Raw genomic sequence first — 115343 nt, 5'->3', positions numbered from 1 at the left:
CCAGCAGGCATCCGATCATGACCAGGGAGAACATCTTTACCTCCGTATGGTCAGAAATCAGGAAGAAAAAGAAGTATGTAGGGATGGATACATTAATCAGGAGCCCATCCAGACCGTCGGTGAAATTGATGGCATTGGCGGTTCCCACAATAAAGAGCATCATCACGCCCAAATAAAGCAGAAGCGGAAAGCCGATGGACAAGGTCTGGGTCAGGTTCAGCTCCGGGCTGGCGTTAAAGAATCTCATTAGCAGAAACAAGAGCGCCGCGGTAAACGTGAATTGGAACACAAGCTTGGTTTTTCCGGAAATCCCGTTGGGGTCCTGGAATGCGGCTTTTTTGAAGTCATCCGCAAACCCGATCAGGCTGAACAGCAGGAAGGTGCCTCCCAGGAATATGACCAGCGGCTTGGGGTAGGAGATGATAGAAACCGCCACTCCAACCAGAAGAATCATACCCGCCATCAGGGGAGTCCCGCGTTTGGCCTGGTGATCGGGAGGAAGCTCGGCACGGATCGGCTGGGTCAAGCGCAGCGTCCGCAGCCCCCAGATCAGGACCGGTGTAAACAGCGTCACCAGCAAAAACGAGAAGGTAGACAGGCTTAAGAGGGAAGCAGCCATGGATATGCTCTCCTTTGGGATTTCTGTATCCTTTTGATCAAGATGTATATGCACAGGATAGGACAAATATACCGGTATTTCCAATTGAATGCAACATTCCGAGCCGGCAGCTTATGCATAGAACACCGAAGCAGGGGCATTCTCATTAGGTGAAAGCAAACAACGCCAAAATCTATATGGGAGGCCTGAAAATGGCACAGCAAACCGTTATGAGTGTGACAGAGGTCCTGAATAAGCAAATTGCCAATTGGAGCGTTTTGTATGTGAAGCTTCATCATTACCACTGGTTCGTCAAGGGAAACCAATTCTTTACCCTCCATACGAAGTTTGAGGAGCTGTACGGCGAGGCGGCTCAATATATCGATGATCTGGCGGAAAGAGTATTGGCTATCGGCGGCAAGCCGCTCTCCACCATGAAAGACTATCTGGCCCAATCCACTGTCAAGGAAGCGGCCGGCAACGAAAGCGCTGAGGCAATGGTCAAAGTGCTGACGGCCGATTTTGGCGCGGTGATCGGGGAACTCCAGGAAGGCATCAAAGCAGCCGAGGCCGCGGAGGACGAAAGCACGGTGGATATGTTTATCGGTATGCATACCGCACTGGAAAAGCATGTGTGGATGCTCAAATCCTTCATAGGCTAAAAACGGATATTATAAGGAACAACCCCTTCGTTATGAAAGTGGGCTTGGGGGAAGGGAAGAGACGCTTGGGAAATGGTCCCGGCGTCTCTTTTTTTGCATTTGATGGAAAGCATATAATAAGCATGTAATTCGACATAAGTAGAGTTAGTTCCCTGTAATTCATCAAGATTCGACACAAATTCGACACAGGTAACTTCCATCTCCAGGAGGGTATTCATTTGATTAAAAGGCGCCTGACCATCTTCGTTGTCCTGTTGGCTTTGTTGGGAACACCGTTTCAGCCAGTCTCCAAAGCCGCCGGAGCCGCAACCACGGGCCTCCAGGGCAGCTGGGATGGCATGACGGACAAGGCCACACTAGAAGGAGCTTACATCGACCCGTTCCAGCAGGAAATTCCCTTCGGCATTCGTTCCTATTTCACCGTCCCTTGGAGAAGCTATATGGATACCTGGGACAGCAGGCGTTATCTGGACACCGTAGGCGTCGTGTTCAATAACATCAAACAGGAGGAGGCTGCTGCGACGGCTGCGGTTATGGCAGAAGCAGGGATTACCTCCGCCCGCCTGGAGATCGGCTGGTCCAACCTGGATTACAATGACGAAACCAAAATCAAATCCGTTTACCGTGAGGCCTTCCGGGCCCAGCTTACCGCTTTGAAGAACAACAATATCCGTCCTCTTATCCTCTTGAATATGAATTCGGGTATGCCCAGCCCCAACGTGGAGGTCAAAACCACCGTCACCAAAAAGGCCGTGAAGGGTGACCGGGTCATCTATGTAGATAAAACGGCGGACATCAAACCGCTCTACACTGGACTAAAGGGAATGGGACCGGCTATGTTCCCGATTATTACAGAGGTTGATGCTGCTACAGGCAAATGCACCTTATCCGCTCCGCTTCCCAATGATCTGCCCCAAGGGGCAGCCACTCTGGTGAAATTGAAGTACCAGCCTTTTTCCGGGCCGGTGTTTAAGGACGGCACCCCCAATCCTGCCTCCCAGGAAACTCTTAGCGGCTGGATGCGGTACATCAGGACTGTGTCCGAAATTGTCAGAGAGGATCTGGGTACCGTCGGAAAGGCTGATGCGGGCTTTGACTTCGAGGTGTACAACGAATATACCTTCGGCCACCATTACATGTACATGGACAATTATTACGAGCCCAAACGGGGCTTTGCCCAAGAGATGACCTACGCCAAGGATGGCAAATCCGTAACCGGCATTGAGGTGCTCCTGCCCATTACTGCCGATTTTGTCTCCGATCCGGCCAATGGCCTGCCCGGTGTGCGGGTGATCAGCGGCTTCTCCAATCAGCGTCCCTACGATAACGGCACCAGCATCTGGTCCAATCAGGCGGGATACAGCCGCCATTATTATACCGGCTATGATCCGGTGAAGTCCTATATCGGACAAGGCTCTGCATCTTCCTATACCTCGCCTACCAAGATTTATTACAATGCGCTTGGACGGCTGGACGGCATACGCAAGCCCACCAATATCAATGAATCCGTTCCGGGCAGCTACTTTATCCCGAACCAAGTGATGACTATGCCTGAGGAATGGGCATACCTGTATACCACCGAATCCCTGATCCGTGATCTGACCCCGTTCCCCGGCCCGTGGCAGGACCATTTCCGCTATGCCAGCCCGGGCAACGGGAAAACCGCCGAGCTGTGGATGACCGAAACCAACTATTACCGGCTGCCCTTCGCCCAAAAGCTTATCGAGCAGTCCAAGGTGGCGGCCGCGGACCAGCAGCTGTCCAGCCTGATGATGGAAACCGGGGCGAAGACATTGTCGCGTTTATTCACCTTCTACGCCCACAAGGGTATGGAGACCATCACGGTCTATAATATCCGCAACCAGGACAATTGCTTTGGCATCCTGCCGGAGGCTTTCTTCGATGAGCTGAAGAAGAACAACTATCAGTTGAACGATGCCGTCCGCGCCAAGATCGGACCGCAAATTACGGTGCTGAAGAACATCGCCGGCCTGATGAAAACCGGCCAGCCCATCGATACGGCCCGTCCTCTTGCGGTGACCCGGCTGACTGAATACAAGCCGCAGCTGGTTTTTGCGGGCAAGGGCACCGCCGAACATCCCAGCCGGTATAACAGGGATGATTTCGCCATCCTGCCGTATCAGCTGGCCAACAACAAATTTGCCGTTGCCTATTACGTCATGACCCGGGACATCACCCGTTCCTATGATGACACCAAATCTCCCCTGGATCCGGCGCGTTATCAGATGCCGGAGCAGGAGTACGAAATCAGTCTGGCCAATGTAGTGGGTCAAGGGGCCAAGGTTTCGTCGTATGACCCTATGACCAACCAGAGCATCCCGGTGCAGCTTGTCCGGGCAGATGCCAATTCTATGGTGGTTAAGGTGAAGTCGTCGGATTATCCCCGCTTCCTCATCATCGAAGAAGCGAAGCAAGGACCCTTGATCGGAGCTCCCATGCTTTCCAAAACCGCCGACGGGGCACAGCTCGGATTCTTCAGCAATGTGAGCGGCGTCGTGGAGGTAACCTATGGACAATATCCCGCAAGGACTACAGGCACAGTTACGGAAACGGTCTATGGCGATGTGAAGTTCGGCAAGGAAACCGGGCAGCGGGTTCTGGATTCCTTGAGCAATCTCCAACCCTCCGGCATCGGCTCATGGAAGTGGAGCGGGACCATTGTGCCAAAATATACGGAACGGTATTCCTTTACCGCCCACAGCGACAACTTGAATGAAACGAAGCTGAAGATCAACGGCCAGGACATTTACCTGGGCGGGCCTGTGGGAGCATCCATCAATCTGAAGGCGGGAGAAGCATACCAAATCGAGCTTTCCTTCCTGAACCGCTACAATTCCCAGCATTATGTGAATCTGTATTGGTCCAGTCTGAGTCAGGAACGAACCATCGTGTCCATGGAGCCTATCCCCGGAAGTGTGATTACCATGCCGGTAAATGCAGGGGAGTATGTCCATCTTCCTATCCCAGGGATGAAGACAGGCGACGGGGTCAAAATCCGGCTGACAGGCGAAACGGGCATTACCGCCAGGTATCCGTTCTGGGACTATGACCGCAGCGCTGTGCTGTACGATTAAGCTTTGTCAAATGAAAGCGGCTCTTTTGCCGCTTTTTTTGTTGTTTATCTATGAAAAAAGTTGGTAATTTGTAATATCTATTGAGAGGAGAAATGCTTTAAAATAGATGGGAATACATATAACAAGGAGGATAATCGAAAATGAGTGTGGAATTGACTTCGGTACTGAACAAACAGATCGCCAACTGGGGAGTTCTGTTCGTAAAGCTGCACAACTTTCACTGGTATGTGAAGGGCACCCAGTTTTTCACCCTGCATTTGAAATTTGAAGAGCTGTATAATGAAGCTGCGCTTCATATTGATGATCTGGCAGAGCGTGTACTGGCCATTAAAGGCAAGCCGCTTGCGACTTTGAGCGATTATCTGGCTACTGCCTCCATTAAGGAAGCCAAGGGTACAGAATCCGCTACGGAGCAAGTTGCCGCTACCATCGCCGATTTCGAAATCGTTATCGCCGAGCTGAAGGAAGGCATGAAGGTTGCCGAAGAAGCCGATGACGAAACTACCGGCGATCTGCTCCTGGCGATCCATACTTCCTTGGAGAAGCATGTTTGGATGCTGTCCTCCTTCTTGGGATAAGATAAATCACGGATGTATATAGCACGGATCAGGGTAATTTCCCTGGTCCGTGTTATTTTTTTGCATGAAAAATAAGGATTGACACCTATAGTGATAATGAATATCATTATCATAACAAGATGTACTATCTATCTGGAGGTCGAAACTTATGAGCGGTATAGTGGTGGTTTATGCCAGCATGACTGGCAACACGGAGGATATGGCCCTTCAAATTGTGAAGGGGATTAAGGAAGAGGGCTTCGAACCCGTTGTAGAGCGGGTGGACGATGTGAAAGCCTCCGACCTGGCCGGCTACGACGGCATCGTGCTGGGCGCGTATACCTGGGGCGACGGGGAACTGCCGGATGAATTCCTGGATTATTTCGACGATCTGGATGATGTGGATCTTACCGGAAAAAAAGCGGCCGTATTCGGCTCCTGCGATTCCGCCTATTCGGAGTACGGAGTAGCGGTGGACCTTCTGACCGGCAAGCTGAAGGACCGCGGCGCAGAGATCGTTCAGGATGGGCTGAAGGTAGAGCTGACTCCGGGCAAGGCCGATAAGGAAACATGTGTGGCCTTCGGCAAAAGCTTCGCACAGGCGCTTCGCGGATAATAGACAGACATAAGGAGTGTTCGTATGTTCGTAGAAATGAAAACCATTACCGTCAAGGAAGGGTTTGCCCAAGCTGTGGCGGAGCGGTTCAGCAAACCGGGCGCAGTGGAGCAGATGCCGGGTTTTGTGGATCTGAGCGTGATGGTGCAGAAAGCGCGTCACGGCGAGGAGCAGGTGCTGGTCATGATCCGTTGGGAGTCGGAGGAAGCCTGGAAAGCATGGGAGAAAAGCGACGTCCACATTCAGGGGCACCGCCAAAGCGCCAAGCAAGGACGGCCTGATTATATCATTTCCTCGAGCCATGATTCCTATCAGGTCAGCGTGCTGAAAGCCGCCGCACCGGCAGCATTGAACTAAGTGACGTGAAACCTCCGGGCTGCCGGAGGTTTTTTTTGCCGTTTGTCGAAAATGTTCCTCAACCTTGACGTTTTTTGCATTTTCCCTCAATATTAGAGGGAAGAAGGAAGCGAGTGCAATCGGGGGATAGCTATGTCCGAATCCATAACAACTGAAGAAATGCTGCGGAAGATGAGTACAGGCGGCCTCCGCGTAACGGAGCAGCGCAAAAGCCTGGCCCAGCTGTTCGCAGAGGCGCAAGGGTATCTGACGCCGAAGGATGTATATGAATCCATGCGCCAGAAATATCCCGGGGTGAGCTTTGACACCGTTTACCGGAATCTGCGGATTTTAAGCGAAATGGGAGTCCTGGAGCAGTTTTATTTTCTGGAGGGAGGCCTGAAGTTTAAGGCCAATTGCCAGCACCATCATCATCACCACTTGATCTGTACCCAATGCGAAAAAACCTTTTCCATGGATTTCTGCCCAATGGGCCACCTGGGAGAGGGACCCGAGGGCTTTCAGATCAGCGGGCACCGGTTCGAAATTTACGGCACCTGCAAGGAATGCCGCGAGAATCCGGCCCCGGAGGAAGGGGAGCAGGGTCAGCATGATTGAAGAGTTAATCCGGAAGAATAGAACGTACCGCCGGTTTTATGAGGAAACGCCTATCGAGAGGGCTCAGCTGGAGGCATGGATTGATTTGGCGCGGCACACCTCGTCCGGAGGCAATCTGCAATCGCTGAAGTATGTTCTTTCTGCCGATAAGGAAAAGAATGCGCTGATTTTTCCGCATCTTCGCTGGGCGGGATATCTCCGGGATTGGCCGGGTCCGGTGGAGGGGGAGCGTCCGTCGGCTTACGTGGTGATGCTGCTGGATAAAACCATTAGCTCCAACCCTTCGTGGGATCATGGCCTTGCCTGTCAAAGTATTCTTTTGGGCGCAGTGGAGAAGGGCTTCGGCGGCTGCATGTTCGGGGCCATCGACCGCAAGGGCCTGGCACAAGCGCTGGAGATCCCAGAGCAGTATGAGATTTTATTGGTGATGGCACTGGGCAAACCAAAGGAAGTTGTAGTGCTGGAGGAGCTGGCCGATCCGAAGAATGTGAAGTATTGGCGGGATGAAGAGGGTGTACATCATGTGCCCAAACGAAAGCTGGAGGACTTGATTCTGCCTTATTAAGTATTCGTTCTTGCAATATGCGAACAATTGTGTTATTATTACTGAATAACCTTTGTTCATTGTTTGAATGTGTAGATTCTCACTGGCGCGGTCTTCGGAGCCGCAAGGATGGAAGAGAGGCAGGGCTTTCGTTGTTTTGATGATTCAAAGACGAAGCCGGCCGGTTGTTTCAACAAACGGGTAGCTTATGATCTGTTCGACCCCATAGATGCAGCTGTAAGAGGCTGGAAGTACAAGTTTGATGATGTTGTTGGAACCATTGGTAGGCTTCACGGAACAGGTTAGGTTAAGACGAAGGCGCTTCTTCCCCGCGGAGGAGGCGCCTTTTCTTCTCCAGTCATAGATTGCTATTTTTATATGAGGGGACTATAATATCCTTATAATAATTCTAAATTCGTTTGCGCCTGAATAAGAACAAACGGGTGGTGAAGGAGGTTCGGGAATGACCTGTGTAACCGAGGAATTAAGCAGAATCAATAAACGGCTGTCCGCTCAAGGCTACAAGCTGACTCCCCAGCGGGACGCCACACTGCGGGTGCTGCTGGAGAATGAAAAGGAGCATCTGAGCGCGGAGGAGGTTTTTATGCTGGTCCGCCAGCAATCCCCCAAAATCGGCATCGCCACTGTATACCGGGTGCTGGAGCTGTTCAGTGAGCTGCATATTGTGGAGAAGATGAACTTCGGCGACGGTGTGGCGCGGTATGACCTGCGCAGCGAAGAGCATGAGCATATGCACCATCATCTGATCTGCCGGGAATGCGGCGAGGTCCGCGAAATTATGGAGGATTGGCTGTCCCTTCTGGAGAAGCGGCTGGAGACGGAATACGGTTTTACCGTAACGGATCACCGCCTGGACTTTTACGGATCCTTCCGGGATTGCACCAATAATAACTGCAAGCATAACTGCAAGGCGGTTTCCTGAGACGTTGTAACGTCCCGGTACATTAAACGCGGCGCGGATTTTGCATCGTCCCTTCAAACCGTCAAGGCTTCCTCCGGGGAGGCTTTGGCGGTTTTTTTGCGTTTTGGCCGCTCAGCAGTCCCGCAGGTCCGTGTTCTACTTACCTTTTGTTAACTACTGTCCGCTCAAAAGTGAATATGCTACAATTGGAAAAGAGAGAAGCGGGCCCTGATGCCCGTGAAGAGGATGACAGATCATAGAGGTGAAGACATGCAATACAGACAATTTGGCAATTTGGACTTTCAGGTATCCTCCTTCGGGTTAGGATGTATGCGGCTTCCTCTGGAGGAACAGCCTGAGGGCGGCAAGGATGCGTCCCGGATTCATGAGGAAGAAGCCATCGAACTTATCCGTTATGCGATTGATCAGGGTGTAACCTATGTGGATACGGCATATCCATATCATGGCGGCAACAGCGAGCTGGTCGTGGGCAAGGCTTTGAAGGACGGCTACCGCGAAAAGGTGAAGCTGGCCACCAAACTTCCCGTATGGCTGTGCAAAACCTATGAGGATTTCGGCAGGCTGTTGGATGAGCAATTGGCTAAGCTGCAGGTGGATTACATTGACTTTTATCTGCTTCATGCCCTGAACAAGAATTCGTGGAAAACAATTATGTCCCTGGGCGTGCTGGATTTCCTGGACGAGGCGGTAGCACAAGGGAAAATCCGTTATCCGTCGTTTTCCTTCCATGACGAGCTTCCGCTGTTTAAGAAAATTATTGATGCGTATAATTGGCAAATGTGCCAGATCCAGCTGAACATTCTCGATGTGAACTATCAGGCGGGACTGGAAGGACTGCAATATGCAGCCGAACGGAATATTCCCGTCGTGATTATGGAGCCTCTGAAGGGCGGCAGCCTGGCCCGGAATGTTCCCGATGATATCCTCGGCATCTGGGATGAGGCAGACGCCAAACACAGTCCGGTGGATTGGGCATTCCGTTGGGTAGGGAACTTCCCGCAGGTAACCACCATCTTAAGCGGCGTCAATAATCTGGAGCAGCTGAAGGATAATCTGCAGATTTTCGATACCATCACCCCGGACGGCATGACCGGCAAGGACCTTGGTCTGGTCCAGCGGGTGAAGGAGGCGTATGAGAGTAAGATCAAGGTAGGCTGCACCAAATGCGGCTATTGTGTTCCGTGTCCCGCGGGAGTGGCCATCCCCGATGTATTCGCCCATTACAACCATTCCTCTATTTTCAATGCGCTGCCGGACAGCCAACGAAACTATGCCAACCTGGTGAAAAACAGCAAGGATGCATCCTTGTGTGTGGAATGCGGCAATTGCGAGGAAGCCTGTCCCCAAAACATTCCGATTATCGAAAAGCTGGCGGAAGCCGATTTGGTGCTGGCAGGACGGTAAAAATACCTTAACGGAAGACAGCCTTTTCTTATGAAGGCTGTCTTTTTACATAATTTGGATGATGAGAAAATTCAACGAAAAAAGTGAGGTTCCGCAAACACTGTGATATACTGGAAGCATCCTCAGCATTATCATTCTACAAAATGATTCATCATTCTTAGGGAGGAGGAAGAAAAATGACAAAAGCTACCGGAATTGTCCGTAAGGTTGATGAATTGGGACGGGTGGTCCTGCCTATAGAGCTGAGACGTACCATGGGCATAGCCGAGAAGGATGCGATCGAAATTTATGTGGATGATGAGCGGATCATCCTGAAGAAATATGAGCCTGCCTGTATTTTTACCGGATCTGCAGAAGACTTGATTTACTTCAAGGGGAAGATGATCAGCAGGGCCGCTGCTGAGGAAGTGCTGGAGCAGTGGAAGGAAAAGACAGGAGCCAAAGCGTAAGGACTGCATTAAATGAAAACACCCGGCCCATTAGGGAACCGGGTGTTTTTTTGAGTGGGGAGAGCGTTACCGTGCGCCGCCACGTCTGCCCATAAACAAGGTGACTACAAACAGGATCAGGAACAGGAAGAAGAGGATTCGGGCGATGTCCGCTGCCACATGGACAATGCCTACAAAGCCGAAAATACCTGCTACTACGGCAACTACCAGAAAGATCAGGGACCATCTCAACATACTTCATCATCCTTTCGCTGTTTTTTTATCCTCGAATTAGAGACTCTGCACCGTCGATATAGATTTCGGTGCCGGTAACATGGGAGGCTTCGTCTGACGCCAGGAACAGCACCAGATTCGCCACCTCCCGGGGGGAGCCAGGACCGTTGCGTAGAGGCTGGTCGCCGGCGGGGAACTCCACGGGAATCCGAATTTCCTCCACCTCCGGAAGCGTTTCTGTGCTTTCGTCGATATTGGTGGAGATGGCGCCGGGGCAAATTACATTCACCCGGATCCGGTATTGGGCCAGCTCCAGTGCAGCCATTTTGGCGAAAGCCACCTGGCCTGCCTTGGTGGTGCTGTAGGTGCTGAAGCCGAAATTGGAGAAAATCCGGTTGCCGTTGACCGAGCTTGTGATGATAATGCTGCCGCCTTGCTCCTTCAGATAGGGAATGGCATGTTTAACGGTCAGGAAGGTACCCTTCAGATTTACATCCACCGTTTTGCTCCATTCCTCCAGAGGCATGGACTCAATAGGGGAGAGGGTTCCGTTAATGCCCGCATTGGCAAACAGCACATGCAGCTTTCCGCCGAAGCGGGCGGTGCCTTCTTTGAAGGCTTTTTCGATGGCGGCTTCATCAGTTATATCCAAGGGCAGGGATAGCGCTTCCCCGCCCCGGTCACGAATGACCTTCTCCACCTCGGCCAGCCGTTCACCATCCCGGTCTGCCAGCAGCAGACGGGCGCCGTGCCTTGCCATAAGAAGAGCGGCAGAACGTCCGATGCCGGAGGCGGCTCCGGTAACCAGAGCCACCCGGCCTTTCAGACGGGCATTGCCGTCCGCTTTAATTTCCAAAGGATGCCCGGTCATAACCATTCACTCCTTCGCGATAACCACGAGTATAGGCGTTCCAGCTGCCTTGGAGCTCTTCCTGGGAAACATTGCCAATGACGCTGATTTGCTTGCGCGAGCCGCCGATAACAGCACCGTCCTCAATAATCGCTCCTTCGCCGATAATGGCATGGGAGATCAGGACATTCTTGCCGATTACCGCATTGGGCATTACAATGCTGTCGGTGACCAGACTGTTCTTGCCAATCCATACACCGTTGGAAATAATCGAACGTCTGGCCCGGCCCTCCAGGTAGCAATGCTGGTGGAGAAGGGAGGCGGAGCCCCGGTCATCCTCCATACGCAGCATTTCGTTCTGGAGAGTCAAGCTGCCGGCCACCCGCATAGGCCAGGTGGGGGGATTCAGCGTCAATTGGGCAGGGGAGCCCAACAGATCCATGTGTGTCCGCCAGAGGGTATCCACCGTGCCCACATCCTTCCAGTATCCCTCAAACGGGAAGGCATATACACCGGCATCTTCCTTGAGCAGCTTCGGGATAATGTCCTTGCCGAAGTCATGGGAGGACTGCGGATCGGCTGCATCCCGGATCAGCTGCTCCCGCAGATCGGACCAGCGGAAGACGTAAATCCCCATGGAAGCCAGATTGGATTCCGGACGGCGGGGTTTTTCCTGGAAAGCGGTGATCCGGTGATCGGCGTCCACGGTCATAATGCCGAAGCGGCTTGCTTCCTCCAACGGAACCCGGATGACCGAGATGGTGGCGGATGCTTTCCGCATGGTGTGGAAGTGCAAAATTTCACGATAGTCCATGTGGTAGATGTGATCGGCGGACAGGATCAGAACATTCTCCGGATTCAGCTTGTCAAGATAAGCGATGTTCTTATAGATTGCATCTGCTGTGCCGGTGTAGCCTTCCTCCTGCTTCAAGCCGGCAGGGAGCAGGGTGATGTTGGTATTGTTGCTGCCCAGGTGCTGGTGCAGGGTTTCTGCACGGTATTGGGTAAGCACCCCGATTTTGTCGATGCCTGCATTCAGGCAGTTGCTTAACGGAAAATCGATCAGGCGGTATTGTCCGCCGAAGGAGACGGCCGGTTTAGCGTGGGTTAAGGTCAGCGGACGAAGTCTTTTTCCTTCTCCACCCGCAAGCAGCATAGCAATGCAATTATTTGTGTTCATGATTGTTTCCTCCTTGTCGGGTTTGTTGTTGGCAGCCGCAAGCCGGCTGGGTCAGGATTCGTTCAATGGATCGGAGCATATTTTTTATTTCATCGTTTTCTTTTTCAGCTTTATACGTAATGGCAAAGTTTAGGAGCGCCTCCTGCTTGTCCCGGGCTGCCTGCCGGTTCTGGCTCATCAGGATAAAGGGAGCCTGAAGCGCTGATATACAAGACAGGATCAGGTTTAGCAGAATAAAGGGAGGCGAGTCGAACTGTAAAAACAATATGACGGAATTCCATATCATCCAAACAGCAAGGAATATGATAAAAAGCACTATAAAGGCCCAACTGCCTCCGAAGGAGGCAACCTTGTCAGCCAAACGGTCGGAGCGGGAGGTGCGCTTCTCCTGCTCCTCAGTCAGGCGGCATTTGATTTTGGTGTTGTATTCTTCCACAATTTTGCTGATGCGTGCAATTTGGTCATGGCTTAAGGGGGAGCTCTGGGTTTCTTTATCCAGTTCATCCAGCAATAAGCTGGTGGCGTTACCGGAGAACTCCTCCATATACATCAACTCCCTTCAGGCTGCCAGGATCTATGTATGACCCGAAAGCTGAAACTGTCCAATTGGATGGTCATCTGACCGTCGGCTACGGGGACATCTTCCCCGGTCCAGGCATCCTTCCAGTCATTGGTCTCCAGAGCAAGGGATACTTCCGCCGGTTCCTCGGAATGATTGATCCAGATGAGAGCATGGGAGCCGTCAGTTATCCGTTCATAGATAATGGCGGGATTTCCGCTCTCCGCTTGAAGCATCCGGTAACGTCCGGTGCTTAAAGCAGGGATGCTGCACCTTAAATGGATGAGGGTTTTGAAGAAATCCAGCAGCTCCTCATCCCGCATATCCGGATGCCATTCCATACACTTCCGGCAATCCGGATCATCGCCGCCGGTCATACCGTATTCATCGCCGTAAAAAATACAGGGAGTGCCAGGGTAGGTAAGCATGAACAGAAAAGCATGCTTCAGCTTGCGCTTGTCCTCAATTCGGGTGGCTACCCGGCCTGTATCGTGGCTGCCCAGAAGATTGAATAATACCTCATGGGCCTGTTCAGGATACCGTACAGATAAGCGGGCGACGGTTTCGGCAAAGCTTGCCCCGTCCAAGGATTCGCCCTCAAAGTAGTCCAGAATCCGTTTGCCAAGGGGATAGTTCATGGCGGAATCGAATTGGTCACCCTGCAGCCAGGGGTTGGCATCGGTCCAGCATTCACCGACAATATAAGCCTCCGGATTAATGGATTTGACCAGCCGGCGGAAGTGCCGCCAGAATTCATGGTCAATTTCATTGGCCACATCCAGCCTCCAGCCGTCAATTCCCGATTCCTCCATCCAATAGCGGGTGACAGTGAGCAGATATTCCTGCACCTCAGGATGGGCCGTATTCAGCTTGGGCATATGTCCGAAGTTGCCGAAGGTATCATAGTTGGGCTGCCCGTCCTCTCCGCGAATCGGATAAGAATGAATATGGAACCAATCCTTGTAGGGGGACTTTTCTCCCCGGTTCAGCACATCCACGAATTGCTCCATGGCTTCGCTGCAATGATTGAATACCGCATCCAGGACAACCTTGATTCCGCGTTTGTGGCATTCGTCCACCAGCGCCTTCAGTTCCTTCTTGTCACCCAGATTGGGATCAATCTGCTTGTAATCGGAGATATCATATTTATGACAGGAAGGGGAGGAGAAGATTGGGGTCAAATACAAGGCATTAATCCCCAGCTCCTCCAGATAATCCAGCTTCTCGCGAATTCCCTTTAAATTACCGCCGAAGGCTCCGTCCAGCTGGGGCTCGTCTCCCCAATGAAGAAATTTGCCTTCCTCCTGGGACTCGTCATAGTCGGAGGGGAGACTGAATCGGTCGGGCATAATTTGGTAGAACACTGCTTTTTTGGTCCAATCGGGCACTTGAAAAACCTCGGATTCATGCAGGTACGGATACTCGAAATACATGCCCGCATCGGACGGCGGGGTATCGGTAAATCCAACCTCGGAATACCAGCATTGCTCTTCGCCCTGCTGCAACCGGAATGCGTAAGACATCCGTCTTTTGGGCGGGATGACGGGGCAGAACCAATAATCGAACAGCGTGTCCGCTGCAATTTTCTCCATGGCGAATTCCTGTTGACCGGCTCCCCAGTCATATTTGTCTCCTACATGTACGAAAACCTGCTCCGCATCATTACGTTTGACACGCAGCCGGAGATGAACGGTTTCGTGATTGTAGGCATATGCCCAGCTTCCGCCTGCGGCATGATAAACTGCTTCAGCCTGCATCCGCACACCTCCTCTCAAAAATGGCCATCATGGTTGCTTCCTGTCCATGCATGACCTTGTGATACCTTATTAAACCTGGCCGGAGAAGAAGAAACAGGGAAAAAGCAAAATTTTAGCCACTGGTCCAAAAAAGCTGGTCTATTTCTAGACATGCTGCAAAAGGGTGAGCTATTATTAAGAGATAGATACCGGTTTCCCCGTTTCCTATAATTGTTTATCTGAAGCATCCGATATTTAATGAGGTGAATTATATGCGTATTGCCATTGTGGACGATAACCTGATCAACCAAATGATCATCGAAAAAATATTGGACGGCGCCGGCTTTCTCAATCATGTTTCCTTTAATAATGCAGGGGAGCTGTTCTCTTATCTGGGCATGGAGCAGCAGCAGGCGGACCGTGTGGAGGCTACACCCGACTTAATTCTAATGGATATGATGATGCCCGGTGTGGATGGGATCGAAGCCTGCCGGCGGATTCAGGGTGTGGAGAAGCTGAAGGATATTCCGATCATCATCGTGACCGCACTGGGGGATTCCAATAAGCTGGCGGAGGCATTGGACGCAGGTGCGACAGACTATGTGGTGAAGCCGGTGAACAAGATTGAGCTGCTGGCCCGGATCCGGGTGGCCCTGCGGCTGCGGGCAGAGCTGAACTGGCATAAAGCCAAGGAGAGGGATATGTCCCTGGAGCTGGCGCTGGCCAAGCAGGTGCAGGAGAGTGTCCTGAGCAAACCCTTCGAGAAGGAGAATCTGCGAATTGAAGCCGTATACCAGCCGTCCATGGTTTTGGCCGGAGACTTCTACTTCTGGCAGCAGCTGGAGGATGGCAAATACGGGATCATTCTGCTGGATATGATGGGACACGGCATCTCATCCTCACTCATGTGTATGTATATCGCTTCTGCACTGCAGGATGCCATGCAGAAGAATCCCGATCCCATGGAGGTGGTCAGCCTGCTGAACACCTACATGCTGCGTTTGCAGAACAAGGACAAGTGGGTGCGTTATTATTTCACCTCCATCTATTTAATAATGGATCCCCGCGCCCGAACTGTGGAATATGTGAACGCCGGGCACCCGGAGGGGCTTATGCTGGCTGACGGTGAAGAGCTGCACAGATTGCACTCCGGCGGATGTGCGGTGGGATTCGATGATCCCATCCAGCTGGAAAAGCGGACCATTCATTATAAAGAGCATATGAAGCTGCTGTTGTTTACGGACGGCTTTCTCGAAGCCTGCGGGTCAGACTGGGACTCCTCCACAGACAGCATTGCCGAATTGTTCCTCGCCCGACCGCTGCTGAGTGCGGCAGGTTTGGCCGATGAGCTGATCGACGGGGCCAAATTAAATGAAAAGCGTGATGATTACTGTCTTTTATCTATAGAGGCTGGCAAGCTGGCCTAAACATTCTATTTGTTCCGAAAGAAGGGAGTATGGGCATGACCATACGCAATAAACTGCTTGCCGGCATGAGCATTTTGCTGATTGTAATGTTTTCCATCGCCGGCTTGGGAATGAACCGCTTGACCACGATGAATAAGGATATCGGGGCCACCTATGATGAGATGTATGCCAACGTAAAGGATAGCCAGCAGTTTCAGGTCATCACCAACGATATCGGCCGCAATCTGGTCAGCCTGCTGGTCAACAACCCCATCATGACCCAGAGGGAGATTCTCGAGCGCCTGGCTGAGAATGACCGGGATATGCGCAAGCTGTTTGAGGATTCGAGGGCCAAATATCAGGATGCCCAGCAATCCCAGGTGACGGAGGATGCGATTGAGGCAATCACCCGTTACTTGAACTATAAGGATACGATAGTGAATTATGTCATGAACAACCGGCTGGATGATGCGGTGCTGCTACGCAGCTCCGAAGGCCTGAAGCTTCAGCAGGAAATCCAGGAAAAGAACGATGCGTTGGGAAGCTTTAACCAGAATAGAATGGACCAGGTTCTGAAGGACGGCACGCAGGATAACCGCAAAACCCTCCAATATACGATCAGTCTGATGCTTCTTGGACTGGTGCTGGTCCTAATGATTACATATTGGATTATTCAGAGCATCTCCAAGGGCTTTAACCGGCTGTCCGCCCTGGTTCCCAAAACGGCTACGGATTCACTGGTACCAGTAGAATTTACAGAGGACGGCGGAAAGGATGAAATCAGTGAGGTTATCCGCCTTTTCAACCGGCTGTTCCGGGATTTGTCCCAGCAGCGGGCGCGGGAGCATGAATTTAACAAGAAGAATGAAGAAGAAGCCTGGCTGAAAACGCAGTTGAACAGCATCATGATGATCCTTCAAGGTCGTACCGATCTGAAGGAAGTAGGGGAGCGTTTTGTGCGCCAAGTTGCCCCTTTAGTGGAGGCTGTCTACGGCGGATTCTACATCTCTGATTCAGAACACCCCAAACCCAGCTTGTATTCGCTGGTGGGAAGCTACGCCGTACAGCCGGGGGCGATCCGCAATGTATTTCATCTGGGACAAGGCCTTGTGGGCCAATGCGCCGCGGACAACCGTTGGATCAGGCTGCAGGAGCGCTCCGACAACCCGGTTCGCATTGAGCTTTCGCCGGGGGAGCTGACGCTAAGCGAGGTGCTCATCATCCCTGTCGCTTATGAGGGCAATGTGATGGCCGTGCTGGAAATCGGCTCTGTCCATCCCTTTTCTCCGCTGCATGTGGCATTGCTTGAGCAGGTTACGCAAAATGTGGGAACCGTGCTGAACAGTATTATGGGACGCATCCGTGTGGAAGAGCTGCTCCGCACTTCGCAAATATTAACGGAGGAATTACAGACTCAATCCGAGGAGCTGCTAACCCAGTCCGATGAGCTCCGGGTGACCAACGAAAAGCTGGAGGAGCAGGCAGAAGCATTGCGGAAATCGGAGGAGCTGCTCCAGCAGCAGCAGGAGGAGCTGGCGGCAACCAATGAGGAGCTGACGCTGAAAACAACACTGCTGGAGGAACAGGTCCGTTTGTCCAGAGAGAAAAACATTGAAGTGGAACGGGCCAATAAGGTTCTGGAGCATCAAGCGGTGGAGTTGGAGCTGGCTTCCCGGTACAAGTCCGAGTTCCTGGCCAATATGTCCCATGAGCTGCGAACGCCTTTGAACAGTATGATGATCCTGTCCCTGATGCTTCAGGAAAACAGAGAGGGCAATCTGACGGAGAAGCAGCGGGAATATGCTGCTGCCATTCACGGAGCCGGAGGGGACTTACTGCGGCTGATTAATGATGTTCTTGATTTGTCCAAGGTGGAAGCGGGCCATATGGAGATCCATGTGGAGCCCCTGGAGATTAAAGAAATTGTGCAGTATGTGGAAAGAAGCTTTATGCCGGTTTCCGTCCGCAAGGGGGTGGAGCTGGTGATCCACACGGGTGAGGATCTGCCGGAGGTGATTAATACCGACTCCCAGCGCCTGATGCAGATCATCGGCAACTTGATGTCCAATGCCTTCAAGTTTACCTCCGATGGCAAGGTCACCTTCCGGCTGGAGCTGAGTGACGGTATGTGGCTGTTTATGATTGAGGATACAGGCATCGGCATTCCCGAAAACCAGCAGGAGGAAATCTTTCAGGCTTTCCGCCAGGCGGACGGAACCATCAGCCGCAATTTCGGCGGCACCGGGCTCGGTTTATCCATCAGCCAGAAGCTGGCCAGAGCGCTTGGCGGCAATATAACCGTAACCAGCGGCATAGGCCAAGGAAGCACATTTATTCTGTGGGTGCCGCTGATTGCGCCCAATGCTACGGGGAGCAGAAACATCTTCCACCCCTTGGACCGCATCCAGGCCCAGGATCAGAGCGTCGCGGACAACCGGTATTTGCTGGACAGGGCTGCTCCGCTGGAGGCTGCTGTTTCGATTTCCGGAGAAGAGGATAATGACTCCGTAACAGACTCTTATCTGCATAAGATTCTGATTGTGGATGATGACATCCGCAATGTCTTTGCCTTGTCCGTAGCATTGGAGGATGCCGGCCTGCAGGTTGTCTTTGCAGAAAACGGCGTGGATGCTCTGGAAATGCTGGCCGCGGACTCTCACGGCATTGATTTGGTGCTGATGGATATCATGATGCCGCGGATGGACGGATACGAAGCGATCCGGGAAATCCGGAAAATACCCGAATTAACCGATCTGCCGATTATTGCCGTCACGGCTAAGGCCATGAAGGAGGATCAGCAGAGGTGTATGGATGCCGGCGCATCGGATTATTTGACGAAGCCTATCGATATCAACCGGCTGCTGTCGCTGTTGAAGGTTTGGCTGCATAAGGAGGAATGAAGGTGGAACCCGCGTCCCCTGTTCAAATATTGCTGGTGGATGACCACCCCGAAAATTTGCTTGCCCTGGAGGCGGTGCTTTCCGATGAAAGCTACCAGCTGGTGAAGGCCTCCTCCGGGCACGAAGCACTGCGCAAGGTGCTTCAAGGCGACTTTGCCGTTATTGTGCTGGATGTGCATATGCCCGATATGGACGGGCTGGAGACAGCAAAGTATATCAAGATGAGAGAGCGTTCCCGGGATACACCCATCATCTTTATTACCGCTGCGGACCAGGACCCTGCGGTTTATTTTTCCGCGTACGCATTGGGTGCCATTGATTATATACGCAAGCCCTTTGTGCCGGAAATGCTGAAGTCCAAAATCGATGGTTTTGTGCGTTTGCATCGGACAAATATGAAGCTCCAGCTGCAGAAGGAGCTGCTACATCAGCAGACCATGGACCTGGAGAAGGCCAATATCGAGGTTCATGCCGCTTCCTTGGTGAAAACCCGCTTTTTGGCGACCATGAGCCATGAAATCCGTACCCCGCTGAACGGTGTCATCGGTGTGGCAGACCTTCTGCTCGGGACACAGCTGGATGATGAGCAGCGTATGTATGTGGAAACCATCAAAAGCAGCGGAGATTCGCTGCTCCGGATGCTTAGCGATATTCTGGATTTCGCCAAAATGGAAACGGGCAAGCTGAATCTCTCCGATTCCCCCTTCGATCTCCATGCTACGGTGATGGAGACGGTGGATCTGTTCCAGGCGAAGGCACGGCTTAAAGGTGTTGAGCTGGTTATGGAGCTTTCCCCGGAGGTGGACAAACTGGTCAGCGGGGATGAGGCCAGGCTGCGTCAGATTTTCATGAATCTAATTGGCAATGCAGTAAAATTTACCAATAAGGGTTCCGTGTCCATCTTTATGCGGCCGTATACTCCTATTAAGCCTTCTGCCGATACCTCCGCGCCTGTCCAATGGGTGGAGTTTGAGATTACCGACACGGGAGAAGGCATTCCCCCGGGCCGGGAGGAGGAGCTGTTCCGCCCGTTCACCCAGCTGTCCCCGTATATGACCCGCAATCATGACGGTACAGGCCTCGGACTGTCCATCTGTAAGCTTTTGGTGGAGCTGATGGGCGGGAATATACGCTTTGAGCATGCCGCCTCCGGCCAAGGAGCCACCTTCATTTTTACGGTTTGCCTGATGGTTCCCCAAACGGGGACCTCTGTTTCGGACTCCATGTACACGGGTAATAGTCAAGTAAGAAGCGGTGGTTAAGGAAATAAGCCGATACCTACGCTTCCCGCTCCCCGAAATGCAAGGGGCGCCCGCACACTTAGGAGGGATTGTTATGAACTCCCGGGCTATGATGCAAAAGGTGATAACCGGCGTGTTAATCGCCCTGGTGCCGAAAATCGTATCTAAGCTTATGGAACCGCGTAAATCCAAAATCCGCTCCGGCGGGTAATAAGGAGGCGTTACCCATGACAATCAAACTGGTCCGAAACGAAGAGGAAGCCAATGATTTTATCCGTCAATTAACACAGGAAGGCTACCATACGGATAGTATTTATGCCTTGGCATACAATACCGACCGTACCGACGCCATTGCGGAAAATACTGAAATCAACAAGGTGGGAATGACGGAGCAGGGCATTATTCAGACAGTTGCCAACATTTTCCGTTCCCGCGGGGATGAGCTCATTGCCAAGATGAAATCCCTGGGTGTATCAGAGACAGATGCAGCCCATTATGAACGGATGCTGGCCGCAGGAGACATCCTGGTGCTGACGTGGCCGGCAGAGATTGAGGCAGGTCCGCAGGATAGCGGGATTGAGAGCGAACGTCCCCCTGAAAAGGATAATGTTCTTACCCCGCCTGTGGTAAATCCGCTGCTGTTTGCCGGAAGCCCGGAGGATCGTCTCAGATAATCGAAGACAAATAACAGCAACGGCTGAACGCCAGAGAGGGTGAGCGTCCATGACGGCAGGCTTAAAATTTATATTGTCTGCCGGCGGGTTAGCTGCCTTGGCAGGAGGGTGGATCGCGATTTATGCGGACATCCTTCCGCCTCTGCCGGAGCTTCAGACAGAGCAGGCTGCAGTTTATGCCGCGCCACCGCAGGCCTTCCCTGCGTTAACGGTGGTGAATGAACCACCTCTTGAGGCTCCCCAGAAGAAGGAGCCGCTCCGCTTGGCCTCCGTGGAAGGAATCCGGCTTGGAGACAGTATGATGGAGCTGATCCGCAAAAAGGGCCAGCCTCTCGCCATTCACTCCGATACCCGGCTAAGCGATTTGGAGGTTTACGATTACGGTGCTGTTGATGTGGCATTCCGCGGAGGCGATCTCCTTTATGTGGAGGTGTCGGCAGAAGCGGCAACAGTCAGCATTGACGGAATCCCGCATTCATTTGAGACGGAAGTGCTGCGGGAAACGTTAGGCGAACCGGATTTTGAGGCGGAGGATGGGTGGGGCTACAAACGCGGATTCGGGGCAGTCAAGTTTTATACCGATCCGGCTACCGGCCAGATCCAATCCGTTCACTACTTCGACGCCGTGGGTATATAGCTGAATGCATCAGCTGTATACCTGCGGTTTTTTTGCGTCCTGTGAAAGGCCATAAAAAGAGCCGCCCTGTGAAGGACGGCCCGTAAGGCCTTCGCCTTTATTTGAGATAAGACTTCAGCATCCAGATATGCTTCTCCACCTTGCCCTTCAGGCCGGTCAGCATGTCCGCTGTAGGATCATCCTTGTTCTCATCCGCCAGCTCAATGCCCTTGGAGAGCTCCTCCGCAATATACTCCAGGTCCTTCCATGCAGATTCGACCATTTGGGTGGGGTTCTCCTTGCCGGTGGCTTCCTTGATAGTAGCCAGCGACAGACATTCCTTCAGGGTGGAGGCAGGGGCACCGTCCAGCGCCAGCATCCGCTCCGCCAGCTCGTCCAGGTTCAGAGCGGCTTCATTGTAGAGCTGCTCGAATTTCTCGTGGAGCGTGAAGAAGCTTTCACCTGTCAGATACCAATGATAATGATGCCACTTCATATAAAGGACGGTCCATTCGGCTACTTGTTTATTGAGGCTCTCCAACACTGGTTTAGCATCGGCGCGGGGGCCGGTTTTCATCATCACTTTTGCCATTGCAAATTCCTCCTTTTGATTGGCTTCATAAACCCTATGAACTCTATAAACCTATTCGGTTGGGATTGAAACAAACAAGATTTTTTGGGAAAATGAAAATATACGCGTTTCATCCTTCCGGCTTCGGGTTAAAAACTCACAGGAGGGATGCACATGATAATCCAGATAAGCGCAGCAGTTCTTACCGTAGCAGTAGTGGTGCTGATTGTAGCACTTGTCCGGACGCTGAAAGAAGCGCGGGCAGCTCTCAACAAAATCGGGATGCTTACGGATGAAACCCGCATTCAGCTCAATGCCTTGTCCGGTGAAGTGAAAGAAACCATTCAAGGTGTAAACGATGTAACCTACGATGTAAAAACCAAGATGGCGGAGCTGCACAGCGCATTCCAGACCATCGGCGAAATTGGCAGAATGGCTGCCGGCGCCACATTGACAATACGGCAAACCGCCGCTTCAGTCAGCAGAACACTTCGCCATAAGCTCGACGAAAAGAAGGAAACGGCAGAGGCCACCAAATCTAATTTGGCCGCATGGCTATTGACTGCCGGGAAATTCGTCCAGAACTTAAACGGCTCCAAGCGTTCCGAGGATTCCAAACGGCTAACGGCTAGAACATGACGCAGGAGGGAATGAGTGTGAGCATGATCAAATCTTTTCGGTTGGTAAAACATATGTCCGAGAATTCCGTCACCTTTGTTTTTATTGGGGAGTTCGACTTGTCCCGTGCATGCGAATTGCAGGGGGAGTTGGACCCCTATCTTTATGAACCTGACCGCAAGCTGGTTTTTGACTTCAAGGATCTCCGCTACATTGACAGCACGGGCATCGGCATCATCCTGGTGGTGATTAAAGCCCGGGCTGAAATCAAGGCGGGCTTCGAAATCCGCAACATCCCGTCCCACATTAACCGATTGTTCGATATTGCCGGCATCAGCAAATTTCTCAGCGATAACGCAGTATAGAACTTATGAAAAGGAATGGTACTTCTATGAACGTACAAAAGGATAAAATAGTTATGTCCCTGCCGGCAAAATCACAATACATAGAGGTTGTGCGCCTGGCTCTGTACGGGATTGCCGTGCGGATGGGTTTCAACTTCGAGGATATTGAGGATTTGAAGGTCGCTGTAGGAGAGGCTTGCAACAATGCGGTTCTTCACGCCTATGCAGATGGGGAAGAAGGCAATATGAAGATTGTCTTCGAGGCCGCTCCCCGATATCTTCGGATTATTGTGCAGGATGAAGGACGGAGCTTCAATTCCTCCGAAGCCTGCAACCGGGTGCCTGTGACCATTACGGATAAATCTCTGTCGGAAATGCATGCAGGCGGTTTGGGCCTGTATCTGATGCAAGCGTTGGTGGATGACGTGGAAATCCGCACAGAGGCTGGAACAGAAGTGATTCTGACCAAACTTCTGAATGGAAGCGGTGTGGTCATATGATCAGAAAACTGCCGGATGAAGAGGCTCCGATTGATGCGGAGGCACTTCTGTCCAGCTACCGGGAATCCGGGAGCAAAGATACGGCGGAAGTGCTTCTGAAGCATTATGAAGGTATGATCCGTATGGCGGCAGGGCGTCTGTCCCGAAACCGCAAGGATATGTTCGAGGATTTGTTCCAGGTGGGGCAGATGTCCATGTTCCGCTTGTTCAACTCCTACGACCCGTCTTTTTCCATCCCTTTTGAAGCGTATGCGATGAAAAGCATTGTTGGGCATATGAAGAATTATCTCCGGGACAAATCCTGGTATGTCCAGGTTCCACGCCGGATTAAGGAGAAGGGACATGCCCTCCAGCAGGCGTTGGACGAGCTGTCCCTGAAGCTGGAGCGTTCGCCCCAGGTGAATGAAATTGCCGCATACCTGGAGCTTTCTGAGGAAGAAACCATCCAAATCCTGGTAGGATGGGATTGTTACCAATCCTTATCCCTGGACACGCCTCTGTTCGCTGATGAAGCAGGCGCAACCCTGGCTGATATGATCCGGGAGGAGAGAGACGATTACCACTCCTTAGAGGAGCGTCTCGATCTGGAGCAGGCGATGGAGCAGCTGAAGCCGGAGGAGCGTAAGGTGCTGCAGATGGCTTATACCGAGGGCAGGTCCCAACGGCATATAGCCGAGGAGCTGGGGGTTTCCCAGATGAGCATCTCCCGTATCCAAAGAAGGGCTATGGACAAGCTCCGGCTGCTGCTGGCAGATCCCGAGCGGGAGTTGGAGAGCGGTTAGAGGCTAAATCATCTTCCCTTCCGCATAAGCATGAATACAACAACCTCTTCTTGCCGAAAGGCAGGAGGAGGTTGTTCGTTTATACAGGCGCTGTACGTCCGGAACACAATATAAAGACCGGGAGCAGGGCTCCCGGTCTGATTACAATCTCACGATTTATTACCGTTGGGCAGGATCGGATACATATCCATCCTTTTTCAATTCTGAATTGGTTTTCATGGCGTCCATTTCCTTGCCCAGTTTTTTCATTTCCTCTTCATTCTGGGCCAAAGAGCTGTTATCGGATTCATTCAGCTTCTCCTTGGCCTCCTCGGCGTTGGCCTTGACGCTTTCCTTGGCATTCTCGGCTTCATTCTTGATGGTGCCGATAATGGTGTTGGCGGAATCCTTCAGATCAGTCACCGTGCTTTTGAGGGAATCCACGGCGGACCCTGCCATATCCTTGGTTTCCTGAAGCTTGTTCAGGCTGGTTTCCTTGGCGGTTTCCGCCAGTCCGACGGCTTTCTCCTGGGCCATGCTCATCCACTCCGCAGAGCGTTCCTTGATTTTGGTCATATCCTCATTTAGCTTAGCTCGTGTATCTTTACCCGCACGCGGGGCGAATAACAGACCGGCGGCGGCGCCGATAAGCCCACCTGCCAGCAGGCCCTTCAATAATCCAGTGCTTTTGGTTTGAGTCGCTTCCATGTTCATCTCTCCTTTCGCTTGGTTACCTTTTTATACCCGGAGGCTTAGATCCTGAAACCTCCGGCTGTCTGCTTGTGCTTGACAATCATTTCCTTTGGTTATGCTATAATAAGGATTATACCCCTCACAACATTTCCATTTTAAAAGGAGAGTGTTACGCGATGAGAGACATGCTTCACCGTGCCGTATCCCTGGGTTTAGGGCTGGCTGTAGCCAGCAAGGAGCAAATCGAAAAAACAGTAGAAGAACTGGTCAAAAAAGGGGAGGTCAGCCGGGCGGAGTCCGGTGAATTCCTGGAGGAGCTTCTGAACAAAGGCAGCGAGGCCAAGGCCCGGATGGATCAAACCATCAATGACAAGGTACAAGGCATTCTGAAGGACAGAGGGATTGCTTCCCAGGATGAAGTGAAAGCACTAGAGCGGAGAATTGCTGTCTTGGAGCTGGCCATTGCCCGGTTGGAGAAGCAGGACGGGGAGAAAGCAGAATAAGAGGCGGAGTACGCCAAACTTTTGACAGGGAGGCGGGACCTTCATGAATGTCAGCAAGGGCTTCCGTCACTTGCACCGGTACAGGGAAATTGCCGTAGCCCTGGCACGCAACGGCTTTGGCTATGTGGTCAGCGAGATGGGCTTTCCTGAAGCCATTCCCTTCATAGGGAACAAAGAGCGAAAGGATATCCATAAGAAAACCATCGGGGAACGGATCAGGCTGATGCTGGAGGAGCTGGGGCCCACCTTTGTTAAGCTGGGTCAGATCGCCAGCACCCGACCTGATCTGGTTCCGGCCAGCATTATCTCCGAGCTGGTGCAGCTGCAGGATCAGGTGCCGCCATTTTCGTATGCCGATGCCGTGCGGATTGTGGAGGAGGAGCTGGGAGCCGGCCTGGGAGATTTGTTTATGGTGTTCCCGGAGACGCCCATTGCGGCTGCCTCCATCGGCCAGGTTTATCATGCGGTGCTGAAGGACGGCACGCCTGCCGCGGTGAAGGTGCAGCGGCCGAATATCCAGCGTATTGTGGATACTGATCTGGATATTCTGGCGGAGTTTGCCCGCGTGGCCGAAAGCCGGCTGGAATGGGCAAGAAACTACCGTGTCCGCGATATGGTGGAGGAGATTTCCAAAGCCATCCGCGCGGAGCTGGATTATGCCGCGGAGGCCCGGCAGGCGGAGAAGTTCCAGCTGCAAAGCCGGCAGCTTAAGGATGTGCTGGTCCCCGATATATACTGGGATTACACGACCCGGCGGGTCATGACCATGCAGTATATGGAGGGAATATCCCTATCGGACCGGACAAGGCTGGACCGGGAGCAGATCGACAAGAAGGCGCTGGCCCGCCAGCTGACGGACCTTATTATCCACCAGATCCTGATTGAGGGCTTATTCCACGGTGATCCCCATCCCGGGAATATTCTGGTGCTGCCCGACGGCAAGCTGGCGCTGCTGGATTTCGGCTCGGTGGGCAAGCTGTCCCAGGATATGCGCAAGCAGTTCGCCTTTTTCGTCATCAGCCTGCGCAACCAGAGCACCAGCGGTATTATCCGGGCCATCTCCAGCATGGGGATTATCCCCGATGAAGTGGACATGATCCTCCTCCGCGCTGATGTGGACGATATGCGGGAGAAGTATTACGCCACTCCGTTAAGCCGGATCAGGCTGGGGGAAGCGGTGAATGATCTGTTTACTCTGGCGTTCCGCCATCGGATCCGCATTCCTTCGGAAATGACCATGCTGGGCAAGTCGCTGCTTACCCTGGAAGGGGTGGTTGTATCCTTAGACCCCGATCTCAGTGTGCTTGAGGTGGCGGAGCCTTACGGCCGGAAGCTGTTTATGGAGCGGTACGATCCCCGGAAGCTGTACAAAAAGGCCATCGAGGACCTGCCGGAATTTTTGGAGGCCGCGTCGGAATTTCCTTCCAGCATGAGAAGCATGCTGGCTACTATCCGCAAGGGCAAGCTGCGCTTTGAAGCCGGGATTCCCGAGCTGGGTGTGTTCTTACGGAGCATGGATAAGCTTACGGACAAGCTGGCCTTCAGCCTGGTGCTCCTGTCCTTCAGCTTGCTTGTGGTGGGGCTGATTATCGGTGCTTCCCTTGCACCTCAGGATTCTGTGCTGTGGAATCTGCCCATCCTGGAAATCAGCTTTGTTATCGCAGCCCTTCTGCTGTTGTGGCTGGTGATCTCCCTGTGGCGATCCCGTAAATTATGACGCGTCGCGGCAGCAAAAAAAGGCCGTCTGCATAAGGCGGCCTTCATTTGGAGATTGCTTATTAATTCTTGAAGCTGTGGATAGGAGCGGGAATCCGGCCGCCCCGGTTGATGAAGGCAGCGCAGGAGAAGCTGTTTACCGGCATAACGGGGGCATACCCCAGCAGGCCGCCGAATTCCACCATTTCGCCTACTTCCTTGCCGATCACGGGGATTAGCCGGACAGCTGTGGTTTTGTTGTTCACCATGCCGATTGCCGATTCATCGGCAATGATGCCGGAGATGGTTTCCTTGCTGGTGCTGCCGGGAATGGCGATCATATCGAGGCCAACGGAGCAGACGCAGGTCATGGCTTCCAGCTTCTCCAGGGTTAGCGCGCCCTTCTGCACCGCCTGGATCATGCCATGGTCCTCGCTGACCGGTATAAATGCGCCGCTTAACCCGCCTACATAAGAAGAGGCCATTACGCCGCCTTTTTTCACGTTGTCGTTCAGAATGGCCAAGGCTGCCGTTGTACCGGGTGCGCCGGCCTCCTCCAAGCCCATCACCTGGAAGATCTCGGCGATGGAGTCGCCGATTTCCGGAGTGGGGGCCAGGGACAGGTCGATAATCCCGAAGGGAACGCCAAGACGCTTGGAGGCTTCCTGGGCCACCAGCTGGCCGACCCGGGTCACCTTGAAGGCGGTCCGTTTAATAGTCTCGCACAGAGTTTCGAAATCCTGGCCTTTGACTTCCTCCAACGCACGTTTCACTACGCCGGGGCCGCTGACGCCCACATTGATGACGGATTCCCGTTCTCCAATGCCATGGAAGGCTCCGGCCATAAAGGGATTATCGTCCACGGAATTACAGAATACCACAAGCTTGGCGCAGCCGATGGAATCGCGGTCCTTGGTCAATTCAGCAGTCCGCAGGATAATATCGCCCATCAGCTTGACGGCGTCCATGTTGATGCCGCTGCGGGAGGAGCCTACATTTACAGAGGAGCAGACCCGGTCGGTGACGCGGAGGGCCTCGGGAATGCTGTCAATGAGAATCCGGTCGCCTTTGGTAAAGCCCTTCTGCACAAGAGCGGAGAAGCCTCCGATGAAATTCACGCCCACTTCCTTGGCGGCACGGTCCAGGGTTTCCGCAACCGGCACGAAGGTGTCCGTATGCAGACCGCCGGCAGCGATGGCAATGGGGGTAACGGATATCCGTTTGTTGACGATGGGCACGCCGAATTGGCGCTCCAGGTCTTCGCCGGTTTTGACCAGATGCTCGGCGGTGCGGGTGATTTTATCATATACATTCTGGTTAAAAATCTTCAAGTCCGCATGCGCGCAGTCCAGCAGGCTGATGCCCATGGTGATGGTGCGCACATCCAGGTTCATTTCGCGGATCATCTTGTTGGTTTCCTGCACTTCCACCAGGGAGATCATAGGAGTCCTCCTAAATTAGAATGTTAGATGCGGTGCATGATATTGAAAATGTCCTCGTGCTGCAGCTTGATCTCCACACCCAGGGTGCGGCCCACATCCTGAAGATCCTCAACCAGCATTTCGAAGGATTTGGTGGGTTCGGAAATGTCCACAATCATCATCATGTTGAAGTAGCCTTGGATAATCGTCTGGGAGATGTCCAGAATATTGACGTTGTGCTCAGCCAGGTACGTGCAGACCTTGGCAATAATGCCAACCTTGTCTTTTCCCAGTACGGTAATAATGCCTTTCATGCGTACAGCCTCCTCAATATTCGCTCTTATCCGTTCGATGGCAAAGAGCCGATTTCAATTATTATGTCAAATCCCGGCGCCGGGAGCAACAAAATGTTTTTTGTCAATCTGAATGAAAATCTGTATTCCGGTAAAAGAGAGGAGTGGGGATAATGGCGGTCCAATTTCAATTATGCCAGCTGGACAAGGATTTTGATGCCTATGTGAAGTTCCTGAGCCGCAATTATGATGAGCTGAATTTGCCTTATTCCTATGCCATGATGCTTAATTTTTTTGCCAGCCCGCTGACCATGGGGAAAGCCATGCTGGCTTATCTGGAGGAGCCCTATACGGTGGTAGGGACCGCCGGATTTGTGTATGGGACCTCAGCCAAGGACTATAAGGACCGGGAAATCTGCCAGATCGAGGTGGTCTATCTGCTTCGGGAATACCGGACGCCCATGATGTTTATGCGGGGGTTGCGGGCGCTTCTGAAGGAAATCCGCGCAGGCAACCCGGAGGTGACCACCATCCAGTTTTGGGTATCCGAGCGGCACAAAAGCTTCAAGCGGCTTATCACCCGCTTCTCCTCGCTGCCGGGAGCCGTGATGGAGGAGAGAGACGGGCTTATGCTTTATATGGTTCCGTTTGCCGAGCTGGAATTATTCAGCAGGCGGTTTATCCCCTTGAGCAGCCCTACATGATATAAGCCCGCTGCCGGTAGCAGCGGGCTTTCATTATGAAGCGGTTAATGCTTATGCTCCCCGCCGGAGGCGGACACAATCTCCAGCAGATCGTCCACCTGCTCCTGAATAGTCCGGGACAATGCATCCTCCGATCCTGTCAGCCAAGCATGGTTAAACGGTCCTGCGGCGGGAGTGGTTTTGTATACGGGCTTGATGCTGTGCAGAAGATCGGCTGTTTCCGTTGGCAATCGGCCGGATTGGGACCACAGCATAGGGGCATGTTTGCCCAAGTGGGAGAAGGGGGCGGCGGCTACTGCCAGGTCATAGGCTTCATCCGGCACCACTGACACGTTCCTCCCCGCTGAGTTCAAATCCCATCCGAAGCCTCCGGCATCATCCCGGAAGGAAGCGAAGGCAACGGAAAAGGCGGCGCTGTTTTTGCTGTCCGCACCGATCCGGACCACCTGTCCGAAAGCCCGGAGCTCCTTCTCCACAGTGGAGGAAATGACTGCTTCCGGTCCCAGAAGATAGATCCGCGCGGTTCCGTTCCTCAGCTTCAGAGCCTCCACAGTTTCAGCAGGCAGCTTGTCCTTGCCCGTGTACAGTAACGGAGCAGCCATATGGGCTATCCAGTTTACAGCGGGAACGGTATAGGAGGGGCTGTCCAGCGAACCGATCAGAACATTCTCAGGCCTTTGACCGGATTCTTTGGAGTAATAGATGTCCACCGCCTTGGCAAAGCCTGCCGGGCTTTCAGCTTCCAGGGTTACGATTTTGGAGGGGACCTCCTTTTTGACTTGGTCTACCAGGGCGGCATCCCATTTACCTGCCAGTACAACAGTAAAACTTTTGGAGTCACGGGCAATACCGGCCAGCCGTTTCAGCTCTGCTGCGGTTTTCTCGGATAAACTGCCTGGCTCCGTAAATAGAACAGGTCCATTCATGGGAAAATGGATCAGGCTGGCGCTTGCTGCGGCAACGGGCCAATCTCCTGCCTGTACCAGCACGGCCCCGTTGGGCCGGTTATCCTGGCCATAACCGGTCCATAAGGTTTGGGAAACCAGCACAGAGGCGGCTGCCGGGTCACTGGTATTGATGCGGGTTGTATTCTTAGTAGCAGTATACGGCATGGAGACAGGAGAAACAGGGGGGATTGCAGCATCAGGCTCGACGATTCTGGATGTACAACCGGCAGCAGCCAGAGAAAGCACCAAAACTCCGGCCAGCCACATAGGGGATCTGGACATAAAATCTCCTTTCGCAAACTGTGTAATGATTTTCTTATTGGACGCTTTATATTGTAATAATAAATTGTGTGGAAAATATGTAGGTCCCCGTGCTATAGCCGCTTCAGGACATGAAGCTCCCCATCCGGTGTCAATTCAGCATAAGCAACCACCTTGGCGTCTTTTACACCCTGCTTTTCTAACTCCCTATGGAGCCAGTCCTCTTGAAGACCTGCCGCTTCCATCTCCTCATTGCAAATCTTCCCGTTTTCGATCAGTCCCCGCGGCAGTACCGCCTGCTCCTCAGACAGCTTCAAGTCCTTCCGTGTTACGGTTTCATAAGCAGATTTGCGCATCACGCTTAAAGTCCCGTTGGTTTCATAGATCGCATAAGCCACCTCGCTTACAGCGAAGATATCCTTGCTGCGGAGCATGGTTCGCAGCTGGTCAAAGTCCAGATTGTTGCGGTACAGCTCCTTCACGTCGATTTTCCCGTCGCAAATTAACAGGTCGGGTTTTCCTTCCAACGGTTTTCTGATTGCTTTGACATATTGGGTCAGTTTATCGAAGGCAATGGACAGGATGGTCCATCCGGCAAGAGCTACAATTAGCTGCAGAATACTCTTGCTTTCATCATAGATGGTGTCGCCCACCAAATCTCCCAATATGACGGCGGATACAAAATCGAAGGGAGTAAGGGCGGACATTTCCTTTTTGCCGAGAATGCGGGTCATAGCCCAAAGACCAAGAAAGCCCGCGGCCAGCTTGGTGAGGATCTGAAGATATTCCATATCCATCCCTCCATGTGAAAAAATGAAGGACGGCAAAAAGCCGCCTATGCACTCCATTAACCGATTCTGCGTTCCTTTGTAACATGGAGGGGTTATGGTATAATCACTGTGCCAAAAAATTGAAAAAATGAATGGTGGAGGGACTTATGAGCCGCTTTTATTATCTTGCATCCCCCGTGCCTCTCCCCTGTGGGGAAAGAGGCCTTGCTTTTACGATGAAGCCATACAGAGAAGTGGTTGCTTCGCCTGAGCATCAGCTTAAACAGGAGGAATTAAGGCAATCGGGGAGGATCCCCATTGGGGACATTGTGGACCTGTCCCATTTGAATGACAAGCTTGTTATGGTATTCGAAACGGAGGAGGATGCAGCCGGGATTATGGTTCAGGAGCTGGATACTTACCGAGAAGCAGTCCGCTATCATTTTAAGCAGCCCTATGTTTATCAGATTACGGCGGATGGGGGAGGTTTTGAGATTCCTGCGAATGTGCCGGAGGAATTGGCAGTGAATTTCTTGCCCGCAAGGAAGTGCTGCCGGTTATTGGGGGAGCTGCTTCAAGAGCATACTGTTTCCGGAGAATACTTCGAATTTTATACCTGCTGGGCAGGGGAAGAGGACTGGCCGCGGGCAAACAAGCTTGACCGGGATGTGTATCTGGCTTCTTTCGTATGGGAGGAGGGACTGCAGCCGCAGGAGAAGCAATATATCCGTATTTTTTGAAATCCGGAGGAATTTTTAGACAATGGTAGAATAGGGGAGAATGATAGAGTTAATTTCTCCTAACGCTAAATAGTTGGAATTTTTAGAATTTTTAATATTCTGTAAATTCGGTTATAATCAAAGTACACCGAAGGCACCCAGTTGGAGGACAGGCCTAAGGTGATCCGCTCACCTTCTTGGAGGAGCAATCGAATCTGGAGAGGAGAGAGCCCCGATGATCTAGGTAAGCGATGCATACCGGATTTCAGCTGGAACCGGCAAGACGGAAGTGACACCGTTTTGGGGAACAGACTGAGGTATGCGGGAAACCAACTTCCCATGGATAATGCAATCCTATTCTCAATGCAAGGAAGTTCTTGCGAGGAAAGAGGGCGATTCCGATGGAAAGGGTAAGCGAAGCGTACGGATACGGTGAGACACGCCTGGAGTAACGGCTCGTGACAACGTTGCTCGTGATCGCCGGGTACGCGGGAACGCAAGACCAAATGAAAACAATTACCATGTCAAGGCCGTGGATTGTTGCTGGAGGAAAGATTCAAATTGAATAGTTTGTTAAGTAAAAAATCCCCGTAGCCTAGTTGTTCAAGGCAGCGGGGATTTTTCCTGTATGAAATTAAAGCTTATTTTTTGACTTCTTTGTAGGAGGCGTTGTATTCTTCAATGATTTTGTTGCCGCCGTCATTCTTCCACTTGTCAACGAGTTTTTGGAAGCCGGCTGCATCGATATCGCCAACCATATACTTGTAGGTAGCATCCTTAATAATGTCTTGGAGGATAGCTCCCTTTTCGGTGTAGGTTTTGGAATCCAAGGAGTTGGTCGGATTCTGAACGGCGAATTTCACAGCATCATTGGAGAGTTGAACAGCCTTTTCTTGTGTCTTCAGGTTGTAGTAGGTGGGCAGGATGTTGGTAGTGTCGGCAAGAGCTACAGTCAGATAAGCCTTTTGCTCTTTTTCCAGCAGCTTGGCGTCGGTTACCGGTTGAACCTTGCCTTCTACCATCTTGTAATGCTCATTTTCTACGCCGTACTTCAGCAGGTTGGCTACCTCAGGGCTGAAGAACTTGTCATAGAACGCCAGGATTTTCTTCAGCTCAGCTTCGGTTTTAACAGCGGATTTCGGGAAGACAACCAATGTGCCGTATCCCGGAATACCCCAAGTGGAGGCTGTTTTTTGAGTGGAGCTGGTGATTTGGTTAACAACGTCATAAACGGCTGTTTTGTTGTTGGCTTCCGTTTTTTGCTGCAGGGTTTGAACGTCCTGCATGGAGCCTACGTACATGCCGGATGCGCCAGTGTACATCAGGTTTTGTTGGTCTGTCTTACTGGTAACCGGGAAGTCCTGGTTGATCAGGCCTTCGGTGCGGAGCTTTTTGATGAAGTTCATGGTATCCATGTAGCCTTGGGTCATGAACTCCGGAACCAGCTTGCCGTCTACTACACCCCAGCCGTTCGGTGTGCCGAAGTAGGCGGAGAGGGTTTTGAAGGAGCCGTAGATCAGGTCATTGCGGTCTGCCAGCGGAATGGTTTTGCCGCCGCCCAGATTGGCTTCCTTAAACTTCTTCAGCATGTTATAGATATCGTCGGTGGTTTTCGGCTCAGCCAGGCCCAGCTTGTCGGCCCAGTCCTTGCGGTAGATAATGCCTTGGCGGGCAATGGGGCGCTCTTGGTACAAGGAGTAAATTTTGCCCATAACCTTGGTGTTTTCCAATACTTCAGAATTCAGGTTCTTCAGGTTCGGATAATCCTTCAAGTAAGGCCCGATTTCCCAGAATTGGCCGTCCTTCAGCGTTTGTCTCAGCAATACGAAGGAAGACTGGTTCTTGAGATAAACAGCTTGCGGAAGAGAGCCGGTAGCCAAGGCTGCCTGGAACTTCTCATCGTAGGAGCCGTCCGGAACCCATTGGAAGGTGATATCGCTGTTTGTCTTTTGCTCAAGCAGTTTCTCCAGCTTATCGGAGGGAACCTCAGGTGTGGACAGGTTCGCCATAATGGTCAGCTTCAGTGGAGTGTTATCCACGGTAGGAGCCGGAGAGCTGGTGCTTCCGGTGCTGCTGTCGGAGCCTTTGCCGCACCCTGCTGCCACAATGGACAGGGCCATCAGAGTAATTGCAATTGTCTTTTTATTCTTCACACAAAATCCTCCCCAAAATTATACTGTAAACGTTTGCAATTATATATATTTGACATTCTATATATAATTCCTCTTTTTTGATTTCTTAAAAATTTCTTAAGATGGGACTTTCGAAGGAGGACCGAAAAGCAAGCTTTTTGACCAAAAGTAATAATAAAATGGCGGTTGACATACGGAAAAAACCAAGGGACAATATTCCTTACCAGCCAAAATAAAGAAGCGACATTATACATATAGGTGGTGAACCAGGAGGAGCTATGAACAAAAAGCTTCAAAAAGCAGCGTTGTTGGGTGCAGCATGTGTAATTGCAGTTTTGCTATATATACAGTTTAAACCAAATCCGTTTCCTTATACGCTGGAGTCGGAACATTTTACATTTTATTATACGAAAACGGATCAAGACAGCATCCATCAGCTCCGGGATAAACTGGAGGAGAACTATGACCGGATTGTGGAGGATTTGAAGCCACTGGAGATGCGTAGAATCAAAGTGAAGATTTATCCCGATCTTGCAGCCTATCGAAAGGGAACTGACCGTCCTGATTCGCCTGATTGGGTAGTCGGTACGGCGGGTAAGGATGAGTTGCATATGGTATCACCCAATCATCCTGGTCCTGGAAAAACTTACGATACCATGCTGGGAGTGGCTGTTCATGAATTTGTTCACTGCGTTACGTTTAATCTTACTTCATATACAAGCTCAGGTTCATTAAGCTGGCTTTATGAGAGCATTGCCGTTTATGAAGCAGGTCAGTTCCGAAATCCGCAAGAGCTTCAAAGCCTTGTAAAAGGGAAATATCCTACTCTAAAGCAGCTAAACCTCTCACAAGAAGAACCGAATGTGTATGATGTCGGTTATATTATCATAGAATACATCCGTGACACATGGGGAATGAGTGCTGTCCGCGACCTGATTACCAGCTCGGGGAATATGCCTGCTGTATTGGGGAAAAACGAGGCTGATTTTGAGAAGGGCTGGTATGAATTTGTGGAGGGGAAATATCTAAAGACGAACTAGTCTTAACAGGGAATAAGCCGGCCTGGGTTAGCCAGGGCCGGCTTTGTTGCAGTTATAGACTGTGTATTTATTACACATCCGGCTGCAGATACTCCCGGAAATTCTCCTGCAGGAACATGGAATTGATGTCCTCCCGGAGATGGCGGTCAATCAACTCGGGAAGATGCTTACCGTCCCCCTGAATAAGTCCCTCCAAAATCCGCCGGTGTTCCTGGAGAATATCCTGGAGCTTTTCCTGCTTCAGCAGATGAAGCCTGCGGTAACGGGCATAATGGACGTTGGACTGCTGCAGCAGGTTCCATAGATACAACCGTCCCCCTAATTGGAAGAGGGTCCGGTGGAAAGCGTCATCGCTTTCCAAAAATTGCTCAGAGGAGCTTTCGGCAGCGGAGAGGGTCTTTTCCTGGGCATCCAGAATCTCCTTCAGCTCCAGTATACCCGGCAGCGGCAGCCTGCCGGAGAGGCTCTGCAGAATTTCCTTTTCCAGCACACTGCGCAGGAAAATCATCTGCTCCACGGATTCCAGATGAATATAGGAAACCACGTTCCCTTTTTTGGGATAAATATTAATGTATTGCTCCAAAGCAAGCTGCTTGAGTACATCGCGGAGTGGTGTCCGCGAGATCTGAAACTGCTCTGACAGCACGGTTTCGCTGAGAATGGTGCCGGGCTTCAGCGCCAGAGTCATGATATCCTGTTTTAAGGTCTGCAGTATCTCTTCCTTGCGCATATGAACCCCCTGTTCGGCCGGATAAGTAGATGTGAAAACTAGTATACAATAGATTCCGGGATTCTGAAAGACAGGAAAACCAGTGGACACTACTTTATTCGAATAAACGTCAAAATACCTATAAATATCATGGTTGACACAGGTGAGGATTGTCGCGTATGATCAAATCGAACTTGTATACAAGATGCTATTATCCGTAGGAGGAACCCGCAGATGAACATGACGTGGAGATGGTATGGCGAGGGGAATGATTCGATTACATTGGATCATGTCCGGCAAATTCCCGGTGTAATGGGGATTGTTTGGTCCCTGCACGATAAGGTGGCCGGCGAGGTTTGGGAGATGGACCGGATTCAGGCGGAAGCGGATAAAATTGTCGCTAAGGGCTTCAGCCCAGCGGTAGTAGAAAGCGTCAATGTCCATGATGATATCAAGATCGGCTTACCCAGCCGCGACCATTATATTGATATTTATATTGACACCATCCGCAAGCTGGCCAAGGTTGGCGTGAAGGTGATCTGTTATAATTTCATGCCTGTTTTCGACTGGACTCGGACGGACCTGTACAAGGAGCTGCCCGATGGTTCCAATGCACTGTTTTATGAAAAGGCTGCCATTACCGAGGATCCCAAGGAAATGGCGGAACGAATCCTTGCCGGCGCTGGCCACTTCACCATGCCGGGCTGGGAGCCGGAGCGGATGGCCAGACTGGATGAGCTGTTCGCGGCTTATGCTGGAGTAACGGAAGACAAGCTATTTGAGAACCTGGTGTACTTCCTTAACCGCCTGATGCCGGTTTGCGAAGAAACAGATATCCGTATGGCGATCCATCCGGATGATCCTGCCTGGCCTATCTTCGGCCTGCCGCGGATCATCCGCAGCCGGGAAACCATCCGCCGCCTTCTCGATACCGTGGATAATCCTTACAACGGTCTGACCTTCTGTACCGGGTCCCTGGGCTCCAATCCGCAGAACGATCTGCCGGCTATGATCCGCGAATTCCATGACCGCATTTATTTTGCCCATATCCGGAATGTGAAGGTGTTCGAAAACGGCGACTTTATCGAGGTATCCCACAGAGGCTGCGACGGCAGTGTGAATGTGCCGGAGGTAGTCAAAGCCTATCACGAAAGCGGCTTTAAGGGTTATGTGCGTCCGGACCACGGCAGACATCTGTGGGGCGAGGAGAAAACTTGCCGTCCCGGCTATGGACTCTATGACCGGGCTATGGGTATTATGTATTTGCTGGGAGTTTGGGACAGTCTGGAAAATGCCAAAGGAGTGAAGTAAATTGCTGACGCTTAATCTGGCGAGTCTTGCCAATAGTCAGGAATGGGAAGCAGCAGGTGTGGAGCTGCCCCGGTTTAACCCGGTGGAGGTGGCAGCCAACACTGCATCCAAGCCGGAATGGGTCCATTTCGGAGCGGGGAACATCTTCAGAGGTTTTGTGGCCAATGCCCATCAGAAGCTTCTGGATGAAGGAAAGGCTGATACGGGAATTATCGCCGCCGAGGTGTTCGATCTGGAGATGATCGATAAGGTGTACACACCCTGCGACAATTTGACTCTGCTGGTGCTGATGAATGCCAAAGGAGATTTCCTGAAAAAGGTTGTGGCCAGCATCGTGGATGCCATTGCGGCGGACCGCAGCCGGGAAGGGGAGTGGAGCCGTCTGGTTTCCATCTTCGAAAACCCGACTCTCCAAATGGCCAGCTTCACTATCACAGAAAAAGGCTATGCTATTACCGGTCCGGACGGCGCTTATCTGGGGATTGTCGCACAGGATCTGGAGAAGGGGCCGGATGAAGCGGTTCATATCATGAGTGTGGTGACCGCGCTGGCTTATAAGCGCTACCTCAAGGGCGGTTACCCCATGACCTTCGTCAGTATGGACAACTGCTCCCATAACGGGGATAAGCTGAAGAAAAGTATGGTGACGGTGGCTGAGGAATGGGCCAAACGCGGACTGGTGGACGAGGGTTTTGCCGCTTATCTGCAGGATAAAAGCCGGATCGCTTTCCCGCTGTCCATGATTGACAAAATTACGCCCCGCCCTTCGGAAAAGGTCCAGGAAGCGCTGCTGGCTCAAGGCATCGGCGGCATGGATACCGTTGTAACGTCCAAAAATACGTATACGGCGCCTTTTGTCAACGCCGAGATCAGTGAATATCTGGTTATTGAGGATACCTTCACCAACGGACGTCCTCCGCTGGAGGATGCCGGTGTTCTGTTTACCGACAGGGACACAGTGAACAAGGTGGAAACCATGAAGGTCACCACCTGCCTTAATCCCCTGCATACCGCGCTGGCCGTATCCGGCTGTCTTATGGGCTACACCCTGATTGCAGACGAGATGAAGGATCCGGTGCTGCAAAAGCTGGTGGAAACGATCGGGTATAAGGAAGGGCTTCCCGTGGTGGTGAACCCGGGAATTCTGAATCCGCAAACCTTCTTGGATGAAGTCATTCATGAACGGTTCGCCAATCCGTTTATTCCCGATACGCCGCAGCGGATCGCCACAGACACCTCCCAGAAGGTGGGCATCCGTTTCGGAGAGACCATCAAGTCCTATATGCGCCGTGGGGATCTGGACCCATCAACGCTGACTGCCATTCCCGTGGCTATCGCAGCGTGGTGCCGTTACCTGCTGGGTGTGGATGATGCGGGCAAACCCTTCACCTTAAGCCCCGACCCTCTGCTTGCCGACCTGCAAGCCAAGCTCGAGGGAACCGCGCTGGGGGATCAAACATCCAATGTACGGGCTATTCTCGAGAATGTGCAAATCTTCGGCGTGTCTCTGGAGGAAGCGGGATTGGCTGCCAAAATCGAAGGGATGTTCCATGAAATGCTGGCCGGTCCCGGTGCCGTCCGCAGCACCATCGCCAAATATGTAGAAGTATAAATGCAGCTCTCCCCCAACATGTTATTCTTCCGTGATGCGCTGGAAAGCGTACTGTGGACGTCTTTTGGGGGAGTTTTTCTATTCTGCAGCAGTTCAGGAGGGAACAGAATGGCCCAACCAACCGTACAAACGATTATTGATGCATTAATTGCACCTGTAGGCCCGTTGGAGCAAACCGTGGACACCTTGAAGAGCGGTGACCCATCCATGCCGGTAACCGGCATTGTCACCACCTTTATGCCCACACAGCGCGTGCTCGAGGAAGCCCGGGATAGGAAGGCCAATCTGGTGATTGCCCATGAGGGTTTGTTTTTTGCCCATCATGATGAGGCGGGGGAGGCCAGAGGCGGAGAGGTATACCGGGTCAAAAAGCAATTTTTGGAGGAGTCCGGCATCGCCGTTTTCCGGTTTCACGACTATCCCCACCGCTACAAGCCTGACGCCATTACCGAAGGACTGATCCGGGAGCTGGAATGGGGGGCATATGTCTGCAAGCATGAGCCTGCAGCATCGCTGTTGGAGCTTCCGCGAGCCACCCTTAGGGAGATTGTCAGGTACGTGAAGAAGAAGCTTGACATTCCTCATGTGCGGTATATGGGTGATCCGGACATGCTGCTGACCCGTGTTGGGGTTTTGGTCGGTTACCGCGGCGGCGCCGCTACGGCGGTCACTTTATTCGAGCAGGAGCAGGTTGAACTTATGATCTATGGCGAAGGCCCGGAGTGGGAGACGCCGGAGTATGTCCGTGATGCGCTCCAACAGGGACGGCGCAGAGCCCTTATTGTGCTGGGTCATGCGGAAAGCGAAGAACCTGGAATGAAGGCGCTTGCACAGAATTTGGCGGAGCAGTATCCGGGTTTGCCGGTGCATCATATCCGGCAGCAGAGCCTGTTTCATTTTGATTAACACGGAGGTGGGCTGGGCATGAACCGAATCAGGCTTTTCAATGATAGCTGGGAATTTGCCAAGAGCAGTCTGGATACGGCGGATTGGAGCGGACTATCCTTTTCGCCTGTGGATTTGCCTCATGATTGGCTCATCTATGATACGCTCCAGTTGTATGAGAACAGTATTGGCTGGTACCGTCGGACCCTTGAATGCTCATGTGAGGAACTGGCGGAAAACGGGCTGTGGCTTGCTTTTGAAGGTGTGTATATGGACTCTTCGGTATATGTGAACGGGAGTTTGGTAGGGGAGTGGAAATACGGATATTCCTCCTTCGAGTTTGATATTACGGCGGTACTTACCGAAGGCAGCAATGAGATTGTGGTGAAGGTGGTGCACCAAAGCCCCAACAGCAGATGGTATTCCGGTGCGGGCATCTACCGCAATGTATGGCTGAAAACCCGGTCCGCCAGCTTTATTGCCACAGACGGCGTTTATATTCACACCCGGAAGACGGATGCCGGATGGGTGCTGGAGGTGGAGACGGAATTTGCCGGAGAAGAAGGGCTGGAGCTTGTCCATACCCTTCACCATGAAAAGGAAATGGTTGCATCAAGCACGTCTGCTGCAGTTTCACTAATTGAAGGACTTTCGGTGAACCGGCAGACGCTGCAGGTGGAGCAGCCTCTGCTTTGGAGCCCGGACCAGCCTCATCTTTACAAACTGGTTACGGTTTTGCGCAGGGCGGCTTCCGGAGAGGCGATTGAACAGATTATTAATCCGGTGGGATTCCGCTGGATCCAAATGGACCCCGACCAAGGGTTCAGCCTGAATGGTATCCGGATGAAGCTGAACGGGACCTGTGAGCATCATGATTATGGGGCGTTGGGGGCCGTCTTCAATCAGGCAGCCGCACGGCGGCGGTTCCGGATTTTGAAGGAGATGGGGGTTAACGCCGTACGCACCGCTCATAATATGCCTGCCCCGGAGCTGATGGAGCTGGCGGATGAAATGGGGCTGCTGGTGGTTTCAGAATCCTTCGATATGTGGGAGCGGAGCAAAACCCCTTATGATTACGGACGGTTCTTCCCGGAATGGTCGGCGGCCGACGTAAGAAGCTGGGTGCGCCGGGACCGCAATCACCCCAGCCTGCTTATGTGGTGTATCGGCAATGAAATCTACGATACCCATGCGGATGAACGCGGTCAAGTTATTACCCGGCAGCTGATGGAGCAGGTGCGGCTTCATGATCCCAAGGGAAACGCACTAATCACCATCGGCTCCAATTATATGCCCTGGGAAAATGCCCAAAAGTGCGCGGACATTGTGAAGCTGGCAGGATATAATTACGCGGAAAAATATTACGGAAAGCATCATGAGGAGCATCCCGACTGGATTATTTACGGCAGTGAAACCTCCTCGGTGGTCCAAAGCAGAGGCATCTACCGCTTTCCTGTGGAGCGTTCTGTTCTTGCGGATGATGATGAGCAATGCTCCGCTTTAGGCAACAGCCCAACCAGCTGGGGCGCCAAGTCGCCGGAGGCCTGTATTATTGCCGACCGGGATACACCCTTTTCCCTGGGGCAATTTATTTGGAGCGGCTTCGACTATATTGGGGAGCCTACACCCTATCATACGAAGAACTCCTATTTTGGGCAGATTGATACGGCCACTTTTCCAAAGGATTCCTATTATCTGTATCAGGCGGAGTGGACGGACTACAAAACAAAGCCGATGGTGCATTTGTATCCGTATTGGGACTTCAACCCCGGCCAGCTTATCGATGTATGCGCCGTGTCCAATGCTCCCCGGATCGAGCTCCGGTTTAACGGGGAGACAATCGGCTTCCATGATATCGATCATAAGCACGGCACAAAGCTTGTTGGCAGATGGAAACTGCCTTACCGGGAAGGAGTCCTGACCGCTCTGGCTTATGATGAAGCGGGACAGGTGATTGCCACCGCCTGCCGGTCCTCCTTCGGAGATGTAAGCAGGATCAGGCTGACACCGGATAAGCTGCAGATGAAAGCGGACGGCACCGATCTTATTTTTGTGGAAATCACCATGGAGGATGAAGTTGGCCGCCCTGTGGATAACGCTAATAACCGGGTCCAAGTGGAGGTTTCCGGTGCCGGAAGACTGCTGGGGCTGGACAATGGTGACAGTACGGATTATGACGCGTACAAGGGGGTAAGCCGGAGGCTGTTTAGCGGCAAGCTGATGGCGGTGATCGGAGCAGCTTTGACCCCTGGTGTCATAAAGGTTATTGTTTCGTCCACCGGTATGGATAGCCAGACTCTCGAGCTGGAGGCGGAGGTGCCGGGTTTACCCGTGGCAGGTCTGTCTGCCATTATGGGCAATAAGGATGTGGCCGTTGTGACCGGGCAGGCGGATGAAATCCCGCTTCGCAAGATTGAGCTGGTGAGTGCCGATGGCCAGGAGCTTGATGCTTCACGAAAGCTGGTCACCGTGCAGGCCAAGCTGTATCCCCCGGATACCTCCTATACGGAGGTGGAGTGGAGTGTGGTGGACGATGCAGGCATCAAATCCAATATTGCTCAGGTGGAAAGCAACGGCCATACTGCTGTATTGACCGCGTTGGGCGATGGCAGCTTCCGGGTGCGCTGCATCAGCCGCAACGGTACGGACCGAATCAAGCTGATCTCGCAATTGGAATTCCGGGTCAGCGGAATCGGAACCGCCTATCTGGATCCGTACGGTTTTGTGTCTGCCGGGTTGTATGATTACAGCAAAGGGGAAATCAGCAACGGCAACGAGCGGGGAGTGGCCACCAGCCGGGAGTTGGAAACCCAGGTGGGCTTCCATAACCTCGACTTTGGGCCGTATGGTTCGGATACCATCACCCTTCCCATCTTTGCCTTGTCCAGTGAGGAATACCCTCTGCAGATCTGGGAGGGGATGCCCGGGGAGGATGGGAGTTTGCTGGTGGCGGATGTGGTTTACCAGAAGCCCTCCAAGTGGAATACATACCAGGAGGAAACCTACAAGCTCTCCAAACGGCTATCCGGAATCACCTCCCTCGCGTTTGTGGTGCGCCAAAAGATTCACCTCAAGGGTTTTTCCTTCACCCGTCAAAGCCGGGCCTTCGGACTGAACCCTGCCGCGGAATGCGACCGGATTTATGGGGATAGCTTCATTCGTACCCCGGATGCGGTGGAAGAGATCGGGAATAACGTTTCGCTGGAGTATGGCGGAATGGACTTCGGCAGCACGGGGGTGTCCCGGCTGGTGGTGTTCGGCAGTTCCCCCATCGACAAAAATACCATCCGGATCCGGTTTGAGCACGAGGAAGGCGAAAGCCAGCAGCTGGTTGAATTTACCCGGTCTGAGGGGTGCGAGGAAAGGAGCTTTGCGCTGGAGCCGGTAACCGGGGTTCAGAAGGTTACCTTTATATTCCTGCCGGGGTCCAGGTTTAATTTTGGGTGGTTCCGGTTTGAGTAAAAAGGAAGCGGCCGGGCAATTTTCCTCCATCTACGTTATAATGGCCTCTATATGAACTTTAGGATGAGGATGGAATGGAGGAAATAACCATGAAAATGGTATGTCTCGGCGACAGCTTTACCCGCGGCTTCAAAATCAAGGCTAACGAGGCTTGGGCGTCTCTGCTTGGGGAAAGACCCGGCTGGGAGGTTCTGAATCTGGGAATCAACGGCGATTCCTCCGCAGGCATGCTGTCCCGCTTCCGCCAGGATGTGATCGACGCTGCGCCAGCCCGGGTTTTGATTACCGGAGGAATCAATGATCTGATCCTCCGGGTTCCCGCGGACACAGTCTGTTCGAATATGGCTACTATGGTCCACCATGCCCGGCACCACCGGATTGTGCCTGTGCTTGGTTTGGAGCCTCCCGTGATCCCGGATATGGCGGAATCGTATTGGCCGGGAGTAACCGATTTCTGGCGGGTGAATCTGGAGCTTGGGGAGCTCCGGCTGAAGCTTCAGGCCTTTGCCAAGGCCTTTAAGGTGGAAACCGTGGATTTTAATGGTCAGATGGATGCCTATGCGGGGGAGCTCAGGGAGCTGTACAGCGACGGCCTTCATCTGAAGGCGGAAGGCAATCGTTTGATGGCGGAGGCCGTACCGGATATGTAAGGAGCTGCGAGGAAACCCGGTGAATGCCGGGTTTCTTTTTTTGGGGGAAGGGAGGAGGGGGAGGACAAAATCGGTGCATGAAAAGGATAAAATCGGATATGTACAAAATTCCCGCTTGTCCCTATAGTAATGTTATTGATAATGATTATCAATAACATTAAGTCCGGCTGCTCCAGAGAGGCAGTGCAGGCAAGGGAGGATTTACGTTCATGTTGAAAGGTTGGAAGTTTATATTACCCCTTCTGCTGGTGTGGGGGTTAGCTGCATGCGGAAGCAGTGCCCAGACAGAGGAAACCTCCGGAGGATCGCCTGCTGCTTCGCCGGCCACCGCCGGTGCTTCACCGTCGGCACCAGCCTCCGGTACGGGCAGTGAACGCAGCATCAAACATGCCATGGGCACCACGGTGCTGAAGAAAAAACCGGAGCGGGTAGTGGTTTTATTTAACGGCATGACAGATAACGCAGTGGCTTTGGGCGTGAAGCCCGTAGGGTCCGTGGAATCCTGGGAGGAAAAGCCGTGGTATCTGTTTTTGAGGGACAAGATGGAAGGTGTCAAGAACCTGGGGGAAGAGACACAGCCGAATATCGAAGCGATTGTGGCCCTGAAGCCGGATCTGATTATCGGCGCCAAATCCCGTCACGAGAAAATATATCCCCAACTGAGCGGCATTGCTCCCACAGTCATGACGGAGAATGTGTTCGACTGGAAGAATAACCTGAAGCTGGGCGCCGAGGCCATGTATATGGACCAGGAGTCAGGCAAGCTGTTGGAGCAGTGGGATAAGCGTGTAGCCGAGTTTAAGCAAAAGGTAGGCAGCAGCCTGGGCTCTACGGAAATCTCCATTATCCGCTTTGAAAGTGACGGCAGCGCCCGTATGTACATAACCGGCTTCGCCGGGACGATTCTTCAGGAGTTGGGGCTGGCCCGGCCCAAAGCGCAGCAGGTAGAGGGGAAAACGGTCATCAATCTCACCTCCAAGGAACAAATGCCTCAGTTGGACGGAGATTATATCTTCGATATCACCCGGTTCAAGGAAGGGGATGATGGGAACAAACAGGCACATACCTCATGGACCACCCATCCTTTGTGGGGGACTATGAAGGGGGTCAAGGGCGGACATTATTATCCCGTGGATGTTGTGAAATGGAACCTAAGCGCCGGCGTGCTGGCGGCCAACAGCCTGCTGGATGATCTTTACAAGTATCTTGGTGTCCGTTAGGGATTTTGTATAGAACACGGAAGGGAACAGATTATGCCGGATGCAGCGATAAACAAAGCCCGGGACTGGCCGGGAGAAACATCGGTTCACAATAAAAGAGAAATCCAACGCTGGGCCATACTGGCGGGATTAGTGGTTATGCTGGCCGCCGCTATGGCCGGAAGCCTGCTTCTGGGAGTGGTCCGTTACCGCCTGGATACGGGGTGGTCGGCTGTGTTTTCTTACAATGAGGCTTTTATGGAGCAAATGATCATCCGCACCACTCGCCTTCCCCGGGCCCTGATTGCCGCCGTGGTAGGAAGCAGCTTGGCCGTGGCGGGGGCCATCATGCAAACCCTGACGCGGAACCCTCTGGCTTCGCCGGGGATTCTGGGGATTAATGCGGGGGCGAGCTTCTTTGTAGTGCTGGCCGCCGTTATGTTCTCCGTCAGCTCCATGCCGGTGCTGATGGCCATGGGCTTTGCCGGTGCTGCGCTGGCCGCAATAGTAGTGTTTGCTCTGGGCTCCTTGGGCAGGGGCGGTTTGTCGCCCATGCGGCTTTTGCTGGCGGGAGCGGCCATCTCCGCTTTGTTCTCCTCCTTCACCCAAGGGATTCTGGTGCTGAACAAACAAGGGCTGGGCAGTGTACTGTTCTGGCTTACGGGAACCATTGCCGGACGTGAGCCGGATATGCTCATCCAATGCTGGCCTTATCTGGCCGTGGCTTTGGCAGCCTCATGGGCTCTGTCTCCGCAGCTGAACGTGCTGATGATGGGGGAGGAAACGGCTCAAGGATTGGGGCAGCGCACCCTGCTGCTGAAGGCGGCCTTGGGGGTGGTTGTGCTGGTGCTGGCAGGAGCCAGTGTGTCCATTGCAGGTCCGATCGGTTTTATCGGTGTGGTGGTGCCCCATCTGGCGCGGTACTTGGTGGGAGTGGACCACCGCTGGGTTATCCCCTGCTGTGCCTTGCTGGGTGCTTTGCTGTTGGTTTCCGCCGATTTGGCGGCCCGGTTCATCATGGTACCGGAAGAGGTGCCTGTGGGGGTAATGACTGCGCTTATCGGCGCGCCTTTCTTCATCCATGCGGCCAGAAAGGGGATGATGCGCTCATGATACGGCTTCTTTCCCGAGCTCCTGCGCCGTTTCCACCCTCCGGAGCCGCACAAAACCGGCGTACACTGGCGGTTACGGCCGGACTCTTTGTGCTAGTATTTGTGGCTGCTGTAATCAGTGTTGGAGCGGGAGATATGTTCATCCGGCCCGACAGGGTGCTGGCAGCTCTCTTCGGCTCCGGCTCCGAGGCTCATATTATGGTAGTGCAAAAGCTCCGGCTGCCCCGGATTCTGACCGGGCTTTTGGCAGGTGCTGCTTTGGCCGGTTCAGGCGCCATCCTGCAAGGGGTGCTGCGCAATCCCATGGCTTCCCCGGATATTATCGGGGTAACGGGAGGCGCGTCCGTATCGGCTATAATGTTCCTGACCTATGGAATTGGCTTGAGCGGCATCGGATGGCTTCCTGTTTTTGCCTTCGCAGGCGGGGTCTTGGTTTCTGTGCTGCTGTATGTACTGGCCTGGAAAAACGGCGCCTCACCCGTACGGCTGATCCTCATCGGCATCGGCATGTCCTCCTTAACCTCGGCGGGCACCACGATGATGATCATCTTTAATCCGCGGAATGATGCGGCCATGGCCTACGTATGGATGACCGGCTCGGTTTACGCTGCCAATTGGACCAATGTGGCCACCATCCTGCCGTGGGTAGCAGTACTGCTGCCCTTGGCATTTCTCTATGCCAGACACGTTACTATCAGCCTGCTGGGGGATGAAACAGCTATTAGTGCAGGTAGCCCTGTGGAGAGTAAAAGACGGGTACTGTTACTGATCAGCGTCGGTCTTGCCGCATCCGCCGTTTCGGTGGCAGGCAATGTGGGATTTGTAGGGCTGCTGGCTCCCCATATGGCAAGGCGTTTGGTGGGCTCCAATTTTGCCAGACTCCTGCCTGTCTCTGTACTGCTGGGTGCCCTGACGGTGCTGGTGGCGGATTTGGCGGGGAGAACCTTCTTTTTGCCGCTGGATGTGCCTGTTGGCGTATTTACCTCCATGGTGGGGGCGCCTTTCTTCATATATTTGCTGTACAGAAACCGGAATAAGTGATTTACATAGAGGAGGAGATCGAATGGAGCAAGCGGCGAAGAAAACGGCAACTCCTGTTGCGGATATCATACAGGAGCGGAGAAGTATCCGGGTTTTCAAGGAGGAGCCTGTATCCCAGGAATTGATAGAGCAGCTGCTTGGTGTGGCGGTATGGGCGCCCAATCATCTGAACCGCCAGCCCTGGCGCTTTATCCTCTTTCAAGGCGAGTCCCGCAAAACCTTCGCCCAGGCGATGGTGGAAACCTATTCCGCCGAGGAACGGACCAAATACGGGGAGCCCAAACGGCAATATCTGGAGCAGGTTCCAGCCCATTTGATTGTGGTTTTGAAGGAGGATCCTCGTCAAAAGGTTTGGGATGAGGATTATGCGGCGGTCTGCTGTCTGATCCAGAACTTCCAGCTGGCGGCTTGGGAAGCAGGGGTGGGTGTAGTCTGGAAAACCAATCACTACGGTTACGAACCCAAATTTCGTGAGGCTGTGGGTGTACACCCCGGAGAAAAAATCGCCGGTGTTCTCCATATCGGGTATCCCCGGGTGGTGCCGGAGCCGGTTGCACGCAATTCCGTCTCCAGTCTTTTGACGGTACATTCCTAAAACACTCCTCATTTTCCTTTTCTCCTGCTTCGAGAACGGTTATACTGTTAAGTGATAATCATTCTCAATAAATTGCGGGAGGATGGAACATGACGGCCTGTATGCAAACCTTCGGCTCGCCCTTCACTGTCCTGAGCAGTATTTTCAAGCGGAGCTTGAAGCCGTCAGACGGATTGGTAAGACGGATACCTTGCCCGATGCTGGTGATGATCACCTCAGGGGAAGGGCTGTTACGTTTGGATGGACGGGTGCTGCGGTTGAAGACCGGTCAGTTGTTTCACCTTGCTCCTTCCATGCGGGCAGAGCTGTATCCCAAGGAAGGGAAGATGGAATACACCGTGCTTCTGTTCAGGACATGGTTGTTGGGACGAAAAGGCAGGCACTGGACAAGCAGTTGGGAACCTGAGGCTGCTGCCGGTTTGCCGCAGGGGCTCATCCGCCTGGCGAATTTTGCTCCCGTACTGGAACGGCTGGCCTTGCTGGATGCTGCGGTACGTACCGGCAAGCCGCAGGTACAGCAGCTTTTTTCATCTTTTCTTCAGATGATATCGCAGGAGATGCTGGCAGAGGCGGCCAAAACCGCAGGCGAAGACATTCTGGATGGAAGCATTGCGTATATGCACCGTCATTACCGGGATAAAATTCGGCTGCAGACTCTGGCGGAGCTGGCCGGCTTAACGCCTACCTCATATTCGCGGAGCTTCAAAAAGGCCATGGGCGTTACGCCGGTGGATTATCTGAACGGCATCCGTATCCATCAGTCCAAGCTACTGCTTAATCAGGCGGATGCGACTGTAAGCGGAGCTGCTCAATCCGCGGGTTTTGGCAATGAGTTTTATTTCAGCCGGGTGTTCAAACGGGAAACAGGCATTTCACCGGCGATGTATATCAAACGCAAGCAGCTCAGGATTGCGGTGGCCTGCTGTATGCGTTACGAGGATTGCCTTCGCTCCATAGGGGTGGAGCCGGTTTCCGCCATGAATGGGCTTTTGCATATCCGCTTACCCGGACAGGGGGAAACCTTAGCCCAGTTTCAGCAGCGCCAATTGGAGGCGATCCGCAATGCCAGGCCGGATGTAATTTTGGCGGATATCCGCCACCAACGGTTCACCTCGGATCTCCAGCAGATCGCTCCTACCGTAATGCTGGAATTTTCCACGGATTGGCGCAAGGTGCATTACCAACTGGCCGGACTCGTGGGCCGGGAAGAGGAGGCTAAATCCAGCATACGGCTGATTGAACAGCGTATTGCAATGGCGAGGAGGCTGCTTGCGGCGGAAAACGCCGGCCGGAGCTTCAGCTATCTCCGCCTGTACGGGGAGAAGATCAGAGTGCAGGGGATGAGCGGGCATCCCTTGAATGCACTTTTATATCAGGAGCTGGGTCTTGCGCCGGGCAGCGGTGTGCCGTTACATGAGGCCTATCGGGAATACGGGTGGGGGGAACTGACGCACTCCAGAGCGGAGGATATGTTCCTTTACGATGATCCGGACCGTTCACCGGACGAAGCTGATTTGTTCGCCAAGCTGACGGAGGGGGCGGGAGAGGAACGCCGCCTTTTTACCTCCTCCAACTGGATCGGAAAAAGCTGGTCTCCCTTAGGCCAGCGGCAAATTATTGACGAGCTTCTGGGTTTGGAGTTAAGCAGTGGCTTAGGAAGCTGATTGAACCCGATACCCGGTTTTCTCGTCAAAACGGATGGAAGGCTTGCCGAATAGGCAGGCTTTTTGGTTTGTCTTTATTTTCGTCCTGCTTTTGACGATAAAGATAAGGAGAAGTTTAACAAAAGTGAGGTGGACGTGATTTGAACAGCAAGCGGAAAAAGGTGGCTTTGCTCGCATTTCTGCTAACGGGCGCTTTTGCGGCAGGGGCTGCGGCATCCAACGGAATCGAGCGGGTGGACGCGTTTCTCCGTCCGGATTTTAAGCTGATAGTCGACGGCAAAACCGCGAAGCTGGACAACCCGATTCTGGTTTATAACGATACCAGCTATTTGCCGATCAGAGAAATCAGCGGCTTGTTAGGGGCTGATGTGAATTGGAATAACTCCTCCTATACCGCATATGTCAATTCAAGATATGAAGGACAACCGGCTGTGCCGGAAGACAACGCAGATTATCAAGAGATTGAAATGAAAAACCCTACTCCCATGTACATGAAGTATCTGGGCAGGGAATACGGACTGATGACCTTCTATGGTGATATGAACATGTATTACCGGGTAATCGATCTGAACCGGATGGGTGTGGATACGGGCGGCATCCTGAAGTACCGGGAAAAGAATACACATGAGTTATACATAACCCAGCAGGATGCGGAGAAGCTGTGGAAGGAACGGCCGGAAAATAGACCCAGGAACGGGACTATAACGTCAGGCGTTAATGACACCAAAACCAAAGAGTTTCTACAGACAATGGTTACAGAAATCCAACCGTTTCAGTTTGAAAGCTATCCTTATACCGTCTTTTCACCCTTCGCCAGTGTTTTTTTTATTGACACTATAGATGATCATCCCGGAAATTATGCTATGTACTTCTGGAACCAAGAGGGTAAGGTTGGGGTGATAATGGTAAAAATAGAAAAGGATGCAAATAATAACTGGGTTCGAAGGTCCTTTAGCATTATTGATCTGGAATACCGGCATAAATATTTTTCGGAAAACAATAAATAGATTATCAAGGGAGTCTCGGAGATTATCCGATGGCTCTTTATTTACCGCAAAGAATTTCAGGTATGGAATGCCACGAAGCTTAATATAAAGGAATTACAAGGAAAGGACCATCTTCATGACCCAATTTGAACAGATTAGCCAGCACATTTGGATCATGCATGCGGAGCATGAGACAGACCGGCCTTTGCTTGCCGCCATTGTTGGGGAAAGGCGGACTTTGCTGATGGATGCCGGGGCTTCACCGTCCCACGCCGCCCAATTAAGGGAGGAACTGATGAACCGGAGCTTACGCCTCCCGGATATTATGATGTTGACCCATTGGCATTGGGATCACAGTTTTGGCTTGTCCGCGTGGAACGTGCCCTCCATCGGGGTGAGGGAAACCGCTGAACGCTTACGCCTGCTGAAGGGGTTGGACTGGTCGGATAAGACCCTGAACGATCTGGTCAGGCAGCAAATTATCAATGATAGCAGTGCGGGGCACATCCGCCTGGAATATGGGGCTGACCGCAACATTGAGATTCGGGAGCCGGATATCCTTTTTGAAAAGAAGCTGGAGCTGGACCTGGGTGGAGTGAGCTGTGAGATCCATCATGTAGGCGGAGATCATGCGGGGGATTCCTGCTATCTTTTTGTCCAGGAGGATAAAACCTTATTTCTGGGGGATGCCCTGGGGCCTTCTGTTTACGGAGGCCCGCGGAAGTATACCAGCGGCGAGTTTTTGAGGCTGACTAATGAGGCTTTCCATTTTGACGCCCATATATATGTAGAATCGCATTCCGCCCCCGTGGGTAAAGCAGAGTTCCGCCAGGATATCGACCGCTATGTGGAGCTGGCCCGCTTGGTAGAGGCATGCGGAAAAAATCAGACAAACATTGAGGAAGGCATGAAGAAGTTTCTGCAGGTACAGGAGCTGCCCCAGGAGTTTGTCCACGCATTGGAATGGTTTTTGACGGATTAGCGTTTCCGGTGAGACTTTTTGCCCTCTTTTTTTGGTTTTTCAAAAAGAACAACAAAGGCAGCTTCGTGCCTCGGGAGCTGCTTTCTTTGGATTTTCACGTTTTTTTCAAAATTCGGGTGGAGTTGTGGCCCAGAACCCTTTATAATATGACAAGTACATGAAACCGTAAAAAAGGAAAAGGTGCTTACATCCCATGAGTATATTGAATGTAGAAGGTTTAAGTCACGGTTTTGGGGACCGCGCAATTTTCAAGGATGTGTCCTTCCGTCTTTTGAAAGGTGAGCATATTGGCCTGATCGGCGCCAACGGTGAAGGCAAATCCACCTTTATGAACATTGTGACAGGCAAGCTTCAGCCGGACGACGGCAAGGTCGAATGGGCCAAACGGACCCGGGTAGGTTATCTGGACCAGCATGCTGTCCTGACTAAAGGCCAGAGCATCCGGGACGTACTGCGCGGCGCTTTCCAATATCTGTTCGACATGGAACAGGAAATGAATGATATGTACGGCCGTATGGGCGAGGTGTCCCCCGAGGAGCTGGAGCAGCTGCTGGAGGATGTGGGCACCATCCAGGATATCCTGACCACTCAGGATTTCTATATGATCGATGCCAAAATCGATGAAACTGCCCGCGGCCTGGGATTGACGGACATTGGCCTGGACAAGGACGTCAACGATCTCTCCGGCGGCCAGCGCACCAAGGTGCTTCTGACCAAGCTGCTCCTGGAGAAGCCGGACATCCTGATGCTGGACGAGCCCACCAACTATCTGGACGAACAGCATATCGAGTGGCTAAAGCGGTATTTGCAGGGGTATGAAAATGCGTTTATCCTGATCTCCCATGACATTCCCTTCCTAAACAGCGTCATCAATCTGATTTACCATATGGAAAATCAGGCGCTAACCCGGTATGTGGGGGATTACGAATACTTCCAGCAGGTCTACGAGGCCAAGAAGCAGCAGCTGGAATCCGCGTATAAGCGCCAGCAGCAGGAAATTGCTGACCTGAAGGACTTTGTGGCCCGGAACAAAGCCAGTGTGGCGACCCGGAATATGGCCATGTCGCGGCAGAAGAAGCTGGACAAGATGGAGGTTATCGAGCTGGCCAAGGAAAAACCGAAGCCCCAGTTCCACTTCAAGGATGCCCGTACCTCAGCCAAGCTGGTGTTTGAAGCGAAGGATCTGGTCATCGGCTACGATTCCCCCTTGTCCCGTCCCCTGAACCTCCGTATGGAGCGGGGGCAGAAAATCGCCCTCTACGGCGCCAACGGCATCGGAAAAACCACGCTGCTGCGCAGTATTTTGGGACAAATCCAGGCTATTTCCGGCTCCGTCGAGCTGGGTGACCTGCTGCAGATCGGATATTTCGAGCAGGAGATGAAGGATGCCAACTACAACACCTGCATTGAAGAGGTTTGGCAGGAGTTCCCGTCATACTCCCAATTCGAGGTCCGGGCGGCCCTGGCTAAATGCGGGTTAACCACCAAACATATCGAGAGCAAGATAGCGGTGCTGAGCGGCGGCGAAAAGGCCAAGGTCCGGCTCTGCAAGCTGATTAACCGGGAAACGAATCTGTTAGTGCTGGACGAACCGACGAACCACTTGGACGTGGACGCCAAGGATGAGCTGAAGCGGGCATTGAAGGCCTACAAAGGCAGCATCCTGCTGATTTCCCATGAACCGGATTTCTACCGAGACGTGGCCACCGACTCATGGAACTGCGAGTCCTGGACGACGAAGGTATTCTAAACCGGCTTTTGCATAACAACATTACCCTGAGGCGTCAATGGCCCTAGCCGTTGAATTGCCATCAGGGTTTTTTTACGAAAAGATATTGTATAACTTATTATAAGGTTTATAATAAGTCAGAGAATAACGAAATTCACACATGTGAGGCAGGCGTTAATCAAATGGGTGTAAACGCATTGAATTTGAAGCAAAGCAACATTCACACCGTCCTGTGGGCGCTTCGTTCCTGTAAAACCTCCACAACTAAGGCTTTGGCCCAGATGACAGGCCTTAGCTTTGCCACAGTAGGCAATATATTGAATGCTCTGGTGGAAACCGGGGAGGTTCTGCTGGGGGAGCAGGTGGCTTCCGCCGGTGGCAGACCGTCCCAGACCTATACCTTTCATGCGGAATTTGCCCATATTCTTGCTGTTTCAGCACGGGTTCAGCATGGGGAGCACACCATCCAGGCTTGTGTGGGCAATTTGTACGGTGAGGTGGTATGGGAAATACGGCAGAGCTTCGACACCATCCGACTGGCAAGTTTGGAAGAAATGGTGGAGGCGTCTATGCAGCAGTATCCCACCATCCGTTTGTTGTCAGTTGCCCTGCCCGGTGTGGAGCATAGCGGCAGAATTCTTCTTAATGACTATGAAGAGCTGGTGGGAGTCCCGTTTCAAGAGCATTTTCAAGAGAAATATGGGCTGCCTGTCATTCTGGAAAATGACGTAAACGCAGCAGTAATGGGGCATTGCAGAGCAGCAGAGCCATCCTCGGTTACAGTCGGTATCTACTTCCCGCAAACCTTCCCGCCCGGAGCAGGCATTATGATTAACGGCTCCATTCTGAAAGGGGCCCGGGGATTCGCGGGAGAGGTTGCTCTTCTTGATTTGGGGATCGACTGGCTGGCGGTGGATTACGGGAATCCGGAGGAGGTGGGCAGCGCCATAACGCGGCTGATTGGCATGCTCTGCGGGATTTTGAATCCGGATCAGGTGGTGCTGTATGGGGAATTTTTCTCCCCTGCCGTGGTGGAGAGCATCCACCGAAGCATTCCGGTTTTGGCTGTGCGGTACATCTTTCCCTCTCTGAACTACACCGCTGATCTTAACGCAGATATTATTGGCGGACTTATGGAGTTGGCTATTTCGGCCTACTGCAAGAACAACTTCAACGTAAAGCAGGCGATGATATGATTTTTCTGGCTTTAATCTATTTGGCGTTTATCAGCTTGGGGCTTCCGGATTCACTGTTAGGTTCTTCCTGGCCTTTAATGAATGAAGAATTTGGCGTTCCGGTAGGCTATGCAGGCTCCGTTTCCATGCTGATTTCCGGCAGCACCATTGTATCCAGTCTGTTCTCCCACCGTCTGATCAGCCGGTTCGGCACTGGTAGAGTGACCGTAATCAGCGTTGCTATGACGGCGGTGTCGCTGCTGGGCTTTTCGGTGTCGCCATCCTTTTATTGGCTGCTGGCCCTGGCGATCCCTCTTGGTCTGGGTGCAGGTGCGGTGGATTCGGGTTTGAATGAATTTGTGGCGGAGCACTACGAAGCCAGGCATATGAACTGGCTGCATTGCTTTTGGGGAGTGGGCGCTATGCTGGGGCCTATTCTGATGGCGGCTTTGGCGCAGGGGGGACATGGCTGGCGAAGCGGATACTCCAGCATATCCGGTATTCAGTTTGCGCTGGTAGTACTGCTCCTGTTTTCCCTTCCCATGTGGAAAAGATACGAAAGCCCATCCCGCCTACATGCAGAAGGAGGAATAAGGGACAGAGGCCAAAAGCAAGGTTTGCTTGCGCCGCTGCAGGCCAAAGGAACCGTCTTCGCGCTGCTCACCTTTTTTCTGTATACCTCCATTGAAGCATCCATGATGCTCTGGGGAGCCAGCTATTTGGTCAACGTAAAGGATATCCTGCCGGAGAACGCGGCGGGTTGGGTTTCTCTCTTCTTCCTGGGGATTACCGCGGGACGGATGCTGAGCGGTTTTGTGTCGATGAAGGTAAACAATGAGAGCTTAATCCGGACCGGATCCCTGCTTATTATTGTGGGAATTGTGCTGATGCTGCTTCCTTTGCCAACGGTCGTAACCATTGGCGCGTTCATTATCGTGGGGTTGGGACTGGCGCCGATCTTCCCATCCATGCTGCATCAAACTCCTGTATACTTCGGCAAAAAACAAGCTCAAGCCGCCATGGGATTACAAATGGCCTTCGCCTACACCGGCACCACCCTGATGCCGCCATTGTTCGGGCAGCTTTTCGCCCGAGGATCCTTCTCGTGGATGCCCTACGTTCTGCTGATCTGCAGCATAGCACTGCTGGGCAGCACCCAACTCCTGGCGGCGTTAGCGAAGGGGAGAGGTGCGGGGGAGAGTTTATAAAGCTGATGCCTGCATAAAGAAAACCGTCCTTGATGAAGAGGAGATGTCTCTCCGGTTCTTCGAAAGGGCGGTTTTTTGGTATTGGTTGGAAATCGTGGTTTAGTGATAGTTTCGCTATAATACCCTTATTCTACTTGAACAAGAATATAATTAAGAGCAGCCCTTTTACACAGCAACTGGAACGTCAGCTTGTCGGTACCTTTATACGAATACTGCATAAATGTTAATATGCGATTAGTGGATAAGGTATACTTGGGATTAAGCAATGACGACATCACGGAATTAATTTTAATACTGACTTTTGGAGGATGAAAATGAAGAGTATCTTATCTGACTTGTATGAAGGCAAATTGCATCCTGATGAAACGATCATGCCCACTGATCCAGAATACCGCCAAAATAATAGAGCAATCTCCAATACTTTAGAGGTATGTAAAATAAAATTCTCCGAGAGTGATTTTAAATTGCTGGAAGAGGTACTGGACCTGTATGGAACTTCTCATGCCATGCTCAACTCGGCATCCTTCGTAGAGGGCTTCAAAGTTGGGGCTTTAGTTATGATTGAGGTTCTTACAAAGAAAGGGGAGATTCCGCATCAAGTATAATAAAAATGAAAAGCGAGCCTGCCTTAATGAGTAAAGGAGGGCTCGCTTTTTTTAGTACAACCTATATTTCACTCGTGTAGCGACAGCACCGAAGCATCCTCAATATCGTAGAGCATGCCGCCAGGATTGCTGTTCACCAACTGGATAATCTGGTTGTACGCATGGCCGCTTGTGGGAGCGATGGCATCGAATGTAATCTTGTCTGCTTTGAGCATATCCACGGTTTCTTGAACAGTAAACTGGGACAGCAGGTAGGTATCATGGACAGCGGCATCGGTCACGAAAATGATCCGCTTGGCATTCGAGCTGCCGAGCTCTTCGAGTATGTAAGCCCCCATATGAATGGCTTCCAAGCCGGATTCATCGTCATCCCCTCCGCCATAAGCCACCAATGTGTCCAAATACCCCTTTAGCTTATCTTTATCCTGGGTAAAATCAAAGGATTCCACATCGTTATAATAATCGTCGTAGTAGTTAAAGTCTCGGTAGGCCATAACTGCAAAGTTCGAACCGGCGGGAACGGAATCGACGAAGCTTTTGACGGATTCTTTGATGTAGTCGATGACTTCACCCATGCTGCCTGTCACGTCGATGACAAACACAATATCGGAGGGAGCAGAGATGCCCTTCGAGATATTGCTTAGAATAGGAGAGCTGCTGGAAGGCCCGGATTCGGTTGGTTCTGGCGGTGCCGCAGCGGGCTGCTCACTTTCAGCCGATGTGGGAACAGAGGGCTTGTTTTGAAAAACCACAACCGAGCTTGCTTCCCCATTCCACTCTACTTCGCCGCCGAAGGCTTCACTGACGAAACGAACCGGGACCATCGTATAGCCGTTAACCAATTGTGGTTCTGCGCTTAGGGTTACAGGAACACCATTGATGTAGGCCGTTTTGGAGCCTATGGTCAGGACAACAGTCCGGCCTTCTTTTGTTGCCGTTACAGTTTGAGTGGAGCTGTCCCACTCAACGGTGGCGCCTAAGGATTCGAAGATGGCCCGCAGCGGAACCAGCACATTGCCGTTGGAGTTAACAGGCGGCTGCTCATAGCTTTGTTTTTCGCCCCCGATGTAGACCTGGATGTTGTTTGGCTCATGATTTACGGTCATAAATTGGGGAATGGATGCGGACAGTCCTCCTGACTGATTAACCGTCTTTAGATAAGAATAATAGCCGCCTGTGGGAAGCCCCAGGTTTGCCAGGGAATAAATGGACGTGCTTCCGGGCTCAAGCTTAATCTGTCTGACCACCTGGCCGCTGGCATTCTTCACCATCAAATACGAGGTGAAGCCGGAACCGCCAGCAGCTGCAGGCAGTGTCACAGTGAAGATGTTTCCCGACATGGCCGTAATACTGCCCGGATAGCTTTCACCTGTCGGAACATGGGCCAGCGGCTCCTTGGGTTTGCCGGAAGTCTCTTTACCAGTGCTTGGTGAAGGTGTAGCCGCGGGAGTAGCCGCTCCCGGAGAAGGGCTGGCAGACGGAGAGCTCTTGGGCGTAACACTTGGTTTTGGACTGGCAGTTGGAGAGCTCTTGGGTGTTGCACTTGGTACCGGACTGGCCGACGGTGAACTTTTAGGTGTTGCGGTTGGCACCGGACTTGTGACCGGAGGATTTTCCGCTTCTGCCCCAGTAGGAGAAAGTGGACCCGTTATAGAAGCTGCTGGGATATAAAAATAGATGGTGGAGCCGGAATACGGTACCTGCTGTTTTTCGGATAACGTTATTGTGTTGGTTTTGGCATTAAAGGTAAAGTTGGAGGAGGTTACCTTCGTTCCGTTTATGTATAAACTGACGTTTTTGGTAGAGCTCAGCGTGTAATATAGCGGTACCGAAAAAGTCCGTGTGGAACCATCTCCCTTGGGCAGGGCAATACCGACGTTAGGTGTGCCCGAGATTCCTTCTCCCCACTCAAAACCGGGGATAATACCATATTGGATATGAAGCTCGGAACCGCTGTAAGGGGCTTTATTCAGGGTGATGGTATAACTGTCATAATCCACTGTGTAGTCCTTGGGATCTGCTTTGATGTTATTGATATACAAGCTCAGCGTAGTATTGACAGCGGTCAGTTTGTTCTTCGTGGTAAACTGGAAAACGCGGTTTTGCCCATCCCCGTCTTCTAGGATATTAATTAAATTATCATACTCCCGGTATTCCAGGGAATCCGCGGCTTGGACTGCTTTGGCTTGAAGGCCCAAGCTTCCAAGAAGGAAAATAACCATGAATGGCAACAACAGCATTTTTCTGACGTTCATCTGCTTCACTCCATTTATGTATCATAAGATGAGTAAGCGGCTATTCACCGGATAGCACGCTCACAAGGCAAGCGGCCCATAATATGACAAAACCTGCCGTTATTCCACTTTATCATAGATGAACGTACAAGATATAGGAGTTTTTTGTTGCTAGACTTTCATTTAGATAGCGGGGGGGTGATGTTGTGGAAGGTTCTAACGTATACCTCAAGATCCGAGATGAACTGGACAAAATTTTGTATAATAAGGAAGAAGTCGAAAGCTGAAATAGAAGAGTCTTTCACGATTGCTCTTCTTTTGGATCATACATACGACGTTGAATCGTTAACGAGGTGACAAAAATGACGAAGATGAGCCCGATTCATGCAGTGGCGGAAGAGATTGTGGATGTGGTGGGAAATTGGCTGCAGCAGAATGAGGAAAAGCAAGGAAAGGCGATGAAGAAGACGGTTAACCGGACCTCGCTTCAGATCGGTATTCACAACCTGCTGCATATGCGCTATACCCAAGACACACTGGAATTGTTCACCTGGATTAGCGACTTTGGATCGGCTGAGCATGAAGGCCGGATTCGCCCACTGGACCCTCCCCTAAACCAGGAGCAGATGAAGAACATACTGATTCCTTTGCTTGAACAGGGGATCAGACAGAAGCTGCAAGCCTACGAAAACAGTGTGCTCCTCGATTACCGGGTTCAGGTAAGCATTGAAGTGCAGCCCTCGGAGACTCTCGTGATTTTGCATGAAGTGAATGAGCAGAAGCGGGAGATGCTGCTGCAGCGGATTCATACCTATATTGCAAACAAGCTGAAGAATGCGCCTTATCCCACAGACCCCCTGGAGAGTTTCTTCTTGTCCAATCACCTGGTTGATCCGCTGCTGTTTCCGAACTTGGACACGGCGTTTGTGATGCGCATCTACGAACGGGTTATGGAAATCAACAAAGCAATTCCCCAAAAGCTAAAGGAGCACCAGGGGAATTTTATCCGCGCCTTCCAGCATTGGACGGAGGAGGAGTTCCTGCCTGCTTACTTCCACCGGAACAAACCCCAGTGGGGACGGGTGGAATATACCCGAAAAGCGGGGCTTGACTTAGCCTCCATTGATCTCAAGCAGTTGGAGCTGGCATTGCAAACCGCCATTCTGATCATCAAGTACGAACCGAACTACAGCCGCCAGAACGGTCTGGATATTCTGGAGCGTTTGCAGGAATTGGGGTATACGAAGGCGGCGCAGGTGATGAAGGAGGGCAGCGGTACCCTTCCTGAAGAGGTAATTCAATATAAGGATCCGCAGATTGAATGTCAGGCCCATGATGTGTTCTCCACCATTACCATTCGCATCAAGGAGGAGCACGCAGACAGTTATGGAAAAGGGCTGGACTTTATCTGCGCCCTGCTCTCGCGGGGGTTCTTCCGCAGCTATCAGATCAAGCTGAAATCGTCGGATAAGCAGTTCCTGGATGTCCCCGGGCTGGCAAAGTCGCAAACCCACCGTTTTTTTGCCAATGCCCTGCAATACGAAGAATTGCTTCCCAAGCTTGCGGCTTACGCACGCTTGGCTATGGTGGAGTTTGAGTGGTATGAGGATACGGACGGGGAGAAAAACTGCATGCCCGGCACCTATGCCGTGTTTGGTCTCGCTCTGAAAAATCCGGCGTTCTTTCCGCTTGTGGAAGACTATATGCAGGTGGTAGACGATGAGCATCAGTCTGTACAGATTGCGTTTACCTCCGCTTTGATAACCCGCTACGGCGTTGACGAAACTACACTGCCCACAATTGTGGCCTGTTTGCTGCGCTGCCAGGATGGCAAGTTTACCAAGTTTGGCCCTGTCTTCGAAGAACCGGCCAATCTGGAGGCTTTAGCCGCAATTATGAAGATTCAGGTTCCCTATGAAGCCCGGCATGTCGCTGAACTGATCTGGGGGAGCATGGAGAAGTTGGAGAAAAAGGCGCAAGCCGCCAAGGGGGATCTTGCCCACAGCTTCGCATCGGTTCTGAGCGCCGCAAACCGCAAGAAATAAAGCCCATATGTAGGAGGGATAACCGATCAGCAGAAGTGGTGCGGTCAATCTTAAAAGCCGAGCCGGCTTGCTGCAACTGATCGGCTATCCCCCTAAGACGTTTTTGCTTTATCCCCGGAACTCAATCTGTTCGCCATCCGGTCCTTGGAACACGACCCGTTTCCAGCCTGCCTCCTGCGGGACACGGGGGCTTGGGATGTGCGGCTCCTTCACCACAGGTACCCCGGCCGCTACCAGCCTGGCATAATCCTCGTCGAAATTGTCGCTGATCAGGCAGAAATGGTAGCCTTTGTTTTCTTTATCGGATGTCCAATGCTCCAGCTCCAGCACGGTATCCCCCAATTGCAGGTAAACCACTTTTTCAATGTCCGGCATTCCGGGCACATCATGCTCGAAGTATTTATTGAAGCCGAAATGCTCCTCATAAAAGGCGATGGATCTAGCCCGGTCCTTCACCGAAAAAGCGACATGATCAATGCGTGTAAACATTATCTTTTCCTCCTTCTAATTGACTTTCACTTTAACTTGAAGCACTACCCAGTTGTGGGGGCTGGTATTATAGAAGCCATGCATCTCGCCGTGGGGCGAATACAGCACATCCTTTTCCTTCAGTAGGAGCTCTACGTTATTAATCCTCACGGTCCCTTCACCGGAAACCACATAAAAAACCTCGTCTATATCCGCATGTTTATGATCCGGCGTGGATTGCCCCGGCGGATAAAGCAGCAGTCCTGTATCCAGCAGCCCCTCCTTAAAAATGGCTTTGCGGGAGCTTTTCGTAGCAGCAGCTTCCAGTAAGCCTTCAATATTGCATGTTACCAAGCGGTACACCTCCCGTCTGTTGGACTCTACGATAAGGCCAATGCTATCTTTTCGCAAGAAGGCACTATTTCGTGCTATACTGACCAAAAAGTAAGTAATGGACTTCATGATAGTGAGGAGCCGACAACATGCCATGTGATAAAAATTGCCCTATCGAGCATACCGTGAATTTGATCGGACATAAGTGGAAGGTGCTGATTCTGAGGAATTTGTTTAACCAGGGTACCCAAAGGTTCAATGAATTGAGCAAAGGGATTGATGGAATAAGCCAAAAAATGCTGACCCAACAGCTCCGCCAGCTGGAGAAGGATGGGATTATCCAGCGGACTGTTTATCCGGAGGTGCCGCCAAGGGTGGAATATGATCTTACCGTGCTGGGGCAATCGTTAAAGCCTATCCTGGAGGCAATGAATGTGTGGGGGATGGAGCATTTGAAGCAGAGTGGTATTGGCGAGTAGAGGTTTGGAAGTACGGGTTCATGGAGGCTCCCTTTTTTGGGTAAAATATCCTTGAGCAAAAGAATGTTCGAAAAAGGAGGTGATGCCCATGACCACTCAACGCGAACCGAATCGTTTAGCCAAGGAAAAGTCGCCGTATTTGCTGCAGCATGCTCATAATCCGGTAGATTGGTTTCCTTGGTCGGAGGAGGCCTTCGAAAAGGTGGAGCGGGAGAATAAGCCCATATTTCTTTCTGTCGGCTATAGTACCTGTCATTGGTGCCACGTAATGGAGCGGGAGTCCTTTGAGGATGAAGAGGTTGCTGCGCTGCTGAATGCGCATTTTGTTGCGGTGAAGGTGGATAGGGAGGAGCGGCCCGATGTGGATCATGTGTACATGTCGGTGTGCCAGGCGATGACCGGGCAGGGCGGGTGGCCGTTGACGGTGCTGCTGGCGCCGGACCGGACGCCTTTTTTGGCGGGAACGTATTATCCCAAACGCCGGAAATTCGGACGGGTAGGCCTGATGGAGCTGCTTGCCCAGGTGGCGGAAAAGTGGGCTGCGGACCCGGAAGGCATGGCGGCCATCGGCAGGCAGGTGGCGGATGAAACCCGCAAGCAGCTGGGTGAGCATTCCAGTGGCGAAGTCCGGGCGGGCCTGCTTCATCAAGCGTATGAGCTGTACAACAAGAACTTCGAAGCGCGTTACGGAGGATTTGGACGGGCGCCCAAGTTTCCCTCCTCCCACAATTTGTCTTTTCTGCTGAGATATCATTTCCGTACGGGGGAAGCCTATGCGCTGGAAATGGTAGAGCATACGCTGCAGGCCATGCACCGCGGCGGTATGTACGATCATGTGGGCTTTGGTTTCGCGCGGTATTCCACGGACGAGAAGTGGCTGGTGCCGCATTTTGAGAAGATGCTGTACGACAATGCCCTGTTGGCCATGACCTTCACGGAAGCCTACCAGATTACGGGCAAGACGCTGTATGCACGGGTTGTGGAGGAAATCTTCACCTATGTGCTGCGGGATATGACCTCCCCGGAGGGTGGTTTCTATTCCGCGGAGGATGCGGATTCGGAAGGGGAGGAGGGTCTGTTCTATGTGTGGTCCCCCCGGGAAATGACGAAGGTGCTGGGAGATGAGGACGCGGAACTGTATTGCAGTATCTATGATGTCACTGCCGTGGGCAATTTCGCAGGGCACAGCATCCCTAATCTGATCGGCGCGGTCAGCCTGGAGCATGCGGCTGAGGAGCGGGGGATGGACCCTCTTCAGCTGAAGAAGCGAATGGAGGAATGCCGCCGGAAGCTGTTCGCGCACCGGGAAAAGCGGATTCACCCCCATAAGGACGACAAGATTCTGACAGCCTGGAACGGGTTGATGATCATGGCTTTATCTAAGGGAGCTAAGGCACTCAGCCGCAAGGAATATGCGGTGGCGGCGGAGCGAGCGGCAGCGTTCCTGATGGCCAAACTTCGCAGGGAGGATGGACGACTGCTGGCCCGTTACCGGGATGGGGAAGCGGCTTATCTGGGGTATTTGGACGATTATGCCTTTTTGGTGTGCGGCCTGATCGAGCTGTATGAAGCGACCTTTAAGCTGGAGCATCTGAAGAATGCTCTGGCATTGAATGAGGAGATGCTGCGGGTGTTTTGGGATGAGGAGGAAGGCGGCCTGTTTTTCAATGGCTCTGACGGGGAAAAACTGATTACCCGGCCCAAGGAGCTGTACGACGGTGCGATGCCATCTGGCAACTCCGTAGCAGCCCATAATCTGGTGCGAATGGCTAGGCTGACTGGATCGGATGAGCTGGCCCAACGGACGGAAGCTCAACTGAAAGCCTTCGCCGGCACGGTAATGGGGTACCCGCCCGGATTTGCCATGTATCTGTTGGCTGCCGATCTGCATCTGTATCCCGGCCGGGAGGCGGTTATTGCCGGGGAAGTTGACGCCGCGGATACAGAGGCGCTGGCTTCCACCTTGCGGCAGCGTTACCGGCCGGATACGGCCTTGATGCTTCACCCGGCAGGCGCGGAGGAAGAAGCGGAAGCTCTCCTGCCCCTGACTGTCGGAAAGCTTCCTGTTGCAGGCAAAGCCGCCGTTTATATCTGCGAGAATTTCGCCTGTCAGGCGCCGGTAACGGACCCGAAGCAGCTGATGTAACGCCCATTTTTCCCAAAGGACACAGCTTCCGCTATTCAACGAAAAACCGGCGTTTTGCCATCCAGACGGACAGAGGATCCGTTATGGGAGGGAAAGCAGCCGGTTTTTGTGCGATTGTGGCCAAATAAGTGATGCTGTGTCCGCAAGATTCTCAAACTTGCGTTTGGGGGGGAATAGCGGCGCTGGCTTAATCGTCGGTCCGTTACGTGCCAAGGCGAAGCTCCACACTCTCGCATTCTATCGGTTAGCACAGTGAGGTGCCACATGTATGTATAGGATTGCCACCAGCCTATAGAAACAATATGTAACGGGGAGTATGCTTTTTGTAATCCAGGTAAGCCGGGCCGAACAGGCTGGGCAGGAGCTTTTCCTCCTCCAGAATCTGTTGGTGAAGAATGAGGATGCAGCATATGGCGGCCAGGCAAATGACGATGTTCGGCATCGCCAGAGCACTGCCCAAGTAAAGCAGGTCGAAGCCGACAAAGGCAGGATTCCTGCTGATCCGGTACACACCCTGCACCACCATGGCCGTTTGCTGGTTCTCCTCCACACCTGCCCGCCAGTTATCCCGCATGGTGATTAAGGCAGCAATAAAAAAAGCCACACCGATGACCATCAGGAAAACACCGGTGGACCGTACGTCCTTTGGCAGGGAAAACCCGCCCAAATATCCCGATAGCCCGGCGCTGGCGTATTGGATCACCGCCATGATGTAAGTGGCTGCCACCAGGGCGGTTTCCACCCGTTTGGTTCTAGTCGGTTTCGGTCCCCGGGCCAGCCGGTTGGTGCGGATGCCTTGTTGGGCCAGCCGAAACTGCTTATAGAAGTAAGCTAGATAAAACAAGGTCATGCAGAAAACAGCCGCAATGTTGAAGACCATGAGGTTGTTCATTTCCTCCTTTCCCACTAACAGAAAACACAGCCCATCCCGGGAATCACGCCTGCATTCTGAGGTCCGTGCTTCGTCCGCTGATGGGCTGCTCACGTTTATTTATTCTGGAGAATGGTTTCCCAGAAGGCGGGATCCTCCTGGCCCAGCCGCCAGGCGGCTACACCGACCAGGTCGTACTTTTTGGCGAGCTCAAGCCGTGCTTTGACCGATTCCTGATTTTCCAGCCAGAAGACCCGCTTGTTGCCGTCATCGCCGTAATATTCCACCTTGTATTGGTTAAAGGTTTTGTCCCAAGTGGAGACAGTCGGCCTGGAAGCCATCAAGGCCTTGAGATCCCGGGAGTACAGTGCTTTATTTCCTAATAATCCGCCGTTGGCATCCAGTGTCCATTCCCGTACATAGAAGGGGATGCCCAGGATCAGCTTGTCTCGTGGAATGCCATAGGACAGGAACTCTTCAATGCCTTCCTCCACCCACTGCAGACCTGCAACAGAACCGGGTACAGTGCTGCCGGAATAATGCTGGTCATAGGTCATCGTAATCACATAGTCCACGATACTGCCCAGCTTTTCATGGTCGAAGGCGGTGAGATGGTTCCACTTAACGCTGCCGCGGGGAAGATCTACAGAGATTTTGAGCCCTTGTTGATGGGCGGCGGCGGTCAGATTGGTAATGAATGTGGTGAATGCAGCCCGGTCCTTGCCGTTCAAGCTTTCAAAATCCACGTTGATCCCGTCCACACGGAGCTGGGCGCTTTTGGCCACCAACGCTGAGATAAAGCGGGCCTGGGCATCCTTATCCGCCAGGAACTGGGTGGTTAGAGCGCTGTCGAATTGGTTGCTGACCAACGGATGCACCTGGTAACCCCGGCTGCGAAGAAGATCCACGGTCTCCTTGCTGGAGGCATCCTTCAGCTTGCCGGTGGCATCCTCCAGGGTGAACCAGCTGGGAGAATCCACATCAAGTCCCATCAGGTTGGAGGTTTGGGTGTCGATGGTGCTTTTGGCGGAGGAGCCATTCCAGCTCCAAATCTGCAGCGCGCGGAAGTTATTCCAGAATTTCATCCCTTCCCGGCTGCGGATGGAGGCATTGGAGTAATAGGAAGCGTAGCTTAACGCATCGCTGAGCTTATTATATTCGCCGATCAAATTGCTGTTCTGGTAGACTGTATAGGAAGGATAATTATTCCAGATAATCTTGCCGTTAAGGCGGATGGTGGAGTGTCCCCACAGCCGGGCGTAATCGGCAGCTTGATCCAGGCTGACGAATTCATCCAGGAGGTTTTCGTTCTGATACACCTTGTATTCCTTGAAGTTGGTAAACACAGTTTTCTTATCCGCGATCCGGACAATCTGGGAGCCGCCCCAATTCAGGGCCTCGTTCACCGCATCCTCCAGATAGGCGAAACGCCAGCTGTCCTGAGAGTAAGTACCCTGGTAAACCTGGTAAGCCAACTGGCCGTTGCGGAGCTCCGCTTTTTCCTTGCTGCTCAGGTTATCCCAGACCCAGTGGTTATCCGACAAGTCGATGATATGCGCGCCGCCCCATTTCCGGGCTTCGGCGATGGCTGCATTGAGGGTAGTAAAGGACCAGCCGTCAAGAGTGGCATCCCCTTGATATACCCGGTAGCGGGGGTAGTTGTTCCATACCCATCCGCTGCCCTGGAGATCGCGGACGCTGGAGACTCCCCATTTGGCAGCTTCGGCCACGGCTTCCTCCAAGGTGCGGAAGGCGCCGTCGGGAAGCGCATAATCCAATTGATACACCTGGTAACGGGGGTAGTTGTCCCATTTCCATGCGCCGGTGCTGATTTCCTCCACACGGCTGGCATAGAAGTATTGGGCATACCCGACAGCTTGGTTGTAATCCTGGAATTCCTTAACGGGCTGGTCGAACTGATAAACCCGGTACTTGGTAGTTTTGTCCGCCGCCGCAAGTCCTTGGGTGGGGGCCAGGAAGGGAACGGCAATGGCGCAGGCTAATGAAACAGCTAATCCTTTATACATCCAATTCCTCATGCGTCACTCCTCTTTCTACCAGTTTCTACTCTATTAAACGGCAGAATGATAGATTTGTTGCGCAGGAAAATATGGAAATTTTTTGTCATCAAAAAAAGCCCCTCATGTCTTCTGTGACATGAAGGGCTTTGGCTGTAGTGGAAACGTTTATACCGCGACTCTGGCGATCATTTCATCCTCAATATACAGGCTGATCTGGCTGCGAAACACCTGAAGCCCATGCTCCTTGTACAGATACTGCTCAATTGCCTCCAAAATGGTGGCTTCGATGATGTACTGGCTCCGGCCCATAGTGGTGACTTCCGCGGAATATCCCAGATCGTCATCATACATCAGCTGCACGTCCACGGCCTCCGGCCGGATTTGCTTGCGCAAGGCCGTATTCAGGCAGATGGCATTCATTATCTCCTGCTCATTCAAAACCATGGATTAGTACCTCCGGCCGCTGTAGCGTCTTTTCCGGAAGTAGCTGATGAGACTGCGGACGGCCATGATAACGGCAATGATGGCGAAGACGTTAACGAAGAGACCCAGCATCTGGCCCAAAAAGCCCATATTGCCGAACAAACCGCCAAACATCAGACCAGCAAGGCCGCCCAGGAACAGGCCTCTGGCAAATCCGCCGCCGAAAAAGCTGCGTTTGGGTGTAGTGGATGCAGCGGTTCCGGGCGCCTTGGTGTTGGAGTCGGGGGTGGTTTTATTCACGCCCGAATTGGATTTGGGAGCGGGCGCCTTGTAGCTGCCCTTGGGCGATCTATAGGCTTTGGCATAAGAAGCGGCTTCCGTTTGGACCGGTAATACGGTAGCCGTAACACCGAATACCAAGGATAAGCATAGGACAAGCTTGATGACTTTTTTCATATTGCTGCGATTTCTCCTTCATTGGTTAGTGTGATATTTAGCACTTTTTTCATTTACTCATACGGATAGAATGCGATGCGGTTTCACTATTCATGCACATTTGCTAAAATAAGTGATATTGGTTTACAGATAGGACGGTGACTGGATGGAAAGTATTGGTTTTGCTGACGCATATGTGACATATTTGGCCCATTTTCATGGAACCAGAGACTATTTTGAATGCCATGAGCTGTTGGAGGAGCATTGGAAAGAAGAGCAGGACCCGCTGCTGAAGGAGGTTTGGCATGGTCTTATCCAGGTGGCGGTGTCCTTGTACCATGAGCGACGCGGCAATCTGCCGGGTGCCCGGAAGATGCTGGAGCAGGCGGTGATCCACTTGACCAATGTCAGCCCGGAGCGGGCGGGACTTGATCCGGTGAAGCTGTTGGGGATGCTGAGGACCCGGTATGACGCATTGACACAGGATTACGGGGTTGGGGCGGAAACCAGGATCTTCGAGGATATGGCGCTGCCTTTTCTTGACGGCGGACTTCTCCGGGAAGCGATGGATCTGTGCAAGGCCTGGGGCTGCGAGTGGGGCAGAAGGAGTCCCTTGAACGAGGATATGCTGGTGCACCGGCACCTTCTGAGGGACCGGACGGATGTGGTGGCGGAGCGGGCCAGGCAGCTTGCTCTGCGCAGGCAGCAGGACGTAACAGAGAGGGATGGCATATGAACGGTGCAGCGGGTACCAAGGTCCTCATCGTGGATGATGAGCCGAATATTGTGGAGGTTATCCGGCTGTATACGGAGCATGTAGGGTATATCCCTATTGTTCTGAACTCCGGCAAGGATGTGGTCAAAACGGTGGAGGAAGAGCGTCCCGATCTGGCGGTGCTGGATGTGATGCTGCCGGATATCAGCGGGTTTGATCTTTGCCGCGGGATCCGGGCTTTGCCGGAGCCGCTCAATGAGCTTCCTATTATTATGCTGACTGCCAAAGGAGAATCCATCGACAAGCTGCGCGGGTTCAACCTGGGTGCAGATGATTATATGGTGAAGCCGTTTGATCCCAATGAGCTGGTGGCGCGGATGAAGGCAATCTTGAAACGGGCCAAAAATACCAGTACACGCAAGGATGCCAAACAGACAGAGCGTCGTATTTTGGAATATCCGGGGCTGCTGGTGGATCTGGAGCAATACAAGGTGGCCGTGGACGGGGAGCGGGTAGAGCTGACACCCAAAGAGATTGAGCTGTTGTATTTTATTGCATCCTCGCCTGGGCGGGTATACACCCGGGAGGAGCTGCTGGAGCAGGTGTGGAAGTTCGATTTTGCCGGCGGGACCCGCACGGTGGATGCCCATGTGAAGAATATCCGGAAGAAGCTGGGGGTTTGCCCGGCCTGGACCATCCAGACCTTATGGGGAATCGGGTATTCCTTTGAGGTGGAACGGACATGATCCGGAAGCTCAGGCAGAGTCTGTATCTGAAGCTGTTTTTTTCCTTCCTGGCCACATGCATTCTGTTTTTTCTGGCGTTGGCTGTGTTTTGGAGCAATTATTTTTCCGAGCTGTTCTACAAGGATAAGAAGCAGCTGCTGGTGGACCGTTCGGCGGATCTGATGCAGGTGGCCAAAAGCTACCAGGACGGCAGCTTTTACAGCCGGGAGCTGCGGATCTCCATGCGGCTCATCTCCCGCAGCTTTAACGGTCAGATCTGGATTATGGATCAGACGGGCACGATCATTTACAGCACCGATCCCTCCGGGGAAGGGCAGACCCTGCCCAAGTCTCTGCAAAGCGCCTTCAGCAAAGCCTTAAGCAATAACCGGGATTTCTTCGTGGAGCATCTGCCTGTAGGTCCCCCCGGGCGGCCTGATGGGCCTAATGGTCCCACCCAGCGGAAAAGCAGCTTTCTCATCTATTACATGCCCCTCCAGCTGAACGGGCAGTCGACAGTGGCTTTTTTCCATACGCCGGTGGAGGATATTACGGATGTGGTGAATGCGGTCCGCTGGAATATCTGGGTGCCGCTGATTTTTTCCCTGATCGCCGTAGGTCTGATTCTCTATATTATTAGCAAGAAGCTGGCGCGGCCGCTCCAGGAGATGAACCGGGCTTCCCTGGCGGTGGTGGAGCGGAATTTCAACATCCGGATCCCGGAGGGGTCAGACGACGAAATCGGGCAGGTGGCGAAAAGCTTCAATATTATGATTGAAGAAATGGAGCGTTGGGAGGATTCCCGGCAGGATTTCCTGGCCAATGTCTCCCATGAGCTCCGTTCTCCGCTAACAGCGCTGCGGGGGATGATTATGGCTATGAAGGACAATGTGATTCCGCCGGATAAACATGCCCGTTACCTGGACATCTGTGATATGGAGGTGCAGCGGCTGGGGCGTCTGGTGGACGAGCTGCTGGATTTGGCCCGGATCCAAAACGGGACGGATATTTACCGCTTCGAACCTGTGCCGGTTGTAAAGAAAACCCGCGAGGTGCTGGAGCTGATCGCTCCGACCATTAAAGCCAAAGGTTTGGTGCTGGAGGTGAAGGAGCCTGAATCGGAGGAGGAGCGCCAGGCGCTGGTCAGGCTGGACCCAGACCGGTACGCCCAGATTCTCAACAATCTGCTGCACAATGCCATCAAGTTTACACCGGAGGGCAAACGTATTATGGTGAGCATGCATGCTGCTAACGGCCGGTTCGAGGTCAGCGTAGCCGATACGGGCAAAGGTATGACCGAGGAGGAGGTCAAACGGATCTGGGAGCGTTTCTACAAGGCAGATCCTTCCCGCGCCGGCAAGGACGGTGGCGGGACCGGCTTGGGCTTGACCATTGCCAAGCATCTGGTCAGCGGCATGGACGGCCAAATCGGGGTTGCCAGCGTGCCAGGGGAGGGGACTGTTTTCACGCTGCATTTCCCGTTGACTGCTTCGGCTTAATGCCAAGCGATTGCTGGAGATATGGTACAGGGCAAGAGAGATTCTAACGGCGGCCAGAGACGCTATTTCGGCAAAAACACCACTTTTAAAATTCTAACGGCGGCCAGAGACGCTATTTGGATCAAACAGCCTGTTATAAACGGGTTTTGAGCACAATAGCGGCTTCTGCTTCCGTTAGATTTTTTGAACCCCCATTTTGGATCGAATAAGGGCTTCCACTTCCGTTAGACCTGCCGTCCGGAAAAATCCCCATCATTTCACATCTTTTTTACAAATCATGCATACCTGCTTCAAAGTTGTCCGCTATCCTGACGGTATCGTCAGGATTTTTTTTGTGAAAAAACGCTGTACGACGTTTTTTCATTCGGAGGAGTTTGTTTTGGGTTGAACATGGAGGAGAGGGGGACTTCACTATGCGTAGGAAAAGCTACATAGTCCTTCTTTTTTTGGCGGTCTGCGGGCTCCTTGTTGCCGCCGGCTGCATAAGCCGGTTGGAGTCCCGCACGGCGGCCCCGTCCATATCTCCATCCGTGAGCCCTGCAGGAACCCCGGCGCCGTCGGCGACGCTGGAGCCGATTCAAAGCCTGCCGGAAGCGGATATGGTCCAATTCTTTCATTTCCTGCTGGAGATGGACGACAAACCAAAAACAACCCTGACCAAAATGCAAGCGGAGGCGGTGCTGCCACTAGTCAGACAGAATGTGGAAAAAGGAACCATGGACGACGAAGACAAAAAGGCGATTTTGCACACCTTCGGGGAGGAGCAAATGGCCTTTTACACCGTTTGGATCAACCGGGGGAATGATCCCGGAAGAGGCAAACCGCCGGATAACCGCAGGGATGGCGGCCTTACGGATGAGGAATGGCAGCGCTGGAAGCAGGATTGGATGCACCGGACGGACCAGGCACATCCCGAGCATCCGGGAACGGACGCTTCCGGCCCGCCTGGCGTTACGATTTCTCCTGGTCCGGATGGAACCGGCCCCGGAGCCTGGGCGGCAGGGGAAAAGAATGTGGAGCAGCTGCTACTGGAGCGGCTGGAACAGAAAATTCAGCTTTGACAGTTGGACAAAACGGATAATCGCGGTGTTTTAGGAGGCGGAAGGATGAATTGGTTAAAACGGAATAAACGATGGCTGCTCATGGCTCTGGTTGTGGTGGTCTGCGGGGGCGGAACATGGCTTTATCTGGGTCAGCGTGAGGCATCGGGAAGCAGCAAGGATACGGAGCTGACAGCCAAGGTCACCAAAGGGGATATCCGGTCCTCGGTGACAGGCACGTCCCAGCTTCAGCCCAAGGAAACCAAAACCATTCAGGCTCCTGCCGAAGCGGTCATTAGTAAAATCAATTTGACCCGCAATATGGATGTCAAGAAGGATGATGTGCTGGTGGAGCTAACCAGCGCTACCTTAAGCAATAACATGACCAAGGCGCAAGCCACCTTGGCTACCTTGGAAGCGAATTTGAATGATGTTACGGAGCAAATGAACGCCCTGACGACTGTATCTCCTATAAGCGGAGTGATTACTCTCGCTAATGGATTGGATGCCGGCGTGGAGCTGAACCGCAAGGCCAAAATCGGCACGGTTTCCGATAATACCAAGCTGGTAGTGACGCTGCCCTTTTTGATGGAGGATGCCCAGCAGTTTCAAACAGGGGAATCCGTGGAGCTGACCATCGATAGCTTCATGATGACCAAAACCGGTAAGATCACCAACATCGGCAAGGACCCCAAGCCTGATCTGAAGGGTAACCGCCTCTTGGATGTGGAAATTACGGTGGACAATGACGCCACCATGGATGCGGGGCTGAAGGTGAACGGCAAGATTACGACCGCCACCGGCACAGCGGAGTCCCGCAAGGAAGGAATCTTGGCCTATAGCCAAACGGTGAATATTCTGGCCGGGGTGGCCGGCACCGTTGAGCAGTTGAATGTGAAAACCGGCGATTATGTGCAAAAGGGCCAGCTGATTGTGGTCATTGCCAACCCGGATATCAACAACGACTATCTGACCAAAAAAACGAATTATGACCAGCAGCAGCTCACCATCGACACCCTGCAGGAGCAGTTGGATGCTTTGACCATCAAGGCGCCCTTCGACGGTGTGTTCTCCACCGACTTTGTCAACCAGCGGACCAATATCCTGACCACACTGGTGCCGGGAACCAAGGTGACCAGCGCAACCCAGTTCGGCGGTGTGGCCAGCATGGAAACCATGACTCTTGCCATTCAGGTGGATGAGCTGGATCTGCCCAATATTAAGGTCGGCATGCAGGTGGATGTGAAGGTGGATTCCATCAAGAACAAAACCTATAAGGGTGAAGTGACCCAGGTATCTACTGTCGGCACGACGACAAATGGCGTTACATACTATGATGCGGTGGTAACCGTATCCAAGCCGGACGGGTTGAAGTACGGCATGACCGCAACCGGCGAGATTCTGATCCAGAATAAACAGGGGATCCTCATGATTCCTCTGGAAGCTTTACAGAGCCGGGCAGGCAAATATTACGTGAAAATCAAAAACGAGGACGGCACCTACGAGGAACAGCATGAGATTAAAATCGGCATCCGCAATAAAACCAATGTGGAAGTAACCAATGGTTTAAGCGAAGGTCAAACCGTTGTGATCCCCATCCAAACCAAAACTCAAACCATGAGCGCCGATGAAATCCAGAAGCTGCGGCAGCAATTCCAGCAGGGCGGACAAAACGGCCAGGGTATGCAGATCGATCCGGCTATGATGCAGCAGTTCCAGGAACGGATGCAGCAAGGCGGTGGCGGTGGCGGCGGTACACGGCAAGGCGGCACGACCGGTGGCGGAGGAGCCGGAGGCGGTGCTGGAGCAGGCGCAGGTGCCGGGGGCGGTGGTCAGCGTTGAGCGGGAAACCCAATATTATTGAGCTGACCAATATCGTCAAGACCTATACCCGTGGAGCAGAGGAGCTCCATGTATTGAAGGGAATTACCCTTCATGTGCAGGACGGTGATTTTGTGGCCATTATCGGGCCCAGCGGTTCGGGCAAGTCCACCCTGATGAATACCATCGGGCTTCTGGATGTGCCCACCTCGGGAAGCTATGTGCTGGATGGGGTGAATACCCTGGGGCTCTCCGACAACAAAATGGCCGAGCTGCGCAATCATAAGATCGGTTTTATCTTCCAGCAGTTCAACCTGCTGCCCCGTCTTACCGCGTTGGAGAACGTGGAGCTGCCCCTGATCTATTCCGGTATATCCCGTGCTGAGCGCCGGGAGAGCGCCTTGGATATGCTGGACAGTCTGGGAATGAAAAGCCGTGCCGGGCACAGGCCCAGCGAGTTGTCCGGCGGCCAGCAGCAGCGGGTTGCCATAGCTCGGGCGCTTGTGTCCAAACCCTCTCTGCTTTTGGCTGATGAGCCCACGGGGGCTTTGGATTCCAAAACAGGCAAGGAAGTGCTGGAGCTGATGCTGGAGTTGAACAAACGGGGCAATACCATTGTTCTGATTACCCATGATCCCGGTATTGCCGAACATGCCAGCCGTGTGGTGGCCATCCGGGACGGCGAGCTGACCAGCGACCACCGCAATGACGGCGTTCGGAAGGAAGCCAAGCAGGATGAGGCGGTGTTGAAATGAAAATATGGGAATTAGTCCGTATGGCGCTTCGCACGGTGATATCCAACCCCATGCGCTCCATCCTGACCATGCTCGGTGTGATAATTGGCGTAGGCTCGGTTGTTGCGCTGGTTGCTATTGGCCAAGGCTCCACCGCCAAGGTTTCCGATGAAATCTCCGGATTGGGAACGAATCTTCTGGTTGTCAATATCCAGAATACTGGCCGGGCGACCCAACTGAATTATGAAGAGCTGATGCAATTGGAGCAGTTTTCGGAATTCAACTGGGTGGCGCCCACCATCAGCAAGGGCAGCTCCAATGTGAAGTATGACCGGACCAAAGCCTCCTATTCGGTAATCGGAACCAATGACCGGTATGGCAGTATGAACAAGGTAACCATGGCCTCCGGCCGGTTTATTGCAGAACCGGATCTGGAGTTCCGGAACAATGTGGTAGTGCTGGGCAGCGATGTGGCTAAAACCTTCTTCGGGTTTTTGGATCCGGTAGGGCAGGAGGTCAATATTGACGGTGTGGTTTTCTCGGTAATTGGTGTTATGGAGCAGAAGGGTAAAAACATCAATAATACCTCCATTGATACCACAGTTATCATGCCTCTGACCACCGCACAGCGCCAATTCAAGCTGGGAAGCCTGCGTACCACTTATGTGGAGGCGGCCTCCAAGGAAGATGTAGCCACAGCGGAGCAGACACTGAAGGATTATTTATATTACAAGTTTAAATCCGACAGCGGGTATGAAATTCTGAACCAGAATGAAATGATGAAAACCCAAGAAGCCATTGCGGCGCAAATGTCATATATGCTAGCCGGAATTGCCGCGATTTCCCTGTTAGTAGGCGGGATTGGCATTATGAATATTATGCTGGTTACGGTTAGCGAACGCACCCGGGAGATCGGGATCCGCAAGTCTATCGGAGCAAAGCGGAGAAATATTCTGTTCCAGTTTTTGGTGGAATCCATTGTACTCAGCGGTCTGGGCGGTCTGATCGGACTCCTGGTCGGCATCGGAATCTCCTATGGGATCGAATATTTCAACAGCTCCATGCCGACACAGGTTTCCCTGTGGGTGAGCCTGGCGGCTTTTCTGTTCAGCGTATTGGTCGGAGTCCTTTTCGGTTTGTACCCGGCCAACAAAGCCTCCAAGCTGCGCCCGATAGATGCCCTGCGTTTTGATTGATACCAGATATAACAGACTGACTTGAAAGCAAGCCCACAGGAGGTAGAACCCTTTGACGAAAAACCAGCTATTCAGCAAGCATAAACGGATTTGGAGCGGTGCCTTGGCTTTTGTCCTGGCACTGGCCATGCTGCTCCCGGTATGGGGGAACAGAGCGGAAGCCGGCAAGGAGGGCGTGTTCCTGGATTCCAATGTTTACTATACCTTGGAAAAGGTCCAGTTGTCCGCCGGAAGCGAAAAAAGCTCCTTCCGCTTTACAGTGGAATTGGTGAATGATTCGGATTATGTAGTGGATATGAACCAATACGGAGTGGCGGTCCGAGATGAAGCTGGCAACCGCTACGGAGTGGAATTGACGGAGAAAATCAGCTCCCGGGTTCCTGCCCATAGCACCAAGCAGGTGAAGTATTCCGCCAAACTACCCGCCAGCGTCAGTCTGGACCAATTAAAGGTGGAAATATATGCCTGGGATCTGAAGGTCAGCGGTTATATCCGCTCTATCGGCATGCTTTCTGTCGCTGCCGCGGCAGAAGCCAGCCAAACGGCGAAGCCCTCAGCTATCGTGGCGCTGGGTGAAGTGGACAGCAGCTATGCCACCGATGCCTTGGTAAACTTTGAGCTGCAGCGGGCGTACCATGCTTATGCCAAGGATAACTGGAACGTGTATGCGGAGCTGACGGTAGAGAATCTGGGAACGGGCAGCTTCAAGCTCCCGACCGCGCTGCAAGCCGGACTCAAAAACGCAGAAGGCTTGACCTTCAGCGGCTCCGTTGTGTACGGCGGCGACGTGATGCTCCTGCCTCACCAGAAAGCCACAGTCGTCCTTGAATTCCCGGTAGGCGAGCTGTCCTTGAACGGTGCCCTTTCTATCGACTTCAGCAAAAAGGCTGCTACAACTTCGGCAAACAGCGGCAATAATGCATCCAACGGTTCCAACGGCACAACCGCCAGCAGCACCAATGCCTCTACCACCAGTACAGCTGCGGTTTTGGAATCCCTTCCCATTGGCGGATATATTACTGCCTACAACCAAGGGGAGCTGCAAGCCGACTCCTCCAACCGCAGTGGACTGACAGCAACAATTGAATCGGTTAGCGTAGCCCCAAGAGCGGACGGCGTCTCTGCAGAAAGTGTCTATACCCTGAAGAATGACGGCAGCAAGGCTGTCAGCGTGCCTGCTCTGACTGCTTTTTACCAGTCCAATGGCAGCACCTTGACTGTGGCCGCTGAGGATTCCGCGTCCCATCCGGATTACCTGGCTCCGGGGGAAAGCACTACGTATTATTACAGCGGCGTCCTGCCCACCGGCATTGACAGCTCTGCAGTTCAACTGGTGGTGATGGAGGCGAAATCCGCCTCTGTCAGTGTCCCTGTATTTGTCGCCAATCTGCCTGCTGATGCTGGAACCGGTGCTCCCGTGGAGAGCGGAAGCTCTATTTATGCCACCTCTGTTGGCAAGCTGGAGATTAATCTGAACGCTTCGTATCGCCTGAAGAGCGGCTCCGGGGATGATATCCTGATGAGCGAGGTTCAAGTGCACAACCTGCAATCCGAATCCGTCAAGCTTCCTGCCCTGTACGGCGGTTATTATGACGGCAAAAACACGGTAGATGCCACCGTCAAGGCTGTGCAAACCTCCGCTTACATCAATGCGGGTCAAAAGGCGACTCTGTATGTATTCGCCACTGTCCCCTACGATATGGAAATGTACTCCGGGAAGCTGATTCTAGGCGAAGGCACAGAAAGCGGCGGCACCGTTTCGAAGAAGAAGGAATGGCTGCGTGTGAATTACATGCTCCAGGATGAAGCTGTTTCCACAGTGACCTTAAACAATACTTGGATGGTGTCCGACCCTAGCCGGGTATCTACAGGAGCGGTAGTGGAGGTCAAGCAATACAGAAGCTTGACCAAGGGAGATTCCAGTGACACGGTAGCGGTACGGATTAACCAGAAGAATCTGATGAACCGCAGCGGCAGCGTAGTGCCGTATGTGGGCTACCTGGAAACCTCCAATGGTGAAGTTTACGAACTGGCTGCTTCTACCCCAACTGGAAAGTTGAACAAGGATGGCCAGGCCATGACCACGTTGTACGCGACACTGCCGTTCGGTGTGTTGGACAAAAATGCATATGTGGTTTTTGGCCCCCAAATCAAAGATCAAATTTTCTCACCAGCCCATAAGTACAAAATCAGCATCTCGTCTAATCAGCCTGGGCCGTTGAATGGGGAAACATGGGTCATCAATGAATCGGTTTTCCCCTTTAACGTCAAAATTGGTGCTATGGAAAGAGTGATGAGCTCCGGCGGATACTTTTTTAAATTCCGGTACAAGCTGGAGAAATTAAGCGACACCTTGCATAATTCCACAAACCGTTCCTTGTATTTTGAGGTGGAGGATGCAGAGAATGTCATTGTGAAGACCTTTGATATTCCTCTTGAGGGAACAGGCTCCTTCCAGAGCACCGACGATGTGGATGTAAAGCAGTCCCTGCAAGTTCCATTGTCAGATATCAAGGACCTGGACAGCTTTACCGAAGGAAATCGCATCAAGGTCTATGAAAAATTCGAAAATGCTGTCCGGTATCTGGGGGAAATAACGATTAATTTGAATTAACGGCTTAGCCGTGAGGCGGGGCACAGTTAAAGGTCTGTGCCTCGTCCTATTTCACTTGGGGGGAGCTTGATGAGCATTCACTTGAAAAAGATAGCCTCATGGATTCTGGCCGTTCATTTATTCATACCGGCTTCTGTCTCCTATGCGGAGGAACATGCTGAGCCCATATTGGAGCTGGGGACTACTCCAATCGTCACGAATGCGGTATTCCGGGATGTAGGCAATCATTGGGCGGCCAACGCCATATATAATATGACTCAATATGGCATAATCAACGGTTATGACGACTCCACCTTTAAGCCGGGTAATAGTATGACACGTGAAGAGTTTGCCGCCTTATTGGCAAGGTCCTTTTCCTTGGAATGGAACACCGGCAACCGGGTATCCTCCTATACGGATATCCAGCCGGACAGATGGTCTGTCCCCTACATTGAGGCCGTCCGCGGGATCTATCCTGGCCCTGCCTTAGGGGAGGATACAGAATATAAGCCCACAACACCAGTTACCCGTGAAGAGTTTGCGGCTGCGTTAGTCCGGATACTGGGATATACCGGACCGGAGCGGACGGATCCGGCTGCTTTGGACAGCACCTTCCGGGACGCCGGTCAGATTGCGGAGGAGTACCGCGATGCAGTTGCTGCTGCCGTGGAGTTGAAGCTTGTTCAGGGACAAGCTAACCGCATGTTCGCCCCCAAAGCCTCCATTACAAGGGCAGAGGTGGCCAGCATCATGTACCGGGCCGTTCTGCTTTCAGAGGAAAGCACGGGACAAATCCCGCAGATCAATCTTCCTACACAAATTAAAACAGATGTTTTTGAGGTTAACGGAACGGTAGGAGAGGGAGCAGAAGTGATCCTGAACGGACAAAAGCTCCAGGTGGAAAACGGCGCTTTCCAGGCGCAGTTGAGGGTGTTCAATGAAGGTGCTTACGAAATAGTTATTGCCATTCGCTCCCCTTCAGCCAATGTACATTTTATCCGTAGAAAGCTGGTTTACGAACGGGCTGTTCCTCAAATCAGCCTATACAGCCCAGTTGAAACAGCCACCAAAAACAAAATAAATCTGGCAGGCAAGGTATCTTATGAAGAAACCAATACGCTGCCAGATCTGTATGTGAACGATGAAAAAGTAAACGTCCTTAGAGGTGGAGATTTTAATAAGGATGTAAGTCTGGAGGAAGGTGTGAATAAATTCCGGTACAAGGTGGTTGCAAGCGACGGGAGAATTGCCGAACTCACTAAGGAAATCCTATTCACTCCTCCTGCCCCCGTGCTGAATCTAAATTCAATTCCCGCCAGCACAAAATCCAAAACAATCACGGTTTCTGGTACTGTAAAGGATGTGAACGACGAGAACGCAATAGTGTATGTGGATGGCCAAATGGTGGAGCCTGACGTACTCGGTGTTTTTTCGAAACAGCTAAACCTGCAAGAAGGTAAAAACACCATTGTCATCACAGCCCAAAATATATATGCCAAGGTAAGCACTGTCGTTAAAACCATTGAAGTAACAGAGGGCAAATAGGCTTATCCTCATACGGCTGCTCACAACAACACCCCCGCACAAGCGCAAGCTTGCAGCAGGGGTGTTCCTTTTATTCCTTCTGTTGTTCTGCCGCGGTAATCCCGTCCTCCGACAGCAGGTCCAGCCTGCCGGTGGTAGGGTCAATAATAAGCCCGTGGACGAGGATTTCTTTGGGCAGGAGGGGATGGTTCTTGATCAGGGAGACGCTTTTGACTACACCCTCCTGGGCTTTGCCGAAGCCGGTGAGCCAACGCTCCAGGTCAATGCCGGAATGGGCGATGGTTTCCAGCACCTCGGGTTGGATGCCCCGTTGTTTGGCCTTCTCCAGCACCTCTCCGGAGCTGAGTCCGGTCATGCCGCAGTCATAATGCCCGACCACGAATACCTCCGTTGCGCCCAGCTCGTACACGGCCACCAGGATGCTGCGCATAATGCTCCCGAAGGGATGGGAGACGATGGCGCCGGCGCACTTGATGATTTTGGCGTCGCCGTTGCGCAGGTTCATAGCTTTGGGCAAAAGCTCCACCAGACGGGTATCCATGCAGGTCAGAATGACGATTTTTTTGTCCGGAAATTTGTCAGTGACATATTCCTTGTATTGCCCTTCTTGTACAAAGGTTTGATTATGGTTCAGGATGTCCGTGATGCGCGACATGGCGAAGCCCCCCAACTGCATAATTATACATGATCCATACAAAATATTTTAATGAGTATTCTATCACAAAACCCGCTTCAGTTGAAAAGGATTTTAAAAAAACGTATCATAATTTTAAAACGGGCAAGGTGGGATCACAAGGTATGGCTGATTTTGAATCGGTATTAAAGGGTTACCGTGAACTGGTAGCCAAAATTCGCAGCTATCAGGAAGCTGTTGGGCTGATTTATTGGGATATGCGGACCGGCCTTCCGAAGAAGGGCGTGGAGAGCCGCTCCCAGGTGGTGGGGGTGCTGTCCGGTGAAATGTTCAAGCTCACCGTGTCTGATGAAATGGGCGGGTACCTGGACACTCTGGAAAAACCGGAACATGCAGAGAAGCTGGATGCCATAAGCCGGAAGATGATCAGCGAAAGCCGTAAGGAATACGACCGCAGCAAAAAAATCCCGCCGGAGCGGTATCAGGAATACGTTGTGCTTACCTCGCAAGCAGAATCGGCATGGGAGGAGGCCAAGGAAAACTCCGACTGGGCAACCTTCCAGCCTTATCTGGAGCGCATCGTGGCCTTCAACCAGGAGTTTATTGAGCTGTGGGGGTATGAGGGCTCTAAATATAACACCCTGCTGGATATGTATGAGCCGGGTATGACAGAGGAGAAGCTGGACCGGCTGTTCGGCGCTTTGCGCAGCAAGCTGGTGCCGTTGGTGGAGGCGATTGTCCATGCGGAGCATAAGCCGGACACCTCCTTTCTCCAACAGACCTTCCCGAAGGAGCAGCAAAAGGCCTTCAGCCTGTTTATCCTGAAAGAAATGGGCTATGATTTTGACGCAGGCCGTCTGGATGAGACGGTGCATCCCTTTGCCACCGGGCTTAATCCGGGAGACGTCCGGGTCACCACCCGTTACCTGCCAGAGGATGTGGTCAGCGCCTTGTTCGGCACCATCCATGAAGGCGGGCATGCGTTGTACGAACAGAATATTATGAAGGAGCTGGAGGGTACGAACCTGTGCTCGGGAACATCCATGGGCATCCATGAATCCCAATCCCGCTTCTGGGAGAACATGGTGGGCCGGAGCAAGGCCTTTTGGTCCCGGTATTATCCCGACCTGCAGCGTATCTTCAATGGCCAGTTCGATGGTGTGGCCGCGGAGGACTTCTATCGGGCGATTAATGAAGTGAAACCTTCGCTGATCCGCATTGAAGCGGATGAGCTGACATACAACCTCCATATTATGATCCGTTATGAGATTGAAAAGGCATTGTTCAACGGCACCGTCAAGGTGGCGGATCTGCCGGAGGTGTGGAATGCCAAGTATAAGGAGTATCTGGGGATTGTCCCGCCTAATGCCGGAGAAGGTGTATTGCAGGATGTGCATTGGTCCGGCGGCTCCTTCGGATACTTCCCGTCCTATGCCTTGGGCAACATGTACGCCGCGCAGATCCGGCATACCCTGCTGAAGAAGCTGCCGGAGGCAGAGGCGCTCATCGCCAAAGGAAATCTGCTGCCCATCAAGGCATGGCTGGCTAACGAGATCTACCAATACGGCATGCTCCATACGCCGGGTGAAATTGTAACCCGTGTAACGGGTGAGGAGCTGAGCCCGGATTATCTGGTGGACTATCTGACGGAGAAGTATAAGGAGATTTATAAGCTGTAATTACATTCATCTAGTTGCCTATCCGACAAAGGCATATTGGTGAATAAATGTTCATGTGAAATGACTGGGAGGGAAAGGAGTTGAGAGTTTTCCTTTAGGAAAACTGGCTCCGGAAGGATATGCTTTGAGGGCGAGTTTTTTGGCGGCTTTGAACCCTTACAATTCTAATCCAATCAAGGCCGACAAAACGTGTTTGAGCATCCAAGGCGCTCCTTTCCCGGTAAGGAATGAAACTCGATGAATATTTATTCGCCATAACCACTCACTCGGAAGGTTAGAATGGACCGGGAGGCGATGAAACATGGAAGTGCGGATGAATCCACACACCACGGACAAAATCAAGCAGGCGATGGGCGATCAGGAGGGCATCCTTAAGCTCTTCTATGATACGGAGGACTGCGGCTGCAACGGCGTATTGGTACTGCAGGTGCTGGATCAGCCCTATCCCACAGATATTCAGGTGCAGGCGACGCCATTCTCCATCTTCATAGACCGTCAGCAGGCGCCATTATTTGATGAGCTCATGAATGTGGAGGCGGATCCTGTTTTTCCGGTATATAAGGTCAGCAGTGATGATTCCGTGTTCAGCACCAATGTGCCGGTGAAGGATTTGCGAAAGCAAGCCGTATAACCGTTTATATGTAAACCGAAAGCCCGGTCCTTTTCCAGTACGGAAGAGGCCGGGCTTTTTTTATTTCATTGTATTGAAAAAGTTTTACCCAATATTCTCGGCGTAGTTCGGTGCGGGGATATTGATCAGAGTTACATACAGCGTGGAATTGCCGTTTCCGCCGCTGGTGTAGGAGAATTCCTCATCTCCAGTTACCCGAACGACCTCGCCGCTGCCAAGGGCCGATTCCGTACCGTTAACGGTAACGGCTCCTTCACCCTCCAGCTGCAGGATATATACGTCCGCCCCCGGATGCTTATGAGTCGGCAGCTGCTGCCCAGGGCCGAAATTCAACAGGAATATGACATGGCCTTCTTCTTTAAATAGAAGCCGCTTGGTAAACCGGCCCTCCGGAAACTCTTGGAACTCACGGATTGTTTTCTTCTCCATTTACTCCACTCTCCTTTTCCTATCGCTACAAGTACATTGTACAGTCATACAAGGATGACTTTGTGACGCACATCACAAGAGTGTTTTCAAAAAGTTTTTCACCCGCCTATGGGCACATGCATAGGATGGAGAAACGAAACATTCCATCAGGGAGGAACACCAATGAAAAGGAAAGCCGGTTTGCTGTCCGTAGCTTTTGTATTGGCTCTGTCCGCGGGGCTGGCGGCTTGCGGAGAGAAGAAGGAGGAGGGTTCAACCACTGTGCGGCTGGCAGAGGTAACCCGTTCCATTTTTTATGCGCCGCAGTATGTGGCTTTGTCCCAGGGCTTCTTCGAGGAGGAGGGGCTGAAGGTGGAGTTCCAAACCATCGCCGGCGGAGATAAGGTCTCCACAGCCCTTTTGTCCGGTCAGATTGATGTGGCGCTGGTTGGAGCGGAATCCACCATTTATGTCCGCAACCAAGGGGCAGATGACCCGCTGATTAACTTTGCCCAATTGACCCAGACGGACGGGACCTTCCTGGTTTCCCGCAAGCCTGTCCCGAACTTCGACTGGAGCTCGCTGAAAGGGGTCACCTTCCTTGGACAGCGCAAGGGCGGTATGCCGCAGATGGCCGGGGAATTTACCCTGAAGAAAAAGGGTATTAATCCCCAGAAGGATCTGAATCTGATCCAGAATGTGGACTTCGCCAATATCCCCGCGGCCTTCACCTCCGGGACGGGAGATTATGTCCAGCTGTTTGAGCCTCAGGCCACAGTGATCGAAAAGGAAGGCAAAGGCTATGTTATCGCCTCCTTCGGCAAGGAAAGCGGCAAGCTCCCCTACACGGTATTTATGTCCAAAAAAAGCTACATTACGAAAAATTCCGACACCGTGCAAAAATTCACCAATGCTATCCATAAGGCTCAAAAATGGGTAGAGTCCAAGTCCGTACCGGAGATAGCGGAAGCCATCATCAGCTACTTCCCCAACACGGATAAAGCAGTGGTGGAGGGTGTGGTGAAGCGTTATAAGGAGCAGGGCTCCTTTGCCACCGACCCTATCATTGATGAAGCAGAGTGGAAGAATCTCCAGGATGTAATGGAGGCGGCAGGAGAATTGAAAACCCGAGTCCCCCTGGCGGACCTGGTGAACAATTCCTTTGCCGAAAAAGCCGCGAAGTAGGTATGGTTGGGTGAATGGTTATGGAATAGAAATTTGAAGGCCCCGCAAAGTACCCGGAAAAGCAACAGTGAATAGGCATCACTTTGCGGGGATCTGTAGATTGGAGGCTGGCGTTCCCATGGGCTCTTCAGTCCGCTTGAAGGATGTTACACATGTTTATGTCAACAAGCAAGGCGCCACGCTGGCGTTGGAGGGCATTAATTTTACCCTGAAGGATGGAGAATTCGTCAGTATTGTCGGCCCCAGCGGCTGCGGCAAAACCACATTGCTGTCCATTATGGCGGGACTCTTCAAGCCTGCAGACGGGAAGGTGGAGGTCAATGGAGCCCTTTTGGAGGGGCCGTCGCCGCATATCGGCTACATGCTCCAGCAGGATTATCTGTTCCCGTGGCGTACCATCTGGGACAATGCACTTCTGGGCTTGGAGCTCCGCAAGGCGATTACACCGGAATCCAAGGAATACACCCTTCATCTTCTGGAGGAAATGGGGCTGGCGGACACCCTCCAACGTTATCCCTCCCAGCTCTCCGGGGGAATGCGCCAACGGGTGGCGCTGGTGAGAACCCTTGCAGTGAAGCCGGATATCCTGCTGCTGGATGAGCCGTTCTCCGCTCTGGATTACCAAACCAAGCTGCAACTAGAGGATCTGGTAGCCATGACCCTGAAGAAACACGGGAAAACGGCAGTGCTGGTCACCCATGATATCTCCGAGGCCATTGCCATGAGTGACAGAATCATAATCTTGGACCGCAATCCCGGCCGGACCCGCAGAGAAGTAGCAGTTCCAGAGGCAATCCGCAATGAATCGCCGTTTCTGGCCAGGGAGGCGGAGGGGTTTCATCCGCTGTTTCATACCATCTGGCAGGAATTCGAGGCTATAGAGAAGGATGCCGTGGAGCGGAAGGGAGGTCCCGGGCCATGAAGGAGTCCTCTGTACACCTGTCCCTTTCACGCCGTGTCTGGGAGGAATACCGCGCGGCGCAAAAGAAACGCAACCGTCTCGTCCGCCTGACCCAGCTTCTGATTCTGTTGGGCGCCTTTGGCTTATGGGAGCTGGCCGGGCGGCTGAAGTGGATTGACGTGCTGCTGTTCAGTTATCCCAGCAAGATCTTCACTCTCTTGTACGAGCAAATTTCCACCGGCGAGATGCTTCCCCATATCGGCGCTACTGTGTGGGAGACTTTGGTAGGATTTATCCTGGGAACGGTGGCGGGAACAGCATTGGCGGTGCTGATCTGGTGGTCCCCCTTTCTGGAGCGTGTGCTGGACCCTTACATCGTCGTGTTGAACAGCCTGCCCAAGGTGGCATTGGGGCCGCTGTTTATCGTGGGCCTGGGTCCCGGCTATACCTCTATTATCGGAATGACACTGGCTATCACCGTTATCATCACCACGTTGGTGGTGTACTCCAGCTTCAAGGAAGTGGATACCAATTATCTGCGGGTGATCCGGGTGTTCGGCGGAGGCAAATCGCAGATTTTCCGGAAGGCCGTTTTTCCCGCTTCGGTGCCTACTATTGTCTCCACTCTCAAGGTGAACGTAGGGCTGGCCTGGGTCGGCGTGATCGTCGGCGAGTTTCTGGTTTCCAAGCAAGGGTTGGGCTACTTGATCATATATGGCTTTCAGGTGTTCAATTTTACCCTGGTGATTGCCAGCCTGCTGGTGATTGCCGTAGTTGCCGCCTTGATGTATCAGGCTGTGGCGTGGCTGGAGAACCGGCTCAACAACCGCTGGTAAATACAATCAAAAAGGAGAGGGAATCATGTCTAATAACGTTTATACCCCCGGTCAAGTGGTGTACCAGGCGGACAATCAGCATGTGGAGGCAGCTAAAGGGGTACGGGAAAAGCTGCACGGCATCTGCAAGCAGCGGTTAATGAACCGCCACGTTATGGTAAAAACCATAGACGGGCATGAATATGAAGGGATTATCGTCTTTATCGACGACGGAAATGTATACTTGAGCCTTGCCCAGGATGAAGAATTGAACAAACGGTTTTTTCCCTACGGCGGCTTTTATGGTCCGGGTCCGGTAAATCCCGGCGGGGCCATCCTGCCGCTGGTTCTGTACAATTTGCTGGCCATTACCTTGTTGACCTGACCGATTGCATACTCCGGCTTATCAATCGCCATCGAAACCTGCGGAATCTCCGCAGGTTTTTGCTGTTTTTGTTGAAACCGCTCTGAAGGGAAACAAAAATCGTATAGAAACACCTAAAGATTCTTAAGGCCCGGAATGACAAAAACGCGGTACATTATAAACATCCCATCCAACAACGAAATTCCGCAGAAAGAAGGAGAGACCATGAAAACAGCGCCACCCGCTGTCGGAACGGGGCAAGTGCCGGCAGCCAAAGAGGCATTTTACCAGACAAAGCGGTTCAAGCAGAATATCCCGCTATTTATCATGCTTATACCGGGAATCCTCTATTATCTGATCTTCCGTTATTTGCCTATGGGCGGTCTTGTGATCGCTTTCAAAAATTACAATTTCCATGACGGCATATTGCACAGTCCATGGGTAGGGTGGAAATACTTCGAAATTTTGTTCCAGTCCCATGTTACGCTGCAAATCATCTGGAACACGCTGACCCTGAGCATTCTGAATCTGATCTTCGGATTCCCTGCGCCGATTATTATCGCCATTGCTTTGAATGAGGTCCGCAAAAACTGGCTGAAGCGCTGGATTCAAACCATCATTTACCTGCCTCACTTTTTGTCCTGGGTCATTGTGGCCGGGGTTGTACTGACCCTGTTCTCCATTGACGGCGGCACCATCAACAAGCTGCTGGGTCATTGGGGGATGGAGCCGGTTCCGTTCCTGTACCGCGCCAACTCATGGGTTGCCATCTTTATCGGCTCCGGCATGTGGAAGGAAATGGGCTTCGGCGCCATTATCTATCTTGCCGCTCTTGCCGGTATTGATCCCAGCTTGTACGAATCCGCCGGGATGGACGGCGCAGGCAAGCTGAGACAAATTTGGCATATCACCCTGCCGGGCATCCGTTCTACCATTATCCTGCTCTTGATCCTTGGTATGGGCCGCCTGATGGAGGTAGGGTTTGACCAGGTTTACAATCTGCAGAATCCTACGGTCCTGGAGAAAGCGGAGGTCATCAGCACCTACGTGTACAAGGTGGGGCTTCAGCAGGCCCAGTTTGGCTTAACCACAGCCATGGGGTTGTTCGAATCCTTTGTCGGCCTGGTGCTAGTACTGTCTGCCAATGCGCTAGCCCGTAAATTCGATCAGGGACTATTCTAAGGAAAGGAGGGACATCCTCTTGAAGGAATCCACAGGCGGAAAAGTGTTTGTCGTCTTCATTCATATCGTTTTAATCCTGATTTCGCTCACCTGTATCCTGCCTTTCCTGCATCTGATTGCATTGTCCGTAAGCTCGGGACATGCCGTTGATCTGGGGCAGGTCTGGTTCTGGCCAGTGGGGCTTGATTTCACCGTGTACAGATACTTTTTCGAGAATACACCAGCCCTCCGCGCCTTCACAAACAGTGTCACCATTACCATATTCGGAACCTTGTTGAGCATGTTGGCCACTGTACTGACGGCGTATCCCTTGTCCCGCCAGTATCTTTATGCCCGCAAGCCAATTACAACGGCCGCATTGTTCACCATGCTTTTCGGGGGCGGCATGATCCCCACTTATCTGGTCATGAACAACCTGCATTTGACCAATACCTACTGGTCCCTCTGGTTTGGCGGGCTGATCAGCACGTATAATATGCTGATTATGAAAAGCTACTTTGAGAGCATCCCGGGGGAAGTGGCGGATTCCGCCCAGATCGACGGCTGCGGCGAGGTTCAGCTCCTTACACGCATCATCCTGCCGTTGTCTCTCCCCATGCTGGCTACACTGACGCTGTTCTATGGCGTCGGTTACTGGAACATGTTCATGAGCGTCATCCTTTACATCAACAAGACGAACCTGCAGAATTTGACTGTGATCGTCCAGGGTATGCTGCAGATTCAAGGAAACTTCAACGTGTCGGCCATGGATATGATGCAGCAGCAGGAAATGGTGTCTGAAAAGCTGAAGGCGGTTGGCGTTATGGTCATGGTTGTGCCGATGCTGGCAGTATATCCGTTCCTGCAGAAGTATTTTGTCAAGGGGATTATGCTTGGCTCTATCAAAGGGTAGTCATGCAATCAATCATAGATTAAGGGGGACTCCACATGGAAAGACAATCATCTGCAACAAAAATGAAGGTCACGGTGGCATTGGGGTTGTCGGCGGTGATGGCGGCTGGGGCAGTGGGCTGCAGCCAAAAGGAAGAAGGAACAAAAGGGAAAACCGAAGAAAAAGCTACAATTACGGTTTCCAACTATGACAGAGGTAATATTCCCGCAGCGGAGGGAACCGTTGAGGACAACCGCTGGACCAAGTGGATCAATGAGCATTCTCCCGTAACGGCCAAGTATGTGCCGATTGCCCGGGCAGAAGCAGTGAAGAAGCTGAATGTGCTGTTCGCATCGGGCAGTGCGCCTGATATTGTCAATGATTATGATACGGGGTTCCGGAATTCCTTGTACCAGCAGAAGCAGCTGATGCCGCTGGACGATTATTTGAAATATGCGCCTGAATATGAGAAGCTGCTGGAGAAATATCCCCAGCTCCGCAAAATCGGCACCAAGCCGGACGGCAAGCTTTACGAAATCGGCAAAATCAATGAACCCCATCTGCAGAGCGTAGCCTTTATCCGGATGGATTGGCTGAAGAAGCTGAAGCTGGAGGTTCCCAAAACCACCGACGAATTGCTTGTGGTTCTGAAGGCTTTCGTAGAGCAGGATCCTGACGGCAACGGGAAGAAGGATACGTACGGAACCAATATGAGCTACACCTCGGACGGCATGGTGGATTCCATGTTCGGCTCCTACGGCTGGAAAATCTCCAGTGACGACAAAATTGTAAGAACCTGGGACAATACCCTGGAATCCCTGAAATTCAAAAAGAAGATGTTTGAGGAAGGACTTATCGATAAGGATTACCTGGCGGACAAGAATGGAGCCAAAGCCAAGCAGGATTTTCTGAACGGCAAAGTTGGCGTTTATCTGCCACCAGCAATCACCAACTGGTTTGAGAATACAGTTACGGATGTCAAAACCCTCAAAAAGGTTGTTCCGGAGGCGGAGATCGCACCGATGGCGCAGCCCAAGTCTGCTATGGGACAATACGTCCACCATGTGGTGAATCCGGTGCAAATGACCACAGTAATCAATGCTGCGGCCAAAAATCCCAAGGCGGCTATGGAATACATTAATTTCATTATCAAGCCGGAGACCAGTCTGATTCTCAAGAAAGGTGTGGAAGGAGAGCATTGGAAGAAGGGTGCAGACGGCTTCCCCAAGGTGATTGATCCTGCCAAGAATGCCAAGGAGCTGGATTGGGCTGCGGACTACTCCATGTTTTACTCCATCCCGGAGAATCCGCTCTTGATCTCCACTACGGCCTTTGATGTGAGTGATCCCGACCAGAAGGCAGGTCTGGAGATGCTGAAGAAAGCCGACGAATTCCTGCTGAATCCCGACGCCCAGTATCCTGCACTGAGCCATTATGAGCATATGCCTACCCTGCCCAGCGATTTGGTCGTAGTTAATACCAATGTGGACAAGGAAATGAAGGACATTTTTACCAAAGGTATTATTGGCGGGCCCAAGTATACCCCTGAGCAAGCCGTAGCGGATGCCAAGGCAGCCTGGGAAAGAGGCGGCGGCAAGCAAATTGAGGAATTCATGAATACCTGGTATAAAGAGAATAAGGACAGAGCTTTCCTTGGCAAGGACATCCTGGACCTGGTCCGTTCCCAACACAAGTAAGAGAAGGAGTATATAATCATGACAAATGAATACCTGCTGCAAAAGATCGAACTGGTCGTGGACAGGCTTATGAACCTGGGCGGCAGCGACTACGAGAAGGATAAAACTGTCGTCCACGCCGATACCAAAAAGGGAATTGTCCAACGGGATTTCGGCATTGAGGAATGGGACTGGCCCCAGGGAGTTGGCCTATATGGTTTGTATAAGCTGCAGAAGTCCGACGGCGGCAACCGGTACACGGAATTCTTCCGGCACTGGTATTCCCGCAATCTGGAGGCGGGTCTGCCCTCCAAGAACATTAACACTACTGCCCCTTACCTGGCTTTGGTTCTGCTCCTGGACCAGCTTGAAGCATCCGAACCGCTGGAGCAGTTATGCCGGGAGCATGCGGACTGGCTCATCCATGAGCTGCCGAAAACCAAAGAGGGCGGCTTCCAGCATACCGTCACTGCCATCGGCAACCGGGACGGCGTCCACCTGCACAACGGGCAGCTGTGGATTGATACCCTCTTTATGGCGGTGCTGTTCCTGAACCAGGCGGGACGCAAGTTCAACCGGCCAGAGTGGGAGCAGGAAGCGGTACGCCAAATCCTGATTCATATCAAATACCTGTACGACAAGCATACCGGACTGTTCTTCCATGGCTGGAGCTTCGAGCGCAACGATAACTTCGGCAGCATCTTCTGGTGCCGCGGCAATTCCTGGTTTACCTACGGCTTGGTGGATTATTTGGAAACCTGCGCGGATACGCTGAACCCGGGCGTTCGTCAATTCCTGGTGGATACGTATAAGGCTCAGGTCAATGCCTTGGTTCCACTCCAAGCCGCTTCAGGTCTCTGGCATACGGTTCTGCAGGACCCGACCAGCTACGAAGAGGTATCCGGATCGGCTGCCATTGCCGCGGGTATCCTCAAAGGCATCAAAACCGGTCTTCTGGATTCCTCCTATCAGGCTGTTGCGGACAAGGCCATTGAGGCGGTCTGCCAAAATATCAGCGAAGACGGAACCGTGCTGAATGTATCGGCCGGAACCGGGATGGGAATGGACAAGGAGCATTATCGAAACATCACCATCATGCCCATGGCATACGGTCAGTCCCTCACTCTTATTGCTTTGTATGAAGCTCTAAAATAATACAGCTAAACCGGAACGCTGATGTGGTGCGCTTCCTTCCCAGTAGACAGGTCAATGGAAAACCTTGTTTACGGGGAAGGAAGCGTTTTATAATACAAATGGAATTTAAGGAGGGGGCCGATTGCATCCAACAAGCTGGCCGGGTTATATAACCCGTAGAATAAAGAGCAGCTTCAAGATCAAGCTGATCGTGCTGCTCTCATGTATGGTAGCACTTGCCTTTGCCTTGGCAGGCTGGATGGTATACCGGTCCAACATCCAGTTAATGGAGGATGAAATCAGCAAGCAGTTCTCCATTGCCAACGAACAGGCATTGGCCAGACTGGAGATGTCCTTCCAGGAAATCAACCGGGTATCCCAATCCATAATCTTGAATCCGTATATCGAGCAATTCCTTAGAGAGAACACCGTTCTCCCAAGCGATTCCTATACGGAATTCAAGAACCGCAAGTATGTGGAGGAGCAGCTGAACATGCTCTTGGTGGATGCGCCGATGATCCGCTCTGTTTTTTTGTACAATGAAAATCGGGAAATGACTGTTCTCTCCAAAAACGGTGCATCCGGGGAGATGGGAGCGGATGATCTGGCACGGATGATGGACAAGCTCAAGCCTCACCGGGGGAATATAATCTGGGGCCGGGCAGAAGCGGCCAGTACCATCGATCCCGACGGGCGGAGAACCGTTCTGGTTGCTGCCAGGCGGATGCTAAATGAAAAGCTGATGCCTTATGGCACCATGGTTTTGGTAATGGAGGAAACCCTAATCTCCAAGGTGCTGCGGGATATTACGGAGAACGGCAAGGTGCTGCTGCTGGAGCCCATGGGAAGTATGCTTTATTCCAATGCCGACCAAAGCGAATTGGGCCAGCTTATGCAGCTGACACAAGAGCCTTATCCCCGGTACGTCAAAATGAACGGCATCACCTATCTGTTTGTCCGCCACGAGCTGATCCCGGCGGGCTTTACCTTATACGGCGGGGCATCCCTGCAGGAGATTCAGAGGAAAAACAAGGACATAATCCAGGTCTTTGCAGCGGCGGGAATCGGCGTGATCCTGCTCAGTGCGCTGCTGATTACCATATCCACCCGGACTCTCCTGACTCCTTTGGCACATCTGATGCAGGGGCTTCGAACGCTGCGTTCCGGTGATTTCACCGTCCGTGTGCGGGTGGACTCCGGAGATGAGCTGGGTTATATCGGCGACAGCTTCAACAGTATGGCGGAGCAGGTAAGCGAGCTGATCAATAAGGTTTATTTGGCCCAGATCAGTCAGCGGGAATCGGAGCTGAAGGCCATTCAGGCGCAGCTGAATCCTCATTACTTGCATAATCTGTTCAATGAGCTTTATTGGAAGCTGTACGGCGACGACCAGGAGGAGGCAGCGCTTCTGATCAATGCGATCTCGGAGATGCTGAAATATTCCCTGAAATCCGTCCAAACGGATACCACCCTCGGGGAAGAACTGCATCAGATCAGAAACTACATTAAAATCCAGACAGAGCTGTTTACCGGCGAAATTGAAACCATTATTCAAGCCGAAGAATCCTTATTGAGCCTGCGGATGATGAGGTCTCTTTTGCTGCCTGTGGTAGAAAATGTGTTTGTACATGCCTTCCGCGATATGGACTTGGACCGGGTGCTGCGGATTAAAGCCTACGTGCAGCAGGAAGCGCTGCATATTGAGGTGGCCGACAACGGTTGCGGCATGGATCAAACCACCCTCAAGGCTCTGACGAAGGCGGAAGCGGTGCCGGCTGATGGCAATAAAACAGGCATCGGCTACAAAAGTGTACTGCGTCGTATTGAATTGGTGTACGGGCCCGAATATGGGGTGGAGATTACAAGCACTCCCGGGAAAGGAACCGTTGTTCATATGACGCTTCCGATTCAGGCTGCTGTTCTGGAAAACGGGGAGGGGGGGAACGGATGAAGGGCAAGCTTTTTGTCGCGGAGGATCAGCCCAATTTCCGCAAGGGATTGTTGAAGCTGGCGGGAAAACGCTCCGCCGAATGGGTGGTGACAGGCGAAGCGGCCAATGGCCGGGATGCCTTGTCATTAATGGAGGGCAACGTGCCGGATCTCCTGCTGACCGATATCCGGATGCCTCATATAGACGGCCTGCAGCTGGCCGAAGAAATCCGAAACCGCGGCTGGATGACCAAAATTGTGATTGTTACCGGTTTTAAGGACTTTACGTATGCCCAGGCTGCCGTCAAGTTCGGGGTGCTGGATTTTATCACGAAACCGTGTGTGGAAACGGATATTTTAAGCGTGCTCGACCGGATTTATGTGCAGCTGATTGAAGAGAGCCAGTCCCAGCTTGTGGTGGAGGGCTGGAAGCGGCAGCATGAGGACAGTGAGCTGCGTTCGGCGATGATGGGTATGCCCTGCAATAACGCAGAGGTGGAATCGCTGCTGCGTCGGATGGGGAAGTGCGAGCTGTTTGTGCTCCGTATTCCCAACTATTTTCCTCCGGAGAAGCATTATTCCGCCCAGGATGTGCCGCTTCTGCAGTTTGCTTTCGTGAATATAGCGGGAGAACACCTGAATAAATGGTTTCCCGGAGGTTTCCGGCTGTTTCCGTTGAACGCTTCGGAATGGGCATTATTAATCGACCGGAATGTTTCCAGGCCGGAAACCGCCTTCTCCTGGCAGCAGATCCTCTCCGAATCTGTCCAGCATTATCTCCGGCTGATGCTCGAATGCAGCGTTCAAGGGGTATGCGGCAGTATGGAGCAGCTGCGGGAAGGCTACAAACGGTATTGCCGGGAGGGCGACAGAGAGCACGCCTCCGTCAATGAATCCCTCCTTAATCAGACGGCCTTGTACGAGAAGGAGACGGAGATTGTCACCTGGCTGATGTCGGAGGATAACGGCAGACTGAGCAGAGAGCTGCAGGAGCAAGCCCTGCGTATTAGCCATCTGCCCCCGCAAACTGCCAAAATCGAAGCACTGCTGCTGGCGTCCGCCATTCTCCGGCTGGTGCAGGTCCAGTTTCCCGAATGGCAAATGGCCGTATATCCCATCGAATGGGATACGGTCTACAAATGCGTCACACCGGAGGATATTACCGCTTGGCTGCAGGTATACATCCATGAATTTCTGGAGTCCTACAACAAATGGCTGGCCAGCAAAAACGATAATCCGGTGAAGCAGGCCATCCGGTTTATGGAGGAATCCTACATGGGAGGCTGCGGCTTGGCGGAGGTGGCGGCTCATGTCCATCTGAACCCCAGCTATTTCAGCAACCTGTTCAAGAAAGAAACGGGAGAAAGTGTCACCGGCTACATCCAGAATTTGCGGGTACAAAAAGCCAAGCTGCTGCTGAAAAGCACCGATATGAAAATATTCGAAATTTCCGAGGCGACGGGCTTCAATGATTCCAATTATTTCACGCATATGTTTAATAAAATAGCAGGTGTTTCCCCGAAGGAATACCGCAAACAGATGGCCGGCAAGTGATTCTCCCATGGATGGCCCTCCGAAAACAGCTCATTTACACCAAGCCGCAGACGGTGTTAATATGAGGTTTTGAAAGGAGTGGGATCGGGATCATGGGAATCCGTTTTGTCAAAACGGCGGCTGCCGTTTATTTGTCTATTCTCGCCGCCAAGCTGCTGCATCTGGATTATGCCTTAAGCGCCGGACTTATAGCGGTGTTAGGAATTGACGTTACCCTGAAGCGGAGCCTCAACACCATTCTGGTGCGTATAGCCGCTTCCTTATCAGGGCTGTTAATTGCTTCGGTTATTTTTTTGCTGCTGGGTTTTCATCTATGGACCATTCCGGTGTTTGTGCTCATTGTGTATCCTTTACAAGCCCGCTTCAAGCTAAGCGACGGGATTGTATTAAGCTCCGTGCTGGTGTTCCATATGGTGGACAAGCAGGTGGTAACCTGGGGCAACCTGTTCAATGAGGTGGCGCTCTTGTTAATCGGCATGGGGATTGCTTCTATTATGAATCTGCTGTACCGGCCGCGGACGGATGCGGATCTGGAGGCCGCCAAACGCAGGGTAAACGGGCTGTTCTCCGCCATCTTCCTCCATATGGCCGATCATCTCCGGGACCCGGCCACGGTTTGGGACGGCAATGAGCTTTTGGAGGCACCTGAGGCCATCAAGGAGGGGCTGGAGCTGTCACGCCGCACAGCCGAAAACAAGCTGTTTCAGGCGGAGGACCAGTGGACCCCTTATTTCGAAATGCGGCGCCAGCATTTTGATTCCATCCAGAGGATGATTGATCTGCTGGCCCAGGTATACCAGACGCTGCCTCATGGGGAAGCGGTGGCTGGGCTGTTCGATTCCTTAAGCGGTGGTGTGAAATCCGACTATTATGCCGGAGAGGTGGAGGTGTCCCTCTTGCAGCTGGAGAAGGAATTCAAAGCCATGCCGCTGCCTGTAACCAGAGAGGAATTCGAAATGCGCTCCGCTCTTCTCCAGCTCTGCCTGGAGCTCAAAACGTATCTGGCCATGTCCCGGAAGGGCAAAAAAATCCGCCGGCAGGAGGGGGAAGCGGCACAACCTGCCTGAATGCAGGCTTGTCCGCAACATATTTTGTCCCTTCCGGCAAAAATAGTTGTCACTCTAGACGAATGTCCTGCATACAATTACATTGAATGATTGTATGGAGGAGGTTGACAGAATGTCTACTTATACAGATAGAGACTTGCAAGCAAGAGAGATTATTACGAAAGCAGTGTGCGGCAAAGGTCGTAAGTTTAGCCAAGTGAGTCATACCGTGGTTCCGCCTCATGCTCCTACCAGCATTCTTGGCGCCTGGATTATCAACAACCAGTACGAGGCCCAAAAAGCAGGCGAGAGCGTTGAGGTAGTCGGAACCTACGATATCAACATCTGGTACTCTTACGACAAGAACACGAAGACCGATGTAGCCAAAGAAACGGTCTCTTATGTGGATACGGTGCCGCTGTCCTATCTGGACAAAAAACACAGAGGCATCACCGCCGAAGTATCCGCATTGGCTACCCAGGAGCCCAACTGCATTGAAGCAGTGGTTTCCTCCTCCGGCACAGGGGTTGTGATCCGGGTGGAGCGGGAGTTCAAGGTGGAGCTTGTGGCGGAAACCAAGGTGCGGGTCATCGTCAGCCCTTATGACCTGGACGACGAGGACAAGAATCTGGACTTCGATGCCGCCGCTGATGACGGCGACTATGAGGATTTGGATCCTGATCTTCTGGAGGACAATTGACAGCCTTCCCCCAAAAGTCCGAAGGGTCCTGCAGCGGATTTCGGTGCCTTTTGGGGGATCCCCCACCAGAATTTGCGGGTACACCGCATTTTCTGCGAAGATCCTTCTTCTTACTTACAGGATATGCCGCATAATGCTTTTCGGATGGGGGCGAATGCCCTCTTTTTTGTTAAAGTTAAAAAAATCTCCAATCATAAAAAGGCGGGATCGCCATGTCCATGTTTGTGTTATACGGTGGTGTTGCGTCGGTGGGGATGCTGCCCCTTTACTTGAGGATTCCCTCAGGAGAGCGGCTGCCGGCGGGAAAATCTCCCAAGGCCGTTCTCCAGTGGGGAGTGCCGGCTCAGGATGCCCAAGCCCAATTTGTGCTGAATCCCTTGAAAGCGTTGATCCGGGCAGGCCACCGACGCACCTGCCGGGAGTTCTGGCGACAGAACGGCATGAAGGCGGCCGGTGAAAATGAAGAATGGGCGTATGAATTCCAGGTGGCCGTGTTCCAGATGGATGCGTTGGCGATTTGGACCAAAGCGGGCCCCGCCGCGTTGGTGCCTGCCGGAGGCAGGGCCCGTATGGTCCGGAGAGGAAGGCTTTTGTCTCCGCCTGTAAGTGGCGGAGCTGCCGGATGGCGGGAGCTGCCGCCGGAGGAGCAGGAGGCTTATCATATCCGACGGGCCAAGCGGGATGCGGTTAGAGCGGTGTATACGTTGGGACTTTGTACAGGACTGGTGAAGGTGGGCATCAACCGGGAGGGGAATACGGTTCTGATCGGACTGGAGGCTTGTCCGGTATTGGATGACAGGCTGGCGGAGCTGTTTGCCGAGGCGATGAACCGGTATGCGGAGAAGCTAGAGGCGGCAGAAAAGACGGAAGGGAGCTGGCAATCCGGCCTTGCTGCGCCAGCGGGTGTCCGTCTGGGAGCAGACCCGGAGTTTGTGCTGCGCCGTCCGGACGGCGGGTTTGTGCCTGCCAACCGTTTCCTGGAAAAGTCAGGTACGGTAGGCTGCGATGCCGTTGTGCTGTCCCGGGACCGGGTGATCCATCCCTTGGCCGAGCTCCGGCCCAAACCTTGTGACACGCCCCGGGAGCTGGTACGGGAGCTGTACCGGACCATGCGCCAGGCTGCGCGGCAAATCCCGGATACCTCCTTGTCCTGGCTGGCTGGGAGTATGCCCGGCAAGGGGCTCTCCACAGGCGGGCATGTGCATATCAGCGGGGTCTGGCTGCATCATCATTTGCTCCGGGCCTTGGACAATTATGTTGCTCTTCCTTTGGTTTTGGCGGAGGGAGAGGCGGCGGGACAACGCCGGCCCAAATACGGGTTTCTGGGCGATGTCCGCCGCAAGCGCCACGGTGGCTTCGAATACCGGACGCTGCCCAGCTGGCTGTCCGACCCGGATCTGGCCTTGGCTGTCCTGACGCTGATGCATACTGTTGCCCTGTACTACCGCGAGCTCCGCCAGACACCCCTGGATCATCTGGATGTCCAACGGGCGTATTACAACGGCGATAAGGCCGAGCTTCTGCCCATTGCCCGGAAGCTGTGGGCGGATTTGATGCGCCTGCCCGCTTACCGCAACAGCCGGGCGGTATTGGAGCCGTTCCGGGAGCGTCTGTTCCGGATGGAGGGCTGGGATGAGCAGGCAGATTTCCGCAAGCCGTGGAAAATCCCGCCTTATCAAGAGAAAGGCGCCACTCCCCCCGCATTCATGCTATAATTAATGATATGTTTTGAGAATATCTGCAAGAAAATCAAATGTTTCGTGACCGTTCGACAGTACGGCGGAGGATGGATATGGCTAAATATACACCGATGATGGAACAGTATCTGGCCGTCAAGGCCCAGGTACCGGATGCATTTTTGTTTTTCCGGCTTGGCGATTTTTACGAAATGTTCTTCGAGGATGCGATTCAGGCATCCCGGGAGCTTGAGATTACCCTGACCGGCAGGGAAGGCGGCGCGGAGGAGCGCATACCCATGTGCGGCGTGCCTTATCATTCAGCGGACAACTACATCGCCCGGCTGATTGAGAAGGGGTACAAGGTCGCCATCTGCGAGCAGATGGAGAGTCCGTCGGAGACCAAAGGTATGGTCCGGCGGGAAATTGTGCGCATTGTCACTCCGGGCACCCTGATGGACGGCAAGCTGCTCAGCGAATCCGTCAACAATTACATAGCGAGTGTGATTAAAGAGGAGAATGGGATCGGCTTTGCCGTGTGCGACATCAGCACCGGTGAGCTGTATACGGCTGCATTGCCGGGTACGGAGGCGCTGTTGGATGAGCTGTCCGTATACGGTCCCAAGGAAATCATCGGCACGGCAGAAGCGGTGGAGTGGCTGAAGAGGAATGGGGCTTCGGCTCTCCGTCCGCCTGTTTATACGGTGTGGGACAAGGAGGATCCCCAAGCGCTGGAGGCCCAGTACGGGGAGGAGGAGCTGAGGAAGCTTGCTGCCTTAACCCGCCGGACCGTCTCCCTCTTGATCGCTTATTTAGGCGAAACCCAGAAGCGTTCCTTGGGGCATATGACTCGGATCGAAATTTACCGTCCCTCCCAATACATGGTGATGGACCCGTTTACCCGCCGGAATCTGGAGCTGACGGAAACGGTGCGTGATCGTGCGAAACGCGGCTCCCTCCTGTGGCTGCTGGATGAAACCGTCACCTCCATGGGTGGTCGTCTGCTCCGCCGTTGGATCGAGAAGCCCCTGGTAAACCGGGATCGGGTGGAGGAGCGGCTGGAAGCCGTGGATGCCCTGTACAATAATCTGATTGTCCGGGAGGATCTGCGGCAAAGCCTGAAGGATGTCTATGATCTGGAACGGCTGACGGCCAGAGTGTCATACGGCAGCGCCAATGCCAGGGATATGCTTGCGCTGAAGATATCCTTAAGCCGTATGCCGGAAGCGGTGCGCCTCTGCCGGGAATCCGGATCACGGTCGCTTGCGGCCCTGGTAGACGGATTGGATGAATGTGCTGATGTCCAGGAGTGGATCGCCTCTGCCATTGTGGACGAGCCTCCCGTTTCCGTCAGGGACGGCGGCATGATCCGGCTGGGCTATAACGATCGGCTGGACCAGTTGAAGGAAGCCAACCAGAACGGCAAACAATGGCTGGCCGAGCTGGAGCAGAAGGAGCGGGAGCGCACCGGAATCCGCTCTCTGAAGGTCGGCTTTAATAAAGTGTTCGGCTATTATATCGAAATTACGCGCAGCCACCTGGCCAACCTGCCGGAAGGTCTGTATGAACGGAAGCAGACCTTGGCCAACGCGGAGCGCTTCATTACCCCCGAGCTGAAGGAAAAGGAGGCGCTGATCCTCGAGGCCGAGGAGAAGATGGTGGATGTGGAGTACGCCCTCTTCAACGAGCTGCGGGAGAAAATTGCCCTCCAGGTCCACCGGTTGCAGCGGCTTGCTGAAGTGGTTGCCGCCGTGGATGTGTACCAGTCGCTGGCCTCCGTCAGCGCACGCCGGCGCTTCCGTAAGCCGGAGCTGTCGGCCGGTTATGATCTGACCGTTGCCGGAGGCCGCCATCCTGTGGTGGAGGCGGTGATGCAGGATGGCTCCTTCGTAGCCAATGATACGGCCATGACGGCGGAAGGCGGCCCCATGCTGCTGATTACCGGCCCCAATATGGCCGGCAAAAGCACCTACATGCGCCAGGTGGCCATTATTTGCATTATGGCCCAAATCGGCTGCTTCGTACCGGCGGAGAGGGCGGTTATTCCCATGACCGACCGGATCTTCACCCGGATCGGGGCGGCGGATGATCTCATCGGCGGACAAAGCACCTTTATGGTAGAGATGATGGACATCCAGGTGATGACGGAGAAGGCTACACGCCAGAGTTTGGTCATCATCGACGAACTGGGCAGAGGCACCTCCACCGGGGAAGGGATGGCCATCGCCCAAGCAGTGATCGAGTTTATGCACGACCGGGTGGGGTGCAAAACGCTGGTCTCCACCCACTTCCACGAGCTGGCCCATCTGGAGGAGAGCCTGGCCGGGCTTAAGAATTACTGCATGGCCGTGAAGGAGAGCGACGGCCAGGTTACCTTCCTGCGCAAGCTGATTCCCGGTGCGGCCAGCACCAGCTACGGCATCTATTGCGCGCGGATTGCCGGTTTGCCCGGCGGTATTATCGACCGGGCGTACCAGCTGCTGGGCGCCTTCGAGGAGCGCGCAGGGGCGGTAGAGGCGGCGGTGTCGCTGGAGCGGGAGTCTGAGGAGCCTGAGCTTGTACCAGCGGTTCCTGTTGTGCCTTCTGCCTCGGTTGCTGCTGCTCCCGAAGCCTTAGCTCCTGCGGTGCAGCTGAGCCTTTTCGGGCTGGAGGAGGACAAACCCTCTGCAGCGGATAAGGCCAAACGCAAGCAGGATGCTCGTACGGAAGGGGTTATGTCCTCCATCCGGGAGATGGATCTGATGAATATGACCCCCATGATGGCCATGAACCTGCTTTATGAGTTGAAGCGGAAGCTGGACGGAAAATAAATCCAATACAGACATGACGAGAGGGGATTCACCCATGAGATTCGCCTTAATCAATAAAAGCAGGGCGGCAGACCGCAAAAGCCGTTTGCCCGTCTGGAAGAAAATCGGCTTGTCGGCGGTTGTGGCCACCCTTGCCCTTCCTGCCTGGAGCGCTTACGCCAGCGTTTCCTCAGACAGAATGCAGCAGGTATTGGAGATTCTCTCCACAAGCCATGTGAGCGGCGCCTCGGAGGAAGCCTTAAGTGATGCGGCTATTCAAGCCATGGTGCAATCGCTGAATGATCCGTATACGGAATTTATGGACAAGAAACAATGGAGCCAATTCGAGGGCAGTCTGGCCCGCAATTATGTCGGAGTGGGGATTCTCATCAGCCAAACGATGGAAGGGGTCTACATCGAGCAGGTATTTAAGAACTCCTCTGCGGAAGCGGCAGGCCTGCGGGCCGATGATATCATCGTGAAGGTCAACGAAACCGAAATTACGGCGGACAATGCCAAGGATGTAGTCACCTTTATCACCGGTGAGGAAAATAGCAATGTCACCATCACCGTGCTCCGCGGCGGCGAGCGGCTGGCTCTGACCATGCCGCGGAAAGCCGTTTCCCTGCCTGTGGTGGACAGTGCATATCTGGATGGCGGTGTGGGGTATCTCCGGGTATACAGCTTCTCTGATAATTCGGATGAGCAGTTTACGGAAATCCTGGACGGGTTCCGCGCCAAAAGCGATTTCCGCTCTTTGGTTATCGATCTCCGGGACAACCCTGGGGGTCTCCTGGAATCCGCGGGGTACATGGCCTCCAATTTTATTAAGGACAAGATTCTGATCCACACCAAAACCCGCAACGGAACGGATAATCCGGTCAATATTGTCGGAGGCACCACCTTGTCCCAGCCCGTATACGTGCTGGTTAATGAGAACAGCGCCAGCGCTTCGGAAATCCTGGCAGGTGCGCTGCAGGATTACAAGGTGGCAGTGATTGCCGGTACCAATACCTACGGCAAGGGCAGCGTCCAGAATATCTACAGCCTGAGCGAAGGCTCCAAGCTGAAGGTAACCATTGAAGAATATCTGACGCCGTTGGGCCATCCGGTCAATAAGGTAGGCATCAAGCCGGATCTGGAGCTGGAAGGCGGTATGAACCAGCTGCTCCACGTGCTGCGTCTGGCGGGAGTCCAGAATTTCAAGGTGGAGAAAAAACGCTCTGTGGTTACGGTGAATGGCATGAAGGTGGAGGATTCCCTGCCCGCCGTTGAAGAGAACGGCAAGCTGTGGGTGCATTCCCGTGTGCTGGCTGCATTGGCCGGCGCGGAATTGAAGTGGGTTCCCGAGTCTCAGGGAGTGGAGCTGTCCGTGAAGGGACAAGCACCGGTTCTTCTGGCCGGCAGTGAGGCGAAGATGGTAGGCGATTACCTGCTTCTGGATGCCGCCGCTTTTGCCCGGAGCTTCCCTGGCATTAAGCTTGAGGGTACATTGGACCAGCTGGTGCTGAGCTCTGCTGCGGTGAACTGATATGGGTGTGATCCGGGTATTGGATGACCACATTGCCAATCAGATTGCGGCGGGCGAGGTTGTGGAGCGGCCCTCCTCGGTGGTGAAGGAGCTGGTGGAAAATGCCATCGACGCCGGAAGCACCCGGATCGATGTGACGGTGGAGGACGGCGGTCTGGCTCTGATCCGGATTGCCGATAACGGCAGCGGCATCGGGGCGGATGATCTGGAGCGTGCGTTCCAGCGCCATGCCACCAGCAAAATATCCTCGGGCAAGGACTTGTTTCATATCCGGACGTTGGGCTTCCGGGGTGAGGCTCTGCCCAGTATAGCGGCGGTATCCAAGGTGGAATGTGTCTCAGCTTCGGATGACAGCGGGCTGGGACGGCGCATTGAGCTTGCCGGAGGCCAGCTGCTTGCCCATGAGGATGCGGCGGCGAGCAGGGGCACGGACATCCGCATCAAGGAGCTGTTCTACAATACCCCGGCCCGGCTCAAATACATGAAGACCATCCAGACGGAGCTGGGACATATCTCCGACTTTATCTACCGGCTGGCCTTGTCCCATCCGCAGATCGCCTTTTTGCTCAAGCATAACGGGAATACGCTGGTTCAGACGCTGGGCAACGGGGACTTGCTGTCCGTTATTGCCGCCATCTATGGGACAGGCGTAGCCAAGAAGATGCTGCCGATCAAAGGGGAGAGTCTCGATTACCGGATCAGCGGCTATATCTGCCGTCCAGAGGAAACAAGGGCTGGGCGCCATGCCATCTCCACCGTCATTAACGGGCGGTACATCCGCAACTATGCCGTGGCGCAGGCGCTGGTCAAGGCTTACCATACACTTCTGCCCATCAACCGCTTCCCGATAGCCGTCCTGCATATTGAGATGGAGCCGTCGCTGTTGGATGTGAACGTCCATCCCTCCAAAATGGAGGTCCGGTTCAGCAAGGAGCCGGAGCTATTGGAATTTGTGGAGGAAACAGCTGCCCGCATTCTGCGGGGGACTGCCCATATCCCGCAGGGGGCCCAGCCCCAGGCCAAGGCGGTGGCTAAGCCGGCGGTGATCCAGGAGCAGCTGGAGCTGTACCGGCCCCAGCCTCAGGTTCAAGCTCAAGCTCCGTCAGGCGCAACCCCGGTAAGTGAGAAGACTGGACCTGTTCAGCCCCGTGAGCCGGAAAATGCTTGGAGCCGGGAGCAAACCCTTCCCTCCGGGAGTACACCGTACCCGGGGGAGCAGCAAGCTTCCCGCAGCACCGGGGCTGCTTCCGGTTATCCCGGTAGCCCATCTTCCACCAGAGCCGGCTCGTCCTCGGGCGTGGGGGCTGCTTCAGGCGGTTACCCGGCCCCCGCAAGAAACCTGCCCCAGCGGGAGCAGCCGCCCCGGCCTGAAACGGTGCAGAAGCTGCTGGTTTCACTGGAGCACGTGGACGGTACAGACACAGCCGATGAGGCGGAAGTGACTGATGCGCAAGCAGGTTCGAAGCGCAGCCTGCCGAGGCTGCCGGAGCTGGACCCCATCGGCCAGCTGCATGGCACCTATATTGTGGCGCAGAATCCGGAAGGGCTATACCTGATTGACCAGCATGCTGCCCATGAACGCATCAATTACGAGTATTATTACGATTTGTTCGGACGCCCCCAGGGGGCCAGCCAGGAGCTTCTGGTGCCTATAACCTTGGAATTCACTCCATCCGAGGCGGAGGTGCTGAAGGGCAGACTCTCGGTTCTGGAGCAATCCGGAGTTTATCTGGAAGCCTTCGGCGGCAGCACCTTTCTGGTCCGGGCGTATCCGCACTGGCTTCCCCCCGGGGAGGAGCGGGAGATTGTCACGGAGATCTGCGAATGGGTGCTGGCCGAACGCAAGCAGGTGGACCTGTCCAAGCTGCGGGAAAAAGCCTCCACCCTATGCTCCTGCAAGGCCTCCATCAAAGCCAATCAGTCCTTGACCCGGGTGGAGATGGAGGCGCTCCTGGACAGGCTCTCCTCCTGCAGAATGCCGTATACCTGCCCTCACGGCAGGCCCATCGTCATCAGCTTCTCCACCTATGAGCTGGAAAAGATGTTCAAGCGGGTCATGTAAACGGGCTTCGCTGCACACAAGAAAACGGACCGGAGCTTACGCTCGCCTGGTCCGTTTTCTTGTATTCAGTGCTGTCCGCTGTCAGCAGGGGCGGGGACGCGGACGGTGATGACAGGGACATGGCTTCGGCTGGGGCGGAAGCGGCCGGGGCGGATTGCCGTGATAACGCCGGTACACCCGAACGTTGGTGCGTTCGGTTATCCGAGTAAATCCATGGCTGACCAGGCAGGCATGAGCGTCGGAAAGCCTTTTGCCCACTTGGATTTCCTCCTTGCAGGGTGCGGCGCTGCCGACGACACAGCTTCCGGTAATCCGGAGCACGCCGTCAACGGTGGCAACCCGCAGAGTAACCACATCAGGCTTATGGACACGGCGGAAATTTCGGCTCATCGTAATCTCTCCTTTGCGGTAAGAGTTATTATAGTAGATGAGTCCATGAGGTTGTCTGTCACGGCCATGAGCCATGAGCCATACGCCCGATTCGCATTTCCGCGGATTGTGGTTTATAATGGGTAGGAATTATGCTAACATATTGACAGGGAATGGAAAATTATCATGCTTGTAACCACCTCGTATCATCCGTCGACTACGGAATTGGACCAAGCCCGGAGTCTGGCGGCCAGACTTGGCTGCCGGTATGTGCAGCGGAGGCAATCCTCCTTGCCCCGCCTTCAACGGGAGCATGGCACTCAAGATATTATAGTTGCTACTACCTTGGGGCTGCGGTATTTTCCCGAAGGAAGCAAGGAACCGTTTTTCTTTCATCCCAGCTCTGCCCAGGTGCGGATCAAACGACTGCTTCAGGGTATGGCCGATGGTTTGCTGGATGCGGCAGAGGTGCGGGAGGGGGATGTGATCCTCGACTGCACAGCAGGACTTTGCTCGGAATCCATTCTATTCGCCTATGCAGCAGGTCCGGCGGGAGCGGTAACCGCCTTGGAAAGCGAACCCCTCGTCGCCCTTTTGGTGGAGCAAGGCCTAAAAACCTACGAATCCGGGCTGGAGGTGCTTGATCAGGCCATGCGGCGGGTAAAAGTGATCCAGACCGACCATCTGGCCGAATTAAAGCGGCGGCCCGACAATAGTGTGGATGTGGTTTATTTTGATCCGATGTTCCGCCAGACCATTGAGGAGACTAACGCCCTTGCTCCCTTAAAGGCCATAGCCAACGATAGCGCCCTGCAGGCTGAAGCAATTCAGGAGGCCAAACGGGTTGCCCGGCGCCGGGTCGTGCTGAAGGAGCACCGGGAGAGCGGGGAGTTCGAGCGTTTGGGCTTCCGCATGTTATTGCGGCCCAATACGAAAATTGCATACGGAGTGATGGATGTATGAATAAGGCCGGACTCTTCCGTCATCCCGGGGACAAGCCGCCGCTATTGGTGCTGCTGGGGCCAACCGCCATCGGCAAAACGGGGCTGAGCGTGGAAATTGCCAAACGCTACGGCTGCGAGATTATCTCGGGAGATTCCATGCAGGTGTACCGGGGGATGGATATCGGAACAGCCAAGATCACCCGCGAGGAAATGCAGGGTGTACCCCACCATATGCTGGATATCTGCGAGCCGGATTACCCCTTTTCGGTGGCGGAATTTCAAGAAAGAGTGCGGCAGTTGATCTTTGACATCAGCAGCCGTGGTGCGGTCCCCTTTATTGTCGGGGGCACGGGGCTGTATATTGAATCCATCTGTTATGACTTCCAGTTCAGTGAGGTAGGCTCTGATGAGGAGTTCCGCGAGGAGCAGCGCCGGTTTCTTGAAGAGTTTGGACCGGAGGCTCTCCATACCAGGCTGGCCGAGATAGACCCGGACAGTGCCGGCAGGCTTCACGCCAACGATACCCGGCGGGTAATCCGGGCGCTGGAGGTATTTCACCTTACAGGACGTACGTTAACCGAGCAGCTTGCCGGTCAAACCAGAGAATCACCTTACAATCTGTGCCTCGTAGGCTTGACAATGGATCGGGATATTTTATATAACCGTATTGAAGCCCGCATTGACCAGATGATGGACCAGGGCCTGGTGGACGAGGTGAGAGGGCTTATGGCCCGGGGACTGACCCGAAGCCACATCTCCATGCAGGGCTTGGGCTACAAGGAGATTGCCGCTTACCTGGAGCAGGAGACAACCCTTCCCGAGGCGGTCCGGCTTCTGAAACGGGATACCCGCCATTTTGCCAAACGTCAGCTATCCTGGTTCCGTCATATGAAGGAAATTAACTGGATTGAAATACCGGAACATGCAAAACTTTCACGTATCCTGCACAAATTCCATGAAATACTAGCAGGAAAGTTCGAAGGACTTACGGAATATATTGGAGAGCATGAATATCCGCAGATTTGACATATAAGGCGTCTTACACTATGAAGGGGGATTCCATCCATGAACAAGTCCATTAACATCCAAGACAACTTCTTAAATCAGCTCCGCAAAGAAAACATCCCGGTAACGGTATATCTCACCAACGGGTTCCAGATCCGCGGCGTAATCAAAGCCTTCGATAACTTCACGATTATCGTGGACAGCGAAGGCAAGCAGCAGATGATTTACAAACACGCCATTTCCACCTTTACGCCGCTCCGCCCAGTTTCCTTCAACCAGGAGGTTAATAACGACTAAGCGGTCCGCGCCTGTCTGGATTGGAAAACGAAACCTTTTGCATATCCGGCACGTCAAATAGAATAGCGCCTGAGGAGCAATCCCTACTCAAGGGGTTGCTCTTATTATTACAGGACATATCCGACAAAGAGACAGGGGGATGAAGAGGTGGCCAACCGAAAACCCGCCAAACCCAAAACCAAGAAGCCGGGCAAGCGCCGCTTTTCCTATGGCAAGCTGTTTATCGCAATGGGCATTACCGCAGCAATCGCCATCGTATGCGCCACGATCGGCTACATGGTCATTATCTATAACGGCCAGAAGATTTTCAACGAAAATAAAGACAAGATGGACATGATGGAAGCCTCCATTATCTATGACATCAATGATAAGGAGGTTTCCTTACTGGGCCGGGAAAACCGGGAGCTGGTGGATAAAAGCGAAATTCCCAAGAAGGTGGCATATGCGTTCATCGCTACGGAGGATAAACGCTTCGAGCAGCATGCCGGTGTGGACTTCTGGGCCATCGGCCGGGCGCTTGTGAAGGACGTGGTTGCCCGCAGTGCAGTGGAGGGGGGCAGCACCATCACCCAGCAGCTGGCAAAAAATCTGTTCCTGGATTTCGATAAAACCTTCTTCCGTAAGGGAACCGAAATGTCCATTGCCTTGGCGCTAGAGGAGAATTTGGGGAAGGATGACATCATGGCGTTGTACCTGAACCGGATTTACTTCGGCAAGGGGGCATACGGCATTAAGGCGGCATCCAAGCTCTATTTTGGCAAGACCGATTTGAACCAGCTGGAAACGTGGGAAATCGCCGCCCTGGCGGCAACTCCCAAAGCACCGGCCATCTACGGGCCTATGGGCGACCCGGAGAAATCCAAGGACCGCCGCAATGTGGTATTGAAGCTGATGTATGACCAGGGTTATATTACCGAAGCCGAGAAGAATAAGGCCCAGGCTATGGAATATACCCCTCCGGCTCAAAAAACCGATGAGCTTCTGGTGTTTAAGGATTATGTCATCCGGGAGGCGGCGGAGAAATTCAAGCTGGAGGAGGAGGTCATCCGCCGGGGCGGTTTCAAGATCTACACCACCATGAATGTAGACGCCCAGCGGATTCTGGAAACGGCCTTTAAGGATCCGAAGTTCTTCCAGAAGGACGGCCCGGAGCAAAAAATGCAGGGCGGGATGGTGATCGTGGACAATAAGGACGGCGGGATTGTGGCCATGTCCGGGGGACGCGATTACGCAGCCAAGGGTTTGAACCGTGCATTGGTGCAGCGTCAGCCCGGCTCCTCCTTTAAGCCGCTGATTTCGTATGCGCCTGCTATGGAATTGCAGAGCAATAAATATAATCCCTACACCCTTCTGCCGGATGAGCAGAAGACCTACGCAGGCTACAGCCCCCGGAACTATGACGGCGTGTATCAGGGGGAGGTAACCATGATGGAGGCGCTCCGCAAATCCATCAACGCCCCGGCCGTATGGCTGCTGAATGAAATCGGCGTAGCCAAGGCCCGGGATTTCGTGAAGAAAATGGGGATCACCCTCGAAAGCCAGGACAACAACCTGGCCATCGCATTAGGCGGCTTGACCAAGGGTGTAACACCGCTGGCTATGGCTCAAGCCTACAGCGCCTTCCCCAATAACGGGATGATGAATACGGCCTACTCCATCCGCAAAATTGTGGACAGCGAAGAGAATACCGTTGCGTCCGTTAAGCTGGAGAAGACCAAGGTGATGTCGCCCAAAACCGCGTATTACATGACCGAAATGCTGAAGGGAGTAGTCAGCGGCGGTACCGGTACGGCGGCCAAGCTGAACCGTCCCGTTGCCGGGAAAACAGGCACCACCCAACTGGACCTGAAGGGTCTGGAGAAAAACAACCGGGATGCCTGGTTCGTCGGATATTCGGCGGAGTGGACGGCAGCGGTGTGGATGGGCTTCGACAAAACGGATACCAAACATTATGTGCTTCCGGCCAGCGGCTCCTTCCCGGCTGCCCTGTTCAAGGAGGTTATGAATAAGGCGCTGACTAATGTGCCGGCCAAGGATTTTGTGAAGCCCTCGGATGTGCCCAGCCTGACCGAGCCGCCTAAGAGTGTGGATAGTCTGAAGGCGGAGTTTATCAAGGATCCGCTGCCCAAGGTGGAGCTGACCTGGACGGGAGAAGCGGATAACAGCATCGGTGCTTATCAGATCTTCCGCAAGGAAGCCAAGGAGCAGGAGTTCCGGCAAATTTCCGAGCAGCTGAAGGGTAACCTCAAGTTCGCGGACATAACCATTAAACCGGGAGAGTCGTACGACTATTATGTAGTGCCGTACAATACCCAGTCCAATCAGGCTGGGGAAAAGTCCAATGTGGTGACGATGCAAATTCCTGCTGAATCAGCGGTCAGTCCGTCCCCGTCTGTTTCGCCAAGCGGCAGCCCGGGACCCGGCGGCAGTAATCGGCCCGGCGGCAGTCCGGGAACTCCGCGCCCCAGCGGCTCCGTGTCCCCGGCTCCCACTCCATCCTCCTCTGCCCAGGCTTCGGGTAAACGGTCGCCGGAGGGCAGCAAGGAGCCGGAGCAGGGAGGAGGCAATAACCGGCCGTCATCCTCCCCAAGCTCCAGGCCGTCTCCTGGCGGGCAGGTGCAGGGGGAAGCGAATAATGCCGGCAGTCCATCCAAAGCTCCTGCGGGAGGTCAATAAGCTGTTACACTGTCTTGCCTTTGTCCAATAAGAAGAACCAGCCTTGATGGAGGAAGCTCCATTGGGGCTGGTTTTTTGTTTTGTTTGAGCCTTTTTTCACAAATACTGCCGGATCAATACGCTCCTTAAATGCCGAAGTGGTCGTTATAATCGGCTTCTTGACGGGAATACAGCGTCCAGGAGGTCACGTTTTCGGAACCGCTTTCAACCGTCAGCTGAAACTGCTCCGCAACCTTCTCCACAAGACTGCCAAGCTGGAGGGCAGCGCTTTCAATGTGGCCTTCGATATAACCGCAATATTCCGGCACAGCCACACCGGAGCCCTTCGCTGCACCGCTGGGGGCCAAAGCCCGTGTTGTCGCTGCCGTAATCTTCACATGCTCCTGGGCACTCAAAAATTCAGCCAAAACCGTGGTAAGCTCTTCAGGCGATTGAATGGAAAAGCGGGTGTTGTCATGCTGTTGAACAAGAATCGGCATGGGAATCCCTCCTCGTCATGATTACCTAGTGTTACCTACTGCAATGTATTCCACATCTGAGGAAAAATCCCTTCTTTTTTGAATTAAAATCGTGGAGAAGGGTATTATGCCCGCGTCACATTGGCCAATGTGACAAGACATGAAAAATATGTTATTTTTAAATGTAATCAACACAGGCTGCAGCATAAGGAGGAACACAATTTATGACGATCCAGGCAAAACTTCTGACTGCCGGATTTGCAGCATGGACAGGCATGTGGATGCTGCTGTCCGGATGCGGAGCCAAGCCTGAAGCGGGTGCCGCTTCTTCTTCGCCTTCGGGAACGGTTCAGGCCGCGCCCGCAACGGTCAAGCCTTCGGCTTCGCCGTCTGTCTCACCATCCCAGAGCCCGTCCAAAAGCTGGACTCAGCCTCCGGAGATGTCCATCGACACCAGTAAGACATACAAAGCTGTATTCAAGACCAATAAGGGAAGCTTTACGGTAGAGCTGTTTGCCAAGGATGCCCCCAAGGCGGTTAACAATTTTGTCTTTTTGTCCAAGGAGCATTTCTACGACGGCGTGACCTTTCACCGCATTATCGAAAGCTTCATGATCCAGACCGGAGACCCCAAAGGCAACGGAACAGGAGGACCGGGGTATAAGTTTGCCCACGAGCCTACACAGTATAAGTATGACAAAGGCATCGTTGCCATGGCCAATTCAGGCCCGGACACCAACGGCAGCCAGTTTTTCATTGTCACCGGGAATGCCAGTCACCTGAATGCCAAGCCGGATTACACCGTTTTCGGAAAAGTAATTGAAGGTATGGACACGACTGTAACAAGCATCGCCAAAACACCGGTGAAAACCAATCCTCTTAACGGTAACGCAGAAACGCCCACGGAGAAGGTTACCATCGATTCCATTCAGATTACAGAAGAATAAAAAGCACACTGCTAGATGCACGACTACTAAGACTGAAGGGAATAACGCCTGTGAAACGTAAATATTCTGACCGGGCTAATTGGAGAAGGGTAACAGAAAAGAAATTCCAGGTCCGCACACTGCATGAACCGGAGTTTCAAGGCTACGTGGTGCTGTATCAGATCAAGCAGGTGCGGGATCCGTTGTGGAAGGAATACGACGGAAAACGGTATTGTGTCGCGGATGCCGGGTATGAGTGGCTTCAGCATTTCCAGAAGGGCGCCCATTACATTATGACCTCCATGTTTAATGACAAGGGGCAGGTTGTCCAGTATTACATCGATATCTGCAAGGTGCAGGGTGTGACGGACCGGGGTGTGCCATGGTTTGACGATTTGTATCTGGATGTGGTGATCCTTCCCGGAGGGGAGCTGTTCCTGCTGGATGCGGAGGAGCTGGAGGATGCTTTGAAGAAGGGAATTATCACCCGTGAGGATTTCGATATGGCATGGGCTGAGGCCAACAAGGTGATGGAGATGTACCGGGAAGGACGGTTTCCGCTCCTGAAGCTTTCCGGCAAACATTGGGGTTATTTCCACAGCCGTCAATAAAACAGGCTGCTCCTTTTCCATGGAGGTGAATCATGGTTGATGAAGCAGACAGGCAATAGGGTTTGTTTGCTCTTGCACGGCTTTACCGGAGGTCCTTATGAGGTGGAGCCGTTGGCGCAGGCGCTGGAGGAGGCGGGCTGGTACTGCCGTGTTCCCCAGCTTCCGGGTCACGACGAGGGGCTTGCGGGGCTCTGTGACACCACCTGTGATATGTGGCTGGAGGCGGCGTGCCGGGAAGCGGAGAAGCTGGGGCAGGAGTACGGAGAATTTGATCTGGTCGGGTTTTCCATGGGAGGCATGCTGGGCATCCATTTGGCTGCCCGGTATCCGGTCCGCAAGCTGGCTTTGCTGAGCGCCGCGGCAATCTATGTTAGCCCGGGACGGATGGTCCGCAACATGTGGCATATCCGCCATGAAGAGCGGAGTGTCCTCCAGTTTAAGCTGAAGCAGACTCCGGCCAAAGCCGTGCTGCAGTTTATGCGTCTTGTACACCGGGTTCGTCCCGATATTCCCCGGGTCACCGCTCCGGCACTGGTGGTTCAGGGCTTGCGGGATCCCATTGTTCATCCGGTCAGTGCCCGGTATCTCACCAAACGATTGCCCTGTGTGGCGGAAACGGTTTACTTCCCCCGTTCCAGGCACTTGCTGTGTTTAGAGGAGGAAGCGTCGGATGTAATCTGCAAGGTAAAGGGATTTTTTGAGACGTGAGCAGTGAAAAACGGGCACCCTTCATGGGTGCCCGTTTTCGGTTCACGGCTGCGGCTTAACCGTTAATCACAGTGCCGCCGTTGATATGCAGAACCTGTCCGGTGACATAAGAGGAGTCGCCGCTGGCCAGGTATACATACCCCGGTGCCAGCTCCTCCGGCTGTCCGGCCCGTTTCATCGGGGTATTGCTGCCGAACTCCGATACCTTCTTTTCGTCGAAGGTGGAGGGTATGAGGGGGGTCCAGATCGGGCCGGGGGCAACGGCATTGACCCGGATGCCCTTCTCAATCAACTGTGCCGACAGGGAGCGGGTGAAGGTCACGATGGCCCCCTTTGTGGCGGAATAGTCCAGCAGGTCCTTATTGCCTTTATAGGCGGTAATCGATGCTGTATTGATGATGGAGGAACCAGCGGGCAAATGCGGCGCAACTGCTTTGGTCAGATAGAAGAATGCAAAGACGTTAGTCCCGAAGGTCTTCTCCAGCTGTTCGGCGGTGATATCCTCCAGGGTGGTTTGAGGGTGCTGCTCAGCTGCATTGTTCACCAGGATATCGAGCTTGCCCAGCTGCTTCTTAGCGAAGTCCGCCAGCTCCTGGCAGGCCTTCTCCTGTCCCAGATCGCCGCTCCACAGGAAGCATTTGCGTCCTTCCTGCTCCACCTGGCGTTTGGTCTCCTCTGCGTCCTGATGCTCATTGAGATACGCCACCACCACATCGGCGCCTTCCTTGGCGAAATGGATGGCGACCGCACGGCCGATGCCGCTGTCGCCGCCGGTAATAAGGGCAGCCTTGCCGGTTAGCTTGCCTGCCGCCTTATACTTGTTATCTTCGAATGCGGGTAGGGGATTCATCTCCGATTCCAGGCCCGGCTGTCTGTCCTGGTGCTGGGGCGGGAATGTTTTCTTTTGGGTGTCCTGAGTATTGGTTGACATGATTTCATTCTCCTTTCAACGCTGGTTTCAAAAATACATGGTCCAACATCAGTTTGCCTAAATGAACAGGGTTTATGAACCTGCCTGCGACGCAAAAAGATTTTACCCTCCAGGCAAAAGGACTAAACACAATACCCCCTGAAAGCGGTGTGGCGCACCGAATGATTTTAGAGATGAAACAAGAATATTTCTCCTTTCTTTCGCCTATACTAAACAACGCAAGCTATTTTTCTTCAACACGGTCCAAGATGGCCGTGGATTGAAACTATGGAGGTTTGTTACCAGAATGCAAACAGGAACAGTAAAGTGGTTTAACGCAGAAAAAGGCTACGGGTTTATTACTTCCGACGAAGGCGGCGATGTTTTCGTCCACTACAGTGCCATCACCGGTGAAGGCTTCAAGTCTCTGGACGAAGGCCAGAAGGTCAGCTTCACAGTGGTGCAAGGCAACCGCGGTCCGCAAGCCGAGAATGTCAGCAAGTTGTAGGGCCGGTCTTCGGCTGTAACGGCGCATGACCTCAAAAAAACAAACACGCCTAAGCTTGGGCTGACCCGGCTTACGGCGTGTTTTTTTTCTGCGATTCTTTCCGTTTCTTTTTAAGCGGAGAATTGTGTACAATAAAGGCGGATGCACTTCATGGTTCAACCTTCCAATCTTGTCCGCCGCAGACGGCATTGGACAATCCGCCCGGCGAATATAATGGTCTCTAAGGACGTCGGCAAATTGGGGGAGTGGACATGAGCGTTCGCAGTATTCCGGGAGATTCGTTGGAGAGCGTCCGGGCTTCCCGCCAGATCAGTGTGGTGTTCCGCAAGGATGAACCGGCTGCCCAGCCTGTGGAGAACGGGAGCGGCATTCCCTTCGGCAATAAATTCCTGGAGCCCGGCACACCGTATGCCAATGTGTTCCGGGAGCTGAACCAGATGATCGGACTGGACAATGTGAAGGAGCTGGTGTACGAGGTATACGCCATGCTGCAGGTCAGTCAATACCGGGCGGAGGCCGGGTTAGTCGCCAATACCCACGTGTATCATATGGTGTTTAAGGGGAATCCGGGAACTGGCAAAACCACCGTGGCTAGGCTGATCGCCAAGCTGTTTCAGGAGATGGGGATCCTGTCCAAGGGACATCTCATCGAGGTGGAACGGGCAGACCTGGTGGGCGAATATATCGGGCATACCGCTTTAAAAACCAGGGAACTGATTAAAAAGGCACTGGGCGGGATTCTGTTTATTGATGAGGCATACAGCCTGGCCCGGGGCGGTGAGAAGGACTTCGGCAAGGAAGCCATCGACACGCTGGTGAAGGCGATGGAGGATTATAAGAATCAGTTTGTGCTCATTCTGGCAGGCTATCAGGAGGAGATGGAATTTTTCCTGAAGACGAATCCGGGTTTGCCGTCGCGTTTTCCCATCCAGGTGGATTTCGCCGATTATTCCGTGGACCAGCTGATGCAAATTGCCGAGCTGATGGTGAAGGAGCGCCAATATGCGCTTTTGCCCCAGACGGAGATGAAGCTGCGCCAGCATCTGGTCACCGAGAAGCTGCGGCAGGAGGACGGATTCAGCAATGCCCGGTACGTCCGCAATACCATCGAAAAAGCTATGCGCTACCAAGCGGTGCGGATTCTCCAGCAGAATCAGGGAGCGCCCTCCCGGTCGGAGCTGATGACCATCCGTCCGGAGGACTTGAAGTGGGAAAAAAAGAATGTGTAAAATGGACACGGCAAAAGGAGTCGATGCAATAGATGAAACCTATATCGCAGGATAATACGCAGCAAGCTCAGGAGCGGGCCGTTCTGGTCAGCCTGGTGTTGAAGGAGCGGGGAGCCAACGCCGAGCTGGCGGAGTATTCGCTGCAGGAATTGGTCCGCCTGGCCGAGACGGCTGGAGTTACAGTCATGGAAACCATGAAGCAAAGCCGGGATCGTGCCGATTCCAAATGGCTGATCGGCAAGGGCAAGGTGGAGGAGCTGAAGGAGAGGCTCCGTGAGCTGGATGCGCAAACGGCGATTTTCGATCAGGAGCTCTCCGGTATTCAGGTGCGGAATCTGGAGGAAGCGCTGGATGTGAAAATTATTGACCGGACCCAGCTGATTTTGGATATTTTCGCCGGACGGGCGAAAACCCGGGAGGGCATTCTCCAGGTGGAGCTGGCCCAGCACAGCTATCTCTTGCCGCGGCTGGTGGGACACGGCAAAAACCTCTCCCGTCTGGGCGGCGGCATCGGCACC

Annotated in this window: 106 protein-coding genes (1 of these 106 only partly in view); 80 read left to right on the top strand and 26 right to left on the bottom strand. The window is 53.0% G+C overall.

The window, feature by feature from the left end:
• Positions 1-619 carry the 5' portion of a phospho-N-acetylmuramoyl-pentapeptide-transferase gene (gene mraY / locus ACI1P1_RS01045; RefSeq protein WP_416214497.1) on the bottom strand. The gene continues 338 nt to the left of window position 1, outside the view, so the window shows 619 of its 957 coding nt (coding positions 1-619); its start codon is at positions 617-619; the stop codon falls past the left edge of the window.
• A gap of 191 nt (positions 620-810) precedes the next feature.
• Between mraY and ACI1P1_RS01040 the strand changes: the two genes are divergently transcribed.
• The 10 genes from ACI1P1_RS01040 to ACI1P1_RS00995 all read left to right on the top strand — a co-directional run bounded on the left by ACI1P1_RS01040 (position 811) and on the right by ACI1P1_RS00995 (position 9822).
• On the top strand, positions 811-1260 hold the full coding sequence (locus ACI1P1_RS01040; protein ID WP_416214496.1) for a Dps family protein: 450 nt from the start codon (positions 811-813) through the stop codon (positions 1258-1260).
• A gap of 218 nt (positions 1261-1478) precedes the next feature.
• On the top strand, positions 1479-4355 hold the full coding sequence (locus ACI1P1_RS01035; RefSeq protein ID WP_416214495.1) for a PA14 domain-containing protein: 2877 nt from the start codon (positions 1479-1481) through the stop codon (positions 4353-4355).
• A gap of 140 nt (positions 4356-4495) precedes the next feature.
• Positions 4496-4933, top strand: coding sequence for a Dps family protein (locus tag ACI1P1_RS01030; RefSeq protein WP_416214494.1), 438 nt, complete (start codon positions 4496-4498; stop codon positions 4931-4933).
• Between the two features lie 148 nt (positions 4934-5081).
• On the top strand, positions 5082-5528 hold the full coding sequence (locus ACI1P1_RS01025) for a flavodoxin (protein WP_416214493.1): 447 nt from the start codon (positions 5082-5084) through the stop codon (positions 5526-5528).
• 24 nt (positions 5529-5552) lie between these two features.
• On the top strand, positions 5553-5885 hold the full coding sequence (locus ACI1P1_RS01020; protein ID WP_416214492.1) for an antibiotic biosynthesis monooxygenase family protein: 333 nt from the start codon (positions 5553-5555) through the stop codon (positions 5883-5885).
• A 132-nt stretch (positions 5886-6017) separates the two neighbouring features.
• Entirely contained in the window at positions 6018-6482 is a 465-nt protein-coding gene (locus tag ACI1P1_RS01015; RefSeq protein ID WP_416214491.1) for a Fur family transcriptional regulator, read from the top strand.
• On the top strand, positions 6475-7047 hold the full coding sequence (locus tag ACI1P1_RS01010; RefSeq protein ID WP_416214490.1) for a nitroreductase family protein: 573 nt from the start codon (positions 6475-6477) through the stop codon (positions 7045-7047). Before ACI1P1_RS01015 ends, ACI1P1_RS01010 begins: the two co-directional genes overlap by 8 nt.
• 442 nt (positions 7048-7489) lie before the next feature.
• Positions 7490-7969 carry a ferric iron uptake transcriptional regulator gene (gene fur, locus ACI1P1_RS01005; RefSeq protein ID WP_416214489.1) on the top strand — a complete coding sequence of 160 codons (480 nt, stop codon included), beginning with the start codon at positions 7490-7492 and terminating at the stop codon, positions 7967-7969.
• A 249-nt stretch (positions 7970-8218) separates the two neighbouring features.
• Positions 8219-9373 carry an aldo/keto reductase gene (locus ACI1P1_RS01000; protein ID WP_416214488.1) on the top strand — a complete coding sequence of 385 codons (1155 nt, stop codon included), beginning with the start codon at positions 8219-8221 and terminating at the stop codon, positions 9371-9373.
• Positions 9374-9549: 176 nt separating this feature from the next.
• Positions 9550-9822, top strand: a complete 273-nt coding sequence (locus ACI1P1_RS00995; RefSeq protein WP_416214487.1) for an AbrB/MazE/SpoVT family DNA-binding domain-containing protein — start codon at positions 9550-9552, stop codon at positions 9820-9822.
• 66 nt (positions 9823-9888) lie between these two features.
• On the opposite strand, the gene ACI1P1_RS00990 is transcribed toward ACI1P1_RS00995, so the two are convergent.
• The 5 genes from ACI1P1_RS00990 to ACI1P1_RS00970 are packed head-to-tail and all read right to left on the bottom strand — an operon-like array spanning position 9889 to position 14381.
• Positions 9889-10056, bottom strand: a complete 168-nt coding sequence (locus tag ACI1P1_RS00990) for a DUF1328 domain-containing protein (protein ID WP_416214486.1) — start codon at positions 10054-10056, stop codon at positions 9889-9891.
• Positions 10057-10081: 25 nt separating this feature from the next.
• On the bottom strand, positions 10082-10906 hold the full coding sequence (locus ACI1P1_RS00985) for an SDR family oxidoreductase (RefSeq protein WP_416214485.1): 825 nt from the start codon (positions 10904-10906) through the stop codon (positions 10082-10084).
• Positions 10881-12065, bottom strand: coding sequence for a sugar phosphate nucleotidyltransferase (locus tag ACI1P1_RS00980; protein WP_416214484.1), 1185 nt, complete (start codon positions 12063-12065; stop codon positions 10881-10883). Before ACI1P1_RS00980 ends, ACI1P1_RS00985 begins: the two co-directional genes overlap by 26 nt.
• A complete protein-coding gene (locus ACI1P1_RS00975) occupies positions 12052-12609 on the bottom strand; it encodes a DUF1003 domain-containing protein (RefSeq protein ID WP_416214483.1) in 558 nt (185 codons plus the stop codon). Before ACI1P1_RS00975 ends, ACI1P1_RS00980 begins: the two co-directional genes overlap by 14 nt.
• A 5-nt stretch (positions 12610-12614) precedes the next feature.
• Complete coding sequence (locus ACI1P1_RS00970) at positions 12615-14381, bottom strand: alpha-glycosidase (protein ID WP_416214482.1); 1767 nt, start codon at positions 14379-14381, stop codon at positions 12615-12617.
• Positions 14382-14632: 251 nt separating this feature from the next.
• Between ACI1P1_RS00970 and ACI1P1_RS00965 the strand changes: the two genes are divergently transcribed.
• The 5 genes from ACI1P1_RS00965 (at position 14633) to ACI1P1_RS00945 (ending at position 21218) form a co-directional block, all read left to right on the top strand.
• Entirely contained in the window at positions 14633-15787 is a 1155-nt protein-coding gene (locus ACI1P1_RS00965; protein WP_416214481.1) for a SpoIIE family protein phosphatase, read from the top strand.
• A 35-nt stretch (positions 15788-15822) separates the two neighbouring features.
• Positions 15823-18666: a response regulator gene (locus tag ACI1P1_RS00960; protein WP_416214480.1), complete on the top strand. Its 2844-nt coding sequence runs from the start codon at positions 15823-15825 to the stop codon at positions 18664-18666.
• Positions 18667-18668: 2 nt separating this feature from the next.
• Complete coding sequence (locus tag ACI1P1_RS00955) at positions 18669-19928, top strand: ATP-binding response regulator (RefSeq protein WP_416214479.1); 1260 nt, start codon at positions 18669-18671, stop codon at positions 19926-19928.
• A gap of 206 nt (positions 19929-20134) precedes the next feature.
• A complete protein-coding gene (locus ACI1P1_RS00950) occupies positions 20135-20581 on the top strand; it encodes a YflT domain-containing protein (protein WP_416214478.1) in 447 nt (148 codons plus the stop codon).
• 49 nt (positions 20582-20630) lie between these two features.
• Positions 20631-21218: a hypothetical protein gene (locus ACI1P1_RS00945; RefSeq protein WP_416214477.1), complete on the top strand. Its 588-nt coding sequence runs from the start codon at positions 20631-20633 to the stop codon at positions 21216-21218.
• A 97-nt stretch (positions 21219-21315) separates the two neighbouring features.
• Here the strand turns inward: ACI1P1_RS00945 and ACI1P1_RS00940 are convergent, their stop codons facing one another.
• Entirely contained in the window at positions 21316-21789 is a 474-nt protein-coding gene (locus tag ACI1P1_RS00940) for a Dps family protein (RefSeq protein ID WP_416214476.1), read from the bottom strand.
• Between the two features lie 153 nt (positions 21790-21942).
• On the opposite strand from ACI1P1_RS00940, the gene ACI1P1_RS00935 reads away from it, so the two are divergent.
• From ACI1P1_RS00935 to ACI1P1_RS00920, 4 genes are read left to right on the top strand one after another with little or no spacing between them, the layout of a single operon-like run.
• On the top strand, positions 21943-22407 hold the full coding sequence (locus ACI1P1_RS00935) for a DUF948 domain-containing protein (protein ID WP_416214475.1): 465 nt from the start codon (positions 21943-21945) through the stop codon (positions 22405-22407).
• A gap of 23 nt (positions 22408-22430) precedes the next feature.
• Entirely contained in the window at positions 22431-22751 is a 321-nt protein-coding gene (locus ACI1P1_RS00930; protein WP_416214474.1) for an STAS domain-containing protein, read from the top strand.
• A 26-nt stretch (positions 22752-22777) separates the two neighbouring features.
• Positions 22778-23230, top strand: coding sequence for an anti-sigma B factor RsbW (gene rsbW / locus ACI1P1_RS00925; protein WP_416214473.1), 453 nt, complete (start codon positions 22778-22780; stop codon positions 23228-23230).
• Positions 23227-24012 (top strand): sigma-70 family RNA polymerase sigma factor, encoded by a 786-nt coding sequence (locus ACI1P1_RS00920; RefSeq protein ID WP_416214472.1) that lies wholly within the window; start codon positions 23227-23229, stop codon positions 24010-24012. Before rsbW ends, ACI1P1_RS00920 begins: the two co-directional genes overlap by 4 nt.
• 159 nt (positions 24013-24171) lie before the next feature.
• On the opposite strand, the gene ACI1P1_RS00915 is transcribed toward ACI1P1_RS00920, so the two are convergent.
• On the bottom strand, positions 24172-24699 hold the full coding sequence (locus tag ACI1P1_RS00915) for a YtxH domain-containing protein (protein WP_416214471.1): 528 nt from the start codon (positions 24697-24699) through the stop codon (positions 24172-24174).
• A gap of 161 nt (positions 24700-24860) precedes the next feature.
• On the opposite strand from ACI1P1_RS00915, the gene ACI1P1_RS00910 reads away from it, so the two are divergent.
• Both ACI1P1_RS00910 and ACI1P1_RS00905 read left to right on the top strand, forming a co-directional pair.
• Complete coding sequence (locus ACI1P1_RS00910; RefSeq protein ID WP_416214470.1) at positions 24861-25187, top strand: phasin family protein; 327 nt, start codon at positions 24861-24863, stop codon at positions 25185-25187.
• A 43-nt stretch (positions 25188-25230) separates the two neighbouring features.
• Positions 25231-26904 carry an ABC1 kinase family protein gene (locus ACI1P1_RS00905; protein ID WP_416214469.1) on the top strand — a complete coding sequence of 558 codons (1674 nt, stop codon included), beginning with the start codon at positions 25231-25233 and terminating at the stop codon, positions 26902-26904.
• A gap of 61 nt (positions 26905-26965) precedes the next feature.
• Here the strand turns inward: ACI1P1_RS00905 and ACI1P1_RS00900 are convergent, their stop codons facing one another.
• A complete protein-coding gene (locus tag ACI1P1_RS00900; RefSeq protein WP_463605671.1) occupies positions 26966-28321 on the bottom strand; it encodes a DUF711 family protein in 1356 nt (451 codons plus the stop codon).
• A gap of 26 nt (positions 28322-28347) precedes the next feature.
• Complete coding sequence (locus ACI1P1_RS00895) at positions 28348-28617, bottom strand: ACT domain-containing protein (RefSeq protein ID WP_416214467.1); 270 nt, start codon at positions 28615-28617, stop codon at positions 28348-28350.
• Positions 28618-28769: 152 nt separating this feature from the next.
• Here ACI1P1_RS00895 and ACI1P1_RS00890 point away from each other — a divergent pair, with 152 nt between their 5' ends.
• The gene (locus tag ACI1P1_RS00890; protein ID WP_416214466.1) at positions 28770-29300 is read left to right on the top strand and encodes a hypothetical protein; all 531 of its coding nucleotides are present in this window, start codon (positions 28770-28772) and stop codon (positions 29298-29300) included.
• Between the two features lie 44 nt (positions 29301-29344).
• Here ACI1P1_RS00890 and ACI1P1_RS00885 read toward each other — a convergent pair whose 3' ends face one another.
• Both ACI1P1_RS00885 and ACI1P1_RS00880 read right to left on the bottom strand, forming a co-directional pair.
• Positions 29345-30529, bottom strand: coding sequence for a cell wall-binding repeat-containing protein (locus tag ACI1P1_RS00885; RefSeq protein ID WP_416214465.1), 1185 nt, complete (start codon positions 30527-30529; stop codon positions 29345-29347).
• A 92-nt stretch (positions 30530-30621) separates the two neighbouring features.
• Positions 30622-31299, bottom strand: a complete 678-nt coding sequence (locus tag ACI1P1_RS00880; RefSeq protein ID WP_416214464.1) for a YetF domain-containing protein — start codon at positions 31297-31299, stop codon at positions 30622-30624.
• 215 nt (positions 31300-31514) lie between these two features.
• On the opposite strand from ACI1P1_RS00880, the gene ACI1P1_RS00875 reads away from it, so the two are divergent.
• Positions 31515-32018 (top strand): hypothetical protein, encoded by a 504-nt coding sequence (locus ACI1P1_RS00875; protein ID WP_416214463.1) that lies wholly within the window; start codon positions 31515-31517, stop codon positions 32016-32018.
• A 620-nt stretch (positions 32019-32638) separates the two neighbouring features.
• On the opposite strand, the gene ACI1P1_RS00870 is transcribed toward ACI1P1_RS00875, so the two are convergent.
• Positions 32639-34117, bottom strand: coding sequence for an extracellular solute-binding protein (locus tag ACI1P1_RS00870; RefSeq protein ID WP_416214773.1), 1479 nt, complete (start codon positions 34115-34117; stop codon positions 32639-32641).
• Between the two features lie 290 nt (positions 34118-34407).
• On the opposite strand from ACI1P1_RS00870, the gene ACI1P1_RS00865 reads away from it, so the two are divergent.
• The gene (locus ACI1P1_RS00865) at positions 34408-35169 is read left to right on the top strand and encodes a hypothetical protein (RefSeq protein WP_416214462.1); all 762 of its coding nucleotides are present in this window, start codon (positions 34408-34410) and stop codon (positions 35167-35169) included.
• Between the two features lie 70 nt (positions 35170-35239).
• Here the strand turns inward: ACI1P1_RS00865 and ACI1P1_RS00860 are convergent, their stop codons facing one another.
• A complete protein-coding gene (locus tag ACI1P1_RS00860; RefSeq protein ID WP_416214461.1) occupies positions 35240-35899 on the bottom strand; it encodes a GntR family transcriptional regulator in 660 nt (219 codons plus the stop codon).
• A gap of 213 nt (positions 35900-36112) precedes the next feature.
• Here ACI1P1_RS00860 and uxuA point away from each other — a divergent pair, with 213 nt between their 5' ends.
• The 16 genes from uxuA (at position 36113) to ACI1P1_RS00780 (ending at position 56094) form a co-directional block, all read left to right on the top strand.
• On the top strand, positions 36113-37189 hold the full coding sequence (uxuA, locus tag ACI1P1_RS00855) for a mannonate dehydratase (RefSeq protein WP_416214460.1): 1077 nt from the start codon (positions 36113-36115) through the stop codon (positions 37187-37189).
• A 1-nt stretch (position 37190) separates the two neighbouring features.
• Entirely contained in the window at positions 37191-38801 is a 1611-nt protein-coding gene (locus ACI1P1_RS00850) for a mannitol dehydrogenase family protein (protein WP_416214459.1), read from the top strand.
• A 108-nt stretch (positions 38802-38909) separates the two neighbouring features.
• Complete coding sequence (locus ACI1P1_RS00845; RefSeq protein WP_416214458.1) at positions 38910-39707, top strand: Nif3-like dinuclear metal center hexameric protein; 798 nt, start codon at positions 38910-38912, stop codon at positions 39705-39707.
• A gap of 18 nt (positions 39708-39725) precedes the next feature.
• Positions 39726-43148, top strand: a complete 3423-nt coding sequence (locus tag ACI1P1_RS00840) for a glycoside hydrolase family 2 TIM barrel-domain containing protein (RefSeq protein WP_416214457.1) — start codon at positions 39726-39728, stop codon at positions 43146-43148.
• A gap of 89 nt (positions 43149-43237) precedes the next feature.
• On the top strand, positions 43238-43798 hold the full coding sequence (locus ACI1P1_RS00835) for a GDSL-type esterase/lipase family protein (RefSeq protein WP_416214456.1): 561 nt from the start codon (positions 43238-43240) through the stop codon (positions 43796-43798).
• Positions 43799-44007: 209 nt separating this feature from the next.
• Positions 44008-45018, top strand: a complete 1011-nt coding sequence (locus ACI1P1_RS00830) for an ABC transporter substrate-binding protein (RefSeq protein WP_416214455.1) — start codon at positions 44008-44010, stop codon at positions 45016-45018.
• Positions 45019-45156: 138 nt separating this feature from the next.
• Positions 45157-46110 (top strand): FecCD family ABC transporter permease, encoded by a 954-nt coding sequence (locus ACI1P1_RS00825; protein WP_416214772.1) that lies wholly within the window; start codon positions 45157-45159, stop codon positions 46108-46110.
• Complete coding sequence (locus ACI1P1_RS00820) at positions 46107-47150, top strand: FecCD family ABC transporter permease (protein WP_416214454.1); 1044 nt, start codon at positions 46107-46109, stop codon at positions 47148-47150. The genes ACI1P1_RS00825 and ACI1P1_RS00820 overlap by 4 nt, the downstream gene beginning before the upstream one ends.
• A 22-nt stretch (positions 47151-47172) precedes the next feature.
• Positions 47173-47745 carry a nitroreductase family protein gene (locus tag ACI1P1_RS00815; protein WP_416214453.1) on the top strand — a complete coding sequence of 191 codons (573 nt, stop codon included), beginning with the start codon at positions 47173-47175 and terminating at the stop codon, positions 47743-47745.
• Positions 47746-47834: 89 nt separating this feature from the next.
• Positions 47835-49409 carry a helix-turn-helix domain-containing protein gene (locus ACI1P1_RS00810; RefSeq protein WP_416214452.1) on the top strand — a complete coding sequence of 525 codons (1575 nt, stop codon included), beginning with the start codon at positions 47835-47837 and terminating at the stop codon, positions 49407-49409.
• 140 nt (positions 49410-49549) lie between these two features.
• Entirely contained in the window at positions 49550-50416 is an 867-nt protein-coding gene (locus tag ACI1P1_RS00805; protein WP_416214451.1) for a stalk domain-containing protein, read from the top strand.
• A gap of 115 nt (positions 50417-50531) precedes the next feature.
• Entirely contained in the window at positions 50532-51377 is an 846-nt protein-coding gene (locus ACI1P1_RS00800) for an MBL fold metallo-hydrolase (RefSeq protein WP_416214450.1), read from the top strand.
• 193 nt (positions 51378-51570) lie between these two features.
• Entirely contained in the window at positions 51571-53127 is a 1557-nt protein-coding gene (locus tag ACI1P1_RS00795) for an ABC-F family ATP-binding cassette domain-containing protein (protein WP_416214449.1), read from the top strand.
• 176 nt (positions 53128-53303) lie between these two features.
• Positions 53304-54302, top strand: a complete 999-nt coding sequence (locus tag ACI1P1_RS00790; protein ID WP_416214448.1) for an ROK family transcriptional regulator — start codon at positions 53304-53306, stop codon at positions 54300-54302.
• The gene (locus tag ACI1P1_RS00785; protein ID WP_416214447.1) at positions 54299-55489 is read left to right on the top strand and encodes an MFS transporter; all 1191 of its coding nucleotides are present in this window, start codon (positions 54299-54301) and stop codon (positions 55487-55489) included. The genes ACI1P1_RS00790 and ACI1P1_RS00785 overlap by 4 nt, the downstream gene beginning before the upstream one ends.
• A gap of 314 nt (positions 55490-55803) precedes the next feature.
• Entirely contained in the window at positions 55804-56094 is a 291-nt protein-coding gene (locus tag ACI1P1_RS00780) for a DUF6809 family protein (RefSeq protein WP_416214446.1), read from the top strand.
• A 68-nt stretch (positions 56095-56162) separates the two neighbouring features.
• On the opposite strand, the gene ACI1P1_RS00775 is transcribed toward ACI1P1_RS00780, so the two are convergent.
• Positions 56163-58349: a stalk domain-containing protein gene (locus ACI1P1_RS00775; protein ID WP_416214445.1), complete on the bottom strand. Its 2187-nt coding sequence runs from the start codon at positions 58347-58349 to the stop codon at positions 56163-56165.
• A 341-nt stretch (positions 58350-58690) separates the two neighbouring features.
• Here ACI1P1_RS00775 and ACI1P1_RS00770 point away from each other — a divergent pair, with 341 nt between their 5' ends.
• Positions 58691-60373, top strand: coding sequence for a DUF6138 family protein (locus tag ACI1P1_RS00770; protein WP_416214444.1), 1683 nt, complete (start codon positions 58691-58693; stop codon positions 60371-60373).
• Between the two features lie 108 nt (positions 60374-60481).
• On the opposite strand, the gene ACI1P1_RS00765 is transcribed toward ACI1P1_RS00770, so the two are convergent.
• Both ACI1P1_RS00765 and ACI1P1_RS00760 read right to left on the bottom strand, forming a co-directional pair.
• Positions 60482-60862 (bottom strand): VOC family protein, encoded by a 381-nt coding sequence (locus tag ACI1P1_RS00765; RefSeq protein WP_416214443.1) that lies wholly within the window; start codon positions 60860-60862, stop codon positions 60482-60484.
• 15 nt (positions 60863-60877) lie between these two features.
• Positions 60878-61195: a cupin domain-containing protein gene (locus ACI1P1_RS00760; protein ID WP_416214442.1), complete on the bottom strand. Its 318-nt coding sequence runs from the start codon at positions 61193-61195 to the stop codon at positions 60878-60880.
• 128 nt (positions 61196-61323) lie between these two features.
• On the opposite strand from ACI1P1_RS00760, the gene ACI1P1_RS00755 reads away from it, so the two are divergent.
• Together ACI1P1_RS00755 and ACI1P1_RS00750 are read left to right on the top strand one after the other, a co-directional pair.
• A complete protein-coding gene (locus tag ACI1P1_RS00755) occupies positions 61324-61653 on the top strand; it encodes a winged helix-turn-helix transcriptional regulator (RefSeq protein WP_416214441.1) in 330 nt (109 codons plus the stop codon).
• An 88-nt stretch (positions 61654-61741) separates the two neighbouring features.
• Positions 61742-63799: a thioredoxin domain-containing protein gene (locus tag ACI1P1_RS00750; RefSeq protein ID WP_416214440.1), complete on the top strand. Its 2058-nt coding sequence runs from the start codon at positions 61742-61744 to the stop codon at positions 63797-63799.
• A gap of 289 nt (positions 63800-64088) precedes the next feature.
• Here the strand turns inward: ACI1P1_RS00750 and ACI1P1_RS00745 are convergent, their stop codons facing one another.
• The 4 genes from ACI1P1_RS00745 to ACI1P1_RS00730 all read right to left on the bottom strand — a co-directional run bounded on the left by ACI1P1_RS00745 (position 64089) and on the right by ACI1P1_RS00730 (position 67570).
• The gene (locus ACI1P1_RS00745) at positions 64089-64691 is read right to left on the bottom strand and encodes a methyltransferase family protein (protein ID WP_416214439.1); all 603 of its coding nucleotides are present in this window, start codon (positions 64689-64691) and stop codon (positions 64089-64091) included.
• A 95-nt stretch (positions 64692-64786) separates the two neighbouring features.
• Entirely contained in the window at positions 64787-66709 is a 1923-nt protein-coding gene (locus ACI1P1_RS00740) for a glycosyl hydrolase family 18 protein (protein WP_416214438.1), read from the bottom strand.
• A gap of 147 nt (positions 66710-66856) precedes the next feature.
• Positions 66857-67135 carry a DUF2653 family protein gene (locus ACI1P1_RS00735; RefSeq protein ID WP_416214437.1) on the bottom strand — a complete coding sequence of 93 codons (279 nt, stop codon included), beginning with the start codon at positions 67133-67135 and terminating at the stop codon, positions 66857-66859.
• A gap of 3 nt (positions 67136-67138) precedes the next feature.
• Entirely contained in the window at positions 67139-67570 is a 432-nt protein-coding gene (locus tag ACI1P1_RS00730; RefSeq protein ID WP_416214436.1) for a hypothetical protein, read from the bottom strand.
• Positions 67571-67715: 145 nt separating this feature from the next.
• Between ACI1P1_RS00730 and ACI1P1_RS00725 the strand changes: the two genes are divergently transcribed.
• From ACI1P1_RS00725 to ACI1P1_RS00685, 9 genes are all read left to right on the top strand, one after another.
• On the top strand, positions 67716-68285 hold the full coding sequence (locus ACI1P1_RS00725; RefSeq protein ID WP_416214435.1) for a DUF309 domain-containing protein: 570 nt from the start codon (positions 67716-67718) through the stop codon (positions 68283-68285).
• On the top strand, positions 68282-69010 hold the full coding sequence (locus tag ACI1P1_RS00720) for a response regulator transcription factor (RefSeq protein ID WP_416214434.1): 729 nt from the start codon (positions 68282-68284) through the stop codon (positions 69008-69010). Before ACI1P1_RS00725 ends, ACI1P1_RS00720 begins: the two co-directional genes overlap by 4 nt.
• The gene (locus ACI1P1_RS00715) at positions 69007-70488 is read left to right on the top strand and encodes a sensor histidine kinase (protein ID WP_416214433.1); all 1482 of its coding nucleotides are present in this window, start codon (positions 69007-69009) and stop codon (positions 70486-70488) included. Before ACI1P1_RS00720 ends, ACI1P1_RS00715 begins: the two co-directional genes overlap by 4 nt.
• Positions 70489-70901: 413 nt before the next feature.
• Entirely contained in the window at positions 70902-71549 is a 648-nt protein-coding gene (locus ACI1P1_RS00710) for a hypothetical protein (protein ID WP_416214432.1), read from the top strand.
• Between the two features lie 45 nt (positions 71550-71594).
• On the top strand, positions 71595-73370 hold the full coding sequence (locus ACI1P1_RS00705) for an HlyD family efflux transporter periplasmic adaptor subunit (protein ID WP_416214431.1): 1776 nt from the start codon (positions 71595-71597) through the stop codon (positions 73368-73370).
• Complete coding sequence (locus tag ACI1P1_RS00700; RefSeq protein WP_416214430.1) at positions 73367-74104, top strand: ABC transporter ATP-binding protein; 738 nt, start codon at positions 73367-73369, stop codon at positions 74102-74104. Before ACI1P1_RS00705 ends, ACI1P1_RS00700 begins: the two co-directional genes overlap by 4 nt.
• Positions 74101-75279, top strand: coding sequence for an ABC transporter permease (locus ACI1P1_RS00695; RefSeq protein WP_416214429.1), 1179 nt, complete (start codon positions 74101-74103; stop codon positions 75277-75279). Before ACI1P1_RS00700 ends, ACI1P1_RS00695 begins: the two co-directional genes overlap by 4 nt.
• A gap of 52 nt (positions 75280-75331) precedes the next feature.
• Entirely contained in the window at positions 75332-77893 is a 2562-nt protein-coding gene (locus tag ACI1P1_RS00690; RefSeq protein WP_416214428.1) for a hypothetical protein, read from the top strand.
• A gap of 69 nt (positions 77894-77962) precedes the next feature.
• On the top strand, positions 77963-79417 hold the full coding sequence (locus tag ACI1P1_RS00685; protein WP_416214427.1) for an S-layer homology domain-containing protein: 1455 nt from the start codon (positions 77963-77965) through the stop codon (positions 79415-79417).
• A 70-nt stretch (positions 79418-79487) separates the two neighbouring features.
• Here the strand turns inward: ACI1P1_RS00685 and ACI1P1_RS00680 are convergent, their stop codons facing one another.
• Positions 79488-80072: a beta-class carbonic anhydrase gene (locus tag ACI1P1_RS00680; RefSeq protein ID WP_416214426.1), complete on the bottom strand. Its 585-nt coding sequence runs from the start codon at positions 80070-80072 to the stop codon at positions 79488-79490.
• Between the two features lie 143 nt (positions 80073-80215).
• On the opposite strand from ACI1P1_RS00680, the gene ACI1P1_RS00675 reads away from it, so the two are divergent.
• Positions 80216-81730, top strand: coding sequence for a carboxypeptidase M32 (locus tag ACI1P1_RS00675; RefSeq protein WP_416214425.1), 1515 nt, complete (start codon positions 80216-80218; stop codon positions 81728-81730).
• A 301-nt stretch (positions 81731-82031) separates the two neighbouring features.
• On the top strand, positions 82032-82361 hold the full coding sequence (locus tag ACI1P1_RS00670) for an iron-sulfur cluster biosynthesis family protein (RefSeq protein ID WP_416214424.1): 330 nt from the start codon (positions 82032-82034) through the stop codon (positions 82359-82361).
• A gap of 84 nt (positions 82362-82445) precedes the next feature.
• On the opposite strand, the gene ACI1P1_RS00665 is transcribed toward ACI1P1_RS00670, so the two are convergent.
• A complete protein-coding gene (locus ACI1P1_RS00665; protein WP_416214423.1) occupies positions 82446-82790 on the bottom strand; it encodes a cupin domain-containing protein in 345 nt (114 codons plus the stop codon).
• A 162-nt stretch (positions 82791-82952) separates the two neighbouring features.
• On the opposite strand from ACI1P1_RS00665, the gene ACI1P1_RS00660 reads away from it, so the two are divergent.
• The 16 genes from ACI1P1_RS00660 (at position 82953) to mutL (ending at position 104184) form a co-directional block, all read left to right on the top strand.
• Positions 82953-83954, top strand: a complete 1002-nt coding sequence (locus ACI1P1_RS00660; protein ID WP_416214422.1) for an ABC transporter substrate-binding protein — start codon at positions 82953-82955, stop codon at positions 83952-83954.
• A gap of 118 nt (positions 83955-84072) precedes the next feature.
• Positions 84073-84876, top strand: a complete 804-nt coding sequence (locus ACI1P1_RS00655) for an ABC transporter ATP-binding protein (protein ID WP_416214421.1) — start codon at positions 84073-84075, stop codon at positions 84874-84876.
• On the top strand, positions 84873-85691 hold the full coding sequence (locus tag ACI1P1_RS00650; protein ID WP_416214420.1) for an ABC transporter permease: 819 nt from the start codon (positions 84873-84875) through the stop codon (positions 85689-85691). The genes ACI1P1_RS00655 and ACI1P1_RS00650 overlap by 4 nt, the downstream gene beginning before the upstream one ends.
• A gap of 25 nt (positions 85692-85716) precedes the next feature.
• Positions 85717-86055 (top strand): LSm family protein, encoded by a 339-nt coding sequence (locus ACI1P1_RS00645; protein ID WP_416214419.1) that lies wholly within the window; start codon positions 85717-85719, stop codon positions 86053-86055.
• Between the two features lie 204 nt (positions 86056-86259).
• Positions 86260-87216 carry an ABC transporter permease gene (locus ACI1P1_RS00640; RefSeq protein WP_416214418.1) on the top strand — a complete coding sequence of 319 codons (957 nt, stop codon included), beginning with the start codon at positions 86260-86262 and terminating at the stop codon, positions 87214-87216.
• A 19-nt stretch (positions 87217-87235) separates the two neighbouring features.
• Positions 87236-88108 carry a carbohydrate ABC transporter permease gene (locus tag ACI1P1_RS00635; RefSeq protein WP_416214417.1) on the top strand — a complete coding sequence of 291 codons (873 nt, stop codon included), beginning with the start codon at positions 87236-87238 and terminating at the stop codon, positions 88106-88108.
• Positions 88109-88143: 35 nt separating this feature from the next.
• Entirely contained in the window at positions 88144-89784 is a 1641-nt protein-coding gene (locus tag ACI1P1_RS00630; RefSeq protein WP_416214416.1) for an extracellular solute-binding protein, read from the top strand.
• 18 nt (positions 89785-89802) lie between these two features.
• Positions 89803-90918, top strand: a complete 1116-nt coding sequence (locus ACI1P1_RS00625) for a glycoside hydrolase family 88/105 protein (protein ID WP_416214415.1) — start codon at positions 89803-89805, stop codon at positions 90916-90918.
• A 121-nt stretch (positions 90919-91039) separates the two neighbouring features.
• Complete coding sequence (locus ACI1P1_RS00620; protein ID WP_416214414.1) at positions 91040-92848, top strand: sensor histidine kinase; 1809 nt, start codon at positions 91040-91042, stop codon at positions 92846-92848.
• The gene (locus ACI1P1_RS00615; protein ID WP_416214413.1) at positions 92845-94380 is read left to right on the top strand and encodes a response regulator transcription factor; all 1536 of its coding nucleotides are present in this window, start codon (positions 92845-92847) and stop codon (positions 94378-94380) included. The genes ACI1P1_RS00620 and ACI1P1_RS00615 overlap by 4 nt, the downstream gene beginning before the upstream one ends.
• Positions 94381-94472: 92 nt before the next feature.
• On the top strand, positions 94473-95447 hold the full coding sequence (locus ACI1P1_RS00610) for an aromatic acid exporter family protein (protein WP_416214412.1): 975 nt from the start codon (positions 94473-94475) through the stop codon (positions 95445-95447).
• A 112-nt stretch (positions 95448-95559) separates the two neighbouring features.
• A complete protein-coding gene (locus tag ACI1P1_RS00605) occupies positions 95560-96126 on the top strand; it encodes an outer spore coat protein CotE (protein ID WP_416214411.1) in 567 nt (188 codons plus the stop codon).
• A gap of 212 nt (positions 96127-96338) precedes the next feature.
• On the top strand, positions 96339-97841 hold the full coding sequence (locus ACI1P1_RS00600) for a putative amidoligase domain-containing protein (RefSeq protein ID WP_416214410.1): 1503 nt from the start codon (positions 96339-96341) through the stop codon (positions 97839-97841).
• A gap of 77 nt (positions 97842-97918) precedes the next feature.
• Positions 97919-100612, top strand: coding sequence for a DNA mismatch repair protein MutS (gene mutS / locus ACI1P1_RS00595; protein WP_416214409.1), 2694 nt, complete (start codon positions 97919-97921; stop codon positions 100610-100612).
• A gap of 34 nt (positions 100613-100646) precedes the next feature.
• A complete protein-coding gene (locus ACI1P1_RS00590; RefSeq protein WP_416214408.1) occupies positions 100647-102122 on the top strand; it encodes a S41 family peptidase in 1476 nt (491 codons plus the stop codon).
• Between the two features lies 1 nt (position 102123).
• Positions 102124-104184: a DNA mismatch repair endonuclease MutL gene (gene mutL / locus ACI1P1_RS00585; RefSeq protein ID WP_416214407.1), complete on the top strand. Its 2061-nt coding sequence runs from the start codon at positions 102124-102126 to the stop codon at positions 104182-104184.
• An 81-nt stretch (positions 104185-104265) separates the two neighbouring features.
• Here mutL and ACI1P1_RS00580 read toward each other — a convergent pair whose 3' ends face one another.
• Positions 104266-104574 carry a hypothetical protein gene (locus tag ACI1P1_RS00580; RefSeq protein ID WP_416214406.1) on the bottom strand — a complete coding sequence of 103 codons (309 nt, stop codon included), beginning with the start codon at positions 104572-104574 and terminating at the stop codon, positions 104266-104268.
• A 165-nt stretch (positions 104575-104739) separates the two neighbouring features.
• Here ACI1P1_RS00580 and ACI1P1_RS00575 point away from each other — a divergent pair, with 165 nt between their 5' ends.
• The 4 genes from ACI1P1_RS00575 to ACI1P1_RS00560 all read left to right on the top strand — a co-directional run bounded on the left by ACI1P1_RS00575 (position 104740) and on the right by ACI1P1_RS00560 (position 109475).
• Positions 104740-105516 (top strand): class I SAM-dependent methyltransferase, encoded by a 777-nt coding sequence (locus ACI1P1_RS00575; RefSeq protein ID WP_416214405.1) that lies wholly within the window; start codon positions 104740-104742, stop codon positions 105514-105516.
• Entirely contained in the window at positions 105513-106523 is a 1011-nt protein-coding gene (gene miaA, locus ACI1P1_RS00570; protein WP_416214404.1) for a tRNA (adenosine(37)-N6)-dimethylallyltransferase MiaA, read from the top strand. The genes ACI1P1_RS00575 and miaA overlap by 4 nt, the downstream gene beginning before the upstream one ends.
• A 39-nt stretch (positions 106524-106562) precedes the next feature.
• Complete coding sequence (hfq, locus tag ACI1P1_RS00565) at positions 106563-106799, top strand: RNA chaperone Hfq (protein WP_113019641.1); 237 nt, start codon at positions 106563-106565, stop codon at positions 106797-106799.
• Positions 106800-106946: 147 nt separating this feature from the next.
• A complete protein-coding gene (locus tag ACI1P1_RS00560) occupies positions 106947-109475 on the top strand; it encodes a transglycosylase domain-containing protein (RefSeq protein WP_416214403.1) in 2529 nt (842 codons plus the stop codon).
• Positions 109476-109600: 125 nt separating this feature from the next.
• Here the strand turns inward: ACI1P1_RS00560 and ACI1P1_RS00555 are convergent, their stop codons facing one another.
• Positions 109601-109954: a hypothetical protein gene (locus tag ACI1P1_RS00555; protein WP_416214402.1), complete on the bottom strand. Its 354-nt coding sequence runs from the start codon at positions 109952-109954 to the stop codon at positions 109601-109603.
• Positions 109955-110157: 203 nt separating this feature from the next.
• Here ACI1P1_RS00555 and ACI1P1_RS00550 point away from each other — a divergent pair, with 203 nt between their 5' ends.
• Genes ACI1P1_RS00550 through ACI1P1_RS00540 form a run of 3 tightly spaced genes read left to right on the top strand, consistent with a single transcriptional unit; the run spans position 110158 to position 112178 of the window.
• Complete coding sequence (locus ACI1P1_RS00550; protein WP_416214401.1) at positions 110158-110880, top strand: peptidylprolyl isomerase; 723 nt, start codon at positions 110158-110160, stop codon at positions 110878-110880.
• 50 nt (positions 110881-110930) lie between these two features.
• Positions 110931-111470, top strand: a complete 540-nt coding sequence (locus ACI1P1_RS00545) for a ribonuclease FAU-1 family protein (RefSeq protein WP_416214400.1) — start codon at positions 110931-110933, stop codon at positions 111468-111470.
• Positions 111471-111509: 39 nt separating this feature from the next.
• Complete coding sequence (locus ACI1P1_RS00540) at positions 111510-112178, top strand: alpha/beta hydrolase (RefSeq protein ID WP_416214771.1); 669 nt, start codon at positions 111510-111512, stop codon at positions 112176-112178.
• A 55-nt stretch (positions 112179-112233) separates the two neighbouring features.
• Here ACI1P1_RS00540 and ACI1P1_RS00535 read toward each other — a convergent pair whose 3' ends face one another.
• Positions 112234-113109 carry an SDR family oxidoreductase gene (locus ACI1P1_RS00535; RefSeq protein ID WP_416214399.1) on the bottom strand — a complete coding sequence of 292 codons (876 nt, stop codon included), beginning with the start codon at positions 113107-113109 and terminating at the stop codon, positions 112234-112236.
• A gap of 286 nt (positions 113110-113395) precedes the next feature.
• Between ACI1P1_RS00535 and ACI1P1_RS00530 the strand changes: the two genes are divergently transcribed.
• The 3 genes from ACI1P1_RS00530 to ACI1P1_RS00520 all read left to right on the top strand — a co-directional run.
• The gene (locus ACI1P1_RS00530; protein WP_416214398.1) at positions 113396-113596 is read left to right on the top strand and encodes a cold-shock protein; all 201 of its coding nucleotides are present in this window, start codon (positions 113396-113398) and stop codon (positions 113594-113596) included.
• Between the two features lie 251 nt (positions 113597-113847).
• Entirely contained in the window at positions 113848-114825 is a 978-nt protein-coding gene (locus ACI1P1_RS00525) for an AAA family ATPase (protein ID WP_416214397.1), read from the top strand.
• A 32-nt stretch (positions 114826-114857) separates the two neighbouring features.
• On the top strand, positions 114858-115343 hold a 486-nt coding region (locus ACI1P1_RS00520), incomplete at its 3' end, for an HflX-like GTP-binding protein (RefSeq protein WP_463605670.1).

Origin of the sequence: Paenibacillus mesotrionivorans (genome assembly GCF_046098205.1) — a bacterium.
Classification (GTDB): domain Bacteria; phylum Bacillota; class Bacilli; order Paenibacillales; family NBRC-103111; genus Paenibacillus_AR; species Paenibacillus_AR mesotrionivorans.
The sequence above is the reverse complement of the archived record's forward strand: the minus strand, read 5'-3'. Positions and strand labels throughout refer to the sequence as shown.

Coding starts and splice junctions, on each gene's coding strand:
- ACI1P1_RS01040 (WP_416214496.1), top strand. CDS start 811: ATGGCACAGCAAACCGTTATGAGTGTGACAGAGGTCCTGAATAAGCAA.
- ACI1P1_RS01030 (WP_416214494.1), top strand. CDS start 4,496: ATGAGTGTGGAATTGACTTCGGTACTGAACAAACAGATCGCCAACTGG.
- ACI1P1_RS01025 (WP_416214493.1), top strand. CDS start 5,082: ATGAGCGGTATAGTGGTGGTTTATGCCAGCATGACTGGCAACACGGAG.
- ACI1P1_RS01020 (WP_416214492.1), top strand. CDS start 5,553: ATGTTCGTAGAAATGAAAACCATTACCGTCAAGGAAGGGTTTGCCCAA.
- ACI1P1_RS01015 (WP_416214491.1), top strand. CDS start 6,018: ATGTCCGAATCCATAACAACTGAAGAAATGCTGCGGAAGATGAGTACA.
- ACI1P1_RS01010 (WP_416214490.1), top strand. CDS start 6,475: ATGATTGAAGAGTTAATCCGGAAGAATAGAACGTACCGCCGGTTTTAT.
- fur (WP_416214489.1), top strand. CDS start 7,490: ATGACCTGTGTAACCGAGGAATTAAGCAGAATCAATAAACGGCTGTCC.
- ACI1P1_RS01000 (WP_416214488.1), top strand. CDS start 8,219: ATGCAATACAGACAATTTGGCAATTTGGACTTTCAGGTATCCTCCTTC.
- ACI1P1_RS00995 (WP_416214487.1), top strand. CDS start 9,550: ATGACAAAAGCTACCGGAATTGTCCGTAAGGTTGATGAATTGGGACGG.
- ACI1P1_RS00990 (WP_416214486.1), bottom strand. CDS start 10,056: ATGTTGAGATGGTCCCTGATCTTTCTGGTAGTTGCCGTAGTAGCAGGT.
- ACI1P1_RS00985 (WP_416214485.1), bottom strand. CDS start 10,906: ATGACCGGGCATCCTTTGGAAATTAAAGCGGACGGCAATGCCCGTCTG.
- ACI1P1_RS00980 (WP_416214484.1), bottom strand. CDS start 12,065: ATGAACACAAATAATTGCATTGCTATGCTGCTTGCGGGTGGAGAAGGA.
- ACI1P1_RS00975 (WP_416214483.1), bottom strand. CDS start 12,609: ATGGAGGAGTTCTCCGGTAACGCCACCAGCTTATTGCTGGATGAACTG.
- ACI1P1_RS00970 (WP_416214482.1), bottom strand. CDS start 14,381: ATGCAGGCTGAAGCAGTTTATCATGCCGCAGGCGGAAGCTGGGCATAT.
- ACI1P1_RS00965 (WP_416214481.1), top strand. CDS start 14,633: ATGCGTATTGCCATTGTGGACGATAACCTGATCAACCAAATGATCATC.
- ACI1P1_RS00960 (WP_416214480.1), top strand. CDS start 15,823: ATGACCATACGCAATAAACTGCTTGCCGGCATGAGCATTTTGCTGATT.
- ACI1P1_RS00950 (WP_416214478.1), top strand. CDS start 20,135: ATGACAATCAAACTGGTCCGAAACGAAGAGGAAGCCAATGATTTTATC.
- ACI1P1_RS00945 (WP_416214477.1), top strand. CDS start 20,631: ATGACGGCAGGCTTAAAATTTATATTGTCTGCCGGCGGGTTAGCTGCC.
- ACI1P1_RS00940 (WP_416214476.1), bottom strand. CDS start 21,789: ATGGCAAAAGTGATGATGAAAACCGGCCCCCGCGCCGATGCTAAACCA.
- ACI1P1_RS00935 (WP_416214475.1), top strand. CDS start 21,943: ATGATAATCCAGATAAGCGCAGCAGTTCTTACCGTAGCAGTAGTGGTG.
- ACI1P1_RS00930 (WP_416214474.1), top strand. CDS start 22,431: ATGATCAAATCTTTTCGGTTGGTAAAACATATGTCCGAGAATTCCGTC.
- rsbW (WP_416214473.1), top strand. CDS start 22,778: ATGAACGTACAAAAGGATAAAATAGTTATGTCCCTGCCGGCAAAATCA.
- ACI1P1_RS00920 (WP_416214472.1), top strand. CDS start 23,227: ATGATCAGAAAACTGCCGGATGAAGAGGCTCCGATTGATGCGGAGGCA.
- ACI1P1_RS00915 (WP_416214471.1), bottom strand. CDS start 24,699: ATGGAAGCGACTCAAACCAAAAGCACTGGATTATTGAAGGGCCTGCTG.
- ACI1P1_RS00910 (WP_416214470.1), top strand. CDS start 24,861: ATGAGAGACATGCTTCACCGTGCCGTATCCCTGGGTTTAGGGCTGGCT.
- ACI1P1_RS00905 (WP_416214469.1), top strand. CDS start 25,231: ATGAATGTCAGCAAGGGCTTCCGTCACTTGCACCGGTACAGGGAAATT.
- ACI1P1_RS00895 (WP_416214467.1), bottom strand. CDS start 28,617: ATGAAAGGCATTATTACCGTACTGGGAAAAGACAAGGTTGGCATTATT.
- ACI1P1_RS00890 (WP_416214466.1), top strand. CDS start 28,770: ATGGCGGTCCAATTTCAATTATGCCAGCTGGACAAGGATTTTGATGCC.
- ACI1P1_RS00885 (WP_416214465.1), bottom strand. CDS start 30,529: ATGTCCAGATCCCCTATGTGGCTGGCCGGAGTTTTGGTGCTTTCTCTG.
- ACI1P1_RS00880 (WP_416214464.1), bottom strand. CDS start 31,299: ATGGAATATCTTCAGATCCTCACCAAGCTGGCCGCGGGCTTTCTTGGT.
- ACI1P1_RS00875 (WP_416214463.1), top strand. CDS start 31,515: ATGAAGCCATACAGAGAAGTGGTTGCTTCGCCTGAGCATCAGCTTAAA.
- ACI1P1_RS00870 (WP_416214773.1), bottom strand. CDS start 34,117: ATGGCCCTGTCCATTGTGGCAGCAGGGTGCGGCAAAGGCTCCGACAGC.
- ACI1P1_RS00865 (WP_416214462.1), top strand. CDS start 34,408: ATGAACAAAAAGCTTCAAAAAGCAGCGTTGTTGGGTGCAGCATGTGTA.
- ACI1P1_RS00860 (WP_416214461.1), bottom strand. CDS start 35,899: ATGCGCAAGGAAGAGATACTGCAGACCTTAAAACAGGATATCATGACT.
- uxuA (WP_416214460.1), top strand. CDS start 36,113: ATGAACATGACGTGGAGATGGTATGGCGAGGGGAATGATTCGATTACA.
- ACI1P1_RS00845 (WP_416214458.1), top strand. CDS start 38,910: ATGGCCCAACCAACCGTACAAACGATTATTGATGCATTAATTGCACCT.
- ACI1P1_RS00840 (WP_416214457.1), top strand. CDS start 39,726: ATGAACCGAATCAGGCTTTTCAATGATAGCTGGGAATTTGCCAAGAGC.
- ACI1P1_RS00835 (WP_416214456.1), top strand. CDS start 43,238: ATGAAAATGGTATGTCTCGGCGACAGCTTTACCCGCGGCTTCAAAATC.
- ACI1P1_RS00830 (WP_416214455.1), top strand. CDS start 44,008: ATGTTGAAAGGTTGGAAGTTTATATTACCCCTTCTGCTGGTGTGGGGG.
- ACI1P1_RS00825 (WP_416214772.1), top strand. CDS start 45,157: ATGCTGGCCGCCGCTATGGCCGGAAGCCTGCTTCTGGGAGTGGTCCGT.
- ACI1P1_RS00820 (WP_416214454.1), top strand. CDS start 46,107: ATGATACGGCTTCTTTCCCGAGCTCCTGCGCCGTTTCCACCCTCCGGA.
- ACI1P1_RS00815 (WP_416214453.1), top strand. CDS start 47,173: ATGGAGCAAGCGGCGAAGAAAACGGCAACTCCTGTTGCGGATATCATA.
- ACI1P1_RS00810 (WP_416214452.1), top strand. CDS start 47,835: ATGACGGCCTGTATGCAAACCTTCGGCTCGCCCTTCACTGTCCTGAGC.
- ACI1P1_RS00800 (WP_416214450.1), top strand. CDS start 50,532: ATGACCCAATTTGAACAGATTAGCCAGCACATTTGGATCATGCATGCG.
- ACI1P1_RS00795 (WP_416214449.1), top strand. CDS start 51,571: ATGAGTATATTGAATGTAGAAGGTTTAAGTCACGGTTTTGGGGACCGC.
- ACI1P1_RS00785 (WP_416214447.1), top strand. CDS start 54,299: ATGATTTTTCTGGCTTTAATCTATTTGGCGTTTATCAGCTTGGGGCTT.
- ACI1P1_RS00780 (WP_416214446.1), top strand. CDS start 55,804: ATGAAGAGTATCTTATCTGACTTGTATGAAGGCAAATTGCATCCTGAT.
- ACI1P1_RS00775 (WP_416214445.1), bottom strand. CDS start 58,349: ATGAACGTCAGAAAAATGCTGTTGTTGCCATTCATGGTTATTTTCCTT.
- ACI1P1_RS00770 (WP_416214444.1), top strand. CDS start 58,691: ATGACGAAGATGAGCCCGATTCATGCAGTGGCGGAAGAGATTGTGGAT.
- ACI1P1_RS00765 (WP_416214443.1), bottom strand. CDS start 60,862: ATGTTTACACGCATTGATCATGTCGCTTTTTCGGTGAAGGACCGGGCT.
- ACI1P1_RS00755 (WP_416214441.1), top strand. CDS start 61,324: ATGCCATGTGATAAAAATTGCCCTATCGAGCATACCGTGAATTTGATC.
- ACI1P1_RS00750 (WP_416214440.1), top strand. CDS start 61,742: ATGACCACTCAACGCGAACCGAATCGTTTAGCCAAGGAAAAGTCGCCG.
- ACI1P1_RS00745 (WP_416214439.1), bottom strand. CDS start 64,691: ATGAACAACCTCATGGTCTTCAACATTGCGGCTGTTTTCTGCATGACC.
- ACI1P1_RS00740 (WP_416214438.1), bottom strand. CDS start 66,709: ATGAGGAATTGGATGTATAAAGGATTAGCTGTTTCATTAGCCTGCGCC.
- ACI1P1_RS00735 (WP_416214437.1), bottom strand. CDS start 67,135: ATGGTTTTGAATGAGCAGGAGATAATGAATGCCATCTGCCTGAATACG.
- ACI1P1_RS00730 (WP_416214436.1), bottom strand. CDS start 67,570: ATGAAAAAAGTCATCAAGCTTGTCCTATGCTTATCCTTGGTATTCGGT.
- ACI1P1_RS00725 (WP_416214435.1), top strand. CDS start 67,716: ATGGAAAGTATTGGTTTTGCTGACGCATATGTGACATATTTGGCCCAT.
- ACI1P1_RS00720 (WP_416214434.1), top strand. CDS start 68,282: ATGAACGGTGCAGCGGGTACCAAGGTCCTCATCGTGGATGATGAGCCG.
- ACI1P1_RS00715 (WP_416214433.1), top strand. CDS start 69,007: ATGATCCGGAAGCTCAGGCAGAGTCTGTATCTGAAGCTGTTTTTTTCC.
- ACI1P1_RS00710 (WP_416214432.1), top strand. CDS start 70,902: ATGCGTAGGAAAAGCTACATAGTCCTTCTTTTTTTGGCGGTCTGCGGG.
- ACI1P1_RS00705 (WP_416214431.1), top strand. CDS start 71,595: ATGAATTGGTTAAAACGGAATAAACGATGGCTGCTCATGGCTCTGGTT.
- ACI1P1_RS00695 (WP_416214429.1), top strand. CDS start 74,101: ATGAAAATATGGGAATTAGTCCGTATGGCGCTTCGCACGGTGATATCC.
- ACI1P1_RS00685 (WP_416214427.1), top strand. CDS start 77,963: ATGAGCATTCACTTGAAAAAGATAGCCTCATGGATTCTGGCCGTTCAT.
- ACI1P1_RS00680 (WP_416214426.1), bottom strand. CDS start 80,072: ATGTCGCGCATCACGGACATCCTGAACCATAATCAAACCTTTGTACAA.
- ACI1P1_RS00675 (WP_416214425.1), top strand. CDS start 80,216: ATGGCTGATTTTGAATCGGTATTAAAGGGTTACCGTGAACTGGTAGCC.
- ACI1P1_RS00670 (WP_416214424.1), top strand. CDS start 82,032: ATGGAAGTGCGGATGAATCCACACACCACGGACAAAATCAAGCAGGCG.
- ACI1P1_RS00665 (WP_416214423.1), bottom strand. CDS start 82,790: ATGGAGAAGAAAACAATCCGTGAGTTCCAAGAGTTTCCGGAGGGCCGG.
- ACI1P1_RS00660 (WP_416214422.1), top strand. CDS start 82,953: ATGAAAAGGAAAGCCGGTTTGCTGTCCGTAGCTTTTGTATTGGCTCTG.
- ACI1P1_RS00655 (WP_416214421.1), top strand. CDS start 84,073: ATGGGCTCTTCAGTCCGCTTGAAGGATGTTACACATGTTTATGTCAAC.
- ACI1P1_RS00650 (WP_416214420.1), top strand. CDS start 84,873: ATGAAGGAGTCCTCTGTACACCTGTCCCTTTCACGCCGTGTCTGGGAG.
- ACI1P1_RS00645 (WP_416214419.1), top strand. CDS start 85,717: ATGTCTAATAACGTTTATACCCCCGGTCAAGTGGTGTACCAGGCGGAC.
- ACI1P1_RS00640 (WP_416214418.1), top strand. CDS start 86,260: ATGAAAACAGCGCCACCCGCTGTCGGAACGGGGCAAGTGCCGGCAGCC.
- ACI1P1_RS00630 (WP_416214416.1), top strand. CDS start 88,144: ATGGAAAGACAATCATCTGCAACAAAAATGAAGGTCACGGTGGCATTG.
- ACI1P1_RS00625 (WP_416214415.1), top strand. CDS start 89,803: ATGACAAATGAATACCTGCTGCAAAAGATCGAACTGGTCGTGGACAGG.
- ACI1P1_RS00615 (WP_416214413.1), top strand. CDS start 92,845: ATGAAGGGCAAGCTTTTTGTCGCGGAGGATCAGCCCAATTTCCGCAAG.
- ACI1P1_RS00610 (WP_416214412.1), top strand. CDS start 94,473: ATGGGAATCCGTTTTGTCAAAACGGCGGCTGCCGTTTATTTGTCTATT.
- ACI1P1_RS00605 (WP_416214411.1), top strand. CDS start 95,560: ATGTCTACTTATACAGATAGAGACTTGCAAGCAAGAGAGATTATTACG.
- ACI1P1_RS00600 (WP_416214410.1), top strand. CDS start 96,339: ATGTCCATGTTTGTGTTATACGGTGGTGTTGCGTCGGTGGGGATGCTG.
- mutS (WP_416214409.1), top strand. CDS start 97,919: ATGGCTAAATATACACCGATGATGGAACAGTATCTGGCCGTCAAGGCC.
- ACI1P1_RS00590 (WP_416214408.1), top strand. CDS start 100,647: ATGAGATTCGCCTTAATCAATAAAAGCAGGGCGGCAGACCGCAAAAGC.
- mutL (WP_416214407.1), top strand. CDS start 102,124: ATGGGTGTGATCCGGGTATTGGATGACCACATTGCCAATCAGATTGCG.
- ACI1P1_RS00580 (WP_416214406.1), bottom strand. CDS start 104,574: ATGAGCCGAAATTTCCGCCGTGTCCATAAGCCTGATGTGGTTACTCTG.
- ACI1P1_RS00575 (WP_416214405.1), top strand. CDS start 104,740: ATGCTTGTAACCACCTCGTATCATCCGTCGACTACGGAATTGGACCAA.
- miaA (WP_416214404.1), top strand. CDS start 105,513: ATGAATAAGGCCGGACTCTTCCGTCATCCCGGGGACAAGCCGCCGCTA.
- hfq (WP_113019641.1), top strand. CDS start 106,563: ATGAACAAGTCCATTAACATCCAAGACAACTTCTTAAATCAGCTCCGC.
- ACI1P1_RS00555 (WP_416214402.1), bottom strand. CDS start 109,954: ATGCCGATTCTTGTTCAACAGCATGACAACACCCGCTTTTCCATTCAA.
- ACI1P1_RS00550 (WP_416214401.1), top strand. CDS start 110,158: ATGACGATCCAGGCAAAACTTCTGACTGCCGGATTTGCAGCATGGACA.
- ACI1P1_RS00540 (WP_416214771.1), top strand. CDS start 111,510: ATGAAGCAGACAGGCAATAGGGTTTGTTTGCTCTTGCACGGCTTTACC.
- ACI1P1_RS00535 (WP_416214399.1), bottom strand. CDS start 113,109: ATGTCAACCAATACTCAGGACACCCAAAAGAAAACATTCCCGCCCCAG.
- ACI1P1_RS00530 (WP_416214398.1), top strand. CDS start 113,396: ATGCAAACAGGAACAGTAAAGTGGTTTAACGCAGAAAAAGGCTACGGG.
- ACI1P1_RS00525 (WP_416214397.1), top strand. CDS start 113,848: ATGAGCGTTCGCAGTATTCCGGGAGATTCGTTGGAGAGCGTCCGGGCT.